The following is a 115,343-nucleotide window of genomic DNA, read 5'->3' on the forward strand; positions in this document are numbered from 1 at the left end:
TTGGGCTTCGTCGTGCGCAATGGTGTTGTAGAGCGCGCCGTGCGGCTTTACATACTGAACGGCAGAGCCGTGCTTGCGGGCGAAGGCTTGCAACGCCCCGATTTGGTAGGTGGTTTCCGCGCGCAATTCTTCGGGCGCGTAGGCCATCGCGCGTCGTCCGAAGCCTGCGAGATCTCGGTAGCCGACGTGGGCGCCGATGCGGACCCCACGTTCGACTGCAGCGGCGACAGTCGTGTCCATGACGCTCGCGTCGCCGGCATGGAAGCCGCAGGCAATGTTGGCGCTACTCACCAGGTCCAGCATCGCCTCGTCATTTCCGATGGTGTAGTTGCCGAAACTTTCACCGAGATCGCAGTTTAGGTCGATGAAGGACATGTGTTGGGTAGCTCCTTTTTTTGAAAGTGAGATTGGCAGTGACGATGCCTAGTGCCTCATTGTGCTGGGCAGGTAGCAGTCTTAGGTTCCGAGCAGCTTGAATACCCCTCCGAAGGAAATGTAGGCCAGCCACCAAGCGATCGCGACACCAACGACGCCGAGGATGATCAACCAGAGTGGGTACTTGTAGCCGTCGAGAAGGTCTTTTTGGCGGAAGGCTGCGACGAACATGATCATCGTAAAGCCGAGTGGCAGGACCAGGCCGTTGAAGGCGCCAGCAAAAACCATCAGGGTAGCTGGGGCGGTGCCCAAGACGACGAACAAAGTGCAAGAAATCAAGATGAAGACGATGGTCACGATATTCTGCATGCGGCGCTTCTCTGGCTTGTTCGGAATGAGGAACGTCGCCGAGGTGTAGGAGGCGCCGATCACCGAAGAAATCGAAGCGGCCCACAGGACCACGCCGAAGAAACGCATGCCCAGGTCACCAGCGGCTGCCTGGAAAGCTTCTGCTGCAGGATTGCCCTTGAGGTTGAGCTGGGTGCCGGCGGCAACTACGCCCAAGACGGCGAGGAAGAGAAGGACACGCATCAAGCCGGTAAGAATGATGCCAGTAACAGAGGACTTAGCGACCTGGCTGACATTTTCCCGGCCAGTCTGACCGGAGTCCAGCATGCGGTGTGCGCCAGCGTAGGTGATGTAACCACCGACGGTGCCACCAACCAGGGTGGTGATGGTGAGGACGTCAACTTCTTCTGGCAGGACCGCATTCTTCAAGGCACTGCCGACCGGCGGGTTGGAGACAAATGCGACGTACAGGGTGAGCAGCATCATTACGACGCCGAGTACCACCAAGATCTTGTCCAGGGCCATGCCGGCTCGCTTGGACAAGAACATGGCGATTGCGATCGCAGCGGTGGCCACGCCACCGATCTTGACATCGCCACCAAACATGGCGTTGACGCCCAGGCCGGAGCCAGCGATATTGCCGATGTTAAAGACAATGCCGCCGATGGCGATAAGTAGGGCCATCAGCCAACCGAAACCTGGAATTACGCGATTGCCGAGCTCTTGGGCGCGCATGCCCGACAGCCCGATGACGCGCCAGACGTTCATCTGCACGGCGATGTCGATGATGATCGAAACGACAATGGCGAATGCAAAAGCTGCGCCATGTTTTGCGGTGAAGACCGCAGTTTGGGTGAGGAACCCAGGGCCGATGGCGCTGGTGGCCATCAGGAAGATTGCGCCGAGCAAGGCGCTTCGCGTGCTAGCTGCGGCGGCAGCTTGCGGGATGGTCGGCTGTTTTTCGGAGGCCATTCGCGTCGATCGCCTTTCAAAAGTGGGGGATGGTTACACGTTTGTACTGGTTGTTTAACTAATTCAGAGGATCGTTGAACAAAGTATGGCCTAGTATAGGGCTTAGTGGCCCGCGACACAATTACAGATTTAAGTGACCCTGGTAGGTAGCGCCTGTGACAATTAACTCAATGCCCTTTAAGCTGGACATTATGACGGCCACGCCCAACCAACTTGCTGAAATTCTTACCGCTCGCATTCTCGGTGGCGACATTGCCTCTGGGGACAAACTTCTCGAAGCCGTCCTAGCATCTGACCTCGGCGTTTCCCGAAATACCCTCCGCGAAACCTTTAGAATGCTCGCCCGCGATGGTCTGGTGGAGCACATCCCACACCGCGGAGTGTTCGTGAAGGTGCTCAGCCCGCGCGAAGTGGTAGAGCTTTTCGCTTATCGACGCTTCCTTGAACTCGGATCCATCAAATTTTTTGCGGACTGCACCGCTGACGCCCAAAACGCGCTTGTGGTGATGTCGAAAGTGATCGACGTGGCGCTCACTGCAGCATCAGTTCGGGACTGGAACCAAGTTGGCGTACAAAACAATGAGTTTCACGCGGCGCTGGTGGGTGCTTCTGGGATTCCGAGGCTTGTAGACAATGTTCGGTTGGCGATGGCGCACTCCCGGTTGGCATTCATGGCCGTGGGAACTAACGAGAATGTGCACGCGCCTTTCTTGGACCGGAACCAGGAGATTCTGCAGAAGCTTCGCGTAGGTGAATTCGAACGGGCACATGAAAGCTTGGCAAGCTACCTGCAGGAATCTGAGGCCCGTATTTTGGGCGAGATGTCAATTGGTGGCTAGATAGCTCAAGGCCGGTGCATCATTGCGAGATGCACCGGCCTTTTTGTGGCTAGTTAAGCCCAGCGATTTAGAAGTTGTCGCGATCGGTGTTGGCCATCGCGAGGACGTCTAGACGCTTGTCCAGCTCTTCCTCGGTCAGCTTCTCGCCGTCGACAAAGCCGAGGTCGATGACGGTCTGACGGATGGTCTTGCCTTCCTTCAGAGCGGTCTTAGCGACCTTCGCAGCTGCTTCGTAGCCGATAGCTGAGTTCAGCGGGGTCACGATGGATGGGGAGGACTCAGCCAGAGTGCGCATGCGCTCGACGTTTGGCTCGATGCCGTCGACAAGGCGCTCTGCGAAGACGCGGGAGGTGTTTGCCAGCAGGCGAGCGGACTCGAGCACGTTGCGAGCCATCATTGGGATGAACACGTTGAGTTCGAATGCGCCCTGTGCGCCGCCGAATGCTACGGCGGCGTCGTTGCCGACGACCTGTGCGGCGACCTGGGTTGCGGTTTCGCACAGAACAGGGTTGACCTTGCCCGGCATGATGGAGGAGCCTGGCTGCAGGTCTGGGAGGTGGATTTCACCCAGGCCGGTGAGCGGGCCGGAGCCCATCCAGCGGATGTCGTTGGCGATCTTGGTGAGGGACACGGCGATGGTGCGCATTGCGCCGGAGAACTCGACGAGGGCATCGCGGTTTGCCTGGGCCTCGAAGTGGTTCTTAGCTTCGCGCAGCTCAGCCACACCCGTGAGCTTCTTGAGTTCTTCGGTGACGAGTGCGCCGAAGTCAGCAGTGGTGTTCAGGCCAGTGCCGACGGCGGTGCCACCGATCGGCAGCTCGCCGAGGCGAGGCAGAGTAGCCTCAACGCGTTCGATGCCGGCCTCGATCTGGCGTGCGTAGCCTGCGAACTCCTGGCCGAGGGTCACAGGGACCGCGTCCATCAGGTGGGTACGACCGGACTTAACGACGTCCTTCCATTCGGTGGCCTTCTTAGCCAGGGATGCATGGAGCACCTTCAGGCCTGGGATCAGGTCGTTGACAGCGGCTTCGGTGGCTGCGACGTGGGTCGCGGTAGGGAAGGTGTCGTTGGAGGACTGGCCCATGTTGACATGGTCGTTAGGGTGGATCTCCACACCGTTAGCCTTCGCGATGGATGCGATGACTTCGTTGGTGTTCATGTTGGAGGAAGTGCCGGAACCGGTCTGGAACACGTCGATAGGGAACTCAGCGTCGTGCTTGCCCTCTGCGATTTCCTTGCCAGCAGCGATGATGGCATCGGCGAAGGTAGCATCCAGCAAGCCCTTGTCCTTGTTGACCTGGGCGCACGCAGCCTTCAGCAGACCCATGGCGCGAATTTGCTGGGCCTCCAAGCCACGGCCGGAAATTGGGAAGTTCTCCACGGCGCGCTGGGTCTGGGCACGCCAGAGCGCGTTGACTGGGACCTTGACCTCGCCCATGGTGTCGTGTTCGATGCGGAATTCCTGCTCAGTCATATTTCTCACCTTTAGTTGATGGTTGAAACGCAAAACGATCTGGCTTGGGCCTCATTACGGAGGACAAGCCACCCCATCCAGTATTACCCATTTATGGTCTGCAATGTGGCTTAGGGGGCACTTAATTTCCGCTTATGATTGACGTCTCAATTCGGTGCAACACAAAAATCCCCCTCCTCAGGAGTCTGTGCAGCTAGCAGCACCAAATGGCGTGTATTTGGCGAGTCGCACAAAATTAAGGAGAGGGAGTGGATGGCAGGGCGCTTGCCTACCCACAGCGAGGATCCATTAGTCAGCCTTGCGGCGGATCGCGAAGGCCAATCCAGCGACGAGCGTCGCCAAGGCCAGCAACATCAGCTGAAACACGCTTGCCCCAGTGTTAGCGAGCGCACGCCCCTGAGTCGTAGCTGCGCGATCAGCATTCTTGAGCTCTACCTGTTGTGGAACCGAGGGTTGCGCATTGGACGTGGTGTGTCCTTGCGCAGGTGCAGGATTACTCACACCTAGCACACGATCCGTTTGGGAGGCCGGAGCTGGATTATTAATTCCCAGAACATGTCCTGCAGAGGAAGTCGGCATCAAAATAGGCACAACCGCAAGCGGAATTGCAGCCAAAGACAGCAGTGGGAGGTAAGAAGCACTCGCTTCTGCACTCGGCTTTACGACGCCCGAAGTTTGAGAAACAGTGGTCGTGCTTGATGGAACAGATGAAGGAGTTGATCCCGTAGTGCCACTTTGGCCGGTGTGAGGTGGAGCCGTGGGTACCGTAACGACAGTCGGTGACGAAGTCGAGGAAGCTGTGCTCGTGGTAGCTACGGAGGTAACTACAGGAACTGAACCGGTCACTGTTTGAGCCGTTGGTTCCGTGGTGGTGGCTGCGGGCGCCGGGTCTGTGGTGGTGGCAGTCGTTGTTTCCGTGGTGGCTGTTGTTTCCGTGGTGGCTGCTGGTTCCGTGGTGGTGGCTGCGGGCGCCGGGTCTGTGGTGGTGGCAGTCGTTGTTTCCGTGGTGGCTGCTGTTTCGGTGGTGGCCACTGTTTCGGTGGTGGTGGCTGTTGGTTCCGTGGTGGTGGCTGCGGGCGCCGGGTCTGTGGTGGTAGCAGTCGTTGTTTCCGTGGTGGCTGTTGTTTCGGTAGTGGTGGCTGCTGGTTCCGTGGTGGTGGCTGCGGGCGCCGGGTCTGTGGTGGTGGCAGTCGTTGTTTCCGTGGTGGCTGCTGTTTCGGTGGTGGCTGCTGGTTCCGTGGTGGTGGCTGCGGGCGCCGGGTCTGTGGTGGTAGCAGTCGTTGTTTCCGTGGTGGCCGCTGTTTCGGTGGTGGCCACTGTTTCGGTAGTGGTGGCTGCTGGTTCCGTGGTGGTGGCTGCGGGCGCCGGGTCTGTGGTGGTGGCAGTCGTTGTTTCCGTGGTGGTGACCACAGGTGTTGCTTCGGTGGACGTTACGGCAGTGGTCGCTGCTGGTGTACTCGAAGCTGGGGTCGTGGAAGATGGGTTGAGTGGTGTCGGTTCAGGGGTCGTTGTGTCGACTACCCATTCGAATCCCTCGAGATCAACGTTGATCGTGCCCGTCAGGGTGCGAGAAATCTGTAGGGATGACGACGAAGAAGTGGTGTTTGTCGTCGTTTGGCTATTGGCCAAAGGGGAAGAGATGCTCGCTAGTCCTCCAGCTAATACAACTGTGTTGGTAATAACCAGTACGCGCATCCAACGGATTGAAGAAGCGGTGATGGGTGCCGTTGGAGCGGTGTTGTTCAAGCGGTTCATTGTTAGCAAAGCCTTACTATCTAGTTAATAAACAACTATCTTTATGAGAATTGTTCAAGGTATGAGGAGTGAGACTAATTCCACTAACGGTGATATGTCAACTACCCTCCACACTATTTAAGCTCTGAAAAAACTCAATTTACCTCGTCGCTTTAACGAATATCTAACCGTTCGGGCATAAGATTTCGGCAAATGTTGCTTTAGGGGGGATGAGCAGGGGTCATCACTTAGGCGAATCTGCGAGTTTTATCTCATTGAAACCTGAATATGCAATCCGGGGGGGTAAGGTATTGGAATCCTATAAAACAAAAAAAAGAACGACCACTCCACTGAGTGGAGTGGTCGTAAGGCTGAATAAAAAAACTAGCGGGTGTAATCGACCACGGAGTATTCCTGCAGCTTTTGCAGTTGGTGAACTGATTCGATGTACCGGATGGTGCCGGACTTTGAGCGCATAACGAGTGAACGGGTGGTTGCGCCGTTGGCTCGGTAAGAAACGCCACGCAGCATGTCACCGTTGGTCACGCCAGTTGCAACGAAGTAGCAGTTGTCTGAAGCGACCAGGTCGTTGGTGAGTAGGACGCGGTCAAGGTCGTGGCCAGCTGCGACTGCCTTTTCGCGCTCGGCATCGTCTTTCGGGGCGAGCATGCCCTGAATTTCGCCACCCATGCACTTCATTGCGCATGCTGCGATGATGCCTTCGGGGGTCCCACCGATACCCATCATGATGTCCACAGAATTGGAATTCTGGGCAGCTGCGACGGCGCCTGCGACGTCGCCGTCGGAAATTAAGCGCACCTTCGCGCCAGCTTCCCGGATCTCCTTAATGAGGTCGGTGTGGCGTGGCCGATCCAGCACAACGACGGTGACGTCCGAGGTAGCAATACCCTTTGCCTTAGCAACGGCAGAGATATTGTGCGCAGCAGGAGCAGTGATATCGATCTTTCCAGCGGCTTCCGGGCCCACGGCGATCTTGTTCATGTAGAACACCGCCGATGGGTCATACATGCTGCTTCGTTCCGAGGCTGCCAGAACAGAGATCGCGTTGGGGCGACCTTCCGCCATGAGGGTGGTGCCATCAACCGGGTCTACTGCAATGTCTACTTCCGCACCGAAACCGGTACCGACTTCCTCGCCATTGAACAGCATTGGGGCTTCGTCCTTTTCGCCCTCACCAATGACTACGACCCCCTTCATATTCACCGAGTTGATGAGCTTGCGCATGGCGTCGACAGCCGCGCCATCGCCCTCGTTCTTCATCCCGCGACCGACCCACCGACCGGATGCCAGGGCCGCTGCTTCAGTCACGCGAACCAATTCCATGGCTAGGTTACGATCTGGGATTTCCTGGGTACTCATTAGTGCAAAGCCTCCAAATGGCAAGGGGATAGACGTCGATAAGCCAGCTGTCACAGTCAGTGGCAGATAAAACTATTGTTGCAAACAATTCGAGTGTCTGGCCTCATTTACACCTATTTTCGGTCGTAGGAGTCATAATTCATGGGTTTTCGGGGCTAGTTGGGTTGGGGAATCGGTCTCGCGCGGGGGGATCTGCCATACTGTTTGGGTGGCTGAGAACAAACCTCGAATATTTCAAAGCACTAAAGACATCTCGATGTCGCTATTGGTCATTGCAGTGTTGATGGCGATGTCGGTGGCCTTCACTGGCATGTGCAGTTTCAACCGGGGCGCCCCGGAAAATGGGCCGGTGCAAAAAGTCGACGCCCAGCAGATGATGCAGTTTGAGGCCCGCGCGATGAACTTCCCGGTCCGGCTACCAGCAGATCCAGAAGGCTGGACCCCTAATTCGGCGCGTCGCTCAACAGTGAACGGCAAGCCCGCTCCAGTGGTGGGGTGGGTGACGAAGAACGGCGCCTACCTCCAGCTCGTGCAGACCGACGAGCCACTGGAAAAGGCGCTCAAGAACGTAGACGATAACGCTCGCTCGGCCGAAGGCACCATCGAGGTTGACGGGCAGCAGTTCAAGAAGTTCACCTCGCAGGAGCGCAACGTTCGCGACGTCTGGGCAGCTGACCTGGGCGATGTCCGCCTGATCTTCTCTGGCACCTGCTCAGACGAAGAATTTACCCAGCTGGCCCACAACACGCTTCAAGCGCAGCCCATCCCAAAGCCGTAGGCCCCTTCGGGCGCTTTTCGACGCCTTATTCCGCGCTACCTAATGCTTCTTCTACCCGGCGAGCAGCACCATCCAGGTGTTGCTCGCATCGTTTTGCTAAGGCTTCTCCTCGCTCCCAATACTTCAGGGACTCGTCCAACCCCATCTGGCCCAGTTCGAGGATTTTAACGATCTCCACGAGTTCTTCCCGAGCCTGCTCATAGCTCAGCGTCTCTACTGCGGGGAAAGCGTCTTGGCCGGGGGTTCCAGTGCCGAATGCATCTTGGTTCACTATCAAAAGTCCTAATCTGCTCGTTTGGTGGCAATGGCTGCGGCCGTGATGGAACCATCAGCGACCCGAATTCTTAACTGGCTGCCAGGCGGTGATTGTGCCACGCTGGTGACCACCTCAGGCTCCGACCCGTCACGGGGGAGCACCTGCACCACAGCGTAGCCACGGGCTAGGGTTGCCGCTGGACCCAGCGCCGATACTTGCGCGCGCAACGACGCGGTTTCGCGCTGTAACGCCACAATGAGGCGTTGGATGTCTCGCCTGATGGTGTTTTTCGCCTGAGCAATGTCCTCGCGACGCACTTCGATAGGAGTAAAAGGGTTAGCCAGTACCGGACGGGAACGGACCGACTCCAAACCGCGCCGTTCCCGCTCTACCCATCCGCGGAGCGCGGCACGGGAGCGCAGCAGCAATTCCTTAATGAGCTGCCGTTCTGCCATCACATCGGGGACAACCCGCTTTGCAGCGTCGGTAGGGGTAGCTGCGCGCAAGTCGGCAACATTATCCAACACGGGGTTGTCCGGTTCGTGGCCGATGGCGGAAACTACTGGTGTGGTGGCACTGGCTACGGCACGCTGCAGGGCTTCCTCGGAGAACGGCAGCAAGTCTTCGACGGAACCGCCTCCGCGCGCAATGATGATGACGTCAACCGCTGGATCTCGATCAAGCTCTTCCAGCGCCGCGATGACTTCGGTTACCGCGGTCGCGCCCTGTACGGCGGTATTGATTACCCGAAACTGCACCTCAGGCCAACGCTGTTGCGCCACCGACAAAACATCGCGCTCGGCGGCAGAGCCACGGCCGGTGATAAGTCCGATGGTGTTGGGCAGGATGGGGAGTGGTTTCTTCCGCTCGGCGTCGAAAAGCCCCTCAGCCGCCAACTTGTGACGAAGTTGCTCGATGCGTGCCAAGAGTTCGCCGACTCCCACATGCCTGATGTCTGTTACCCATAACGAGAACGTGCCGCGCCCCACATAGAAAGCCGGCTTGCCGTAGACCACCACGCGATCGCCATCCTGGAGCGGGGTCGAGGATTGGGTGATCAGTGAAGTAGGGCAGGTGACCTGGACTGAAGCCTCGGCTTCGGGGTCCCGCAGCGTCAAGTAGGACAGCTTCCAACTGGGCTTGACATTGACCTGGGTCAATTGTCCCTCGACCCAGATATGGCCAAGTTTTTCGACCCAGCCTTTGACCTTTTCATTGACTTCCCGTACTGGCCACGGAGTCTCAGGCGTCGACGACGCGCTCATTAATTTCCTTACGCAGATAAAGGGTTTGGACAGTCGTCCACTTATTCTAGGCGTTTGACTATGTTGCTGGGTACGCTAGTGGCCATGGAAGAAACTTCGCAGAAGAAAATATTGCTAGCCGCGCCGCGCGGATATTGTGCCGGCGTTGACCGCGCAGTGGAAACCGTAGAGCGAGCCCTGGACAAATATGGAGCTCCGGTGTACGTGCGCAAGGAGATCGTGCACAACCGCTATGTGGTGGACACTCTCGCTGAGCGAGGTGCTATTTTCGTCGATGAAACCACCGAGGTTCCAGAAGGCGCACACCTAGTGTTTTCAGCGCACGGCGTATCGCCGGCGGTCCATGCAGAAGCGCAGAAGCTCGAGCTCAAGACCCTTGACGCTACCTGCCCGCTAGTTACCAAGGTTCACAATGAGGTAAAGCGCTTCGCTCGTGACGGCTACCATATCCTTCTCATCGGGCACGAAGGCCATGAAGAGGTGGAAGGCACTGCTGGTGAAGCTCCCGACGTCGTACACCTCGTCGACGGCGTCGAGGGTGTAGAAAAGCTCGAGTTCGGGCCTGAGGAAAAGCTGGTGTGGCTTTCGCAAACCACCCTTTCTGTAGACGAAACCATGGAAATTGTGCACCTGCTCAAGGCCAAATTCCCCAACCTCATCGACCCGCCTAGCGACGACATCTGCTACGCCACGCAGAACCGGCAAGTAGCCGTCAAGGCTATCGCTCCGAAGTGTGACCTCGTGATTGTGGTGGGCTCCCAGAATTCCTCTAACTCCAAGCGGTTGGTGGAAGTGGCTTTGCAAAACGGTGCGAAGGCTTCCTACCTGGTTGACTACGCTAACCAAATCGATGATGCATGGTTGTCGGGAGTGGAAACGGTCGGTATTACCTCGGGCGCATCGGTGCCGGAGATCCTGGTACGGGAAGTGCTCACGCACCTCGAGAGCTTCGGCTTCCACGACGTCGAAGAAGTAGTAACTGCTGCGGAGAAGATCGTTTTCTCCCTACCTCGAGACCTTCGACCAGCTAATCGCGCGCAGCGCTAAGGCGACCAGTTAATCGCGCGTAGCGCTAAACTCACCCTCCGGGTTGATACCTGGAGGGATTTACTGATAGAGGTCGTCGTCGAGCGATGGGCGTCGTTTTGGCTGTGGTGCGGGCATGGTGCTTTTGCCTAGGGCTGAGTCACGGGAGGCGTCCGGACGGCGAGAGGACTCGCGCTTACGGGTGACCTCTTCAATCGACGGCATGTTTCGCACGGATTCCCCAGGTTCCCGACGTGGCGGGACAGAGCGTCCACGTGCGGTGCGCATCCGTTTCTTCTCTTCCGCGTTGCGGACCAGCTCTTCGACAGTGACTGTTTTGCGCCGCTCGGCGGAGCGATTGCGCCGGGTCCGTTCGGACATCTCCCGAACTATAGTGGTGGTGGCGCGATTGCGTTGATCAGCGCGACTTTGTTCTTGGCGTTGGGCGATGAATGCCTGCTGCTGCACTTTCGCTTGGTATACACCGTGTCGATAGCGCAGATAAGCGATCACCGCACATCCCGCAGTTGTGGCCGCGAGCTGTGGGAAGTACTGGGCTAGCGGATACAGGGCCGACAGCAACATCGTCTTCGACAAACTATCGGCGGATGCGGAGATGTTGCTCTGCGCTACCAGCCAACCCGTTACGATGGTGAAAACACCAAAAAGTAGTGGAAGTTGAGCAACGGTCAGGAACAGGCCGCGCAACTCGACGACAATGGTCATCGAAAGGGCTGCTACGACGAAACAAACCCAATACGGCCAACTAATCTCGTGAGCGTTCCAGCTCAGCAACATCCCGGTAGCGAGCGCAGCAATGATGATGCTGCTCGCCGTCCAGGTGGAGACTCCCGGTCTCGCGGGCGCCGAATGATGGCGGCGAGCGCGGGATCGAGTAGTCGAAGGTTGAGACACGATTGGATAGTTTACTAGTTTGGCGTCCTAAAACTCGAAAATCCCGCCCAGTTTCTGGTTTCGTTTTCCACAACCTGCAGTTTGTTGGCAGCTGCGCGTTGGCTCAGTGGCTTAAATCACGCGGATGACGGGGATGGCTTTCGGCAAAAGTGATCTCCGGCAGTGGAGGCTGGGATGGAGGGACGATGTTCATTTCCTCCATTTTCCGCGCGGTGACAAAAACCCGAGACTCTAGCGTTCCCAATGCCGAGTTGTAAGAATCCACCGACTTCTCCAGGTTCGACCTCAGTTTTTCCATGTGTTCCCCGAGCGTCCCGATCCGTCGATAAAGCTCGGAGCCTAACTGCTGAATCCGCATGGCCTGCTCGCCGATTGCATCGTGCTGCCAGCCAAGTGCAACTGTGCGGAGCAAAGCCATCAGAGTGGTGGGGGTCGCCAGCACAACGTTCTTGGCAAAGGCGAATTCGAGAAGCTCGGGGTCGGTGCGCAGCGCAGCGTCGAGAAACGGGTCGGCGGGAACAAACAGCACCACGAACTCCGGGGTGGGGCTGAAGGTGCGTTGGTACTCCTTGCTTGCAAGTTGGGTCACATGACTGCGCAGATGATGCGCGTGGCGTCGCAGATGTGCCTCATGCTCCTCCGGGTCCTCAGTTTCGAGCGCATCCAAATAGGCGACAAACGGAACCTTTGCATCCACGATAATGTTGCGCCCACCGCTCAACCGCACCACCATGTCCGGCCGAATGCCAGGTGCGCTGACTTGAGTGTCGAAGTCGCAATGTTGAACCATTCCGGCTAGCTCGACAACCCGCTCAAGCTGAATCTCGCCCCAGCGCCCGCGCACTTGGGGTGCTCGCAGTGCAGTGACTAGCTTCCCGGTTTTGTCTGAAAGCTGGGCTGAAGTGCGCCCCATTGTTTGGATCTGGGCACTTAGCTGCGCCATTGTGGCGGCGCGCTCTATCTCAATCTGGTGTACCTGTTGGGAAAGCCCAGCGACCGCATCGGCAAGCGGGTGAAGTGAATCAGATACCCGGTTGGAGATTTCCGTGCCAGCGCGCTGTGAATTCTCCATTCCCTCGGCGCGCACTGTCGCGGAGATCAGCGCCGCCAGTTGATGTGGATCCTGCGATAGGGTGCGGGCGGACTTTAGCGTCCAACCGAGTACGAGCCCAATCGTCAGGCCGAGCAGGAGGAATAGTGCGGCAGAGTTCATAGAGTTGAGCTTGCCAGAAGGGGGCGACAAACTAGCTTAGCGACGAGGGAATTTTTGGAACAAACGTGCGAACTTTTTCGGTGTGTTGCTCGCCCGATCCATAAGTTCGCCGACGATGTCGGTACTTGTTAGTGACTTGGCATCGGTAGATGTAGGGTGTGCAGTCCCAGGCTCGTCGTCGACGGCAGTGTGCCGTTGCGGCAGGATTCGGGGCAGTGTGGCGTCGCGAAGCTTGCGCCCGAATTCTTCGCTCCAGACTCCGGTGATGGATCCAGCATCGGTGGCGAAGGAGATTTCGGAGGCGGTCTTTTCCCCGCTGCGTAGCGCAATGATGTCGTTGAGGTAGCGGAAGAAGACGGCGATAGTGGCCGCAACTGGGACGGCGAGGAAAGCGCCGATGATGCCGAACAGGCTGCCTCCGATTGTGACGGAGATCAGCACGATGACGGGATGGAGATTCATGGCGCGCGACTGCAGGAGCGGCGAGAGAATATTGCCTTCCAATTGTTGGACAGCGATCACCAGGGCGAGTACCAGCAGGGCTTTGGTTACTCCCAGGGAAACCAACGCGATGAGCACCGCCAGAGCGCCGGCGACTACGGCGCCAACAATCGGTATGAAACCGGCGAAGAAAGTGATGGTGGCCAGCGCAAGTGCCATCGGCACGCCGATGAGCACGAGGCCGCCGCCGATGACGACAGCATCTACCAACGACACGATCGCTTGGGCGCGGATGTATCCGGAAAGGGTGATCCAGACGCGGGTAAGTAGCTCGGTGAGGTGCCAGCCTGCGCGACGTCCGGTGACGCTGCGCAGCCAGGGTAGAAAGCTATCGCCGTCTTTGAGGAAGAAGAAAGTGAGCACCAGTACCACGCCGAGCGTCACGGCGAAGACTGAGGCTGCACCCAGCCCGGCAAACAGCCCCTCGGCGATCTTCCCAGATTGTGCTTGGAGCCAGTTGACGGCACTGGCAAATAAGTCATTTAGGTCGTCGTCTTTGAGGTGGAAGGGAGGGCCGAGTAGCCACAGCTGGGTGCGTTGCATGAGCTCGAAAGTCTGCAGGTACAGCGTTTGTGATTGCCGGCCAATGGAGGGGGCGATGGCCATCATGACCCCGGTGAAGACGCCACCTGTACCCAAGATCACCAAGATTGCCGCGAGCGCTTTGGGCACCCCGAGATTACGCAGCCATTGCGTTGGCCCCCAGAGCACGGAAGACACAATGAGCGCCAAGGCAATGGGGAGCAACCCCTGCCACACTTGTTTGCCCACGAACCACACCATGTAGGTGGCAGCCGCGATCAGGAGCAGGCGTAAGCACCAGCTAGCCAGCTCTTTTGCCCCTTCGGCGATGATGAATGAGCGATCGATATGGTCGGCGCCCTCCAACTCGGCAAAGGTTCGTGAGGCTTCTTCAGGCAGGCGAGAATTAGCCAAGCGCTCGTCGTCAAGCAGCTCGGGCGGTTTGGCAAAATTCTTTGGCATGGATGTGCCATTGTCCTGCGGGTTATCACTCACCCTTACAATCTTGCACATTTTGAGAGGGTAGGGAGGTATCTGGGTAAATGTGCAGCGTATCGAGGGGTGATTGCTAGTATGGACTTCCGTGAGCCTTACTCTTGGAATCGTCGGCCTGCCCAATGTGGGCAAGTCCACGCTATTTAATGCCCTGACCCGCAACGATGTTCTCGCGGCGAACTATCCCTTCGCCACGATCGAGCCGAATGTTGGCCTCGTCGAGCTTCCCGACGCGCGCCTGAACCGGCTCGCCGAGATCTTTGGATCGGAACGCATCCTTCCTGCGACAGTGTCTTTTGTAGACATCGCCGGCATCGTCAAAGGCGCCTCCCAGGGTGAAGGCATGGGTAACGCATTTCTGGCCAACATCCGCGAAGCCGACGCGATTTGCCAGGTCGTCCGTGCGTTTGCCGACGACGACGTGATCCACGTCGACGGTCGGGTTGATCCTTCCACGGACATCTCCGTGATCAACACCGAGCTGATCTTGGCTGATCTGCAGACCATCGAAAAGGCGCTGCCACGTTTGGAGAAAGAAGCCAAGAAGGACAAGGCGCTGGCCGACCATGTCACTGCCACGAAGAAGGCCCAGGAAATCCTCGAGGATGACCGCACGCTGTTCTCGGCGGCCAAGAACGGGGAGATCGACCTCTCCCTCGTGCGTGACTTGCACCTGATGACCGCCAAGCCGTTCCTCTACGTCTTCAACTCCGACGAGGCCGTGCTCACCGACGAGGCACGTAAGGAAGAATTGCGCGCCCTGGTTGCGCCTGCAGACTGCGTTTTCCTCGACGCAAAGACCGAAACTGAGTTGTTGGAACTGGATGAGGAAGAAGCTGCAGAGCTCCTCGAGTCCGTGGGGCAGCACGAGCCGGGCCTGCACTCGCTGGCGAAGGCAGGGTTCGCCACCCTGGGCTTGCAGACCTACCTGACTGCTGGTCCGAAGGAATCCCGCGCGTGGACCATCAAGCAGGGCTGGAGCGCACCACAGGCTGCTGGCGTTATTCACACTGATTTTGAGAAGAAGTTCATCAAGGCCGAAATCGTCTCCTTCGAGGATTTGGACGCTTTGGGCTCCATCGCGGAAGCGAAAGCTCAGGGCAAAATGCGCATGGAAGGCAAGGACTACGTCATGCAGGACGGCGATGTCTGCGACTTCAAGATTGGCGGCTAATTCTTTCCGTGCCTGCATAGTAACGGGGAAAATCAATACCGCCTACTTCGTCACTGCTATTGACTGTGGCGAGGTAGGCGGTATTTTTTATCCGAGTTTTTAGCCTGATTGCAAACGCTTTAGCGGTAGGTGACCTTCGCTTCGAGGATGTTATTCGAGTACTTGAACTCCAGCTTGGAGAAGCGCTCAGATTCTGGAGTGTCAGCAAGTGGTGCTAGTGCTTTTTCGGCATCCTTGCGCACCGGGCCATCAATACCGAATGGTTTGCCGTTGACGGTGAACTTGGAGAAATTGTTTGGCTTCATGTCCTTGTCAAAGCGAATTTGTCCGGTAACCGTGTCCGTTTCTGGATTCTCAGCGTATTCCTTGATGATCGGCACGAGCGCATCCTTGAGTATCTTCTGTTGTTCCGGATCAATTTCCTTAGTGTAGGCGCCGTCGGCAGAATCATCCGCTGCTTCCGCTGCTTCCGTGCGCTTGGACTTGGACTCGGAATCGGACTCGGTAGCAGCGCCCGAGGGCTCGGACTTTGGTGCGCTCGTGCTCTTGGAGGTGGCAGGCTTCGAGGTCGACTTCTTTTCACTCGTCGGGGCAGAGTCTGAAGCTTCTGGGGCAGCGGCGGCTGGCGTTTCTTTAGATCCTGGCAGAGCATCTAAAACACTTGGGGCACCACAACCGCTGAGCGTGCAGATTGAGATGACAGCTAGGGCAGTGAGGGAAAGTCGACGCATGAGTACTCCTTATGGCGAGGCGGCTCGTGGAGCCGGATGAACAATGGGGACACATTTGTGATGCAGCGAGCGTGAGAATTGTTCCCAAGTGGCCAGAAACGCTGGAACTAGCCGAAAAATTCAACCTGCATGTAGTCGTTCTTGTGGGTGTTGCTCGTCGATTCTTGCGGCAGCACTACCTCGTTATGTAAAGGTGAAAGCGCCAGGAGTGTCGAGCCCGTTCAACTCGACACTCCGTAAGATATCGGTCGCTGTGATCAAGTTACTCGTGGGGATCGATCCAGATTTCATCTAGAAGCAAGGCGATTTTCGACGCGCCACCTCGAGCACAGCGCACTTGCGGTGGCACTATGTGTTTGGCTCATTTGTCCGTCGATAAGGCCAGCTTTCGCTACTTCCATTTGCGCGCGAGTATCGGTAGCTGGTTTCATTAGGATTTATCATGATACTAGCTTTCGCTCTCACGCTTGCCGCCGGCTTATCGACGGCCATTGGCGGCCTCGTCGTGTTGAAACGGCGGGAACCGACTCAGCTCTTTCTTGCCGCTGCCCTGGGGTTTTCTGCTGGGGTGATGCTCTGGGTGTCTTTCCTGGAGATCATGCCAGAGGCCACGGCTAATCTGCAGGAAAGCTTTGGGGAAAAGCGGGGTGCCTGGGCGGCGACCGGGGCCTTCTTTGCCGGAGTGCTCCTGATTGGGATTATTGACCGCCTGGTCCCCGAGCCGGTCAACCCCCACGAGACACACGTCGGCGACGGCCAAGATTTATCTGCGCAGGCGTTTTCCAAGATGGGCCTGATGATGGCTCTGGCGATTGGTATCCACAACTTTCCCGAAGGCTTTGCCACGTTTCTTTCGGGAATGAATTCCCTGCAGGTCGCATTGCCGGTGGCGATCGCCATCGGCATACACAACATTCCCGAAGGGATTTCTGTGGCGATTCCGCTATGGCAGGCCACCGGCTCGCGCTGGAAAGGATTTAAGTGGGCGGCGATTACAGGTTTGGCGGAACCCCTAGGTGCGCTGGTGGGCTACCTGGTATTGCTGCCTTTCTTGGGACCTACCACCATGGGAATTGCGTTCGGAATGATCGCCGGAATCATGGTGTTCATTTCGTTGGATGAGCTCCTGCCTACCGCGGAAGCCACCGGAAAGCACCATGCCGCGGTGTACGGCTTGGTGGTGGGGATGGCCGTGATGGCGTTGAGCTTGCTGCTGTTTCTTTAGTGCTTCTTTGGTAGCGGGAGGAGCATCACGACCCCAGCGATGATCGCGCCCCAGATCGCGCCAAAAATGAGCGAGCAGATCGTCTCTACCAGCCAGGAAATGAACGAGCCTGCACCTTCGACGAGGTGAACGAGGTGATGCTCGATGGCGAGTGGAGCATGCCAACCCAAGGAATCGAAACCAACCAGCATGATGTGTCCGCCGACCCAGAGCATCGCAAAAGTGCCGATGATAGCGATCGCAGACAGGACCTTGGGCATTGCGTTGACCAGCGCTTTTCCAAAATTCTGGGAGGCGGAATTCTTGCGCCCCGCCATGCGTAGTCCAATGTCGTCCATCTTGACGAGCAGCCCAACGAAACCATATACACCGAGCGTGATGGCGATTGCGACGGCGAACAGCACGGCTGCCCGCATGGGGAGGGCAAGATCGGTGACTTGGTTGAGGGAAATCACCATGATTTCGGCGGATAGAATGAAGTCGGTGGTGACTGCTCCTCGGACCAATTTGTCTTCGGATTGTTCGCCTTCGCTGGCTGCTGGAGAGTCATCCTCGCCGTGACCACTGAGTTTTTCAATGACCTTTTCAGCGCCTTCGAAACAGAGATAGGTGCCACCTAGCATCAATAGCGGGGTCAGCGCCCAGGGAGCCCACTGACTGAGCGCCAGGGCCAGGGGCAAAATGATGATGATCTTGTTTACCAACGAGCCCTTGGTGATTCGCCAAATGATCGGCAGTTCCCGGGCAGGCGTGACGCCCTGAACGTAGCGCGGGGTAACAGCAGCATCGTCGACAACAACACCCGCAGCTTTGGCACTCGTGCGGCCCGCAGCGGCGGCCACATCATCCATATTTGCAGCTGCGACTTTGGCAATCGCGGCGACGTCGTCAAGCAGTGCAGCTAAACCACCAGGCATTGGGGTGATTCTCCTCCGGGTCGTGGTGTCAAGGTAACGCTCCCAGCTTACGGTAGGACTACTCTGAGTGTCGCTCTAGAAAGGCGAGGATGTCTGGCCATTCGAGTTCGGCCTGACGTTCGCCAGCTCGGTACGATGCTTGGAGTTTGGCCAGGTTGCGCTCGCGGTTGCTCACGGTCAGGTCGGTGGGGCAATAGAGATAGGCGCTGTGGTTGGCCTCGAGTTCGAAAAGCTGCGTCCGGGTGTTGTTGTAGCGCTCCGGTCGCTGGATGATGGCCTCAGCAACAGCGGGGAAACGGCGAAATGTCTGCCAGACCAGGCCCGGACGAGTGACCGGGCTTTTGACATAGCTGCGGGCCCGGGACATCACGACGAGAAACGTCGTGAACCCGTCGTCAAGCGCAGCATCGATGGGGAAACCGCCAGTGGGGCCGAGGGCGCCGTCGACATAGGGGTGTCCGTCGATAATGGGCGTGCGCATGAGGCCCGGCATTGTCGACGACGCCCGCACTCGACGCACCAGGCTCGCATTGTCGGTGATGTCCTCGCGTCCCCAATAGGTCATCTCCCCGGTGTCCGCGCGGACCGCCCCGATCCGAAACGGGGTGGTGTTCGCATGGAAGGCGTCGAAATCAAAGGGAAACGGCTGGTCGGCGCCGGTGGAGGTTTCATAGAGATATTCTGCGTCAAAATAGCCACGCCCACGCAGCAGCGAAACCCAACCCCCAGCCGCGCGGTGCGCAGGCGTTTCGACGAACGCTTCCCGAACTCGGACTGAAGCGTCCTGGGTTTTGTTCCTACTCACTTTTGAGAGGATTGGAACATGGCCAAGAGGTATTCACAGGAGTTCAAGGATCGCGCGGTGCGGATGCTGATCGATCGTTTAGCCGATGATGGCTCGTGTTCTCAGTGGCAGGCGGTCAATGAGATCGCACCGAAGCTAGGGATCGCGAATGAATCGCTGCGCCGCTGGTACGAGCAGCATTTAGTGAACGCGGGTGAACGGCAGGGGCTTACGCGTGAAGAGCATGAGGAGATTAAACGGCTCAAACGCGAGGTTGCGGAGTTGCGGCGGGCGAATGAGATTTTGAAGACTGCTTCGGCTTTTTTCGCAGCGGAGCTCGACCGTCCGGCCCGATAATGATTGCTTATATTGATGAGTATAGGGATCGTTTCGGGGTCGAGCCGATTTGCCGGGTATTGGGCGTGAGTCTGGAGGGAGGGTTTATCACCTCTCGTGGCTACCGGCTGGCGAAGAGCAGGCCAGCGAGCGCCAGAAGCATACGAGACAGGATCCTGATCGATGAGCTCAAGAAGATCCACACCAAGAATTACAGCGTCTACGGGGTGCGGAAGATGTGGCATGCAGTGCGGCGTGCTGGTTGGGATGTTGGCCGTGACCAGGTGGCTCGGCTCATGAGAATCGGTGGAATTGAGGGTGTTCGCCGGGGACGCGCCCCAATCACAACCCGGCCCGTTCAGGAAGTAGATTCTCGTCCGGATCTGGTCAATCGGCAGTTCAAGGCCAGTAGGCCCAACCAGCTGTGGGTTGCTGATATCACGTATGTACGAACCCTATCCGGCTTCGTGTATACAGCGTTCGTTACTGATGTGTATAGCCGCAAGATTGTGGGTTGGGCGACGCGTTCTTCGATGAAAACCGAGGCGCTACCACTAGAGGCACTCGAGCAGGCCATTCAGGGAGCGAAAGATACTCTGGTGGATCTGACGCATCATTCCGATCATGGCTCGCAATACACGAGTGTTGCCTACAACGAGAAACTCGCTGACTACGGGATCAAGCCCTCCACCGGGAGCGTGGGTGATTCCTACGATAACGCGCTAGCCGAGGCTGTCAACGGCCTGTACAAAGCCGAGCTGATCTATTCCCAGCCCTGGTTCTCACTGACCGAGGTCGAGTTTGCGACGTTGAACTGGGTCCACTGGTGGAACCACGAGCGCCTCCACGAAGCCCTCGGATATAAGAGCCCTGCAGAGATCATCGATATGTATAATCACACCCGGGTCAGCGAGCTGACCCCCGTATAAGAAGCGGAACAAAACCCAGGACGCTTCAGACTGGATCCCCGGAAAGAAAGTTGACGGTGTGTGAAGCGCCAGCGGAAATACCTCCCACCCAGCCAAACGAGATGCCTTCTGACAGGAACTTGGAAATCAGTGCGGCAGTGTAAGAATTGCGGGTGCCACCACCTTCGATGACGAGGGCGATGCGGGGGAAATGTCGCGGTGTCGAGGACATGAGTTTCATACTAAGCCGTGGTGTGGTTTGGTGCGGGGTGTTGCTGTGGTTTGGTGGTGTGGTTTGGTGTGGGGTGTTGCTGGGGTTTGGTGTGGGGTGTTGCTGAGGTTTGGTGTGGGCGATGTGCCTGATTTGAGCTGCACATCTGCTATGTCGTCCCTTCGCGGTAGTCGGACTACGTATAGCCTCGATTTTTGGCGAATTTTTGCCCTTCTGCGTAGTCGGACTACCCCGAAGGGACGACATAGCGCTTTTGAAGCTATTGCGCATCGAGCGCCAGCGTCGAGCGCCAGCGCCGAGCGCCAGCCGTCGAGCGCCAGCCGTCGAGCACCAGAGCCGATCCTCAGCCGTCGAGCACAAGCCATTGAGCGCCAGACATCGACTGCCGACCAGTGAGTAAGCCCGACTCGAATCAATAAGGTTAGCCTAACTTTATGTTGTATAACCTTGGGTGTGACTAATGAACTACATTCCATCGCCACAGTCGCAACTGACCGCCCCGCTCGATACGCCAAGCAGCTCACGCAACACTTTGGGAAGAAAGCAACGACAATTTGGGATAGTGAGGCGGAAAAAGGCGACGTTTCCTTTGCCCCGGAAGAAGGTAGCGCGCGGGTAGAACTCACCTGCGAGGAAGGCGCGTTAATGATGAATCTGTGGACCACCCCGGAAAATCTCGAACGTTTTGAGCACGTGGTTGGCGGTCATGTCGAAAGATTCGGCGTCCGGGACGAACTCGTAGTCAGCTGGCACCAAGTAATCCACCGCGCCTGGCACCAAGTAATCCACCGCGCCTGGCACCAAGTAATCCACCGCGCCTGGCACCAAGTAATCCGTCGCTACATGCCCTCGCCCCAGGCAGCCACTGCCCCGAGCGAGACCCGAAAGTGCTAAGGTAAAGCGTTGCCTGTTGCCGTCATGCAACCGGAGCTTAAAAAACTAGAAATTCACACGGGTGCTGCAAAGCAATTGCCCTTCCAAGGACAGTTGCGGTGCGGCTGAGATGTCTCGAACCAGACGAGCAAACCGTAACAAACTGACCCGGGTAATGCCGGCGTAGTGAGGAAGAAATACATGACTAGCTCTGCATCCCGCCCTGCGAAGAATTCCTGGCGCGTAGTCGACATCGTGGTGGCGGTGGTCCTTGCGGTCGCCTCGGGGCTCATCTTCTGGGTGTGGAATTCGATCGGCTACGCCTGGTATGAAGCGATGAATGCTGTCACGCCTGGTTTTGGCGGCCTGGCCGCTGGGGTGTGGCTGCTCGGTGGCGTGCTTGGTGGGCTGATTATCCGTAAACCCGGCGCAGCTTTGTTTGTGGAACTGCTGGCCGCTTGCGTTTCAGCAGCTCTGGGAAACCAATGGGGGATTGAAACGGTGTACTCCGGACTGGCCCAAGGTCTGGGTGCTGAGCTCATCTTCCTTGTTTTTGCGTACCGGTCTTTCCGTCTTCCCGTCGCGATGCTCGCTGGAGTCGGCGCGGCGATTGGCGCGTTCGTGTTGGAGTTGTTCCTTTCCGGCAACCTCGCGAAGGGGATGGAGTACAACGTCATTTACCTGATCTGTTTCGCCATTTCCGGGGCGCTGCTCGCGGGCGTTTTTGGTTTCGTCCTTACCCGCGCGCTGGCGGCCACCGGCGCTTTGGATCGCTTTGCCGCTGGACGCGAGCGACGCGAACTCGTCTAGATTTCAGTGGCGTTGTCGTCGAAAACACCCGCCATCCATGCTCGCGACTTTAGCTGGCGGCATGCCGGGCGCAAGAAAGCTACCCTCACCGGCCTCAACTTTGACATTGTGGCCGGGGAGCGGGTCCTCATCCTTGGTGCGTCGGGTTCGGGGAAATCCACCCTGCTCGCAGCCATTGCCGGTGTGCTTGGCGGGCCTGACGACGGCGAATTCCACGGCACCCTCGAAGTCGCTGGAATCGATGCCCGCGATACTCAACGCCTGCGCGGGCGCGTTGGTATGTTGCTGCAGGATCCAGACTCCCAGGTCATTGCATCAAAAGTAGGTGACGATGTCGCTTTCGGTTGCGAAAACCTTGGCATGGAGCGCTCGGAGATTTGGCGTCGCGTCACGGAAGCTCTGGCCTTGGTGGGACTTGACCTCCCGCTCGATCACCCCACGTCCGCGCTGAGTGGGGGACAGAAGCAACGCCTGGCTTTGGCTGGGATCATCGCGATGGGCGCTGACATCATCGTGCTCGACGAACCCACGGCGAACATTGATCCTGTGGGGATTCCCCAACTGGTAGCCGCGGTCTCTCAACTGACAGGTGCCACAGTTATCGTTGTGGAACACCGGGTAGAGACGTGGAAAGACCTGGTAGATCGTGCCATTGTATTAGGCAGCGACGGAACTGTTCACACAGACGGCCCCGTCGAACAGGTGCTGTGGCACGAAGCCACTAACCTCGCTCACCAGGGTATTTGGGTACCGGAGAGCTATCTTCCACCAGAGAGTCGACTTCAGCACGTCGCAAAGCTGCAGCGGCCACCGAGTAACGGGGAGGCAGCTGTCCAGGCGCAGGGCTTACAGATCGGATGGGACGCGCAGCATCCGGTTGGTGGGGAGCGCGACCTCCGGATACCGTTGGGGCAATCGACAGTGATTACGGGAAGGAACGGCGCAGGCAAGTCCACGCTCGCGCTGACCTTGGCAGGGCTCTTGCCACCGTTGTCCGGGGATGTCAGCGTGCACCCGGAGATTGCCGCAGGAATTGGGCAGCGCCCGCACGCCTGGTCTGCTCGGCAGTTGAGCGCGCGGATTGGATTTGTATTTCAGGACCCGGAGCATCAGTTCCTTACTAACTCTGTGCGTGAGGAGCTCCTGATAGCCCCGGCGATCGTCGCCCAGCATGCTGGGCCAAAGCTTGGTCGGCTGCGCAGTTGGCGACGGGCCGTGACCAACGAAATGGAGAGTCGAGCGGACCAACTGCTCGCTGATCTGCGACTCGAACATTTAGCTGCTGCCAGCCCATTTTCGCTCTCCGGTGGACAAAAGCGCAGACTATCCGTAGCCACGGCATTGATGCTGGAACCGGAAATCGTCTTCCTCGACGAACCCACCTTCGGTCAAGACCGACGCACCTTCCTTGAAATCATTCGCCTGCTGACAAAGCTCCGCGATTCCGGACGCACCATGGTCTCAATCACCCACGACCCTCTCGTAGTCGAGCTCCTTGCCGACAATCATCTGGAGGTGGCGTAAATGAACCTGCTCGATGGGGTCAACCCAGTAACGAAGCTCGTAGCCATCATGGCGTTGACCACGCCACTCTTGCTGAGTGTGGATGTGGTCTCCGCGACGGTCGCCTTGACCGCGGTCGTGTTCCTTGCACCGCTGTGTGGCGTCTCTTGGCCGACCTTGGCGCGCCGGGCATGGCCACTCGTGCTCGCTACGCCGATCGCTGGGCTCTCGATGGCGCTCTATGGGCGTCCCGAAGGCCGCGAATACGTCCATTTTCTGTTCGCCCACGTCACGGATAATTCCCTCAGCCTGGCCTTAGCGATCATGGTGCGCATCTTGGCGGTGGGCTTGCCGGTGGTTGTCCTCGCCACGCATATCGATCCCACCGAGCTGGGCGACGCCCTAGCTCAAGTCCTACGCTTGCCACAGCGATTTGTGGTGGCCAGCGTCGCCGGGGTGCGCTTGCTGAGCCTGTTTAGCGATGATTGGCAGTCTTTGTCGCGGGCGCGACGCTCCCGTGGGCTCGCAGCTGACAACCCGATCACCACCTTCTTCTCTATGACGTTCGCTCTGCTGGTCCTGGCAATCCTTCGCGGAACCAAACTCGCGACAGCGATGGAAGCCCGAGGATTTGGTGGCCCGCAGCCGCGAACGTGGGGCCGAGCCTCAACAGTGAGCTGGCGAGACGCCGCCGTGATCATCGTGGCTTTGGCACTGGGGGTTCTGTCAGTGGTCTGCGCGGTGTGGGCCGGGACTTTTAGGTTCCTTGGCACATGAACCCCATAGCACAGCGCCTACAGCCCGGTACTATGACCGTGCTTATCGACGGCCCATCCGGCTCGGGCAAGACGACACTGGCGAAGCAACTTGCAGACATCACCGGTTTTCAGCTCGTACACCTCGATGATTTCTATCCCGGCTGGGCGGGCCTTGCCCGTGGGCGTGACATGGTGGCTCACGATGTACTTCATCCGACCCGTCCGGGTTTTAGGCAGTGGAACTGGCAAGAAGACCGGCCGGGGGATTGGGTGAGTCTTGACCCGCGACGGCCGATGATCGTTGAGGGCGTCGGGGCGATTTCGGTTCCGTCCGTCCAGGCGGCTGCGCATCGTGGAACATTCTTAACTGTTCTCGTCAAGGCGCAATCTGCCACTCGACGTGAGCGTGCTCTCAACCGGGACTCGGGTTTTGCGCCGTGGTGGGAGATGTGGGCGAGCCAAGAAGTTGAACATTTTGAACAATTGCCGGCGGTGGATCTGGAGCTGTGGACGTAATGTATTCCTGCTATCGCTAGCTTATTATTCTCGTGATTTTTAATTTTATGCAGGCCAGGGGAGCGTTAGGCTCGGCTGTAAGCCTGTGAGCTCGCTCCCATATTGATGAAGGTCAGCTAACTTAACATTAGGGCATTGAAAGCCCCTGATTACGTTTCGATCACAATGAGAATAAAAATTCATCGACATTGCGCTGTTTTTCCAGCTTGACCTGGGGATCTTTTGTGTGGCAAAGTCTTTAGGTGTTGTTCATGTTGAATTCACTCAATAGATGTGCGAGTTTGACTTAAATCACAGATAGATTAAATTATGGTCTGTGATGCATTCTAGCGATGGGTTGCATGGCAATCGTTGGCTCACCCAGGGCCTTGTCACCATGGAGGAATATTCATGACTTTAAAGAAGTCTTTTACCGTAGTATCTGCGGCGGCACTTGCATTCGGATTGGCTGCCTGTGGCTCTTCGTCTAATGGCGATGCCGGTGGCAGCAGTGATGGCATCGTTTTGGCAAACGGCAGCGAGCCACAAAACCCACTGATTCCGGCCAATACCACCGAAACCGGTGGCGGTCGTATCGTTGACATGATCTACTCCGGCCTGGTCTACTACGACACGTCCGGCAAGGCTCACAATGAGATGGCCGAAAGTATCAAGCGCGACACCCCAACCACTTACACCATCAAGTTGAAGGAAGGGTTGAAGTTCTCCGATGGCTCCCCAATTTAAGGCCGAGAACTTTGTCAAGGCTTGGAACTATGCTGTGGCCAACGATCAGCAGGGTGCATCCTTCTTTGAGCCAATCAAGGGCTACAAAGAAGGCGTGAAGGAAATGGAAGGCCTGAAGGTTGTCGACGACAAGACCTTCACCGTGGAAACCACGGAGCCGACCTCGGACTTTGAGTTGCGCCTCGGCTACTCCTCTTTCTTCCCACTGCCTGATTCTGCATTCACCGACATGAACGCTCAAGGCGAGAAGCCAGTCTCCAACGGGCCATACAAGTTGGAGAAATGGGAGCACAACCAGGCCATCACCATCGTGCCTAACGAGAACTACAATGGCCCACGCAAGGCTAAGAACAACGGCGTGAAGTTCACCTTCTACCCAAAGCAGGACGCAGCCTACGCTGATTTGCTCTCCGGTAACCTCGACGTCCTGGATGCTGTGCCAGACTCCGCCTTCAGCCAGTTCGAAACCGAGCTCAATGGCCGTTCAGTGAACCAGCCTGCAGCAGTCTTCCAGTCCTTCACCATCCCGCAGAAGCTCGAGCACTTCTCGGGTGAAGAAGGCAAGTTGCGTCGCCAGGCAATCTCCATGGCAATCAACCGCGAGGAAATCACGGACAAGATCTTCCAGAAGACTCGCACCCCGGCCACCGACTTCACCTCGCCAGTTATTGACGGCCACAGCGAAAACGTCAATGGTAATGAAGTTCTGAAGTACAACCCAGAAAAGGCTAAGGAACTGTGGGCACAGGCTGACGCAATTTCGCCATGGTCCGGCACCTTCTCCATTGCTTACAATGCCGACGGTGGGCACCAGGGCTGGGTAGATGCTACTGCTAACTCCATCAAGAACACTCTGGGTATTGAAGCAGTTGGTAAGCCTTACCCAGACTTCAAGTCCCTGCGCGATGAAGTGAAGAAGCGCACCATCGCTGGGGCCTTCCGCACTGGTTGGCAGGCAGACTACCCAGGTCTGAACAACTTCCTGTCCCCAATGTACGTCACCAAGGCATCTTCGAACGACGGCGACTTCTCCGATCCTGAGGTCGATCGCTTGCTGCGCGAAGCAAACGCTGCAGACAACCTGACGGACGCTAACAAGAAGTACAACCAGGCTCAGGAGATCCTGTTCAAGGACCTGCCTGCAATCCCACTGTGGTACTCCAACGTCACCGGCGGTTACTCCGATAAGGTCTCGAACGTGACCTTCAACTGGAAGTCGGTACCTGCTTACTACCAGATCACCAAAAAGTAATTTTCATCTAGCCGCACATCCACCGACGGGCGTCGAAAAGCCCAAATTAGCGGGGGATTGTGTCTGGATACTTCGCACCAGATGGGCCCGCTATATGCGCGCCTAGTGATGAGTCCCGGGCCCACCATTATGGTGTGACCCGGGACTCATGGTATTTTTGGTAAGTCTTTCTAAAGCTGCATAAGCAGTGTTGAATGGCAGATCCCTCGTGTGGGACCACTTCGACCCTGTAGGAACACCTCAACTAGCCCCCTTCACCCAAGGAACTTTAAACACATGTTGCGTTATGTTGGGCGACGTCTCCTCCAAATGATCCCCGTGTTTTTTGGAGCGACGCTGCTGATTTATGCCCTGGTATTCCTGATGCCCGGCGACCCGGTGCAAGCGCTCGGCGGTGACCGCGGACTCACTGAGGCCGCTGCTGCTCGTATCCGCGCGGAATACAATCTCGATAAACCGTTTATCATTCAGTACTTGCTCTATGTCAAGGGCATCTTCATGTTGGACTTCGGCACCACCTTCTCGGGTCGTCCCGTAGCTGAGGTCATGGCAAATGCTTTCCCGGTAACGATTCGCCTGGCCGTGATGGCGCTGGTTTTCGAAGCGATCCTCGGAATTGGGTTCGGCGTGATCGCGGGAATGCGTCGCGGTGGCATTTTTGACTCCAGCGTGCTGGTGCTGTCGCTGCTGGTCATCGCGGTGCCATCCTTCGTGATTGGTTTCGTATTCCAGTTCGTAGTCGGGGTGAAGTTGGGGTGGCTGCCCACCACGGTGGGCGCGAAAGCGGACTTCGTGTCCTTGTTGATGCCCGCGATTGTGCTCGGAGCAGTGTCCTTTGCTTATGTTTTGCGGCTTACCCGCCAATCGGTATCGGAAAATCTGCGCGCCGATTACGTGCGTACCGCTCGCGCCAAGGGACTTTCCGGCCGCACGGTGACCCTGCGCCACGTGCTGCGTAACTCCTTGATCCCGGTGGCCACCTTCCTCGGCGCTGACCTCGGTGCCCTCATGGGCGGAGCGATCGTGACCGAGGGAATCTTTGGCATTAACGGAGTGGGTGGCACCATCTACCAGGCGATCTTGAAAGGCGAGCCGACCACGGTGGTCTCTTTCACCACTGTGCTGGTGATCGTCTACATCTTCGCCAACTTGATCGTTGACCTCATCTACGCCGTACTGGACCCAAGGATTCGCTATGCCTAATTTTGAAAACCGACAGGCTCCAGTTACCGATGCTGCAGCCGAAGCCGTCGCCACCGGCGAGACCTTCTTCGAGGCTCGCCCTGGCCAAGAGCACTTCATCGCAGAGACTGACGAAACCGGCCTTGGTGCCGTCGACGCCGTTGCCGACGAGTCCGCGCCTTCCTCCGTCTGGGGCGAGGCTTGGCGACGGCTGCGTCGTCGTCCACTGTTTTGGGTCTCCGCAATTCTCATCTTGGCTGCCGTCGCACTAGCGCTCGTGCCTAACTTGTTCACCACGGTTGACCCACGCCACTGTGAGCTGTCCAATTCCTTGGGTACTCCGCAGCCCGGCCACCCATTCGGCTTTGACAAGCAAGGCTGTGACATTTACTCCCGCATGATCTACGGCGCCCGCGCGTCCGTCATGGTAGGCGTACTGACCACCTTGCTGGTGGTTGTCATCGGTACAGTTTTCGGTGCACTCGCCGGCTACTTCGGCGGTATCCTCGATGCGATCCTTTCGCGCATCACCGATATTTTCTACGCAATTCCGCTGGTGTTGGCAGCTATCGTCGTGATGCAGGTGTTCAAGGAACACCGCACGGTGATGACCGTGGTTGTGGTGCTCGGCGTGTTCGGCTGGACCAACATCGCCCGCATCACGCGTGGTGCCGTCATGAGCGTGAAGAACGAAGAATTTGTGACATCTGCCCGCGCGGTGGGCGCGTCGCGTTGGCACATCTTGACCAGCCACATCCTGCCTAACGCTGCGGCACCGATCATTGTTTACGCTACGGTTGCCCTGGGCACGTTCATCGTTGCCGAGGCAACGCTGTCCTTCTTGGGTATTGGTTTGCCGCCGGAGATCGTTTCGTGGGGTGGCGATATCTCGCGCGCCCAGGTTTCCCTGCGTACCCGCCCTGCTGTGCTGTTCTACCCAGCTTCCGCGCTGGCGCTGACTGTGCTCAGCTTCATCATGATGGGCGACGTGGTTCGCGACGCTCTCGATCCCAACAACCGCAGCAAGTAGGTGCCGGATATGACAAACTCTGCTCAGCAAACTCCGCTTCTTCAGCTCAAAGATCTCAAGATCTCTTTTACGTCCTCCACCGGCACCGTCGACGCCGTCCGTGGCGTCAACCTGACGATCTACCCGGGCCAGTCTGTGGCCATCGTGGGTGAGTCCGGATCGGGCAAGTCGACGACCGCGATGTCGATCATCGGATTGTTGCCCGGCACGGGCAAGATCACCGGCGGTGAGATCATCTTCAACGGTGAGGTTATCTCCAACCTGCCGGAGAAGAAGATGGAAGCTTACCGTGGCTCCGAGATTGGTTTGGTGCCACAGGATCCAATGTCTAACCTCAACCCGGTTTGGAAGATTGGAACCCAGGTTAAGGAATCCCTCAAAGCCAACAATGTGGTTCCAGGTTCCGAAATGGACAAGCGCGTTGTGGAACTGTTGGAGGAGGCCGGCCTGCCAGACGCCGAGCGTCGTGCCAAGCAGTACCCGCATGAATTCTCTGGTGGTATGCGCCAGCGCGCCCTCATCGGTATTGGCCTGGCGGCTCGCCCGAAGCTCCTGATCGCCGACGAACCAACATCCGCTTTGGACGTGACGGTCCAGAAGCGCATCCTGGATCACTTGCAAGGGCTCACCGCTGAACTCGGCACCGCAGTGCTGTTCATTACCCATGACCTTGGTTTGGCGGCCGAGCGTGCCGAGCACCTCGTAGTGATGCACCGTGGTCGCATCGTGGAATCGGGTCCTTCCCTGCAGATTCTGCGTAACCCACAGCACCCATACACGCGTCGTTTGGTTAAGGCGGCCCCTTCGCTGGCCTCCGCTCGTATCCGTTCCGCTCAGGAGCAGGGCGTGGAAACCGACGAGTTGCTCGCGCCGAAGGCGAAGACCGACGAAGTGGTTATTCGGGTAGAAAACCTGGTCAAGGAGTTCGACGTCCGCGGTGCCAAGGGCCCTAAGAAGAAGTTCCGCGCTGTAGACGACGTCTCCTTCGAGTTGCGCAAGGGCACTACGTTGGCGCTGGTGGGCGAGTCCGGCTCGGGCAAGTCAACTGTGGCGAACATGATTTTGAACCTATTGCCGGTTACGTCCGGCAAGGTGGAATACAACGGCGTTGATATGACCACGCTGAAGAACAAAGAGCTCTTCGACATGCGTCGTAAGCTGCAGGTAGTGTTCCAGAACCCATACGGTTCCCTCGACCCGATGTACTCGATTTACCGCTGCATCGAAGAGCCGCTGTTGGTGCACAAGGTGGGCTCGCGCCAAGAACGCGAGAAGCGCGTCGCGGAGCTGCTCGACATGGTGGCCATGCCTCGTTCTACGATGCGTCGTTTCCCGAATGAACTCTCGGGCGGTCAGCGTCAGCGCATCGCCGTCGCTCGCGCGTTGGCCCTCAACCCTGAGGTGATCGTGCTGGACGAGGCAGTGTCGGCGCTAGACGTTCTGGTGCAAAACCAGATCCTGAAGCTGCTGTCCGACCTGCAAGAAGAACTCAACCTGTCCTACTTGTTCATCACGCACGACCTCGCTGTGGTGCGTCAAACGGCCGATGATATCGCCGTGATGAAGCAGGGCAAGCTCGTGGAATTCGGCGCTGCCGATGACATCTTCCACAACCCGCAGGAAGCCTACACGCGCAACCTCATCGATTCCGTTCCTGGTCTCGGCATCGAGCTCGGAACAGGGGAGAATCTCTAGTAGATCTCTGGAAAACAGGTCAGCCCCGCACGTCTTCGTGGCATCAGCCATGGGGAGGTGCGGGGCTGGAGTGTTTTTAGAGGATGTCGTCGATAAGTTCGGTGGGGCGGGCCAGGCGTGCACCGTTGTCCGTGACGACAATCGGCCGTTCAATCAACTTCGGATGCGCCACCATCGCTGCCAGGAGCTCGTCGTCGGGGGTGCTCTCCGAAAGGCCCAGTTCGCGGTACTCGGGTTCTTTGGTGCGGATCGCGTCGTGTGGGGATAGGCCAGCGCTGGCAAGCAGGGCCCGCAGCTTATCGACGTCCGGTGGTGTCTCCAGGTATCGAACAACAGTCACGTCGTGGCCGTTTTCTTCGAGGTAGGACAGGGCTGCCCGAGATTTGGAGCAGCGTGGGTTGTGATAGATCGTCGCTTGCATGCCCTATATCGTAGGCGAGTGTGTTGCTACTGGGTTGCGGCAGGTTGCAGCTGAATTTGGTCAGCCCAGGTGAGAGGGTAGCCCTTAGACGCAAGCCACGCCATGGCGTCGTCGCCCGCGCGGGTGATCCCTTCGACGGCGAGCAGCGTGGTCTCAATGGCCTTTTCTGCCTGCTCTGCGGTGATGAGGCCGGCGGAGGTGGCGGCCGCGAGTTCGTCGATGTCTACGACCTCAACTGGCTCACCGGTAAAGGATACGAGGTCTACGTAGAAGTCTCGGGTGGTCCAGATGTCGCCATCAACGGTGATTGAGGCTACGTCGAAATAGAAATGTTGATGCTTTTCCTCGCCGGGACGGAAGTGGAAAATGTTAGCGCGGAGGCTGAGTTCGGGGAGTAGCCAGGACTCGAGGTAGCCAAACTTCGGATGGTCGGCGCCTCGGGCCATGTAGAGGCCGAAGTCGGTAACGGTGAAGGTGTCCACCTGACGCTCAAAACCCTTAGGGTCGATGTTGATGGCGGTGTCAAGATGGAAGGTTTCCGTTTTCACGTGATGGACTTCAGTCATGATGCTTCCTTTATCCGACGCGGAACGTGGCTGCGGTTGGGGCGAAATTGCACGTAGATGGGGCGGTTTGGTCCGTGCCTGCGACGCTCAGGCCACCGCTGAGCCACGCTACAACCTGCCCATAACCGGTCTGCCCGGTTCCGGACACTGTTGCTGGTCCTTGGGGATTAATGCCGTGATAGGTCAATGGCGTGGTGCCAAACTTGAAAGTGTTGAGATTCAACCATTGCACCGTCATTGCCGAATGCTGTTCCGGCGCAACTGGACCGGTGCCGAGCGCGGTAAAGACAAAGGCCGTTTCGCCATGCTGTGCGCCTGGAGCAGGGATCTCGACGGGGCCAGGAACCGCGATTGCCGTTCCGGTGGCATCCAATTGGCCGCCGATGCAACGGGCGGAAACAGTAGGCCATACGAACTGGGTGAACTGCGGGGCGTTCTCGGGGAGTGCGACACCAGATTCGCCGCCACCTTCGTAGAAAGCTACAGCTGCTAGAAGGGAATTGCGGGCTTGTTCCGGTACCCAAGGCTGCTGGGCGAAATCTCGGACTTGGCGCAGGATATGTGGAGCTGGACGACCCAAATGGTCGATGGGTGCAGGGGGCAACGCGCTGGAAAGATCGGCTGCGTCCGCTGCGTGGGGCGCGCTCGCGATAATGAGCGAGCAAGCCACAGCTGTGAGCGCTGAGCCAAGCTTTCGGCAGGGTGATACCCAGTTCTTATACATTGCGACCATGTTCTTTCCCGGAGCGTAGGGTGCCAGACGGTGACATACCATAGAGCACTTTAGCAACAATCGTTTACTTCCACCTCATAGTTCACAGAGGTAGCAGAAGTGACTGTCTTGTAGCGGGCAGTTCATTAAGGTCATCGGCCTCGAAACGCCAATTGTTACATTTCGGCAACGAAGTTTTGGTTGTGGTGATCTGGCCGCAGAACTGCTGCATCGAACAGGATGAAGAGGTGGTGGTGTGCCTCGGGCGTCTGGAAAGAAGGCAGATGACCGTCGATAAGCGCCTAGCAGACTGGTTGTTTTGCTTAAAAGTGTGCAATGCGTCGCGCTAGGAGTACGCTGGAGACCCGTTATATGTGTTGCGTGCATTTGGCAGGCAACATGCACCCAGTTTGATGGAGATTTTTGCTAGTGACCCAGACAGAGTTTCGTAACGTAGCCATTGTCGCGCACGTTGACCACGGAAAGACCACCCTCGTTAATGCACTGCTCGAGCAGTCCGGTGTCTTCGGCGACCACGGCGAAGTTACAGACCGCGTGATGGACTCCGGTGACCTGGAGCGCGAGAAGGGCATCACCATTCTCGCCAAGAACACCGCGATTCGTCGTAAAGGCGCTGGCAAGGATGGGGCCGACCTCATCATCAACGTCATTGACACGCCAGGCCACGCCGACTTCGGTGGCGAGGTTGAGCGCGCGCTGTCGATGGTGGACGGCGTTGTGCTGCTCGTGGATGCATCTGAAGGGCCACTGCCACAGACTCGCTTCGTGCTAGGCAAAGCACTCGCTGCCAAGATGCCCGTCATCATCTGTGTGAACAAGACTGACCGCCCAGATGCTCGTATCGACGAAGTCGTCGAAGAATCCCAGGACCTCCTGCTCGAATTGGCTTCCACCCTCGAAGACGAAGACGCCGCGCTGGCCGCAGAATCCCTGCTTGACCTGCCTGTCCTCTTCGCCTCTGGCCGCGAGGGCAAATGCTCGACCGAAAACCCAGGCAACGGCAATGCTCCGGACGCCGAGAACATGGACGCGCTTGTCGACGTCATCTACGACGTCCTCCCTGAGCCATCCGCAGAACTCGATGCGCCGCTGCAAGCGCACGTCACCAACCTGGACTCCTCGTCCTTCCTGGGGCGTATCGGCCTGATCCGTATTTTCAAGGGCAAGCTCCGCAAGGGCCAGCAGGTGGCGTGGATCCACTACGACGCTGATGGCAATCAGCACACCAAGACGGCAAAGATCGCTGAGCTGCTGCGCACCGTCGGTGTGACGCGTGTGCCTGCGGAAGAAGTCATCGCAGGCGACATCGCCGCAATTTCCGGCATCGATGAAATCATGATCGGCGACACTCTCGCAGACGTGGAGAACCCAGTCGCCCTGCCACGCATCACCGTGGACGAGCCAGCAATTTCCATGACCATCGGCGTGAACACCTCTCCTATGGCCGGGCGCGGTGGCGGCGATAAGCTTACCGCTCGCGTGGTGAAGGCCCGCTTGGATCAGGAGCTCATCGGTAACGTGTCGCTGCGCGTGCTGCCAACCGAGCGCCCAGATGCGTGGGAAGTCCAAGGCCGTGGCGAAATGGCCCTGTCCATCCTGGTGGAAACCATGCGTCGTGAAGGCTTCGAGCTCACCGTCGGTAAGCCACAGGTGGTGCCAAAAGTTATCGACGGCAAGACTTACGAGCCGTTCGAGCACATGGTTATCGACACCCCAGCTGAGTACCAGGGTGCGATCACGCAGCTCATGGCTGCCCGCAAGGGGCAGATGCTGTCCTTGGACAACACCAGCTCGGACTGGGTACGTATGGAATACAAAGTGCCAGCGCGTGGTCTGATTGGCTTCCGTACCACGTTCATGACGGAAACTCGAGGCACCGGCATCGCAAACCACTACTCCGAGGGCTACGAACCCTGGGCTGGCGAAATCAAGGGTCGTGCGACTGGTTCCTTGGTCGCTGACCGCTCCGGTCAGATCACCGCCTATGCCCTGCAGCAGCTCGCGGACCGTGGCCAGTTCTTCGTGGAGCCAGGCACCGAAGCATACGAAGGCATGGTCGTTGGCGCGAACAACCGCGACGAAGACATGGATATCAACATCACGCGCGAAAAGAAGCTCACCAACATGCGCTCTGCTACTGCAGACGCTACGGTGACTTTGGCTAAGGCCCGCAATCTGTCTCTCGAAGAAGCCATGGAATTCTGTGGTGGAGACGAGTGCGTCGAGGTTACTCCGGACATCATCCGCGTCCGCAAGGTGATCCTCAACGCTACCGAGCGCAACCGGGCGCGTTCCCGCCAGAAGCAGATGAACAAGTAACACTTCCAAGCTAGGCTGCTGCAGCGCCACCTCCACCTGATTTCCCGAGCAAGATATCTGGGCTGAATACGGAAATGACATACGAACCGCGTAAGTCGTATTCATCCAATTCTCTTAGTCCGATCGGTGGAGTGGCGCTGCTTTTTGCATCCAACGGCATGATGATCGCTGGCATGCTGCCGTGGTATCCGATGCTGAAGTCGCGCTTCACACTGGATGATTCATTATTTGGCCTCCTGGTTGCCTGTGTCGCCGTCGGTTCGCTGCTGTCAATGGGGTTGCCGGCGCGCTTGGTACGCGGACAGGGCCCTCGGTCAAGCATCGTGTGGGGCACTTTGTTGATGAGTCTTGCGGTGCAATCGGTGGCGTTGGTGCCCAGCGCGTGGTTTCTCGCCATCGTCTTGCTGGCTGTAGGTTTTCTCGATCCTTTCGTTGATGTCGCCCAAAATGTTCTGGGTGTCCAAGTCGAGGAAGCTTTTGGCAGGTCCGTGATGTCTTCTTGGCATGCGTGCTGGAGCCTTGGTGCCGCAGCCTCGGGATTTGTGGGCACCTGGGCGGTGGGGCACGTTCCACTAGCAGCTCATTTGGCCGGAAACAGCGTGCTGTCATTTCTGGTAGCAGCGTTGGGGTGCGTGATGCTCGGATCACGGTGGGACGGCCAGCCTGGTCAGCCGGCAGATTCCCGCTTAACCGATGCCGCCGGTGATCCAGCCACCCGGCAAAGTGAATCTGACCCCGACTCTCGATCCCTCGGCGCGAAGACTGCGGTGGGGCGCGTGTTCCCGCTGGCCCTAATTGCGATGAGTGCGATTGGTGTCGAGGAAATCGCCAATTCTTGGGCAGCGCTTTCAGCACACGAAGTGGCGGGCATACCGGTTGAGCGTGCGGGAGTAGCGCTCACGGTAATGTTCGTGGCGCAGTGCGTAGGACGATTTGTGGGGGATCCGATGATTAACCGCTTAGGGCGCGAGAACGTCGCCAGGATCGGTGGTGCATCGATCGCCTTAGGGGGCATCATTGTAATTATGGCAGCAGCGCCCTCGCTGTGGCTGGTGGGGTTAGCTGTCGCCGGTTTTGGCTGCGCAACGATCGTCCCGAGTACCTTCGTGGCGGCCGCGGCGATTCCTGGTCTACGCAAGGGCGAGGGGATCACCATCGTATCCTGGTTGATGCGCGTAGGATTCCTCGCCACCTCGCCACTCATCGGGCTGGTCTCCACGGCAACGTCTTTGCGTGTCGCGCTTGGGATTTTGGTGCTAGCGGGAATCACGATCTTCATTTTTTCGCGCCGTTTGGCCCCAACTGTCCCTCGTGTCTAGGCACCCGCCTGGTAATAATTAGGTAATGAAGAACTTACGACGGCTCGCCGGAGTACTCGGGTTGTCCATGCTGTTCGCCTCAGGATGCGCAGCCCACCCCGGCCCGGCCCCGATCGCGGAGGAACAGCCAGCTGGTTCGACGCAGACTTCTGAGCCAACCCCCGAAGTCCCGGCGGAAAAGAAGAATCGGGACGAAATCGTCGTAGGTATTGATCCGCTCAAGAACGGTTTTAACCCGCACCTGGTTGCGGACGACACTACGTTCGTCCAATCGCTAGCTAACCTTGTGCTGCCCAGCACATTTAACGACGGCCGCCTGAACGACGACATGTTGCTCAGCGCGGAAGAGGTGGCGCCGGCGCCGGGTGTCGCTCAAACCGTGCGTTATCGCATCAACGAGGCGGCACAGTGGTCGGATGGTGCGCCGATCACAGCCGCTGACTTCACCTATCTTTGGACCGCGTTGCGGGATGAGCCTGCGGGCGTCGATACGGCAGGGTATGCCAAGATCGCGAATGTTCGCAGTGAATCGGGCGGCAAGGTGGTCTACGTCGATTTCGCAACAGCCGAGCCGCTGTGGCAGCAGCTTTTCCAGCATTTGCTACCCAGCCATCTCTTTACGATTGGCACCGATTCTTTTGAAAAAGCTCTCGCCACGACAATCCCCGCCAGCGGTGGGAAGTACATGGTGCGCAATGTTGATAGGCGTCGTGGCGTAGTCGAACTCGCGCGCAACGACCGATTTTGGGGCACACAACCTGCCAATGTAGAGCTGCTGACCTTCCGGGAAGTCACCAATACTTCGCAGGCAGTAGAAATGCTGCGCACCCAGCAAATGGCTTACCTGGACATCAGCCCTACCGAAACCTCGAATGAGGCACTGACTTTGATGGCCGGGGCGCAAGTCCATACCCGGAGCACGCAACGTCAACTCCAATTGAACTTCAACACCGCGGTACTGGGCGACATCCACCAACGGCAAGCGCTAGCGGGACTCATTGATATCCCTCAGGTGGCCCGCCTGGCAGCCGGACGCGCAGCGGAACTTGATATCGCAGCTGCCACGACGCCTGAGCCGGGTTTTCTCGAACAGACAAAAGCCCAGTTTGGACGCCCCATCCGTATCTCAGCCGATCCGGCTGATGATGAAGCCACTACGGCTGCGCACGTGGTAGCAGCGCGATTGCGCGAAGCAGGTTTCCAGGTAGAAGTCTTTGCCACTGATTTCACTGATCTCACCCAAAAACGACTCATTGGCAATAACGTCGATCTCAGCCTGTCTTGGGCTCGCGAGCCAGTGAACCCGCTGACGGCTGCAACTCAAACTTCGTGCGCCCGTGCCGAAAACCCAACGATGCCCGGCAATTTGAGTAACTATTGCTCCTTCGAGCTTTCGGAGCGCATCGCACAATGGGCAGCTGGTGGCGAGCAAGTGGATGTGGCGAAGGAATTGAAAGACCAAGCAGTGGTCATTCCGATCATGAAAGACCGGCGCGTTGAGGCCCTAGGAAACGGCTTGATCGGACCTAACCAGGGATTTTCCCAATGGCCACGTGGCGCCATGAGTGGACCTATTGATACCGCGGCGATGTGGAAGAAGAAGGTAGGTTAATTCACCATGGTGTTTCAGAGAGATTTGGTGGGGTTGCGGGTTGTGGCCGTACACGCGCATCCCGATGATGAAGCAATTTGGACGGGCGGTGCGCTAGCGGAGCTCGCCCAACGCGGGGCAGACGTAACCGTTATCACCTGCACACTCGGGGAGCAAGGAGAGATCATCGGGCAGCCGTATCAGGCCCTCGTTGCCGATGCCACTGATCAGCTCGGCGGGTTCCGGCTCACTGAACTGCGCCACTCATTGGACCTGCTGGGGGTACACGGCGAATACTTGGGTGGTGCAGCCCGCTGGCGAGATTCCGGCATGATCGGGGACCCAGCTAATGATCATCCTCGAGCGTTCGTTCATTCGGGCAGCGAGGCTGAGATCCAACTGCTTGAAAGATTCAACGCGCTGCGACCACATCTTGTCATCACCTATGGCCCCGACGGTGGGTATGGTCATCCCGACCACATCCGTGCCCACGAAATCGCTCATGCAGCGGCACAGGCGAGCATTCACCCACCACAGCGGATCCTCTGGGCAGTAACTGCTCGGGGCCCACTGGAACAGGGATTCGCCGAGATTGCAGGCATCCCCGTCGGTTGGCAACGCGCTGACGACAGCATCGCTGCCGTGGAGACCTTCGACGCCGAAATCCGACTGAGCGACGCCGCGCTGGCCACCAAGTTTGCCGCGATGAAAGCGCACCCCACCCAGCTGTGGATCGCTGATGGTTCCGTCAGCGATGTCAACCCCCGAGCTGCGGTCGCTTCAATGAGCAGCACGGAGTATGCCATCGCGGTATTTTGCCTCAGCAACCTCGTGGCCCAGCCATTACTACGCACTGAGCATTACCAGTTAGGGCACGGGGTCCCGCTAAGTGACCCCAGCGATATTACGTCCGGCTTGGAGTTTTAGGTGCGTTACGTTAACAAGGATTTCAGTCGAGCAGAAGCGGCCTTTGGCCTGTTTTGGCTGGCCTTAGGCGCTTTGTTATCCGTGTTGTTGGAGGTCGTGTACTTGGGCACTTGGATCACCTTGCCAGGCGGCAAAGCGATAGCCTTCCCATACCCAATTCTGATAGCACTGCTTTTTAATGCCGTGTTATCTAAGACCGCGCGCCTATGGACCGACCGGATAGCCATCGCAGCCCTGCCGTTGTGGGTATGGATTCTGGGGTTTTGTGGCCTGACTTTTACCACGGCCCTGTCTGGGGATATTCTAGTGGGACCCAACCCTCGAAGCCTGCTGCTGTTGTTAGCAGGCTTGGCCGGGGGTGCATGGCCACTTCTTAAGCCCCAAGTGGCACAATAGAAATCAAGTTTTGGGCTGCCTTGGCAATCGTGGCAAGGCTCGTCCGCAGCTACCACCCAATCTAAAAGCGGAGATGGAAAGAAGCTTATGACTTACACAATCGCACAGCCGTGTGTCGACGTCATGGATCGCGCCTGCGTCGAAGAATGCCCCGTGGACTGTATCTACGAAGGCAAGCGCATGCTCTACATCCACCCAGATGAATGCGTAGACTGCGGTGCTTGCGAACCAGTGTGCCCTGTGGAAGCAATCTTCTACGAGGATGACGTACCAGACGAGTGGATTGACTACAACGACGCCAACGCTGCCTTCTTCGATGAGCTCGGCTCACCGGGTGGCGCCGCCAAGCTGGGAGCACAAGATTTCGACGCCGAACTCGTCGCAAAGCTGCCTCCACAGGTCAGCGAGTAACATGCCCGCCCGCCCGCGCGAACCGCTCCACACGCTCCTGCCGGAATTCCCGTGGGACACGCTTGTCGACGCCACCGCGCTCGCCCAGCGTCATCCCCAAGGATTCGTGGATTTGTCGATCGGGGCGCCGATTGATGAGGTCGCGCCTGGCACACAACTCGCGTTGGCGGAAGCCGCTGCCGAGCCGGGATACCCGCCGACAACCGGCACGCCTGAACTGTTGACCGCCTGTGTGGATTGGTTGTCCCGAGTCCACTCGGTGACAGGTTTGGACGCTGACTTCATCCAACCCGTCGTGGGCACCAAAGAAGCGGTTGCTTCGCTGCCTTGGATTCTAGGCATCGGGCCGGGGCACAAGGTGGTCATCCCTGAGATTGCCTACCCTACGTATGAAGTGGCTGCTCGAGCTGCTGGGGCGGATATCCTGCGTGCTGATTCCCTCACCCAATTGGGGCCGCTTACTCCTTCGTTGATGTTTATCAACACGCCGTCGAACCCCACCGGGGCTGTCCTAGGTATCGATCACCTGCGGAAGGTTGTCAGCTGGGCGCAGCACAGGGGAGTGATCGTAGTATCCGACGAGTGCTATCTCGGCCTCGGGTGGTACGACAACAACCCGCCAGTTTCAATCCTCGACCCGCGCGTCAATGAAGGCAACCTCACTGGCCTGCTCGCGCTGCATTCGCTGTCGAAGTCGCATAATCTCGCCTCCTATCGCTTCGGATTTTTTGCCGGCGATCCGGCACTTATTACCGAGATCGCGCAGGCCCGCAAGCATCTGGGCGCGATGGTGCCTTGGGCAGTACAACAGGCCGCGACGGTGGCACTGGCAGACGACGTTTCAGCACAGATTCAGCGACTCCGCTATGCGCGACGCCGTGCGGTGCTGATGCGCTCGTTGATCGAGGCTGGTTTCCGGATTGATCACTCCGAGGCAGGCCTATATCTGTGGGCGACCAGGGATGAACCAGGCCGGGAAAGCGTTATGTGGCTGGCGGAGCGAGGGATCCTCGCCGCGCCCGGCGAGTTTTATGGAGTTCGCGGGGAAAACTACGTGCGGTTGTCGCTCACTGCTTCAGACGAGGACATCCTCGCCGCTGCAGACCGCATCGCCGCTGAATAGCTGGTATCGACGGTGCGGCGCAGCCCCATCTCGGCTCGGGAGGGAATTTCTCCGCAAAAGACGATGTTGTCCGGGCGTGTCCCGGACTCTCCGGTGTTCTATGCGGGACGGGCGGGGGACAGCCCATTTCAGTTTGGGGAAATCATCCCTGCAGGCACAGTTTTGGTAAAGCCGGTTTTGGCATGGTTTCATCCCGATACGGCTCATGAAGCTGCTATCCCGTTTGACTATGCGGTGGTTGGTACGGCTGCGGGACTGGTGGTCGTCGATAAGCCCTGCTTTTTGCCCGCTACCAGTAATGGTCGGCTGGTCCGTGAAACCGTACAGACCCGGCTGCGCGTGCGCTACCGCAATCCCGACATCGTGCCGGTGCACCGGTTGGACAGATTAACGTGCGGGTTGCTGGCATGCGCCACGGATGTCGCAGCTCGGGGGTTTTATCAGCAACAGTTTGCGGAGCGAACAGCGCGAAAGACTTATCGGGCTCGGTTGTGCGCTGAGCCAGGCATCGGCTCGGAGTGGCAGGAAATCGTTCTGCCCATGCGTCGGGTTCCTGGGCAGCGAGCGGTTGAAGTGGCAGTAGGCGGGGTGGAGACTCGTACCCACGTGCGGGCGTTGGATTCTCGTTTGGTGGAGCTGCAGCCGCTGACCGGCTTCACTCATCAGCTCCGTGTGGTGTGCGCATATTTGGGCGCACCAATTGAAGGGGATGATACGTACCCGGTTGATGTTGGGCTACAACTTCATAACTATTCAACGCCAATGAAACTTTGTGCAACCCGGCTTGAGCTGCGGGAATGGGGGTCGGATCGTCGATTGGTGTGGACTTCGCCACGTGTGGCTGAGTCGGATTTTCGTGTCTCTCGGGAGTAGGATCATTCAGATATGTCCGCAGTTGTTTATGTGTGTAGCAAAGTTGAGTCCCGTTGAGCACAGCCCGTCCGGTTTTTAGTGAGAGATTTCTGACGAACTCTCGCCAGTTCATCATGTTCGGTATCGTCGGTGGATCCGGCGCGGTCGTCAACATGGTGGTCGTTTTCCTGGTGTCCAAATTCTTCCTTTACACCGGAGGCCCGGCCTACGACGACGCCTTGCTGAACATTGCGGGGACCCGGTTTAACATCCGCGGGTACCACTTGTTCCAGACGATTGCCTTCCTGGTGGCCAACATCTGGAATTACCAGCTCAACCGCACGTGGACGTTTGGCAAACTAGAAAAGCGTAGTTGGCTGCGTGGGTTCTTCCCATTTTTGGCCACAGGTATCGTGGCGTTCCTGGTGCAAATTTCGGTGGCCACAGCGTTGATCAACCACACTTCGGTGTTTGCGCTCCCCGAGATTCTGGACGATACCTCTGGGCTGCGCAGTCGCCTTTATTGGGGTACCGCCCTGTCGATTCTCATTGCCATGCCGGTCAACTTCATCATCAATAAGCTGTGGGCTTTTCGCGCGAAAAAACCGACCCAGATTGTCGCGCAATCTGAGCCGGTGTAAATTTGCGCTAGTCTTCTTCGTTGCTGGCTAATCGACGTTCGTCGCGGGCCCGCTGCGCTTTGGAAATCAACGGTAGTGCTACGAGCGCGGCGACCACGCCGACGATTGCGCCCACAAAAGTGGGAGTTTGTGCGAGCAGTGGGGTATCTTTTCCGAGCCCCAGGATCCAAGCCGCCAAAGTGACACCTAGGAATACCCATTCGATAGCCTTCAGGTGGCTGAGATTCCTCAATTGGGGAGTGGGGATCCGGGTGCGCATCCAACGGCTGGCGATGAACCCACCCAATGCGGTAGGGATGAGCGCGAGGAATGAAAAATAGGCTGCCTGCCCCGGAATGATCCAGGCCAGTGCCGCTGCGAGCACAATGTTGGAGTAGTTTGCCCAGAAGAAAGCGACAGTATCGGCGCGATGTGCCACGCTGCGCTCAAACTCGTCTTGGTAGTAGTTCTCGGTGCGCTTGATGATGGTGTCATTGATGCTCATGGTTCTTATGCTCCTTCGTTGGTTTCTGGTGCAAAGACCTCTTCGACGGTCTTTTTAAAGACTCGACAAATATCGAGTGCTAGGTGCACGGAGGGGGAGTAGTTCCCTTTTTCGATGTTGGCGATTGTTTGGCGTGAGACTCCCACCGCGTCGGCGAGCTCCTGCTGGGATAACTCGTTCCATCGCCGCAACTTGCGAACAAGATTCTGGTGCGTCGCTTCATCCATTCTGTTCTCATTTTCTATGTTGTGTGCCTTACTTGATGTAGTGTAAATGATTCTTTACATTACGTCAAGTAGAATTGGTGAAAAGTAGGTTTTGCTTGGCGGAGGCGATGTATGCGAGCTGGGCCGACATGAAGAATCGCAGGTTAAGAAGTGAAGAGTGTGTCGGGTTGGCGTTTCGCCGGCCGCATGTTTTAGCTGCACGAGTGCTAGGTCGTACTTCCGTGGTAGTACTCCTGCCAAGATCGGCGATTTTTGATGAAAAAACGCTCGCGTCGGTAGTGCTCCTACTTTGGAAGTACTGACTAGCACTTGTGCAGCCCCATGGGCCCCAAGGGCCCAAGAGAACCAGATAGAGCCAGGAAGAACCATCCGAAAACTTGGATACGCAAAAACACGTGCGTCCACTCGGAGGAGCGACACCGCAAGCGATCTGGTAAACCAGTTCCTTTGATTGCGTCAAAACGGCGACTTAGCTGAGTCCGCGGTGTCCCCAGCAGTAGCGCCTGCTCATGAGGCGATCGCAGCACGTGACATAGTGATAATCCAGTCGTGCAACTGGCGAAATGTCGCTTCATTCTTTGCGCCGACCTGCGTGCTCCGGTTGGTGGAAGCGCCACAAGTCTCACTGCTACACCGAACCACCCCACTACGAGCACAAAACGCGGTATTGATCGTGTTGAGGGCGGTTATTGCTCGGCGGGTGCGATAAACCCTGGTTTTAGTGTGCTTGAAGTTGGAGTACCACGATGCGCGGTTCCTTTATGACGAAGCGAAACGAACTACTGAGCAGCTGGCTACTTGTCAGCATCATCGATCGCTCGGGCGGCAGACCTGGCGACAAAGTACGCCAAAACCCCAAAAACCACTGCGATGAGTACTAGTTCAATCTCACCGATATTCAGCCCCGTGTGCTGGGTTACAAACGGCAGAATGAGACCAGGTAGGACGAGAAAAACAAGGAGAAAAACTGCCACGAATACAAATGATTTCTTCATACTTTCTTTGCCCTTGAAACGGTCTGAGTTGGCTAAACGAACCGTGCGTTTGCATAGCGTTAGAGCCAGCCTAACAGGCATGTCGGCATCCGCACATGAAGCTCAAATCCAACTCTGGGCGCAGCAAATACCCGCCGAGGCTTATCGACGGGCTAGTGCAGCAGAGAAAGTTTAGCGACTTTCAGCAGGCAGCGGCAGTTTTTCCCAAGGGGATAGCCCACGGGCTCGAGTAGAAATCACCGCGGTGCCGAACAACAGCACCACCATGATTCCGGCGGATGCCAGTTGGATACGAGAAGCCGGATCGGACAGCATTAGAACCGCCAGACCCGCGAGCGCGATCAAGGTGAACCAGGTCAACAGGGGATATGCCCACATACGGATCGGCAGGGTGTAGGAGCGTTCCAGGCGAGGTCGCAGGCGCAGCTGAGACACGGATACGAAAGCCCAAACGATCAACAATGAGCCACCAGCTGCATTCAGCATGAACGTCAACAGCCAGCCCGTATCGACGAAGTTGAGTACCACCATCACGATGGAAAGGAACGTCGACAAGGCAATGGCCGAGACCGGAACGCCGTGCGCGTTCGAGCGGGCGAACAAGCTGGGGGCGTCGCCACGCTGGGCCAGGGAGAACATCATGCGGGAGCTGGCATAGATCTGGGCGTTGAAAGCGGAAAGCAGTGCGAGCACGATGACTGCCTCCATAAAGCCGACGACGCCTGGGATTCCGGCCATGCTCAGCACTCGGGTGAAGGGGCTGTCCGCAGCAGACTTCGCGGCCCCTAGAGAGGAGTATGGCAGCAGGAACGTGATGACAAGCACCGAGCCCAAGTAGAACAGCGAGATGCGGGTGATAGTGGACTTTACCGCGCTGATGAGGGAATGCTCGGGATCTTCGGATTCAGCGGAAGCGATTGCGACGACTTCGATGCCACCGAAAGCAAAGGCCACAGCAAGGATCGCGGTGGCTACACCACCCCAGCCATTGGGGAGAAAACCGTCGGCCAGGAAGGTGGTAGTTCCCACAAATTCATACCCCGGAAGCAAGCCGAAGATCAAGGCGACGCCGAGCAGCAAAAATCCAATAAGCACGGCCACTTTGATGAACGCAAACCAGAACTCAAATTCGCCAAAAGCGCGGACGCGCAACAGGTTCACAGTGGCGAAGAAAAGAACGAAAATCAGGGCGGGGATCCATGGCTTCACTCCGAACCAGGCACCGACGAAAGAGCTAGCCCCGGTAATTTCTGCGCCGAGTACCGCCACCGTGGCCAGCCAGTAGATCCAGCCCTGGACGAAGCCTGCCCAACGGCCAATGCCCATTTCGGCGTACTCGGAAAAGCTGCCGCTCGCGGGGACAACAGAGCCCATTTCACCCAGCATTCGCATCACCAAGACGGCGATAACACCTGCACTGAGATAAGCCAAAAGGACTGCAGGGCCTGCAGCTTTAATGCCAACGCCCGTGCCAAGAAAAAGCCCGGCACCGATTGTTGAGCCCAGTCCCATCATCGTCAAATGTCGGACTTTCAGCCCGGAACCCAACTTTTGTTCTGTTGCCACGAACAGCTCCTTTAGTAACTTCCTGACGATGAAGCGCCGGAGCAGACGAAAAGTTCGTATGCAACGGCTCGCAGACTAATGCTACTGCGAGTCGGCTCACCTGCGGAAATCGTTCAATGGCAACGCTGGGGTTAGTGGGAAGCTTTCTTCGGCCTGGTCAGGAAACTCAATGCCACTAGGACCACGCAGACCAAAGACACCGAGGTGATCTGCCCACGGGACGAAGGATCAAACAGCATCAGGGCAGTCAGGCCGAGGAGCATAGCTACCGTAACCCACGGCAAGACAGGGTAGGCCCACATGCGGACGGTGATTTCGTTGTTGCGCTCTAGCTCATTGTGCAGCTTGAGGTAGCTAAAGCAGATAACCAGCCAAATGACGATCAGGCAACCGCCGACGGCATTGAGCAAGAACTCAAGCAGACCAGCCGGGTTCCAATACTGCAAGCCAACAGATGCGAAGGCGAAGAACACCGACAGCAGCACGGCATTATTCGGCACTTTGGCAGCGTTAAGCCGAGCAAAGATTGAAGGAGCATCGCCTTTTTCGGCCAGGGTATAGACGAAACGTGAGGTCGCGTAAATCTGCGCGTTGAAGGCCGAGAGCAGCGACAGCACAATGACTATCTCCATGATCTTTGCAATGCCAGGAATTCCCGCCATGCCCAAGATCACGGTAAATGGAGATTCAGCTGCTGACTTCGCTCCGGAGATTTCCGCGTAAGGCATGAGGAAGCAGATCGCCAACACCGAACCCAGGTAAAACACCGAAATACGCCAGATTACGGAGCGGACAGCCGTGGCAATAGACTCCCGAGGGTTCTCCGACTCGGCGGCGGCAATGGTCACGATCTCAATGCCACCGAAGGCGAATGCGACGGCCAAAAGACCAGCAGCAACACCGGTAATGCCGTTCGGCATGAATCCGTGCTCACCGATGAAGTTTGCAGTTCCGACGAAGTCGGTTCCTGGCAGCAACCCGAACACCAATAGGACAGAGATCACCAGAAATACCGTGATGACGAAGACCTTGATGAACGCGAACCAAAACTCGAATTCACCGAAGCCGCCGACCTGAGCGAGGTTAATCACCGCGAAGATAACCACGCAGATGAGAGCGGGAATCCAAGGTGAAACCCCGAACCAGGAACCCATGATGGCAGCAGCGCCGGTCATCTCAGCACCCATCACCATGACGAGCATGAACCAGTACAGCCAGCCCATGGCGAAGCCGGCAGTGTGGCCGAATGCCATTTCGGCGTACGTGGAGAACGACCCCGATGCGGGGCGAGCTGCTGCCATTTCGCCGAGCATTTGCATCACGAAAACAACGATGATGCCAGCCACGATGTAGGCCAACAAAATGGCTGGCCCAGCAATGTTGATGCCGACACCGGTGCCGAGGAACAAGCCGGCGCCAATTGCCGAACCCAAACCCATCATGGTCAGGTGGCGAGTCTTGAGTCCAGTACCCAAATGTGAGTCAACGGTGGCCGGTTGGGCTGCGGTTGCCTGTGAAGAAGTGTCACGAGTCATATGTCAACTATTCCGCGCCTGCATAACATTCATCAAATTGAGAGTTATAAACGCTGGTTAAAATTAGAAAACCACCACTATCTGGGGAGATTGTGGGAAGTATTTCATCCGGGGGGGAGCAGTATGCAGTGAAGAATGATTAATCCAAGGCGACGGCACGGCGAAAACACGCCACCTAACGACGGCGCTCTGGCATCATTCCTCCACTTGGCGGGCAACCGGCTCGGGGTGTCCGCACTCGGTTGCGATATGCCAGTTGCTCTGGCCGGCGATGGTGTGGGCTGGAGCAAGTGAATCAGAATGGGGGAAGTATAACATCGAGTCTGGAGAAATAATCAGGTTATTCCCAATGACGCAATTGTCACCTAGATTTATCCCGATAATGCCGGCGCTCACGCCGAACTCGCAGTTCTTGCCGATGTAGAGCGGTAGGCGATGGTGTTGCTCATCGTGGGCCGCCATCACCGTGGCACTCAAACCGATCTTGGTATTTTCTTCCAAAACAACAGAGGAGGAAAGCCGTCCTTCGATGCGTACTGGGCCGAGCGAACCCGCATTGAAGCTAACAAAACCTTCGCGCATCACGGTGGTGCCTTCGGCGAGGTACGCGCCCAGCCGGACCCGCTCGGCTTCCGCGATGCGTACCCCATTCGGCACCACGTAATCCACCATGCGGGGAAGCCGGTCAATCGCATAGACGTGAATCAAGCCGCGCGACCGGAGTGCGGTTCGGACAAATTCAAAGTTTTCCTGCAGGCACGGGCCCTTGTTGGTCCAGACAACCGTGGCGAGGGTCTTGAGTACCCCCTCCATGTTGATTGTGTTGGGTTTGACCAGGCGATGAGAGAGCAGATGCAGCCGAAGATAGGAATCATGGGCGTCGATAGGCGGTTGGCTGAGGTCAGGGATAGTGGTGCGAACAGCGATTTGCTCGACCATGCGGTCTTCATCGAGTCCGACCAGCGAAAGCATGCGTGGGCTGAGATTTTGGGCGCCTAGCCGGACGCTACCAGCGTCAGTTTCAGTGGTAAATTCCACTAATTTTGGTTCCGGGAACCAGGTATCGAGTACGGTCCCGTCGATGGCAATGTTTGCAATCCCCACAGCTTGTGCGCCCAACGTTGTCATAACTTCACAGTTTATCGGTTCGTTATGAAAACGGATACTTGAGTTACGTGGGTTGGCAAGCAGATGCCGACGAAAAGCGCTAGCCTCTTAGGGTGCAACCAAAGTTACTAATGAGGTGAATTTCCGTGGCTCCAAGCAAGACCCCGAATCCGGATAAGCAGCGACTGCTGCGAGGACCAGTGCTCGTCCGCAAGTCAGGACCACAGAAATCCACAACGGACCAGCGACTTCTCGACCATCAACACAACGTCGACTGGCTGCACACAGATCCTTGGCGCGTGCTGCGCATCCAAAGTGAATTTGTTGATGGCTTCGGGGCGCTGGCGGAGCTTCCCTTGGCTGTCACGGTGTTTGGGTCTGCGCGGGTCAAGGCCGAGCACAAGTACTACGCGCTGGGGCAAGAAATCGGCCGGAAGCTGGTGGAAAATGGTTATGCCGTCATTACCGGCGGCGGACCTGGCCTCATGGAAGCCCCCAACCGAGGGGCGTCGGAAGCAGGTGGCCTCTCGGTGGGCTTAGGCATCGAACTGCCGCACGAGCAGCACCTCAATGACTGGGTCGACCTCGGGCTGAACTTCCGGTACTTCTTCGTGCGCAAGACCATGTTCTTAAAATATTCCCAAGGGTTCGTGTGTCTCCCGGGTGGTTTCGGCACTCTCGACGAACTCTTTGAGGCGCTGTGCATGGTGCAGACGGGGAAAATTACGGATTACCCGATTGTCCTCATCGGTGTGGAGTTTTGGTCCGGACTTGTCGGCTGGATCAAGGAGCGCCTCGTTGCCGAGGGCATGATAGCCGAGTCCGATATGAACTTGTTTATGGTGACTGATTCCATTGATGAGGCGATTGCGTACATCCTGCAGCACCACGATGATATTCGTAACCGAGGTGACCAGCTGCCTGCCAGCAGCCTGGTTCGTGGCGAGCAGGAATTAGATCGCTAGTTTCGGCGTATGCTCTAAGATCACATGAAGGAAGCAATGCGAAGCAAGCAACCTTCGCGGGCCTCCGCGGTTTCCCAACACTACAAAAGGTAATTCATCGTGCTGACTTGGCTGTTATACATTGTCGCGTTAATCATCATTGTCGCGTTGCTGACCTGGGGATTCGGAAAAGTGCTGGGACGTGGCGAAATTATGCCGGAGCTGGTCGACCACGAATCCTTACTCAAACTCAATGAGGCAGCGCTCGGTCGAGGCGACTTCGATGCGCTTACCTTTGACACAGTGCTGCGTGGCTACCGGCAGGACCAAGTGGATCCCGTTATTGGAGCGTTGATCGCCGAAAATCAACGGCTGCGTCAAGGAGCGGGCCAGGCTGTCCCAATCGGCGGCGTAGCCGACGCCGACAAGCAGCAACTGCGCGACGCAGCGTCGAACAGCTAAGAACAATTAATCGGAGCGTGCCCGCGCGGTTAGTGTTTTCGACTACACTGGATCGAAAGCGTCCCGTTTTCGACGAGACGTACCTTTGTACGAGGAAAAAGGAGCGTCACAGCTGTGGCAGCGATGAAACCCAGGACTGGCAATGGGCCGATGGAAGCGGTCATTGAGAGCCGTAAGATTGTCATGCGCATTCCGACGGATGGCGGCGGACGATTGGTAGTTGAGCTCAACAAGGAAGAAGCTGCGGAACTCGGCGCACTTTTGGTCGAAGTCTCGAGCTCGTAACCTACACTTTTACCTTTCGGACACTGCATAGCCGGCACAACGGACTTTGCGGTGTCTTTTTCATTTTCCACCTAGCGTTATCACCCAGCGCATACACACTTTGGAGAACAAACCCGTGCTTAGCGACGTTATTGACATCTTGGCGGACCCAGTAGACGGCACTGCGCTGATGCTTTCCGAAGACGGCAGCAGGATCGTCTCCGACTCGGGCCATTCTTATGACATCGCCCGACAGGGCTATGTCACCCTAGCTGGGGGTGCTGGCCTGCGCTACAGTGGCGACGACGCTTCGATGATCGATGCCCGGGAAGCATTCCTGTCCCGCGGGCACTTCGCTCCTTTCGTAGAGGCCGTATCCGCAGCGGTGAATACCGTCCTCGATGAGGCGGGTGTTCCTGTCGACGCCCAGGCAGCCATCGTGGAAATCGGCGCCGGAACCGGTTACTACCTATCGCACGCCCTCGACGATGTCGAAAACTCCATCGGCGTTGGCCTGGATGTTTCGGTGGCGGCTGCAAAGCGCCTTGCGCACTGCCATCCGCGGGCCGGGGCAGTGGTGGCGGATGCGTGGTCTCATCTGCCATTCCGCGACAATTCTGTCGACATCATCGTAGTTGCTTTCGCACCTCGCAACGCCGCGGAATTCGCCCGCATCCTCAAACCAGGCGGCGAGGTAGTAGTGCTCACCGCGGATCAAGGCCACCTGCGGGAACTGCGGGAGCCACTGGGCATTATCGACGTCGAGAAGGGTAAAGTAGCACGTCTCATCGAACAGGCGGCCGGGCACTTGGAGCCAGTCGGAGAAGGTCAGCTGCTGGAATTCCCGATGGACCTTGACCAGGCATCCATCGCCGCTCAGATCAAGATGAGCCCATCGGCGCGTCACATTCACCCGGATGTTTTGCACACCCGCATCGAGGCATTGCCGGAGACGATGACGGTGACGGCCCGCGCGGTGTTGACCCGTTTCAAGCCGGTGAGCTAGCGTTTTGGCCCAAGAAATGCCCCGACCCCAGTCTTTGTGACCTGAGGGATCGGGGCATTAGTTTTCGCGGAACTCTTAGTCGTACTCGCCATCAAGCGGTGGTTCCATGCCGTATGCCGGGCCACGTTTGGAGAGCTCTGAGTAATCGATGGGGAAAATCTCCATGTCGCGTTCCACGTGAGCGCTGCCGTGCTTGTGGACGCGGAATTGGGCGAAGCCATTGTCGAAGTAAACCCGGCTGGCCATAGCGAGGGCACCGCCATCAGCGAAAACTTCGACGGTTGATCCGTCGACGATGATAGTCATGGAGTCGGTGTCAGCCGCTACTAGCGGACCTTCGGCTATGTGGTCACCTAGATGTGCGGAGTTCATTGACCGATCAAGCTCGATCGTGTCTCCCAGGTGAGAGACGGTGGCTGCGATAGCCCCGTTGCCGTCGATAAGCTCTACTTGCACGGTGGCATCCTGGGCGGTGGTATCGATGATCGCGGAGTACATCGCGGCCCGGCTGGATTGAGAGACAAACTGAGGCAGACCCGGGGCTGGAGTTTGGTAGAGTAGGCCGTCTTGCAGGGTGACCAGGCGAGGCAAGGAGAGGCAGTTCACCCAGCCTTCGGCTTCCAAGCTCGGGTGCTCGTGGGGGTCGTCGAAGCGGCCAATACCGTTGAGTAGTCCAAACAACTGGGCGGAGGAGAAGTCGGGTAACTCGGCATCGGGCCCGACGACCACGTTGGTGTTTCGTGGGCGCGTGAAGTCGTGTCCGAAATCGAGGCGGGTGAATGGCGTCTTGACCTCGAAGTTCGTGCCGGAAAGCTTGCCAACCAGGTAGCCGGAGATATCGATGCCTTCGTGTTCCAGAGTTACCAACAAAATGTCGTAGCGTTGACCGTCGACTTCATCGCGCAAGCGAATCATGCGTGGGCTGACGATGCGCGAGATTCCCTCTAGTCCAGAAGTGCCGGAAAACGCCATCGCACCGAGGACGCGCCACTCCCGCCGGTCCGGCGAATCCAACACGACCAGGCGAGGTTCATCTTGGGATCCCGTGACCGCCAACATAAGCCATCCTGCGAAGGCATCATTCTGCCAGTCCACCAGTACACAAGGGGAGCGGAAATCGACAAAGCCGTCTCGGTCGCTAACGACTGCGCCGTGACGGACCACTCCAGGATCGAGTGCTAAAGCGTCTTCGGAGACAGTGTCGGTGGTGTCGTCGAGGTCGGCGATGGTAGCTACGTGGATTTGGGTGCCAACATCGGTGATGGAGGTGAAAAAGAGTTCCACGGTGTTGTCGTCGAGGCCCACGACTGACCCGGCCCGCACCTTAACTTCGCCTTCTGCTGCGGCCAAGACATCGTCGCAAATGTCCCAGTCGAAGGGGAGGTGTTCTGCGTATTGGTGTGCGATGCGGGCTGGGGCGCCGACGGTGGGCTGGTACTGGTGGAAAATATGCCAGTTGCTACCGACTTTCAGGGCGCCCGCGGGGGCGTTGAGGACGCCTTGTTCCGGGGAGACGTGCAGCTCGGGACGGTGGGAGTGATAGCTCATTGTGTATTTTCCTCGACAAGAAATTCCAGGGATTCGTCTATAACCACGAGGGTAGCGATGTTGTCGGTGGTGCGTCGTTCAGGTATAAGCCGACATGCAGCGGAGTGCGGAAGCGAACAAGATCAACGGACAGCGACCAGGTCAAGGTAGATGGCAAAGCCGTGACCTGGTCTTTTTGCTACATCAAGGACTTATAAACGTCGACTGTCTGTTGGGCGATCGTAGCCCAGGAAAAGTCATTGACAGCCCGCGCACGACCAGCCTCGCCCATCTCCTTGGCCCGAGTGCGGTCGGCGACCATCTTGTTCACGCCCTCGGCGATGCCACGTTCGAAGCCCTCGGCATCCGATTCGTCGTAGTGGACGAGGGTGCCGGTCACGCCGTCGACAACCACCTCAGGGATACCTCCGACATCAGAGGCCACTACCGCGGTGCCACAGGCCATTGCTTCGAGGTTCACGATGCCGAGCGGCTCGTAAATCGACGGACAGACGAAAGTATCTGCTGCCGTCAGGATCTCTTGAATCTTGTCTTTAGGCAGGAAGTCTTGTACCCAGAACACGCCGTCGCGCTGTCCTTGCAATTCTTCCACCAGGGCCTTCGTTTCGGCGGCGATTTCGGGGGTGTCCGGTGCTCCCGCGCAGAGGACGAGCTGGACGCCGTCGTCGAAAAGCTTGGCGGCTTTGACCAGGTGGCCGACACCCTTCTGCCGGGTGATGCGCCCAACAAATGCCACGATTGGGCGGCTAGGATCCACGCCGAGCTCAGTGAGCACAGATTCTGGGTTTTCTTCGAAGGTGGGGCGAGGCTGCCACAGCTGGGTGTCGATGCCGTTGAGCACAATGCGCACCTTATCCGGCTCGATGCGTGGGTAGGCGTCGAGGATGGAATCCTTCATGCGTGCGGACACAGCGATCACCGCATCGGCGTACTCCATTGCGTTCTTTTCCGACCATGAAGAGACCTCGTAGCCACCCCCGAGTTGCTCTCGCTTCCACGGGCGGTGCGGCTCCAAGGAGTGTGCCGTAGCGACATGAGGGATGTTATAGAGGCGAGCCGCGAGGTGACCGCCCAAACCGGCGTACCACGTGTGGGAGTGCACCACGTCGATATTGTTGGCGGCGTGTGCCATCCGGAGGCCGGTGGACAAAGTCTGGATAGACGGGTTCGCGTCCTTGAGCTCGGGATCGACCCCGTGGACATAAACATTGACTTCGTCGCGAGGCGCGCCCATGCAATGCACGTCTACCTCGGTGATCTCTCGCATGAAGCGGGTGAGCTCGGCAATGTGTACGCCGGCGCCACCGTAGATCTCTGGCGGATATTCCTTGGTCATCATTCCAACTCGCATAGTTTCGAATCTAGCCGTGGATGAACTTTCGTGCAGGAACAAGTCTCGTTGCCACAGCCACGCAGCTTATCGACGGGTGTAGCCGGGGGGCCAAAATGCCCCAATATCGACTTTGTCCTGCACAGTCAGCCGAAAGTGTCTAGGTTGGAAAGAGTGAGGAGCCAACCACATGTCCTAGCAATTGTCCTTGCAGGTGGAGAAGGGAAACGACTTTTCCCGCTCACTGCAGACCGAGCCAAGCCAGCTGTACCTTTCGGCGGCACGTACCGATTGATCCACTTCGTGCTCTCCAACCTGGTTAATGCCGGCTTTATGCAGATTTGCGTATTGACCCAGTACAAGTCACATTCCCTTGACCGCCACATCTCCCAATCGTGGCAGCTCTCCGGGCTAACGGGGCAGTACATCACCCCGGTGCCCGCGCAGCAGCGCTTGGGTAAGCGTTGGTACACCGGTTCTGCAGACGCGATCTTGCAGTCGCTGAACCTGATTTACGATGAAAACCCGGACTACGTCATCGTCTTCGGTGCGGACCACGTCTACCGCATGGACCCACGTCAGATGCTCGACGATCACATCGCGTCGGGCAAGTCCGTCACTGTCGCTGGAATCCGCGTCCCACGAGCCGAGGCAACCGCTTTTGGTTGCATCCAAGCGGAAGAAGACGGCACAATCACCGAATTCCTGGAAAAGCCTGCCGATCCACCCGGCACGCCAGATGACCCGGATGCAACATTTGCTTCCATGGGCAATTACATCTTCAACACCGATGCGCTCATCGCTGCGCTGACGGCCGACGAAGACGACGAAGAGTCTGCTCACGACATGGGTGGCGACATCATCCCGTACTTCGTTAAACGTGGTGAAGCAAACGTTTATGACTTTTCGGCAAATGTGGTGCCAGGCTCCACGAAACGCGACCAGGGCTACTGGCGAGACGTGGGTACCATCGACGCCTTTTATGAAGCGCACATGGATCTCATCTCCGTGCTGCCGGTGTTCAATCTTTACAACCGTAGTTGGCCGATCCACTCGACCGAAGATGGAAACTTCCCCCCAGCCAAGTTCGTCCAAGGTGGTATCGCACAGTCCTCGATGGTTGCTTCCGGCTGCATTATTTCCGGCGGTACTGTACGCAATTCGGTGTTGTCCAACAACGTGATCGTTGAGGAAGGTGCCACAGTTGAAGGATGCGTGCTCATGCCAGGTGTGCGCGTGGGCAAGGGCGCCGTGGTTCGTCACTCGATTCTGGACAAAAACGTAGTGGTCACTGAAGGTGAGTTCATCGGTGTTGACCACGAGCGCGACTCCTCACGATTCACCATCAGCGCAGGTGGCGTGGTGTGTGTCGGTAAGAACGAACGCGTATAACCCACGTAGTTGCGTTCTGCATGATTTCCCCTTTTCGTTTGCTGCAATGTAGGAGACGAAAGGGGGTTCCTTTTTGGGGGTTAAGTAAAGAAGAGTGTGTCCAGTCGGTGTGTCGCCGGCGGTGCGGGTTTGCTGCACAAGTGCTATGTCGTCGCTTCGGCGTAGTCCGACTACGTAGAGCAGCGTTTTTTAGTGAATAAAATCCCACGGCGGTAGTCCGACTACGCCGAAGTGACGACATAGAGCGGGCTATGGCTCCCAGACAACAATAGATACTGGTTTGAGGACCACGACCTTGCGGAAGTCAGGACTCAGAGAAGTACTTTTCTTTACTCACCCCCATGTCTCAGCGTTATCCGCAAACTTGACCACACCACCGCGCTGCTACAAGGCAGATTTAGGGGCATATGGTGCGGTCAAGTTAGAGGGGTGTGCGGGCACTTCCAGCACTCTCGCTCTCGTGTCCTGAATGTCCTCGAAGTTGCTCAAAATCGCCGCCAGAAGTGAGCAATCTCAAAGGCAATCGGTGGCCAGGACCAGCCAGGACCAGCCAGGACGCGCTATCGCTTGGTGACGATCGTCAGCCCCGCGCCTAAGGGGAGACGACACAACAGGGCGCCATCAAGTTCGCGCAGGTATGCATCTGTTGCGCGGGCGGCGACCGTGTCGCGGTCTTTACGCGATTCGTCGGCAATTGTCCCGTCGAGAAGCGCATTGGTCACGATGAGCACGCCACCGGAGGAAAGCAGTGGCCAGGCTGCGTCGACGAACGCGCGAAGGTCAGCGGGGTGGACGTCGCCGTAAACGAGCTGGTAGGAGTCGTTTGCCAGGCGTCCCATGACCTCAAGTGGTCGTGAGGGGAGGAAGCGGTAGGCAGACGTGCGGTAACCGGCGGCCTGGAAGCTGGTTTTGGCTTGTCGCTGATGCTCGGTTTCGGGATCGATGCAGGTGAGGTGCCCCTTCTCGCCGAGCCCCTTAAGTAGGTAAAGGCCGACCACGCCGGCGGCTGGCGTGACCGCGATAGCCCCGGCATTGTCCGCGGTGGCGGCACCGGCGGCCAAAGTTGCTAGCAAGGAACCCGTGATCGGGTCCGGAACAGCTAAGCCAAACTCCTCGGCATGCTGGCGGGCATCAGCCACAAATGCTTCTTCAGTGCTAGTGGCCACGATGTAGTTGGTTAGTGCGGTGGTAGCAGTATCGTTCACACAGGTCAGTGTAGAAGCCTGACCAGCTGAAGGGGCGGAGCACGCGCGCCTTGTGACAATTGAGGGAAAAGGGATAATTGTGGCTAAAGCGCCTGCTGTGTGCTGCCTAGGCAGCGATGGGCGTGACCGTTATCAAACTGTGTCCGCAGTTTAAGCAAATTGATGTCTTATTTGGAATATTCCCTGAGTTTCGCTCGTTAAGGTGAGTAGTGCATTGTTCAATTAGCTATTCCTTCTAAGGGCAGGCAGAATTAACACCATGAAATCCGTAGACTCTTCGCACGTTTCTCGCTTGAACGGGTCCGTTGTGGCCCGAGCAGAGCACGGCGTAGGTGAGGAGTTTGGCCCCTCCGCAGCACCCGCCTCCGGTGAGGCATCAGTTCCTCAAGTTGACGAGCTAACCGGCACCGCCGCTTTTGATGCCGGTATTGCTGGGATGCCTACTTGGGCAGAACTCGTTCAGGAACACGCTGACTCGGTCTATCGTCTAGCTTTCCGGCTGAGCGGTAACCAACACGATGCAGAGGACCTGACCCAAGAGACCTTCATGCGCGTGTTTCGTTCCATCAAGAGCTACCAGCCCGGAACCTTTGAAGGCTGGCTTCACCGCATCACCACGAATCTATTCTTGGATATGGTGCGCCATCGCGCGAAAATTCGCATGGAAGCCTTGCCGGAAGACTATGAGCGTGTCCCCGGAACCGACCTCACCCCAGAACAGGCATATAACGTAGCCAACTTGGATCCTGCCCTCCAGGCAGCGCTTGATGGCCTCAGCCCTGAGTTTCGTGTTGCGGTCGTGCTTTGTGACGTCATCGGGATGTCCTACGACGAAATAGCAGATACCCTCGGTGTGAAATTGGGTACAGTGCGTTCGCGAATCCACCGTGGCCGTTCTCAGCTGCGAGCTGCGTTGGAAGCTGCCGCTGAGACCGATGAATCCGCACAGTTGTTGATCCAGTCGAAGGTCTAGTCGAAGCAAAATTGGGTAGGCTCGGGAGCCAAAGCCCAAGGTGCAGCCAAAGCCCAAGGTGGAGCCAAAGCCCAAGGTGGAGCCAAAGCCCAAGGTGCTCAGAGCTAGCCCCAAGAATCACAGATTTGCCAGCCCCACAGGTGAATAAATGCCGACGATCTGGAAAGGAGTCGAACAGTTCGTGGTTGCAACGCCAAAGAGGCCATTTCGGCCGCATCTCCCGCAGCTACCAAAGCTGACTGAAGCGCGCGATCGCGCCGACCACGGCTTTGACTCCATCGAACACCTCAGCGCGGAAGCTATCGCCGGCTACGTCGATAACGAGCTGCCGACGATCGCAATGAACCGTGCGCGCGTCCATCTGGTCCACTGCGCAGAATGTCGGGCCGAGGTGCTTGCTCAACGACGAGCCTCAGAACGGCTTCGCAAGAGCGCAGCAGAGGAACTGTCCGCACCGAGTTCGCTATTAGACAAACTCACCTCAATCGCCCAATCTTGCCCGGAGGGGCCACCCGCGGACGACCTTCCGGCAGCTCGTGCTACCAGTTTCAGCGCCCGGGTAGAAACGTTTTATCGGGCGGTCAAGAAAGCGCACGGCAAGTAGTGAGACTAGAGTGAGATAAGTGTTTACGAATGTCGGTTGGGGCGAGATCCTCGTCCTGTTCATCATTGGCCTCATTTTCATCGGGCCGGAGCGCCTTCCCAAGGTGATCCAAGACGTGCGAGCTGCGTTGCTGGCCGCGCGCACCGCCATTGACAATGCCAAAAAAGGCCTCAATGACGAATTCGGTGGCGAGTTTGATGAGTTCCGCAAACCACTTTCGGACCTAGCTACGCTCCAACGGATGGGGCCACGCGCCGCAATCACCAAAGCGCTCCTCGACGGCGACGACTCCTTCCTCGACAACTTCGATCCAAAAAAGATCATGGCAGAAGAGGACACTGCGGGACAGACGGAACGAGCTCGCGCAGCACTTCATAAAACCGACCCTACGATGGAGCTCACCCCGGAAACTCAGCAAGTACCCCGCCCAGACACCGACGATCAGAACAAGCCGCCTGCCGGCGGCTTCTCCTGGGCCGACATCACCTAGCTGTCGGGATTACTGAGAAACAGCGCAGCTGCCTGCGCTGCTATCTTGGCAAATGGCACTACGCCGATGATGGTGTCCGCCGCTGGCCCTACCCAGTCGCCGTAGCCCACGAAGAACATTCCGGGCACCCCGATCGCTTGCGTGTTTTGCACCAAAATGTGGTGTTGCTGATCGCGCTGCAGAGGAACGTGAGCCAAGTGCTGGAGTGCTGGCCGGAACCCGGTGCACCAGATCACGGCGTCGATAAGCTGGCTGGAGCCGTTAGCCCAGTGGATCTCGCTGGAGCCGAACCTGTCAAACATCGGGTGGCTGCGAAGGATTCCGGCGTCGCGCGCGGTTCGAACCGGGGGAACCGCGACGATGTCGCCGAGCGCACGCAACCCACCATCGTCGGTTTCTCCGCGTTCGATGGCAGCCAGGCGTTGCTTGGCTACGTTAAAGAGCGCCTCGCCGTCGTAGTCGTCGGGAAGGAAACGTGGCGGTCGGAGCGTGCACCAGGTGACATGGCGTGCCACTCCTGCCAGGTCCGCAGCGATCTGGGCTCCAGAGTTGCCACCGCCGACTACCGCCACGCGTCGATTGCTGAACGCTTGCGCGGTGCGGTAATCCCGGGAGTGCAGCATCGTGCCGGAAAAGTCCCGCGCGCCGGGGACGTAGGGGACGAACGGCCTCGACGCATTGCCGGTGCAGTTGATGACCACACGAGCGGAGAGCTGCTCGCCGGAAGATAGTGTGAGCTGAAATGGGCTGTGCCCGCTGACCTCGGTTACTCGATAGCCACGCATAACTAGGAAGCCGTAGCGCTGCTCGTAAGCAGTGAAATAGTTGATGATTTCGCCCGGGGTGGGGTAGTAGTCGGCGGTAGCGGGGAGTCGCCATCCTGGCAACGAGGAGATGTGCCAAGGGGAAAATAGGCGTAGCGATTCCCACGTAAATGGCCAGGAGCCGCCTGGCTGTGGAGAGGCGTCGATCAGCACGACATCAAGGTCGTGGCTTCGAAGGTAGTAGGCGGTGGCAAGACCCGCTTGACCAGCTCCGATAATGACAACATCGTGGGTCATGTGGGCCTTGCCTTTCCGTGCTGAACGTAAAACTTAGGAGCGTGCCACGCCCAAGCCTAGGGTCTTGCCAGCCAGGGACTCCCGACGCACGTGCAACTTGTCGGCCACCGCGTTGATCGCCTGGGCGGTCGGGGAATCTGGGTGTGAAAGCACAACTGGGACGCCGGTGTCGCCGCCAGCGCGCAGCTCCGGATCCAACGGGATCGAGCCAAGCATAGCGACGTCCGTACCGGTCAACACGCTTAGCCGGTCCGCGACTTGCTGGCCACCGCCTTCACCAAAGACGTTAATCGTGCTGCCGTCAGGCAGGACCATCGCGCCCATGTTTTCGATTACTCCCGCGAGACGCTGGTGCGTCTGCAGCGACGCAGTACCGGCCCGTTCAGCGACATCTGCGGCCGCCGACTGCGGGGTAGTGACCACAAGGAGTTCTGCGTTCGGCAGGAGTTGGCCGATGGCGATGGCAACGTCACCGGTTCCCGGTGGGAGGTCGAGAAGCAGGATGTCGAGGTCGCCCCAGAAAACATCGGCGAGGAACTGTTGGATAGCCCGTTGTAGCATCGGCCCACGCCACATCACTGGGGCATTACCTTCGGTGAACTGCGCAATGGAGATCATCTTTACGCCGTGCGCCTGGACTGGCATGATCATGTCATCTACGGCGCTTGGGCGGGCGTCAGAGCCCAAGAGGCCAGGGACGGAGTGGCCGTAGATGTCGGCGTCGAGAATGCCGACGGAAAGGCCACGTTGAGCGAGGGCAACGCCCAGGTTGACGGTCATGGAGGACTTTCCGACACCACCCTTACCCGAAGCCACGGCGAACACGCGAGTGGTGGAATTTGGCTTCGCGAATGGGATCTCTGGGGTCTCTGCGGAGCCGCGCAGATTGGTGCGCAATTGTCGACGCTGTTCGTCGCTCATCACGTCGGTGGAAACCTGCACGTTGGCTACCCCTGGAATCTCCAGGACGGCAGCTTCGACGTTTGCCACGATGGTGTTCTTCATCGGGCAGCCGGCGATGGTCAAGAAGACCTCAACGGCGACGTTTGCCCCGTCAATTCGGATGGATTTCACCATGCCGAGCTCGGTGATTGGCTTTCCGATTTCTGGGTCGTCTACTCGTGCCAGGGCACTACGGACGGCATCTTCGCTTATCACGTTAGTCACGGGTCTCTAGCTTACTCGCGCCGTCTACCCCAACCGGCAGCCGGGGCGAGGGCCACGCAACAGCAAGCCCTCCTAGTCGCGCGAACGTTCCACGTCACCCTGGGTGGGTTCGGCGAGTTCCGTGACCTCGCCTGGGTTTTCCTCATGCTCGCGGGCAATGCGGGCGGCTGACTCATCGTCCAGCTTTGCCTCAATGCGTTCGAGCATGCCGTGCAGATCCTCTAACTCGTGGCGGAGGTAATCGCGGGTGACATTTTCGCCAAGCGCCAGGCGGACACTGGCGAGTTCGCGGGCAAGGAATTCCGTATCCGCCTTCGTTTGCTCTGCTCGACGCCGGTCTTCCGCGAGCGAGACGCGGTCACGGTCCTCTTGTCGATTTTGCGCTAACAAGATCAGCGGAGCAGCGTAGGCAGCCTGCGTCGAAAAAGCCAGGTTTAGCAGGATAAACGGGTAGGGGTCCCAGGAAAACGCGACCACTCCGACATTCAACGCGATCCAGCAAATCACAAAAACGGTCTGCCAAAACAGGTACTCGCCCGTGCCGAAGAAACGCGCGACCTTTTCCGCGAGTGCTCCAATGGCATCCGCATCGACTTGCAGTAAACGGCGCTTCTTTCCGACGGCAGGCGTATCGAGTGCAGAACGGTCAGCCACGGTTCACCCCCTGTGAGGACTCGGATGGGCGTAGACCATGCTCACGCCAATCTTCCGGCAACAGGTGGTCGAGGAGGTCGTCGACAGCCACTGCTCCCAAAAGGTGTTGGTCCTCATCGAGCACAGGGCCACACACCAGGTTGTACATGGCGAAGTAACGGGCCGCGGTCTCTTGAGAGTCGTTGGCAAACAACTGTGGCAGGTCTGGGTCCAAAATGCCGCCAATGAGCGAGCTTGGGGGCTCACGAAGTAGTTTCTGCAGGTGCACGCACCCAAGGTACTTGCCAGTCGGCGTGGCTGTGGGTGGGCGGACCACAAAAACCATCGAACTCAATGAGCTTGGTAGTTCGGGATTGCGTACGATGGCTAGGGCTTCCGCGACGGTGGTTTGCGGGGTGAGAATGATCGGCTCGGGCGTCATCAGGGCGCCCACGGTATCGGGCGAGAATGTCATGAGGCGACGCACCGGGGCGGATTCTTCCGGATCCATGAGTTCAAGGAGCACGTCTGCTTTTTCGTGCGGGAGTTCTCCGAGAAGGTCGGCGGCATCGTCCGGGTCCATTTCTTCCAGCACGTCGGCGGCGCGTTCGATGTCCATCGATTCGATGAGTTCGGCTTGATGGTCGTCGGGAAGCTCTTGGATGATGTCGGCCAGGCGGTCGTCGGTAAGTTCTTCGGCGACCTGCTGGCGTTGTTGGGCGGGCAACTCGTGGATGACGGTGGCGATGTCGGCGGGTCGCATGTCGTCGAATGAGGCGATGAGCTCCGCGGTGGCGTTTGATGTGCCGATACCGCCTGCGGAAATGCCCTGGACGTGCGACCACGGGGTGACTTCGAGGCCGGTTCGTCGACCGAATGCGCTGCGTTCGCTGAAAACTGCCGCGCGACTGAGCACCCAATCTCGGGTGCGGGTGCGTTCGATTTCCACATCTGCGATCTCGACTGGTTTACCGTGCAGATGCGCCAATTCGGGATCGTCGATGTGGATTTTCGCGCCTACCAGGTCTTTCATCACTGTTAGCTCACCGGCGCGCGTCTTGAACTCTCGGATTGATACCGACCCGGATACCAGGGTGATTTCGCTTGGTTCGATAGCAGCCACGCGCAGGAGGGGGACGAAAATGCGACGCTTGTTCGTCATCTCCACGACTAGACCGAGCGCGCGTGAAGCGTGGCGGGAGCTGCGGATGCTCACGACAACATCGCGTACCCGCCCAATTGATTCTGCATCGGGGCCGCGTACAACCATGCCACTGAGGCGCCCTACATAGACGCGGGTTGGTGAACTCATAGTAACCGACTTTACGCGATACCCCCGGTGGGAACCGCGGCGCTAGGTTGGGCGTTGTTACTTAAGGAATCTATTAATCCCGATTATCAAAAGGACCACTGTGTACCCGGAGAATTCCGACCCCCAATCGTCACAGCAACCCGGCGAGGCGCTGCCGCCACAGTCCCGTGAGGCGCAACCGCAGCAACAGCCGGACACTTGGGCACGCCCAGCTGACCGCCCAAGTGCACCTGGGATGGGTAGGACCCCGGTTGAGGAGAATCCACGCCCCCTTCCCACGGGCTGGCCGGTGGGGAGTTTCGGCACCTACGCTGAGGCGCAGGCGGCTGTTGACATGCTCAGCGACACGGGCAATTTCCCCGTGGAAAAGCTCACTATCGTGGGGGTGAACTTGATGGAAGTAGAGCGAGTAATCGGTCGATTGTCCTGGGGTAGAGTCCTGGCCGGAGGTGCTGTGTCCGGTGCGTGGATGGGCGTATTCTTTGGCCTGCTACTCGGAATGTTTAACCAGTCCTGGCTCGGCCCTTTGCTAGCCGGTGTGCTGATGGGTGTGTTCTTCGGGATGGTTTCTGCCGCTGTGCCGTACGCCGGGAGCCGCGGGCGACGCGATTTCAGCTCGACCACCCAAATCGTTGCTGGGCGTTACGACGTCCTATGCGATCCCGAGTACGCCCGTGGCGCGCGGGATGCGATCGCCCGAGCACGCTTGGCTTAAAGCCAGTTGTTCTTCTTAAAGAACCAGTACATGGCCACGATCGATGCCAGCATCACGCCAAGCACGGCGAAATAGCCGTACTGCCAGGACAACTCGGGCATGTTTTCAAAGTTCATGCCATAAATACCCGCGATCATCGTGGGCACAGCTGCCATACCGACGAGAGCAGAAAGCCGACGCATATCGGCGTTTTGCTGCATTGATACCTTGGCCACACCCGCGTTGATCAGCGAAGTGAGACGCTCGTCGTGGGAGGCCACGTGGTCTGCCGCCGCTAGCTCGTGATCGAGGACGTCCAGGAAGTAGCTGGAGATCTCCTCGCTCAGCAGGTCATTGTGGGCGTTGGTCAGGGTTCGCAACGCCAAAGCGAGCGGATCGATGGCATGGCGCATTTCTAGGATCTCGCGCTTGAGGCGATAGATCTGCTCGATGTCGAACCGGGTGCCGGGGGAGAACACTTCGTTTTCGAGCTCGTCAATATCGGTGGACAGCAAGCTACTGATGCGCAGGTACTCGTCGACAAGCACGTCGGAAATCAGCCAAGACACCGCGGTGGGGCCCATTGCGCACTGCTCAGGGTCGGACTCGAGGCGACGTTTCAGGCCTGGAATGGTGCTTTGCTCGCCGTGGCGGACGGTAATGATGAAGTCTTTGCCAACGATCATTTGGACTTCGCCGGTCTCGATGATCTCGCGCGCATTGTTGACGATCGCGTCGTCGGTGTACTTCACGCTACGGATGACGAAGAAAAACTGGTCGTCGTAACGCTCCACTTTGGGGCGCTGGCGTGCGGACACCGCGTCCTCAACAATGAGTTCGTGGACGTCATAGGCTTCCGAAATGCTCACCATCTGGTGCTGATCAGGCTCATACAGACCCAGCCACACATAGCCACTGCCAGTGCGACGCACCTCCTCCAGCGCCTCCCGATAGCCATAAGAGCCGCGAACAGGATGGCCATCCCGGTAAATCACGCAGCGCTCGATCGCACGCTCGACGGGAACACGCAACTTGGTTGCGGAATTGGCTGGCTTTGGCGACGCCTTGGCGACCACCTTGCTCGGCGACAATGAAATCTTTGGGCGAGGAAAATTACGCGAATTGCTTGCCATGAAAACCCTCTTTCCCTACGAAACCCAGATCTGATCCAACCAGTAAACACTACCGCGCGCCCAGGCAAGTTACAATGCGATACGTGTCCGCTATTCGAGTACTCGCCCTCACCGCCATTACCAGCATCTTTGCCGTTTCGACGACGGCATGCGCTCCCGAACCCAACCGGCCAGCTAGGGAATCGGATGTCGTGTCAATTAAGGTGGTAGCGCGGGCGAATCGTCCCGAAGAAATAGCGCTAGGCACGCTCTACGCGGAAGCCCTAGTTCGACGCGGCCAAGAGGCATACCTCGAAGTGGTAGAAGAGTCTGAACCTCGGATAGCTGACCTCGAAGATGGCAACGCGGAACTAATCCTGGGATGCACCGGAGACCTACTCCGGCAGATGGACCCCCAACTCGCTGAGGAACATGCGAAGAAACTCCAGGCGGAACGGAAACGGGGAGAGCTAGACCCTAATGATGGATCTTGGCGTGACACGGTGTACCAAAGCATGGTCGCCAGCCTGCCAGATCGCTTAGCCGCATCGAATCCTTCAAATGCCATCGGATGTCAGCAGAATGGGGGAGCTGCCGTTTCTGTTGCTAAGGCCGGTACCACCGGCGATGACCTGCCGCAAAACATTGTTCCAGTGTTTCGGGAGACGGCGTTCAACCGTCATAACCGCGACACCCTCAATATTGTCTCTGGTGCGATCTCGGACGATGACCTGCGGGCGTACTACATCGGGCCGAAAGATTCGGTGTCCTTGAAGAATCGCGCCGCCAAGCTGCTCGATTCCTACTCGGTGTAGCGCAGCTGTCGCGTGCGTGCGCCGAGAGCCTTCGAGATTGCGCCTGAAATTTTGTACAACTTCAAAGGCAATCGGCGAACAGAAGAAGCGCAATTGCAGCACATCGCTGGGCTTCAAACACAACAAAGGACCTGGCCAACACTGATTTGAATCAGCACTGGCCAGGTCCCTTTTCCCCTGCGAGCCCTTTTAGAAACCCGCTGAGCTCGGTGAGATTCTCACCGAGCCCTAGGAACCTGCATCAGCTTATGCCAAGGCTTCGTTGATGAGAGCTTCCTGCTCGAGCTGGTGCACCTTGTTGATGCCGGTCGAGGTGGAGGACTGTGCACGTCGGGAGACGCGCTTCATGCGTGGCATGTCAGGCAGCAGTTCTGGCAGGTTCAATGCCAGGAATGGCCATGGTCCCTGGTTTGCTGGCTCGTCCTGGCAGAAGCGTACTTCTTCGACGTTGTGGTACATCTCGAAGATTTCGGCCAGGCGGTTGTATGGGATTGGGTGAAGCTGCTCGAGGCGGACGATGGCGACATCCTCGCGGCCGTCCTTTGCGCGCTTCTTCTCCAAGTCGTAGTACAGCTTGCCGGAAACCAGCAGCAGCGTCTTGATCTTTGCCGGGTCGCCGATAACGTTTCCGAGCATGTCCACGATCCGTGGGTCGTTGATGATGGAGCGGAAGCGCTTGACCTCGGTGAACTCCTCAACCGAGGAAGTTGCGGCCTTCATGCGCAGCATGGACTTCGGAGTGAAGACCACAAGCGGACGCTTCAGCTCGCCCAGTGCGTGACGACGCAGCAGGTGGAAGTAGTTAGCTGGGGTGGTTGGCTGTGCAACCGTCATCGAGCCTTCCGCACACAGCTGCAGGTAGCGCTCAATGCGTCCGGAGGAGTGGTCCGGGCCCTGGCCTTCGTAGCCATGAGGCAGCAGCAGGATGACGCCAGACTTCTGGCCCCACTTTGCTTCGCCGGAGGAAACGTACTCATCGATGATGGTTTGTGCACCATTGGCGAAGTCACCGAACTGTGCTTCCCATGCGACGACGGCTTCTGGGTTACCCACGGAGTAGCCGTATTCGAAGCCCATGGCGGCGTACTCGGTCAGCGCCGAGTTGTAGATCATGAAGCGACCACCGTTGCCCTTGGAAACAGCCAGTTCGTGAACTGGGTTGTATTCCGCAGCGGTGGTTGGGTCCACCATCACGGCGTGGCGCTGCGTGAAGGTGCCGCGACGAACGTCTTCGCCTGCGAGGCGAACGGTCTTACCTGCATTGGCAAGGGAAGAGAAGGCGATGAGCTCGCCCCAGCCCCAGTCGATGCCACCTTCGCGTGCGGACTTGGCGCGCTTCTCCGCGATCGGAGCAACACGGGTGTGTGCGTGGAAGTTCTCTGGCAGCTGTGCCCATGCGTCGCCGATTTCGCCCAGTTCGGCGGTGGTGATGGAGGTGTCCAGGCCACGAGGCAGGCGCTGAGACTCCGTGATGCCTTCTTGCTTAGCTGGGCCCTTCTTTTCTTCGGCCTTGACGTCGGCGAAGACAGCTTCGAGCTGCTCGTGGAAGTCCCGTGCGAGTGCCTCGGCTTCAGCCTCCGAGATGTCGCCACGACCGAGCAAGTCGGCGGCGTACTTAGCGCGGGTGCTTGGCAGGTTGTCGATGATGTCGTACATCTTTGGCTGGGTCATCGATGGGTCGTCGGCTTCGTTGTGGCCACGCTTGCGGTAGCAGACGAGGTCGATGAACACGTCCTTGCCGAAACGACGGCGGTATTCGGTGGCCAGTTGAGCTACCCATACCACGGCCTCTGGGTCGTCACCGTTGACGTGGAAAACTGGGCAGGCGTAGGCCTTAGCCAGGTCGGTGGCGTAGTGGCTGGAACGACCGGAATCTGGGGTCGTGGTGAAGCCGATCTGGTTGTTGACCACCACGTGAATGGTGCCACCGACGGTGTAGCCGCGCAGCTTGCCGAGGTTAATCGTCTCAGGGACGATACCCAAGCCCGCGAAGGCAGCGTCGCCGTGGAGCAGCAGCGGTACGACGGTGTAGCCGTCTGGTCCCTTGTCGAGGATGTCCTGCTTAGCGCGGGCGATACCCTCCATCACTGGGTTCACAGCTTCCAAGTGGGATGGGTTCGCGGCCAGCGAGACCTTGATCTCGCCATCACCGAACATCTGGATGTGCTTGCCTTCAGCTCCGAGGTGGTACTTGACATCGCCGGATGCGCCAGCGGTGTCAATGGACATGTTGCCTTCAAACTCGTTGAAGATCTGCCCAAAAGGCTTGCCGACGATGTTAGCCAGCACATTCAAACGGCCACGGTGTGGCATGCCAATGACCACTTCGTCGAGACCCTGCCCGGCTGCGGTATCGATCGCTGCATCCATCAACGGGATGAGGGACTCAGCTCCCTCGAGGGAGAAGCGCTTCTGGCCGACGAACTTGGTCTGCAGGAAGTTCTCGAATGCTTCGGCGGCGTTGAGCTTCTGCAGGATGTACTTCTGCTCTGCGCGGGTTGGCTTAGGCATGCCCGCTTCGAGGCGATCCTGCAGCCACAGGCGCTCGTCGGCATCCATGATGTGGGTGTATTCGGAGCCGACCTTGAGGGTGTAGGCGGCGCGCAGGGTGGAAAGGACGTCGCGAAGCGTCATCGTTTCGCGGCCTGCGAAGCCACCGACATTGAAGGTGCGGTCCAGGTCCCACAGGGTGAGGCCGTGGGTGGCGATGTCGAGGTCGCGGTGATCCGGGATTGGCATGCCGTCTTGCTGGTAGTTCAGCGGGTTGACGTCGGCAAGCAGGTGGCCACGGGAGCGGTATGCCTCGATGAGCTGCATGACGCGGGTGTTCTTGTCGATGCCGCGGTTTGGCACATCCTGTGCCCAGCGCATTGGGGTGTAAGGAACGCCCATGGCTTCGAAGATGTGGTCCCAGAAGCTGTCGTCGATAAGCAGCTGCGACATGGTGCGCAGGAACTCGCCGGATTCGGCGCCTTGGATGATGCGGTGGTCGTAGGTCGAGGTGATCGTGACCAGCTTGCCTACGCCGAGTTCTGCCAGGCGGTCCTCGGAAGCGCCCTGGAATTCGGCTGGGTAATCCATCGAGCCGACACCGATGATGGTGCCCTGGCCCTTTGTTAGGCGTGGGACGGAGTGGCGGGTGCCGATGCCACCTGGGTTGGTCAGGGAAATGGTGATGCCCTGGTAGTCGTCCATGCCAAGCTTGCCTTCGCGGCCACGCTTGACGATGTCCTCGTAACCCGCAACGAACTCGTTGAAGGCCATCTTTTCGGTTTCCTTGATGGCCGCCACGACCAGTGCGCGGGAACCGTCCTTCTGCGGAAGGTCGATAGCCAGACCCAAGTTGATGTGCTCCGGAGTCTTGATGGTTGGCTTGCCATCGATGACGTCGTACGAGTTGTTCATGTCTGGGTGAGCCATGACGGCCTTGACCATGGCATAGCCGATGATGTGGGTGAAGGAGATCTTGCCACCGCGGTTGCGCTTGAGGTGGTCATTGACCAGAGCGCGGTTTTCGAACATGAGACGAGCTGGCATGTCGCGAACCGACGTAGCCGTTGGGACCTCGAGGGATTCGTCCATGTTCTTAGCGATCGCCTTGAAGATACCCTTCAGGGCCTTGTCGCCTGCAGCTGGAAGTTCGCCCGCACGATCAAGTGGGGAGTCCTTCTTCTTGCGGGACGCAGCGCGCTGAGCTTCGGTAGACGCTGGGCCGTCGGAAAGCGGGCGACCACCACGCTCAGCAGCCGATGGAGCTTGGCCCTTGTTGACCTTATCTGCGGCGTGCGATGGGGCGGAAGGAGCGGACGCTCCAGCTGCCTCTGCGGTCGCTTTTGCAGGGGTAATAGGGGTAGTGGAGTTCGCATTTGCAGGAGCGCCCTGCTTTTCAAACAGCTCGCGCCATTCCGCATCTACGGATTGTGGATCTGCACTGTATTGCTGGAACATTTCGTCTACCAGCCACTGGTTTTGGCCGAAATTACTAGCGCTGCTCACGGCAGTGTCTCGCCTCGTTTCCTTGGTAAAAATTTGTGTCTGGATATAACTGTAGTAGTTCATACCAGGCTAACGAATTCAGGCCCGAAATGTCACCGGCAAACCCGAAAGAACTCAGACTTTGCTTCCGATGACACCGGCCGATCCGATGGCCTACCTATTAGGTGTGGGCATTCCACATTTCGGCATATCTCCCACCCGAATTGAGTAGGGAGGCATGCGTACCGTCTTCTATGATACGCCCCTTATCGATGACCAATATTCGGTCTGCGCGGGCGGCAGTCGCCAGGCGGTGGGCCACGATCACAGAGGTGCGTGAGGAAGTCAAACGGTCAGCAGCATTCAAGATCGTTGCCTCAGTCGCCGGGTCGAGCGTGGCGGTGGCTTCGTCCAAGAGCATAAGGCGAGGCTCGATCATTTCGGCGCGCGCCAGGGCAATCAACTGACGCTGACCCGAGGACAGGCCTCGGCCGCGTTCCCCGACCTCATGCTTAAACCCACCGGGGATCGCAGCGATCGCGGTGAGCGCGCCCACGCGTCGGGCTGCATCCGTGATTTCTGCCTCAGTAGCTTCCGGCCGGCCGTAAGCGATATTCTCGGCGATCGTGCCACTAAAGAGGTGCGCTTCCTGCGGTACCTGCCCTACGGCCGCCCGCCATTCCTGCAATAGGAATGAGCGCAGGTCAGTTCCACGCGCCCGGACTTCGCCCTTGATGGGGTCGTAGAAGCGAGCGAGCAACTTAATCGTCGTCGATTTCCCGGCGCCAGTGGCCCCGACCAGCGCAAGGGTGGTTCCGGGGGCAATGGTGAGAGAGAAGTCCTCCGTCACCGGCGCTTGGTCCGGTCCGTATGCGAAGGTAACGCGATCCAAGTCGATGGTTCCCCCGGCCGCCTCGTGGGCTCCGCCTTGGGTGCCCTTATCGACGACCGTCGGCTGCGTTTCCAGCAGCTCGCGGATTCTGGTGAACCCGACTTGGGCCTGCTGGTAGCCGTCGAAAAGCTGGGAGAGTTGTTGGATCGGGCCGAACAACAGACCCATGTACATGATGAAGGCGACGAGGATGCCCGGGGAGATTTCGCCACGCAGCACCTGGTGGGCACCCACGCCCAGCACTGCGGCGCTGGCAAGTTCGGAAAGCATGTTGATTCCGGGGAAGTAGATGGCGACCGCGGTCTGGGATTGGATGCGGGAGACGCGGTACTGTTCGGCGAAACCAGCGAAGATTCGCCTCGAGTGAGCTTGCATGCCGTGGGTTTGGGCGATGCGGACTCCAGAGATGTTTTCTTGGAACAGCGCGTTGACTGTACTGATTTGTTCCCGGGAGAGGGTGTAGAGGCGCGAGGAGATGTGTCGGAAAACTGCAGTGGCGATGATCAGGATTGGCAGCGAGGAGAGCGCCACAAGCGCGAGGGTGGCATCGGTGGCCAGCAACATGGCCGTAATTCCGATCAAGGTGCTGAGCGAGACGATCGCTTGGGCCAGGCCGGTCTGGAGGAATGATGACAGCGCATCGATGTCGGTGGTCATGCGGGTCATGATGCGCCCGGACATTGTGCGCTCGAAGTAGTCCATGCTCAGCCGGTTCAGGTGCGCGTAGGAGCGCAGCCGCAGCGAAAAGAGCAGGCGTTCACCAGTGCGTGCCGTCAAGATCGTTTGAGCCACTGCCACGCCCCAGCTAGCAAAAACCACAAACGCTCCAATGCCAGCGACGATCCATAGCTGAGTAGCATCGTGGGCGATCACGCCTTTGTCGATGGCATGCCGTACCAAGGTGGGGAAGGCGAGGTCGGCCGCGACCCCGGCGCAGAGGCAGGCCATGGTGGCCAGAATGAGCCAACGAACCTGGCGAAATAGTGGTCGCAGGCGGAATGGGCTGCGATCAGTTCGGGCGTGGTGAGCATCGATGCGTGGCTGTTCAAGCGCGGGCGGGAGCTTTGCGACGTCGGCTAGCAGCTCGGGTGTGGCCGGGAGGGATGCCATCATGCCACCGGGTCCGCCACCACGGTTGCCTCCGCCACCCGGGCCCGTGGCCGAGGCGACCGAGCGCATTGTTGCCGCACTCATGGCAGGAACTTCCCCTTCCACGTGGGAACTCTGTTCCGGCCAGAGCTGTACGAAGGGTGGTTCTTCGCCGTCGTCGAATGGCAGGCCCTCGACCGTTGTTTCTTGGAAGTTGAGGTCCATGAGGTGGGAGAACCGGGCGTTGCTTCGCATGTGCGCTAAGGTGCCGAACGCGGTGACATGGCCACCTTCGAGGAGCGCAATCTGATCGGCCAGCTCCAGGGTGGAGTGGCGGTGGGCGACCGCGATGATCGTGACGTCTGTGAAGTCGCGACGCAGAGCGTCGTAAATGCGGGCTTCGGTGGTGGCGTCGATGGCGGAGGTGGCGTCGTCGAGGATCAGCACACGTGGGCGGGCGAGAAGCGCGCGGGCCAGCGCGATGCGTTGGCGTTGACCACCGGATAGGGTCAATCCGCGCTCGCCGACGACTTCTTCGTAGCCTCCGGGGAGATCAGTGATGAATTCGTGGGCTTGCGCGGCGCGCGCGACTGCCTCTAGCTCGGCTTGCGAGTATTCGCCGCCCATCGTGATGTTTTCGCGGATGCTTGCCGAGAACAGGAAAGCTTCGTCGAATACCGTGATGACTGCGCGCCGGAGTTCGGCCTTGGTCACCTCGCGGTAATCGATGCTTTCGGAGCCGGACGTGAGGCTGATGGTTCCGGTTTCGGGTTCGTAGAACTTGCCCAATAGCTGAACCGCCATCGTCTTTCCTGATCCGGGTGGCCCGACGAGCGCTAGGGTTTCACCCGGCTTCGCACGGAAAGTGAGGTCATTGAGTACCCGACGACCCTGGTCTGAAAACGTAACTGAGTCCAAAGCGAGTCCAATCGGACCACCTGGAAGCGTACGGGGATTGGTGGGTTCGGCAATGTCTGGGCGTAGGTCAAGGACCTCGAAAACGCGCGCCACCGAGGACGCAGCCATGTTGATCCGTAGCACCATTCCCGAAAGCATGCGGGCCACGCCGGTAAGCGAGGACAGATACGCAGAAAACGCCACGAAGGTGCCAATTGAAATCACACCTTGGAGCGCCAGCCAACCACCTAGAGCAACGTTGACTACCAAGGCCAGCTGTGGCAGCTGATCGAGCATCGGCTGGAACCGAGCGGTCATCCTGGCGGCACGCATACGCTGCGCATAGAGGGATCGACCGAGATCTTCCATCCGGTCGGTTTCGCGGTCTTCTTGTGCAAAGGCCTTCACCACTCGCACCCCGGTCACGGTTTCTTCTACGTGAGTGGCTATGTTGGCTGCTTCCTGCTGCGCAGACCAGGTGGCAGCGAACAGAGGTTTCCGGCTGCTGACTGCACCCCACATGATGATGGGGAGGGCAGCTAGCGCGACCAGCGCGAGCTTGGGAGACAGCCACAGCATGATCGCTATGGTGAGTACGAGTTTCAACAGGTGCCCGACGGCGAGTGGCAGCATCGCCACCAAGCCTTGGACCATGTTGATGTCCGAGATGGATCGGCTGACGATTTGCCCCACCCGAATGCGGTCCTGGCCTGGGCCGTCGAGACGCTGGAGAGTGTCCAACACCCGCAGCCGCAGCTCGTGCTGCACGTTGATGGACAGCAAACCCGCGGTATAGCGACGCAGAAACTGCATGGCGAATCGCGCCAGCGCGGTGGCCACCAGGACCACCAAGATGGCCGTGAGGGGGTTTAGGCTGGGCAGCAGCCTTGCCGACGCCCCGCCGACCGAAGATCCCGTTGCCACATCCACGGCGTTGCCTGTCAGCAGCGGAATCAACGACTCAAAGGCAACGACCCCGATGGTGGCAATCGTGGCCGCGACGGCAGCTAGTGGGAATTGTTTGACGATCTGCCACAGATCGTGGAGTCGAAGCGAGCGCACAGTGAGCTAATTTACTTCTTTCCGAACAAGGGGATCTTCCAATCGCGAGGGTCGATCCGTTCCAACAGGGTTTCTTTCGTGGCCGTGCCAGCCTCGGCAGCAGCCAATTTGGTTTCCTCCGGGGTGGGCGCAGGCTGCGCGAAGGCAACCGGCAGCGGGCCGAAGGATTCCCGCGCGTTCTCGATGACCTTCGTGGCGAGCTTTCGGTTCGCCAGGGTGCCCAAAACGGCGCCAATGCCCAGAGGCATGATTTTACCCAACCAGGCCTTTTGAATGGATTTGGTCACTTTCTTCATGGCCAAGCGTCCGAGGCGGTTGTTCACTTCGCCCAGCTTCGGTGCTGTGAAACGCGCCAGCAGGGAAGCCGTCGACGTCGGGCCCTCCTGAGAGAGATCACCCACGAAGGCATCGATGATGGCGGATCCGCTCGCGCCGAGCAAAGCAACGAGGATCAAGGCGCGACGGCGCTCCGCGTTTCGGATGTCTACGCCTCGCAGGTGAGCCGAGGCCATGGTGTAAAACGCGGCGGTGTCTACAAACACGAGGGATTCCGCGCCGATAGCAGCGGCACCCGTGAGGAAACCGATGCCGGGGATCGCGGCCGCTGCACCGGCCGAACCGCCGGCGCCACCGGCGAGATTCTTAAAGTGGGTGTCCATAATCTGCTGGATCTGCGCCGGCGTGGCAGTAGGGTTGTTGCCACGCACCCACTTGACGTAATTTTCGATCGCGGAAGTCTGGAAGTGCACGGCGCGGTCGAGGGCGGAAATAAACATCCGGCCGGTAACTCCAGCGCGGTCCTGCAGAGCGGTCGGGTCGGAGCCAATGGCGTCGGTAATAGTTGGGTTTGTCATGAGATCAAAGTGTCCTTTCGTCTAATCCGCCGAAGATAACTGTGACACCGAGACACGAACCTTTCGGCTGTGCCCGCGGTGTCAGCTCCGTGGTCGGAGCTCAGTCGTTTTCAGCGACGGCGCACCGAAGTGCAGCATCGGTACAACTTCAATCTTGCTGAGAAAATTCCTCTGCCGCCATGACTTGTGCCTCGGTTGGCCGGATTCCGGTGTATAACACGAACTGTTCTGCTGCTTGCAGGGCGATCACTTCGCCACCGGTGATGACGGGTTTACCGAGGCGCTCAGCCGCCTGGATCAGCGGCGTTTGTACTGGATATGCCACACAATCGAACACGATGGTCGCGCGGGAGATCTCTTCATCGCTGAAGGCTTGGACGTGCTCATCGGCACCTGCCATACCAAGTGGGGTGACGTTTACTAACAATTCGGCATCAGTTGGCACTTCGGTGGAGTAATCCCACTCGTAGCGTCCTGCGAGCGCTGCTCCGGTGTTGTGGTTCCGGGCCACGACGGTGCCGCGGAGACCGTAGTCCGCGAGCGCTGCAACGACCGCGTTTGCCATGCCGCCGGAACCTCGGATCGCTACTTTCAGACCGGGGTCAACCTGGTGGGTCTTGAGCAGGGAAGCCACTGCGAGGTAGTCCGTGTTGTAGCCCTTGAGATGGCCATTGGTGTTCACAATGGTGTTCACGGAGTTGATGCGGGCCGCGGAAGGATCAAGCTCATCGATCAACCCGATGACGTCCTGTTTGAACGGCATGGACACGCCCGCGCCACGGATCCCGAGGCCGCGCATGCCGGCGATTGCTGCGGTGATATCGGAAGGGGCGAAAGACTTATAAATGTAGTTCAGTCCCAACTCTGCATAGAGCCAGTTGTGGAAGCGCACGCCGTGGTTGGAGGGGCGCGCCGCTAGGGACATACACATTTGAGTGTCGCGATCGACGATGTTTACCATGCGCACCAGCCTAGTTCTTCCCACTATGGTTGGTCACATGGCTGATACTTTTTCGCATGTCGTTGCGGCGTATCCCCGGTGGGCTGCGGCTGTCGGACCCGCTGCAGGCGGGTCTATTCCGTTTTCGGTGGGCTCTGTGCGTTCCAAGTTTGCTCTTGATTCGCGCCGGGCAGAGGGCGAGCTGTGGTTTTATAGCTTCTTGGGATCAATCTTTGGGCCTTTTGCGGTCGCCGCTGTCGAGTTTGAGCAGGTCCCATCGTTGGCGCTGAGCGACGACAACTTGGTCCTGCATTCCGATGCTTATTGGATTAATTGGCAAGCTCCTGGGTTTTCGGATTTTTCGCAGGAAGCCGTCGTGGCGGCCGGTCGAGATGCGGGGGTGTTCTTCGGCGGTGTTATCGCTGAGGTGGCGGCGGAATTTGGTGCGCGACCAGCACCGTTGTGGGCTTTGGTGCGTGATGGGGCGGTACAGGCTTCGTTGGATGCGGGGAATGTGGCCTGGGATGTGGAGCGCGGCGTCCAGGTAGCTCGGTGGCTACTTACTGGCTTGGATGTGGCTGTGGCTGGCGAGGTCTTGCCCGGGCTGCGGGCCGTGATTGACGGCGAGTTTTCTCCGGTGATTACCGAAGGTCAGTTGGAGGCCGCGGCTGCGGATGATGCGGTAGTGTTCGCGCCTCGCGCTTCTTGTTGTCAGATTTATCGTCAGGAGGGTTCTGCCGAATGCACGTCGTGCCCGCGTCGTGATGCGGGCTCGCGTGATGCGGCGTTGCTGAGGTACGCGCAAAGCTTGCGCGAGCTGTAGCTTGTCGACGCCGGGGTGCGTCGACAAGCGATTAGCTGTGGGCCCTGCGTGCCTTATCGACGTCCCATTGTTAGAGGTACTGGGCTTCGACGTAGCCGTTCTTGTAATCGAACTTCAGTGTCCGGAAGCGTTCCTTTTCGGGGATGTTCAGTCCCGCGAGGATTTCTTTGACCTCGGCTAACGCTTCCGGCTGTGGTTCCTTCTTGACTCCGTTGACGGTGTAGTTGCTGATCCGCTCGAATTTCTGGTCTTTGTCGAAGTAGACGGTGCCAGATGCGGTGGCCTTCATTGGGTCGTCGAGGTCTGGGCGAAGCAGTGCGACGAGCGCTTCTTTCATTTTCGCTTCAGCTTCGGGGTCTTTGAAAGCGTTTCGGGAGCCGGAGGTTGGTTCTTTCGAGGTGGTTTCCTTCGAGCTGGTCTCTTTGCTGGTGCTGGACTTGCTGCTCTTTGGGCTGGTGGTGCGGGTGCTGGAGACCTTCGAGCTAGTAGTTGAGCTGGCCGACGACGCGGTGGCGGACGCGGTGGTGGTGTCCGCGTCTTTGGATTTGCCTGGGATTGGTAGAGCTGGGAGCACGGAACAGCTAGAAAGCGTGAGGGCTGCGCAAGATGCGAGCGCGACGAGGGCAAGCTTGTTGTTCATTGGCTTGGAGCTCCTTTAAAAGTTCTTAAAGCGGACAATAATTCACGGAACAGATTAGGGAAGTCCTCGCAAGGCTGCTCGGTAAAGATAGGAGATTATGAAGATTCTTTATCGAATCGTGATTTTTTGGGAATCGGTGGTCTCTTTCTGAGCGGAATGAGGCGAAGCTCGCTAGGCTGGGCGAAGGTTGGTGTCATCGTCTTCGCTGTTTTGTGCAGTCTGCAGTGATGAGCTTTCCGTTTCCCAGCACCAGCATCGTAGGTTTCTTCCGGAAGGAACGTGTCAGGTTATGAGTTTTTTCGAGGAAATTGCTGCCGCACTCGACGCGGATGGTATTGAGTCCCGGGTGCACGACGGCACGATGTTCGTGCCGATCACCGCAGAGCTGGAAATCCAGTTCGTAGAAATTGATCCGATTTTGCCTGCTGCCAATGTGTACATTGCGGCGGCTGATGTTGACGAAGACGATGATGACTTCGAAGCTGTTTTGGTTTCGGTGGTCTTTTCTGTCGAGGATGCCCTGGCCGCGGTTGCCCGCCATGTTGCGACGGACCAGGTAGTGACGCTGCTGAGTGATCTGCTGCTCGGTACGGATGAGCGGATCGTTGACCTCGATTTCTATCAGAGCTCGGAAAACCCCAATCTGGTTGTGGCCCAGGTTGGTGAGAATTCGGAGCTGCAGGTGGTAGTTGACGTGGAGGATGAGATTCCAGCTGCGCGTGTCACTTTCCTTGCTATTGATTCTTCTTTCGACGACATTGTTGATGAGGCAATTAATGAAGTGTGGGATGCGGACGGCGATGCGGTTCTCAGTGACGAGGACCGTGCTCGGCTGTTTGACAGCTTGAGTGCCGACGCCGCGGAGATTGCTTCGGAAACTCTCGAACTCGGTACGTTCACTGACTTTGATCGCTTGTTTGATGTGTTGTCTTTGGCTGCGGACCAGGCAGAAAGCTGGGAGCAGCAACTCACCGCCTTCGACGAGGAAGAATTCGAGCCGGAAGTTTACGACATTTTTGTCGACGACCTCGACGAGGACGATTTCGGTTATGTCGAGGAAGATGACGACGAAGACGATGATCTCGAAGATGACGATCTCGAAGATGACGAGGAAAAGTAGCCTCGTTTTGAACTAAATCCCATCGATAGGCCGGGCCAACGGAAGTGTTGGCCCGGTTTTGGTTTTTCCATAGGGAAGCCGGTGCGGTGGTGTCAGGCCGGTGCACTCCGATTTCGTTAGGCGACCTTCTCTCCGCGATCAAACAGGCTAGTGGGGGACTCGAGCGGGCGGAAGTGCTGGTCGATGATCCAGCACAGCGTTGGTGCGCTCTCGCTGGTGAGTTCGTGAAGTGAATAGGCGGAGTCGGTAGGCAAGAACGCATGAACCCAGGCTTTTGCCTCGACGGGGCGTATGGGACGGCCGGTGGGATCGGTGAATCGGACACTCACCACATAGGCAGGATTGCGGTGTTCGCCGAATCCGCGCAGGCGGGCGCGCACTTTGGTGCCCACGCGGTGGCGTTGCACAGTGACTTGCAGGTTGTCTGTCAGCCGTATGGTTGGGGGCCGCCAGGTGGGCATTGGTCGCGCTAGCGAGCGTGGGTGCGCGAGTACGTTGGTGAATTTTTCAATTTCAGCACTGTGGTGTACACGGATCTGAGATTCGACAGCGAACGGGACGGAGGGGAAGGAGTAGGTGTTGTTCATGGCTATGAGGTTAGTGAAGGGGGTGGACACCGCAATTCAGATTTAGCACATATGTTCGGGTAAAGCGGTATTTTGCCAGATGAGCTAACCTGACTAGTTGATATGTCTACACCACAAACTCCTCCGCATTCGAAAATCCCTTATGAAATCTGGGTGCTAGTCTCGGCAGCGTTCATCGTGGCACTGGGTTACGGGATCATCGCGCCGATTATTCCGCAATTCGCCCGCAGTTTCGATGTTTCCGTAGCTGCTGCGGGTGCTGTGATCTCGGTATTTGCAGCCTCTCGGCTGCTGTTTGCCCCGGCGTCGGGGATGCTCGTCGATAAGCTTGGCTCGCGGCGAACTTACATGGCCGGACTGTTGGTGGTGGCGGCGACCACTGGCTCGGTGGCGTTTGCGCAGGAGTATTGGCACATTTTGGCGCTGCGTTTTGTGGGTGGCGTTGGCTCGACGATGTTTACGGTGTCGGCGATGGGGTTTGTGGTTAGATATTCGCCGCCGGACATTCGCGGGCGGGCAAGCAGTGCTTATGCGTCGGCTTTTTTGATCGGAAACGTGTTGGGTCCGGTCTTGGGAGCGTTGGTGGAGCCGCTGGGCATGCGAACTCCGTTTCTTATTTATGGTGCGGCGCTTTTCGTAGCGACGGCCGTGGTCGGGGTCATGCTACGCCCGGGCTATCACGGTCCGGAGCCTGTGAAGGTGGCTTTACCCACCCTATCGGTTAAGGATGTGTGGCGTCACCCTTCCTACCAGGCCACACTGCTCAGCGGCTTTGCTAATGGATGGATGAATTTCGGCGTCCGCGTAGCGATCCTCCCACTCTTTGCTGCTTCCATTTTCCACCGCGGAGGAGCGATCGCCGGCCTAGCGATGGCAGCATTTGCCCTGGGTAGCGCCATCGCATTGCAATTCTCCGGCCGGCTCGCAGACACCATCGGCCGAAAGCCACTCATCGTCGCCGGGCTCATCGTCAACTTGGTTTTTACCGGCATGCTCGGCTTCTCGACGTCCACCTTCCTACTCATCGCCTTCAGTCTCCTCGCGGGCGTCGGCGGAGGCCTAATGAACCCGGCGCAACAAGCCACGCTCGCCGACATCATCGGCAACGAGCATTCCGGCGGCAAAGTGCTGGCCAACTTCCAAATGGCCCAAGACCTCGGCGCAATCCTCGGCCCGATCCTCGTGGGCATGCTTGCCGACGTCTATGGTTACCAATTCGCGTTCCTCAGCTGCTCAGCGGTGGCACTCGTGGTTGCCCTGGTATGGATTGTGCACGGACAGGAGACTCTTGTGGAGGCTAGTGGGCGGGTAAAGCGGGTTAAGGGGTAGTTGATTCGAAGTAGTTATACAAGTCTGGGCTAATTGGTTGATCCAAGATGAGGTCCATACTCACGACGTTGAGCGGCGAACCAGCCTTGTCAGGCATCGTGGTCTGCACAGGATTAGCTGGAGTTGCTGTGCCTAGATAGTAGAAGTCGGTGCCTTCTGCATCGTCCTTCTTGACGAAAATATGAAGGTCAACACTTTTAGAAATGATCTTGGAAACTTCAGGGGAGGTTAGCGTACGCCGACTCTTTGTAAACCAATGGAGTGTAGCCGGATCTTTGAATTTGTCCTCGTAGCTGACGCTTGCCTCAACGTCCTCAGATTTGTGATAAGTGACGAAAATCGGACAGGTCGCCGTAGCTTCATCTACTTTGTACCCGTACATAATGCTTTCAACGTTGCTTGGCCAGTTGAGAAGTCGGCAAGCGTCTTTTCGTGAATATCGCTCCCCGATAACAAAGTTTCCTGACCAAGAATGGCGGTGGCGAGAAAGATAGAGACCAGTTTCAATGATGTCGTCTACAAACTCCTGAAATGGCTGTTCGCGGTAGCATGCGGCAAATTTTGGAGAAAGAGACTGTACACCTTTAACAGACGTAATCAATGGAGATTTGCCGTATTTTGACAATTGCTGAGTCGAAGGGAATTGGTAAGTCAGCATTCTAATGGCAGATTCAACGTGAGATTCGTCGGCCTGAGTTCCCATCTCGACCAACTGATGAGCAAAGTCGGCGCTGGTGACTTTATGCTGGGAAATAAGTTGTTTCAGCAGCAACAATTCTTGCGGACGTTTGCCATTGAGCAGTTCCATCGACAAGAAATTGAGAAATGCATTGTGCTCATCCGTTGGCTTTTCGTTGACGAACTTGAGGGAACTCAATAGCGACCAGTAATTGCCGTACTTAGTACTAATCAAAACAGGATCGACGAGATCAAATCGTGCGAAGTCAATAAGACGGGGTAGCCTATTGTGGCGCTGTTGGAAAGCCAAAATGTCTTTCTTGAATTCTTGCTTCCCTGTCATTTTTGCTTTTGCCAAGGACTCTAAGACTCGGGCTTCTGCGATCTCATCGAAGTTAACACTGGATACGCCGGAAATAGCTTTTCGGCCGCGGCCGTCCGGGTTGATTACCTTTCTTCGGAGTGAGTCCTTGCTGCGGGAATTATCACCAAACAACGCGATAGGGATCAGGAAGTTATTAGCGTAATTTCCGATAAAGTCGATGACTCGGAGATGATCTTTTCCTTCTGACTTACGTAATCCACGCCCTAGCTGCTGAGTAAAGATAATGCTCGATTGAGTTGCGCGCAGCATGACTATTTGATTAATGCAAGGAATGTCAATTCCCTCATTAAAAATGTCGACGGTAATGATGTAGTCAATCTCGCCGTTTTCTAGTTGGGTGACCACTTTCTCGCGATCCTCACGGCTGTCCTCCCCGGTGAGAGCTACAGTGCGTAGGAGTTTTCCATACACTTTTGTATCGTTGAAAAGTCGCGCCAATTCATGAGCTTCGTCTTTGCGACTGCAAAACATTAACCCATGCACATTTTGCGCCAACCCGTACTTTTCAAGCTTCTCAGCAACAAACTTTACGCGTTCATTAGACGCAAGAAAGGCAAGATTTGTCGTTTCGGTAACCGTATCGCCACCCACCAGTGTGTAGTCGGCTACGCCGAAATAATGAAACGGAACTAGCATTTTTTCTTCGAGTGCCCGTTGCAATCTGATTTCATAGGCAACGTTGTAATCGAAAAGCTCGAAAATATTGAATTTGTCGGTTCGTTCGGGCGTAGCTGTTAGCCCCAAGAGAAACTCTGGTTCGAAGTGATCGATTACTCGCCGGAAAGTCGCCGCCCCGGAGTGATGAGACTCGTCAATAATGACAAAGTCGAAATGTTCTGCGGAAAGGGTTGCCAAAGTTTCCGGTTGAGCGAGCGTCTGCGTCGTGGCAAAAACGAAACGGCAATCTTGCTGGCGGGTAGCGCCGGTAAAACGACCGTAGTCGCTATTGGAGCCGCCAAAGACCCGTTGGAATTCGTAAAGAGCTTTAGCTGCAATCTGCTCCCTATGCACGACAAAAAGCACTCTTTTGGGATTGAATTCTTTAGCTGCTAGCGCAGCGAGAATAGTCTTTCCGGTGCCAGTAGCCGATACAATGACAGCCTTCTTCGCCCCCATTTCACGCAGTTCGGCTAGTGCTGAAAGCGCTTCCATTTGCATCGGGTTCGGCGTAATTTCACGTGTTGTTTGAAGGGTTTCGCCTGCGTAGCTGGCAAGCGCTGGACGGATAGACGGGCGACGAGTTATCTCGTAGTTTCTGATCCATTCTTCACTTAATGGGGTGCTGAACTCTAACTGACGATTAATTGCGTCATCAATTTGATAAGCAATGTTTCCGGCAGATTGTGTAGAGAAACGAAGGTTCCATTCTTGATTTTTAACAAGTGCGTTGTCTGTTAAGTTTGAACTCCCGACGATGGCGGTCAGAATAGGAGATTGTTCGAATATGTAGCCCTTAGCATGGAAATCAATTTTCGGATGATCGTAAATCCGCGTTTGAATATTTTTTAGGTTAAGCAGTTCACGAAACATACTTGGCTCGTTAAAATCCAAATAACGAGACGTAATAATCGTCCCTGTTCCTTTAAACTTCAAAAGTTCATTTTTGAGTAGCGCTAAACCGCTAGGCGTAATGAAAGCGATTGAAAATCGAAACGAGTCACACGTTCGCAGTTCGTTCGTAATCGCTGCGAGCATGGTTCGTTCGTCGTCGTTATTGGCGATCAGTCGGGGATCAAAGAGTTGATTCGACGTAGTCTCTCGGTCGACGAACCCGAATTTCAGGTCGCTGTGAAAAGTCTCCAACTGATCGCTCACTCTTAGAGCTCCCTCGAAATGATTTCCACTGCTGGGATGTCCGCCGGTGCCCAGTTGAGCTCAGACATTTCTTGGCCGGTTAGCCAGCGGATTTGGGCATGCTCGGTGAGTGTCGGTTCGCCAGCTTCCAGGGCACACCAGAAAGTTGATAGGACGATGATTGCAAAGTCGTATTCATATTCTGTGGTGACAACATGCTTGCCAACAACTGCGTCGCAGAGCAATTCTTCCTTGAGCTCGCGCTTAAGAGACTCCTCAGGAGTTTCACCGGACTCGATTTTCCCTCCGGGGAACTCCCAATACCCGGCAAGGCTTTTGCCTTCACCTCGTTGAGCAGCTAACACTTTGCCATCTTTCACAATGACTGCACCGGTTACTTCGATTCGCTTTTTCACAGAAGAATCCCTAGTTAGACGGACTTTTATTGAAATTCAGATTAACACGGCACTGGCCGGCTAGGCTCGGGCTTCAAACTAGCCAAGGGAAAGCAGTCATGTCTATGATCGAATCGAATTTTGAGATACCTAGCCTAGATAGCTTGCTTGCCAGCGATCTATTTTGGGATTTAGTCGATCAACTGAATTTGGTAGAAGTGGCGACAGTAGTCGAAAGTATCGCGCAGCTGGGCTTACCGGAAAATGCCATTGATCTATTTGAACGCTGGATAGAACGAGATGAAGAAGCAACTGTCGAGCTAAGCTCCGGAAGTCTGCGAGTTTCTGATGGGAATGGAAACTGGGTCAAATTGCCCGTCGATAAGCTCAAGGCGAACGGCTAGTTCAGAATCGCCGAACGACTCCCCAAGGTGTCGTGCTACTTGCACTCGGTTCATTTATCTGTCCTGAATTGGCAACTTGTTTGGGGCTTCAATTTTGGTGCAACTGGCGTCGATAAGGCGTGGCGGGTATCGAGGGGTAACTCTGGGTCGGCGTCCTTTTGAGCGATTGCCCAGAGGGAGGGGGCAGTTTATGGGGGTAATTGCAATTGGTGAATTGCAAAATTAGCCTGCGTGAAATTTGGTAATAGATTGTCGTAATACCCCCAGCTTGGGAGTAATTTCCCATTTTTTAATCTCCATTAAAGATCTTTCATTCGGGTTGTTTGTCTATTCCTTTCGCTCAAACGCCGTGTTATAACCAATCGCATGTGATTTGAAACACATACACCTCTGTGGCTGGATCACAACACACTCCCTTTTTGCGAACTTTCACTTGAGGAGACTTCATTGACAACCGCAGTTTTTTCCCCCGAACGTCCTACGTTGACCCAAGGAAATTGGCAGTCAACAAAGCATCGCCGTTCCGTCTACGGCGTGGTAGCGATTATGTTCCTCGCTATGATTTTCGATGGTTATGACATCGTGGTGTACGGTGCAATTCTGCCAACCCTGATGGCAGACCCGTCCCAGATCGGACAACTTAATCCAACCATTGCCGGAACTCTCGGGTCGAACACCATGATCGGCATCATGATCGGCGCCCTAGGTGCGGGTGCTATTGGTGACCGCATCGGTCGACGCATGATGATGCTTGTGGCATTCGCCTGGTTTTCGATCGGCATGGCAGCAGGCGCTTTCGCCACGACGATCACCTTCTTCGGTGCCACTCGACTTTTCACGGGACTTGCGCTGGGAGTGATTACCGCAGGCGGTGGGGCAGTGATCGCCGAATTTGCCCCTCCGGCGCGCAAGAACATGTTTAATGCGATTGGCTATGTGGGTATCCCCGCTGGTGGAGTTGTGGCCTCAATGTTTGCGATCTGGTTCCAAGACATTATTGGCTGGCGCGGACTCTTCCTCATTGGTGCGTCTCCAATTCTATTCCTGCTCCCGCTGGCGATCTACATGCTCCCTGAATCCCCGCGTTGGCTGACCGCCATGGGGCGAGCCGATAAAGCACGTGCGATCTGCACCAAGTTCGATTTTCCCGAGACTCAATTCGTGGCGGAAAAAGTGGTGGTCACGGACACGGGGCAAAAGGAAAAGATTGGTTTCGGCGCGATCTTTTCGGGCAGATACCTCGTGCCGACGCTGCTCATTGGCACTATGAGCTTCATGGCCATCATGGCGGTTTATGGCCTCAACACCTGGCTGCCGCACATCATGAAAGCGAACGGTATGTCCTCCAGTGCCTCCCTCTACACCTTGGTCGCACTGAACTTCGGAGCTGCGGTAGGCGCTCTGGCGTGCTCTAAAGTAGCCGACGTGATTGGGCCGAAACCCGTTATCACCTTCACCTTTGCTACTGCGGCGATCTGCATGTTCGCCATGCCGTACCTTACGATTCCGGCCCTGATGTACACCGCGGTCGCGCTCACCGGCATGGGAGTCACCGGTACGCAGATCCTCATTTATGGGATGACCTCGAACTTCTATCCAACTCGCGCGCGCCAAGCCGGAATGTCCTGGTCCTCAGGGTTTGGCCGCCTGGGTGGCATCGTTGGACCGTCCCTCGGTGGCGTCCTCATCACGATGGGTCTTGGGGCGTCCGATGCCTTCATGGTGTTCGCCGTCGCAACCGTTATCGGAGCGGTATGCATGATTTTGACGCCTTTGAAGAACCGGCACTAATAACAATTTCGGCCCCGCAGGTCTACTAGTCTCGTGAAGCTAGGAGTAGTGCGGGGCCCAAGTTGTGTCAGCGGGTTGGGCCAAAGGCCTGGTGGAATTTAGCTATTCTTACTTCCGGCCTTGTTGGCTCCTGATATGAAGTAGATACCAGTCATCACCACGATGAACCCGATGCCGGCGTAGAGGGCCGAATGGAAATCGGGCTGCCACACCATGATGCCGAAGGTGAACACGATAAAGGCAATCGTGAAGTATTGGCCAAGTGGCCACAGAGGGACGGGGAATTTCAGTGCCGAACGTTCTGCTTCGGGAAGTTGGCGTCGGAAAGCGACGTGGGCGAGCAGGATCATGAGCCAGACAAAAATCGTGGCGAAAGTGGCCAGCGCTGCGATGGACTCGAAGATCGACTCTGGGATGAAGTAGTTCAGGACCACGCCGATGACCATCACGATCAGGAGGGTGACCACTGTCATCACGGGGACGCCACGCTTGGTCTTTGCCATTGCTGCCGGCGCGTGGTTCTCCTTGGCCATGCCGGCGATGACGCGACCTGCACCGAACAGGTCAGAGTTGATCGCAGACAGCGCCGCAGAAATGACCACAACGTTGAGTAGGGCAGCAGCCCAGTTGACTCCCAAAGCGGTGAAGATTTGGACGAATGGCGACTCGTCACCGGTAATCGTTCGCCATGGATTGATCGCCACGATGACGAAGATAGTCAACACGTAGAACAGCAAGATGCGCACCGGCACGGTGTTGACGGCCTTCGGAATTGACCTCTCTGGCGATTCTGCCTCGGATGCAGTCACACCGATAATCTCGGTGCCACCAAAAGCAAAGAGCACCAAGATGAACGCCGAAACCATGCCACCAAAGCCGTTGGGCATGAAGCCACCGTCGTTCCATAAGTTATCAACGCCGACGTTCTGTGGGCTATTGCCCAGGTGGAATACCAAAATTGCAGCTCCACCGAGGATCATGGCAACCACGGCGGAAACCTTGATCAGCGTCATGCCGAACTCAAGCTCACCGAACCACCGAGCACTCGCTAGGTTGGCCGCACCCACGATAAGCAGGGTGACTGCCACCCAAATCCATTGCGGGGTGTCGGGAAACCAGAACTTCATATAAATACCAATGGCGGTAAGGTCTGCCAGACACACGATAATCATTTCGAAGGCGTACATCCAGCCGGTGATATATCCCGACCAATCGCCCAGGTATCGGCGCGCGTATTCAGCGAAAGACCCGGTCACCGGGGCATGAACTGCCATCTCGCCCAATGCACGCAGCAGGAAGTAAACCACCGCGCCACCAAGGAGATATACCAACAGCACCGAGGGGCCGGCCGCCTGGATCGCGCCAGCTGAACCGTAGAAAAGGCCCGTGCCGATCGCCGAGCCCAAAGCGATGAAATGAATGTGGCGGGCCTTGAGCCCATGCCCCTGCTGTACAGATGTCGCTTGCTGTGTAGTCGTCATTAGTGCCCTTGTTATACGGTTGCTATTAGTCTTTAGGCAGATTACAAGCAGTTTTCCGTGTGAAATACCTGCTGAGTCACCGCTTGGTCTTCTGTGTGTGCTAAGACACAAAATATTGTGAGCGAGATCTCACTGTCAACTCAATTTGTCTGGAATCTCAGATTAAACATTGATGTAATAGCAGTTGCTCGTGGGGAAGATCACTTAGTTACCTGTCGGAGCTGGCAAGGGGTGAGCAAAGCGGGCGCGCCTACTGGAGTGAGCAAAGCGGGCCAAAAAGTTCGCTGGCCAGCTGCGAAGCGAAAAGTCCAGGGAAGCCTGTGATCACATTTGAGTCGCGTCACTAGGAGAGGTTATCCCCGATCTATGGCCATCTTGGGGGCATCTGCCGCAGGGGTGCTCTTACTTGGTACGCCTACACATGGAAGGCCGTGCCGCTATCTGAATCTATATGGCTTTCCGTCTTTGTCGGCGACGATATTCCCCTTGCTGATGTGCACCTTGTTCTCACACAGGCCCCGAAATTGTGCTTCGCGAAGCTTGTCTTTTCGGGACTTGTTGAGGTGGTGACGACCATGGAGCCATCTGAAATTCTGACTTCCTTTCGTATCGGGCGGAAGTTCACTTCTGGAAAGATTTTGAGATGAGCTCTATTGGGATAGGTCGTCGCCAAGCTGCCAAGCCGGAAACTTAGCGACGACGTTATGTTCGGCTCTTGGCCAAGGCGCGACGGAAATCGAGATAAGCAGTCTTCAGGCAAGTAGACGTTGCGCTTGCCTTGTGGTGATTGCAGAGGCGAGCTCATCAAGTTGATTCCGGTAGGTGGAGGTTCATAAATCACTCCTAGTCGATACAAAAGTTTATTTGCTCAAGAAAGTGTGAAGGTCAGCAGTCGGCCACCGTTGTTCCTGCCAAGTTCCGAATTTGTTATCGAGTGCGGGGAGCATAGAACGCGGCTGAGAGCTAGAAAACAGCGAGCTAAAGGTTGAAGTAACACGGCGGCTAGGGGCTCACCCTGGTTCTCGCTGACCGGATCTACGCAATGGTCAGGCTGCTTGTTTTCGGTGAATAAAGTGGCTTACTTCGCATTGTGAGCCAAAGTAGCGTAGCGTGGAGTCACAATGAGCAATACCGATAACGTTGCCAGCGGCGTAGAAGAGCTGGAAAATGTCACAACGTCGGAAACTCAGGATAATTCGCAGGATGTCGTAGCCGATCAGGCTGCACAAGACATCAGGGATGCGGACACTTCTGAGGACGACTCCACGCAAGGGTTTGAAAACCTGGGACTGCCTGCAGAAGTGCTGAAGGCAATTGCCAAGGTTGGCTATGAGACCCCGTCCCCAATTCAGTCACAAACGATTCCACTTTTGATGGAAGGCCGCGACGTCGTCGGCCTGGCCCAAACCGGAACCGGTAAAACCGCAGCTTTCGCCCTGCCGGTGCTTTCGCGCATCGACAAGTCCGTTCGCGCACCACAGGCCCTCGTGCTGGCGCCTACCCGCGAGCTGGCGCTGCAGGTTGCAGACTCCTTCCAAGAATTCGCCGATCACCTCGGTGGCATCAGCGTCCTGCCGATCTACGGTGGCCAAGCCTACGGAATTCAGCTTTCCGGTCTGCGCCGCGGCGCCCAGATCATCGTCGGCACCCCTGGTCGTGTCATCGACCACTTGACCAAGGGCTCGCTCGACATCTCCGGTCTGCGCTACCTCGTCCTCGATGAAGCGGACGAGATGCTCAACATGGGCTTCCAGGAAGACGTGGAACGCATTCTGGAAGACACCCCGGACGACAAGCAAGTTGCGCTGTTCTCCGCGACCATGCCAAACGGCATCCGTCGGATCTCCAAGCAATACCTCAACGATCCCGCGGAAATCACGGTCAAGTCCGAGACCCGCACGAATACCAACATCACCCAGCGATTCCTCAACGTCTCGCACCGCAACAAACTCGACGCTCTGACCCGTATCCTCGAGGTCACCGAGTTTGAAGCAATGATCATGTTCGTGCGCACCAAGCACGAAACCGAAGAGCTCGCAGAAAAGCTCCGCGCCCGCGGATTCTCTGCCGCAGCTATCAATGGTGACATCGCGCAGGCGCAGCGTGAGCGCACCGTCGATCAGCTCAAGGACGGTCGCCTAGACATCCTCGTAGCCACCGACGTCGCTGCGCGTGGCCTCGACGTGGACCGCATCACGCACGTCTTCAACTACGACATCCCGCACGATACCGAGTCCTACGTGCACCGAATCGGTCGCACCGGTCGTGCTGGTCGTTCCGGTGAAGCGATCTTGTTTGTCACACCGCGTGAACGTCGGATGCTGCGCTCCATCGAGCGCGCCACCAACGCCACCCTGGTTGAGATGGAACTGCCGACCGTCGATGAAGTCAACGAATCCCGCAAGGAAAAATTCGCCGATTCCATCACCGCTTCCCTGGAAGACTCGCAGCTCGCGCTATTCCGCTCCCTAGTCAAGGCATACTCCGAGGAGCACGACGTGCCTCTCGAAGATATCGCCGCAGCACTCGCAACCCAGGCGCAAGCCGGCAGCGAATTCCTACTCAAGGAACTGCCACCAGAGCGCCGTCGCGACGACCGTCGCGGGGACCGCTTCGAACGCGACGACCGCCGCGGTGGCCGTTTCGACCGCGACGAGCGTCGCGGGGGAGACCGCTTCGACCGCAACGAAGACATGACGGTCTACCGACTCGCTGTCGGTAAGCGTCAGAACGTGCGCCCAGGCGCCATTGTCGGTGCCCTTGCAAACGAAGGCGGACTGAACTCTAAGGACTTTGGACGCATCAGCATCTCCGTTGACCACACCCTGGTCGAGCTGCCAAAGAACTTGCCATCTGATGTCCTGGATCGACTCTCGGATACGCGTATTTCCGGCCAGCTGATCAACATCGAGGCTGCCCCAGGCGCTGACATGGGACCACGTGGCGGATTCCGCAAGCGCGATGACTTCGGTCGACGTGACCGCGACGATCGCCGTGGCCGTGGACGTGGCGACCGCGAAGGTGGTTTCGGTGGCCGAGGGCGTGGCGACCGCGATGGTGGTTTCGGTGGCCGTGGACGTGGCGACCGCGATGGTGGTTTCGGTGGCCGTGGACGTGGCGACCGCGATTACCGCTAAACACGCCTAGCACAGACATTTGCCCTCCTGCTTCGGAAACTTCCGAGGCCGGAGGGCATTGTTTTGTTTTAGGCGGGCGATTGTCTGTTCGGTGCGTTGGTCAAGCAGTGCGTTGCCTAGGCGGTGCGTTGAATGCCTTTGAAGTTGCACACTTTTCGCGGCGGCTTCAGAGGCACTTTCTAGCGGTCAGAGCAACCTGAAAGGCACTCGGCGACCGCTTGCTAGGTTCGGCGACCGCTTGCTAGGGCAGGCACCCCTTCCAACAGGCAGGCACCCCTTCCAACAGGCAGGCAGGCTCGCTGCACCGTTCAGAATCCGGAAAAGCTTAGATGAACATCAACACGGCGGTGATTAGCCAGAGCGCCGAGAAGATGCCACCGAACATGGAAAGTTGGCCCTTTGCTTTGTTCCAATCTGCAACAGTGGTGTCAGCTGGGGTCTCGTCGGTAGCTAGCGCCCCAAGGGCGCCTAGCAGCTTCTTCTGGCGAGGCAGGATCACAAAGTACAAAACTGCCCAAGCCACCACGGACAGCGCGATCGCCGCGTGGAACTGGCCCTGCTTCATGTAGGCGCTGTCAGAGATGAACAGTGCGACGCCAAGCAGTGGGACCAGCAGCGAAAGGGTTCCATAAGAGCGGGTGATGGCGTGGAGATTCTTCGCTGCACCGAGAGCGGTGGTATCGCCGCTGTGTGCCGCGAGTGCCTTGACCTGGAAGCTGGATACTGCCACGGTCACCGGACCGAGGAACAGGATTGCCGTGAGAATGTGGAGAGCAACGAGGATTGTTGACAAGACGAAAATGCCTTTCAGCGAGCTAATGATGATTACTAGAACGTATGTCACCCTATCGGGAAGCTAGCGATTTCGCTAACCAGACAGGTGCGCTTCATTGCCCTGATATCGGCCTCTGGCAAGGGAAGTTGGTAGCTGGCGGCGACGAAAGCTACCTTTCGGGAATACCAACATCGAGCAGATTTGCGCGGGGGTAGCCATTGCGCCGGCAGCTGGTCGGACTTCTCTTGGTTGAGCTTTCTAGAAGTTGCCACTAGGTTGTTCGGATCATTGGCGAATCGCAATCGTTGCTCGTCGCTCCATTGATGGGCGCCCAGGTCCCACGCTGCCGACAGCGGGATCACATGGTCGATTTCGATGGGAGAGTCGGGGGAGAGCTGGGCGGATCCGTAAGGGTCGATTCTGGAACCTGTACTCAAACGGCAATCGTCGAGCGTGGCGTTTTCGAGCTGGGCCAGCAAAACTTCGTGCCGAGTCGTGCAGCTGCCAGTACGCACCCAGCCGTCGCCGAAGCGATCACGCTGATAGTCGGGCCGTTCGGGGCGGTGCGGCAGCGCCATGACATAGGGGAGGGTCGCGGAGAGCGCAGGCGGTTCATCGAGATCTGCTGGGGTGCGTGGTGTGCCGGACACCACGGCGTCGATAAGCCAGCAGGCTGAGGCGGCGAGGAGGGTGACGGTGAAAATTCGGTTGAAGTCCATACTTAGTTAGACTTCGCGACCCGCACGAATCGTTCCCTATTGTGCTGAATTAAGTAGTTTTCTTGTTGGGCACGGAGGTGAAGTTGTGGTCGAGCATCTGCTCGGTCAAATCGCCCTTTTCGCGGGAGAGCCGGACGGCTTGGTCGAAAAGATCGGCGGTATGGGCGTCGGGGGCCTTGGTGATTAGGGAAACAAGCACCATCGCGACGGTAGCCAGCGCAAACCCCGGCACCATTTCATACATAGAATCCGCGAGTGGGCTCATACCCCACGCAAACGACACGACTGCACCGGTGACCATGCCCGCCAACGCTCCAGCAGCGTTGAGACGCTTCCAGTACAGCGAGGCCAGCATGATTGGGCCGAAGGCGGAACCGAAGCCAGCCCAGGCAAAACCGACGAGTCCGAGGATGGAATCGGAAGGGTTTATGGCAAGCAGCACGCCGATGATCGCCACGGCGAGCACCGCGCCACGCGAAAGCCAAATGAGGTTCTTTTGACGTGGCTGGCGCTTGACCACGATCATGTAGAGATCTTCGATCAATGCGGAGGAGGTCACGAGCAGCTGGGAAGAAATGGTGGACATGATCGCCGCCAGCACTGCGGTGAGCACCAAGCCTGCGATCAGCGGGTGGAACAGGATTCGGCCCATGTCGAGGAAGACGGTTTCGAAGTTTTCGCGGTCGGTGACAGCGATGTCGGGGTTCTGGGAGAAGAACACCGTGCCGATCAGTGCAGTAAACACCGCTCCCAGCACGCAGAGCAGCATCCAGAACACGCCGATGCGGCGACCCGGGACGGCGTCGCTAGGCTTGCGCATCGCCATGAAACGGACCACGATGTGTGGCTGGCCAAAGTAGCCCAAGCCCCAGGCCAAGTTGCCGATGATTGCGGCCAGTGAGACGCCCGAGATCATTGAGAAGTAGGTTGGGTTGCCGTCCGGGTAGGGGCCGTACTCATGCGAAGACGCCCAAGAGAAAATATCACTCGGGTTGTCCAGCGCTACCAGCGCCATCGCAGGTACGGCGATCAAGGAAGCGAACATGATCAGGCCCTGGACGGCGTCGGTGTAGCTCACCGCCAGGAAGCCACCCACGAAGGTGTATCCCACCGTGATGACCGCGACGATCAGCATGCCGGTGAGGTAGTCACCGCCAAAAGTGGATTCGAAGTAGCGACCGCCCGAGACGATTCCGGAAGAGACATAGAAGGTGAAGAACACCAGGATGACGACCGCCGACACAATACGCAGTAGCCGGGAGGTGTCGTGGACGCGGTTTTCAAAAAAACTTGGGACCGTGATCGAATTGTGGGCCACTTCGGTGTAGGCGCGCAACCGCGGGGCGACGATCTTCCAGTTCACCCAACAGCCAATGAGCAAGCCGATCGCAATCCATAGCTCGGAAAAGCCGGTCACGAACAATGCGCCTGGCAAACCCATCAGCAGCCATCCAGACATGTCGGAGGCGCCGGCTGAAAGTGCCGCAACCGTGGGGCTTAGCCCGCGCCCTCCCAGCATGTACTCGTCGTACTTGCTGGTCTGCCGGTAAGACCACCAGCCAATGGCGACCATAGCCGACATGTAAATGACGATGGCGATGAGAAACCAAGAGTGTTCGCTCATTGTGCCTTTCCAAAAATTGCGTGCGGACATCCAAATGCTGCCGTGGAACATTCGCCAAAACGTTAGTTGGCTTGTCGACGGCGCCGATCCGCACAGGTACGGGGTCGGAGTAAACCTAGGCCAATGGCGGCAATCGTGCTGGTGAGACGTTGTTTCGTCGGTGAAGCTTTGATGGCCGGTCGACCCGGTTAACTATCCACGGTAGGACAGTTGACCGGAGTCTCTTGAACTGGTCAGAGAGTTGTTACCGTTTAGTTATCCAATCGTAGCAACTTTGTATTCCTTCAGGTGGGGGAGCCTGCCTGTGGATAAGAATCCAGATCAGCGGTAGCAGCTGGTAAGAATGAGTGCATGACTTCTCACTTGCTCCACGGATTCTGGACAAAAGAGTCTGGACTTCACTTGTGGATTGAGCAAGTGGAGGGCCATCGCATCGTGTTGCCTGAAAGCGTTCCCGACGACGCCTTTTCCGCAGTCACCCTGATGACGATTCGCTCTCGGCGATTCACCCACTTGCACAAGACTGTGTTGCAAACCCCTAAGGGACGGCAAGTACAGCTGGAAATCCCCACCGCAGCGTGCACCCCAGAACAAGCCGTGGAAATTCTGTCCAATCTGCAGGTAGTCAACGGCCCGGAAATTGCGCCCGATTTGCGCTGGCTGATGCATGTTGCAGCTGGGCTGAGCAACTTCGTACGCGCAGGCCGCGTGGTGTTGCGGGTGAACTGGGAAGACAGCCAATGGTGGCCACAGTGGCAATTAGCTAGCGGGCTAGGGGAGCGTGGATGGCTAGCCGAGATGACGGCAGCCGCGCCTGGCTTCATCATCGCCAACGGGGGCTCTGGGGTGGCCGAAAACATGGCTGATGAGCTGCCACATTGGATTGCAAACCAACTGCTTGCCTCGCGCGCTGCAGCACCACGCTCGGCCCCATGGACGGAGTTTGTGGCGGCGCTTCTTCACTCGCAACCGCTTCGCCGGGGCGGAGTCCGGCTGGTGAGCAAGCTCAATGCGTGGAAAGAAACCATCACGCAGGGCGACATCTCCCTGGTCATCATTGTGGAAGAGCCCGATAAGGAGGACACGAGCACCGACCCTGCAGATCAACCATGGATTGTTCGGGTGCAATTACGCTTCGGCACTGATTCACCACAACCAGTCCGGCTGCTCGACTTAGATGCAGTCACCCGTAAGCAAGTGAAGTCGATGCATGATCGGCTTGTAGCCACCTATCCGCTCTTTGGTGATGAGCTCGCCCAGAGGCGCGCCCGGGAGGAAGCCACGGCGCGTCAGGGGCTAGGTTTTGACCCAGTCTCCGGTGATCTTGACATCGTGCTCGATATGACCCAGATGGTGGAATTCATCACCAACGGCGTGACCATCCTGCGGAAAGCCGGTTTCCTGGTGTTGCTGCCCAAATCGTGGAATACGCTCACCCCGAAGCTAGCGCTGGATACACGCAACACCAGCGATCCGGCGGTAGCCGCCACGAAAACCACCATTGGGCTCGAGCAATTGGTGGAGTACAACTGGCGGATGTCGCTAGGCGACATCGAACTGACCGACTCCGAGATGGCCGAACTCGTCTCGGCCAAATCCGGCCTCATCAACCTGCGTGGTCAATGGGTGATGGCGGACACTGATGCGCTGCGCAAGGTTGCTAACTACGTTGAGGAATTGGCCAGGAGTTCTCGAAAACAGCTCAAGCAGCGCATGGAAACCGCTGCGATGGAGGCCGAGTTGGCGCGCGCCAACGGCGATCCGCGGGCTGCGGAGTTTGAGCGTATTGCCGAAGAGCTCCGACAGCAGTACAACAACATGCACGCCGAATTCGGCAAAGTCAGCCTCGCAGAGCTGCGTGAGCTTGCTCTGAGGATGGCAGAGGACACCCCCATCGAGTTCACCGGCTCGAAGTGGCACGAATCAATCCTCGGCGGCGGGCTGCTGCCTGCGCCCGAGCGGGTGGATATTCCGCCGACGGTGCACGCGGAGCTGCGCGAATACCAGCGGCGTGGCGTCGACTGGCTGTATTGGATGAGCCAGAACAACCTAGGGGCCGTGCTTGCCGACGACATGGGGCTAGGAAAGACTCTCCAATTGCTCGCGCTGCTTGCTGTCGAAAGAGCCGAAACCGAGGAGGCGGTAGGACCAACGCTGGTGGTCTGTCCGACTTCGGTGGTGGGCAACTGGGTCAATGAAGCGACTCGCTTCGTGCCGGACTTGACGGTCGTGAGCCATCATGGCAGCAATCGCCTCGCGGATCAGGCATTCGTGGAGGCCGCTTCCGCAGCCGACCTCGTTATTACCTCTTATGGGGTGGTGTCTCGCGATCACAAGCTGTTGGCCGAGGTAGGTTGGGAGCGAGTGGTGCTTGATGAGGCTCAGGCCATTAAGAATTCGGCGACTCGGGCGTCGAAAAGCGTGCGAGCGTTGCCGAGCCGGCATCGGGTGGCTTTGACGGGAACGCCGGTGGAGAATCGGCTGTCAGAAATGCGCTCTATCCTGGACTTTTGTAATCCGGGTGTGCTGGGGTCGGCGAGTTTCTTCCGGAATCATTTTGCCAAGGCCATCGAACGTGAAAACAGTGAGGAAATGCGCCAGCGGCTGCGTTTGTTGACCGCGCCGTTTATCTTGAGACGGCTGAAAACTGACCCGTCGATTATTGACGACCTCCCGGACAAACAGGAGGAGATCCTCACTGTGCAGATGACCACGGAGCAGGCAGCGCTGTACAAGGCGTACACGGATGACATTGCTGAGCGATTGGCGCAGGTGGATGGGATCGCCAAGAAAGGCCTGGTGTTGTCGATGATCACCAGGATCAAGCAGATTTGCAATCACCCAGCGCACTTCCTAGGCGATGGCTCACCGATAACCGACCGGGGACGACATCGCTCGGGGAAGGTGGAAATGCTGATGGAGCTGGTCGACGCCGCGGTGCAGCGCGAGGAAAAGATGCTGATCTTCACCCAATATCGTGCTTTTGGAGACATATTGGTGCCTTATCTCTCCGAGTGGCTTGGGCGAGACATTCCATTCCTGCACGGCGGGGTGTCTAAGGTTGGGCGTGACCGGATCGTGGCGGAATTCCAAACCGAAGCCGGGCCGCCTGCAATGGTACTGTCGCTGAAGGCCGGCGGCACGGGTCTCAATTTGACCTCGGCGAATGTTGTTGTGCACCTGGATAGGTGGTGGAATCCGGCGGTGGAAAACCAAGCCACCGACCGCGCCTATCGCATTGGGCAAGAAAAGAATGTTCGGGTGTACAAAATGATTACCCAGGGCACGATGGAGGAAAAGGTCCAACTGATCCTGGACGGTAAGTTGGAGTTGGCAAATACCATTGTCGGTGAAGGGGAAGGCTGGATCACAGAGCTTTCCGCAGCTGACCTGGCATTACTATTGAGCTATCGCGAGGAGGAAGACTAGTGGCGGACCCGAAAGATAAAAAGCCACGCCCGCGCGACGGCAATGTCATCTACGTCAATTTCGGCAACGAGAAGCGTGTCACTTCGGTTCCGAGTGGTGCTAGTTCTGGCGCTTCGGGTGCTCCTGCGCGGGCGCTGCGCACGGTCCGCGGGCAAAGCGAACCGCAGGCGTTTGTGCGCTCCATCTACCAAGACTTCACTGATCCGGGTCGTATTTCCCGAGGTCTCGACTACTTCCGATTGGGGAATGTGGTCGGCCTTTCCGTTTCGCGCGATCGGGTTGTGGCCAGCGTGGCAGGTTCGCAAAACGAGCCGTTCAGCGTCGCGATCTCGTTTCCACGCCGTGGCAGCGAGGAGCTCGAAGAAGTCACCGCTCAGCTGCTTTCTCACGCAGGTGCGCTTGCCGACGCCAAACGTGGTCGCCTTTCGCCTGGCATGGTTGACATGCTGCTGGCTTCGGATACCTCGGAGGTTCGGGTGTCCTGCGACTGCCCGGACCGCAGTTTGTGCTGCAAACATGGGGTGGCGGTTTTGGAGGCTTTCGCCGAAAAGATCGAAGCTGACCCGGCGCTGTTGTTTAACCTGCGCGGATTGAGCTTTACCCAACTCGAATTGGCTATGCAGGCGGAAGCGAAACGGCGGGTGGACAAGGCTGCCGAGGAACATAACCCAACCCGGTTTTGGGATGGCAGTGAGCTTCCCGACCTCCCAACGCCCAAGGTTGCGCCCGCGATCGACGACTCCGATTTGGATGCCTTGCATCAAGCCATGCGGACCGTTACCTACAGCGCAATTGACGAATTGCGGGCGGTTGCCGACATTGAAGAGCTCTACGATTTCCTTGTTGATCGCTAGTATGTTCGAAAGCTCTGTCGATGTGTCGCCCCCAGCTGCTAAGACTAAGAACCATGACTGAAATTAAGTTCTTACAGACCTCAGACTGGCAAATCGGCATGACTCGCTGGTTCTTATCCGATGAAGCCCAGGCCCGCTTTGACGACGCCCGGTTGACCGCAATTACCCGCCTTGGTGAGATCGCAGTTGAGCAGGATTGCGCCTTTATCGTGGTAGCGGGCGACGTATTTGAGTCGAATGCTTTAAACAAGCGCACTACTGGCCGTGTTCGTGAGGTGCTGGCAGCACTGCCAGTCCCGGTGTATCTACTTCCTGGAAATCACGACCCGCTTACCCCGGACAGCATTTTCTTTAGTGACGTGGCAGTACCCGAGGGGGTGCATGTTCTAGCGGATTCCACCCCGGTAGAAGTAGTCCCTGGCGTGGAATTAGTGGGAGCGCCCCTGCGCTCAAAGCATAGTTATGACGATCTGGTGCGCCAGGCACTTGAGCCGTTGGAGCCCTGTGCGCCTGGGAAAATTCGCATCGCGGTAGCCCACGGGCAGGCGTTATCACGCAGCTCGGAACCGGCGCCAGACACCATTGACCTCGACTATGTCGAGGACTGCCTCGATCGCGGGGTCATCGATTACCTGGCCCTGGGGGATACACACTCCGCGCAGCCGGTAGGCAATTCCGGCAAAGTGTGGTTTTCCGGAGCACCTGAAGTAACCGACTATGCCGACCTGGACACGGCAGGTGGGGAAAGCAATTCAGGAAAAGCGCTCGTCGTGAGTATCGCGGGTGGCCAGGTAAGGGTGACAGAACATCCAGTTGGGAAGTGGCAGTTCCACACTTTTCGCAGTGAGGTTAATTCGCGAGCCGAGGCAGAAGAGTTCGTTGATCGCCTAAAGAGTTACGCGAATAAAGCTGAGGTGTGCGTGAAATATGCACTCCGAGGCGATGTTGATGTAGAGACCATGCAATACGTAGAGGCCGAGATTGCGCAGCTTGAGCCGATCTTCGCTGCGCTATATCCACGGGATCGGCTGATGGACTTCCACTTGAGCCCGGATCAAAGCGATCTCGATGCCTTGGAACTATCCGGCTATCAGCTCGCTGCGCTGCAAGAATTGCTCGCACCGGCCGAAAATGGGCACGATGCGCAAACGGCTGATGATGCGTTGAAATTGATGTTTCGGCTATCAGGGGAGCGACGGTAGAGATGCACATCCATCAATTGGAATTCCGCAATGTTCGCGGGGTCAGCAGCTTTCGATTGGATGAAATCCCGGAGACGGGTGTTTTAGTAATTACCGGCGAGAATGAGGCCGGGAAGTCAACCATGCTGGAAGCACTGTTTACGGTGCTATATGAAAAGCACACCTCCACCGGAAAGAAGATCCGGGCATTGCAGCCAGTCGGACAAGATGTTCCGGTGGAGATCGAAGCGGAACTTACTGCCGGCCCTGTCCGGTTCCGTATCCGCAAGAACTACCTAAAATCCAAGAAGGCAGAATTGAGCGTCCTCTCGCCAACCCGTGCCAGTTTCACTGGTGGGGAAGCCGAGTCCCAGCTCGAAAGCATTCTGGCGGAACACCTCGATAGCAAGCTCTTGCGAGCTCTGTTCGTCAAGCAGGGGCACTGGGAGTCCAGCCTAGCTGCCGCCGGAATTCCTTCCCTGACCCAAGCGCTCCAAACCAGCGATGGAGAAACCGTGATGAGCGCGCCTGAAGATAGCGGTCTTTTGGCCGCGGTGGAGAAAGAATATGCCCGCTATTACACCGCCACTGGCAAACCCACGGGTGAACTCAAAGCTGCCCGAGTCCGTCACGAGCAAGCACAAGAAAGCCTTGCCGACGCCGACCGCAAGAAAACTTCATTGGACGAAGACGTTGATTCCTTCACCAAGGATGAAGCTGCGCTCGCCGAAGCCACGCGAAAACTCCCCGATGCCGTTGCCGAGGTCTCCGAAAGAAAAGCTCAGTTGGCAGCAGCCACAGCTCTACAGGAACAATTCACAGCGCTTAATTCTCGCCTGGAGCAAGCAAAGCTGGTTGCTAAAGATGCCGGACGGGAGCTGGAAGGAAGAAACCAGCTGAACGCCAGTCTTGCTGACCTCAACCAAGAAGCAGACAAGCTAGCGTTCGAGCGCGAACAGTTGGCGGAGGAGGTAGAAACTCACAAGGGAAACCTGGAGCGTGTTACCGAAGGAATCGCCGTGCTAGAGGACCGTGCGCAGCAGATTCGTGCCGAAATCGGCGACCGGCGCCGGGAATTGGCACTTAAAAAGGCCTTCCTTAAACACCGCGAACTTCGTGAACTAACCGAGGCTGTCGCCGAGAAAGACGACGAGATTCGTCAGCTGCGTGCCGAAATGAGCCTACGCGTCGTCGATAGCCAAAGCGTGGCGCTCGCCGAACAGTTGTCATCCTCCGTCGCTGTCGCTAAAGCTAAGTTAGAAGCGGTGTCAGCAAAGCTGCAGCTCAGCGCAGTGGAGGATGAAGAGGTTTCCATCAACGGGGAACCGGTGGCAGTCGGGAAAGACGTTCACGAAGAAATCCTGCACCAACCCACCACACTCATTATTGGGGCCGTAACCGCCACCTTTGTGCCCGATGTATCGCAAGAGAAGTTGTCCGGCGAGGTATCGCAACTGCAACGACAGCTCGCAGAGCTTTTCGACGACCTTTCGGTCGGCGACATCAACGAACTGCGCAGCCGGGCGCGTGAAGATGCTGCCAAGCTGGCGGAAATCACCAAGTCAGAGGCGGAACGCGACGCGATTGTCGGCGCCACGGATCTGCGCGAAGTTGCGGAAGATATCGTTTCCCTGGAGCGCACTATCGACGAAGCGACTGAGCCTGAAGCTGATGTTGTTGAGCTAGAGGCGCGACTGGACATCTTGGACTCCGAACGCGAAAGCGCTGATGCTGAGCTCAAAGCACTACGACAGCAGCTCACAGCACTACAGGAAGCAGCAAAACATGTTCAGTTTTCTGTGGTGCAAGCCCGGCACGATGATGTTTCGGGTCGAATCGCGGCACTGAGTGACGCGATCGCGAATGCTGAAGCAGAAAAGCCGCTCGTCGAATTGCAGCAGGAGCTACAAGCCCAACAGGCTGCGGTTAGCTCGTTGGAAGATGACGTCAAGCAGCTAACACAGGAGCTTGCGGAGACTGACCGTGATGAGGCTGCGGATCTCCTCGAAGGTGCGGAAAGCCGATTAGACACCCTGAAAAGGTCAATCGAGGAGGTTAAACTCCGCCAAGCCGCGCGTCGGAGCAGGATCGAATACGCCGAAGGCGTTGCGGAAAACCTCATTCGTGCTCAGGCCCACTCCGAGGCTGTTCGGGAAGCACTCGAACGGGTGGAACGCAGGGCGGCGGCTGCGGAGCTGTTGCTGGTTACGCTGCGCAAACACCTCGAAGCGGCACGCCAGCGGTATGCAGAGCCATTCGTGGCAAAGCTCAACCACCTCGCGCGAACGATCTTCGGCACTGACCTGGACTTCACCCTCGACGAAGAATTGGGAATTTCCCAACGTGTGCTGAACAACACACCCGTCGACCTCGAAGCGCTTTCTGGCGGTGCTCAGGAGCAGCTCGGCCTTTTGGTGCGCTGTGCAGTGGCCGAACTCGTGGATGAGCAGGATGGCGTCCCCATCATCATTGATGACGCTCTGGGGCATACCGATCAGCATCGCCTCATCATGATGAATCGAGTGCTGTCCAACCTGGGGAAACGTCACCAAGTTATCGTGATGACGTCCATGCCTGAACGTTTCGAGCGGGTGACAGGGAAAACCGTCCGCACTATGGCGGAGCTAAAAGCTGTCGCTGGTGTGTAGACGGGCCTAATTGCCAGCGGGGAACGCAAAAACCGCCTGTCGCGAAGTGCGACAAGCGGTGAGGCATTTCACCTCGAGCGTGACGAGCGCCCAAGGGCGGAGCGTTGCTTAGCCCTGGCGAATAGCGGAGCCTCCGATCTCGATGTTGATGTCCTCGGAAAGGAGCACGCCACCGGTGGACAGTGGAGCGTTGAAGTCGATGCCGAAGTCCTTGCGGTTGATCTTGGTGGTTGCTTCGAAGCCGAGGCGAACCTGGCCGTATGGGTCCTCAGCAACACCGGTGAGCTCGACAGCGAGGGTAACTGGCTTGGTGACACCCTTGATGGTCAGGTCGCCGGTCACGGTGCCTTCGTTGCCCTCAATGTTGACTGCGGTGGAGGTGAAAGACATCTCAGGGAACTGAGCCACGTCGAAGAAGTCACCGGACTTCACGTGAGCGTCGCGATCCGAGTTATTGGTGTTCAAGGAATCAATCCTGATGGTGGCGGTCACCTTGGTCTGAGACTGATCGTCCAGGTTTACGTCGAGAGCGGAGTCGAACTCGGTGAACTCGCCGCGAACCTTGGTCACCATGGCGTGGCGAACCCAGAAGCCGATGTTGGTGTGAGCTGGATCCAAAACGTAAGAGCCGTTGAAATCGTTCATGTTGTTCTCCTTGAAAGTAGTTTGTTCGTGAGCTCCGATGTGCTCGTGGTAACCACCATACGTCAAACATGGTGACGTGTCAACAATTGGGGTGAAAATTCTGTGACCACGACTTTTGTTGCCCGTGGGGCAGGGGGTCATCGCTAAGCGACCCACCACACAGTCTAGCTACTTTCCGACGAGGGCTGTTTGGTCAAAAAGGATTGTTACTCTAAAGTTATTTTCTTAAATAGGTAGGTCGGAGAAAGCTCCATGAACATCCGCCGGCCAGACACGCCCTCACTCGCAGAAAAAGGTAGAAACGCATATGGCTGCGCCACGCTGGCTTAACGACGACGAGCAGGAACTTTGGCGATTCATCCTGGCTGCTATTCGGCGCTTGGAGCGCGGGATGGATGAGACCTTGCAGCAGGATTCAGATCTATCCGCCAGCGAGTTTTCTGTTCTCGTGACGTTGTCGGAAGCAGCTGACCGACGGATGCGTCTGCGTGATATTTGTGTTGAGTTGGAATGGGACCGCTCCCGGGCATCGCACCAGATCACGCGCATGGAGCGACGTGGCTTGGTTGCCAAGAACAAGTGCGCCGAAGACGCCCGCGGTGTGCTCGTGGAGCTGCTGCCAGAAGGAATGAAGCGACTCGAGACGGCAGCGCCAGCCCATGTGGAATCAGTGCGACGAATGGTTTTTGACAAGCTTTCGACTCAGGATGTGGCCGTATTCCGAGAATTATTGAACAAGCTGCTGGAAATCGATCACTGATTCTGCCAACCCTGAAGTTCGGAATCAGGGGAGAAATCGGGGAGAATCCCGATGTTTCGGGAATGAGTGCGCTGGCAGACTCAAGGTGTAAGGAAAACACGACAGTTCCAACCACCTGAGAGGTGACTCGATCATGACTAATTTTGACAACCGCGAACTGACTACCCGCCCACTGCGCCGCAGCACCACCGACCGGATGTTTCTAGGCGTCCTTGGCGGAGTTGGCCAAACCTACGGTTGGGACTCCACCATGCTGCGCGTACTCTTTGTGATTTCGATCCTGCTTCCAGGACCGCAGGTAATCCTGTACTTTATTGCCGCGCTGTTGATGAAGAACGATAGCTCTTTCTAGTTTCGGTCGGTGTGCTGGCGGGTGTGTAGCCTTCCCCAGTGTTTTGGGGTAGCACTCCTGTTAGGTCGTCTAACTAGGCAGTCAAGCAAAGCCAGGCGTAACCAGGCGTGGCATTGCAAGAGCGAATCTATATAACGTTCCGGCGAAAACGAACGCCTCATTTTAAATACCGCAACGAGCGAAAAGGCTACCCTGACGGGCAGGCAGTTCGCTAGGAAAACAAAAATCACCCTGACCAGCATGAACACTAGTCAGGGTGACTCCACTATTGTGTGCCCTCGAGAGGATTCGAACCTCCGACCTTTGGTACCGGAAACCAGCGCTCTATCCCCTGAGCTACGAGGGCGGGCGTCTCACATCAATGTAAGACAACGCAGATTAGTTTAGCACTCTTGGGGATTGGAGTAGAAATCAGCCTCGGCAATTACCAACCCGAGGTGAGCTGGCCCCAAGAAGGCCAGCTCACCAGCGGTTAGTACACCAGGATGACGATCAATGTGCGGGGACCGTGGACGCCTTCGACACGGTTGAGCTCGATGTCGGAGGTGGCCGATGGGCCCGAGATCATGGTGTTGGGGCGATCCGGGTTGAGGCGTGCGACCATTTCTGGAACGGAGTACACCACGGCGTCTTTGCGCACGATGCACAGGTGCAAGTCGGGCACCAGTGTGAGGGCCCGACGCCCGCAGTTTTCTCCAGATTCCAAGCAAATCGTGCCGGTTTGGGCGCTGGAAACGGTGGAGTCAGTGACCACAGCGTCTACGTCGTTCAACGTACGCGGATCTACGTCTGCGGAGTCGGGTGTGGCGTTGCCACCGAAGGCGTCGAAAAGCGAGGCTGGGAGCCCTGGGGCATAGCGAACCTCGCGGGCGCCGCGCTCGTCGAGAATCTTGACGATAGTGTCGGCGAGGTTGTCCTCGCTAGCCTCTTCCACGATTGCTTTGTAGTCCACAAGCCGGTCGGTGAGGATCTCTTTTAGTTCTTCTACCGAGTGGGCGAACGAAGTGTGATAGGTGCGAGGAACCTCGTGCGGTCCGGCGGGGGTGCCGGCCAGTTTGTGGGCGTTGTGGATCCGGGAGAGGATCTCAGCCTTGGCTTCCTGGTTGCGGGTCTCTGAGATGGCCATTACTTCTCATCCTTTTCGAAAGCAGCAGAGTCGGACTCTTCGCGTCCTTGAGCAGTGGCCCCGGCGATACCTTCGGCCCGTGCAGCAGCGAGCAAGTCGCGGGCCTCGTCAGTGTCAAACCATTGGCGGAAGGACTTCTTGGGTGGAACGGCGGTATCGCGGACGTCGGTCCAACCGGCGAGGAAGCTTGGCAAGTGCGTGATCTTGCCGTTGAAACCGCCGAGGATTCGGCCCATGAACACCATGTGATTGATGGCGTTCCACACATGGCGGTTGCCGAATGCCAAGGTCATACCAGCAAAGATTGCGCCTTCGATCTTGGGTGTATCGGTTTCGATCTTCTTGTGGCGCAGCTCCAGAAGTGCGTCGGTGATTGGAATCTTGACGGGGCACACCTCGTTGCAACGGCCACACAACGTGGAGGCGTATGGCAAGGAGGCATTTGGATCATGGGCAGATTGGATACCCGTGAGCTGTGGCGACAAGATTGCGCCGATCGGGCCGGGGTAGGTCGAGCCGTAGGCGTGCCCACCAGCGCGTTCGTACACTGGGCAGACATTTAGGCAGGCGGAACAGCGGATGCATTTGAGTGCTTCGCGGCCGATTTCGTCGGAAAGCACTGCGGTGCGGCCGTTGTCGACGAGCACGATGTGGAAGTTCTTCGGACCGTCGCCCTCAGTGACACCAGACCAGGTAGAAACGTAGGGAGCCTGTCGCTCGCCGGTGGAGGAGCGGGGCAGCAGCTGCAGGAAGACTTCGAGGTCTTTGAACGTCGGCAGGAGCTTTTCAATACCCATCACCGAAATCAGGGTTTCCGGCAGGGTCAGGCACATGCGGCCGTTGCCTTCGGATTCGACGATGGTCACGGTTCCGGTTTCGGCGATGCCGAAGTTTGCGCCCGAGATGGCAACCTTGGCTTCCATGAACTGTTCGCGCAGGAAGCTGCGAGAGGCTTCGGCGAGTTCGGCTGGTTCGGAAGACAGGGACTCGTCGGTATTAGGCATTTCCCGAATGAAGATGTCACGGATTTCCGCACGGTTTCGGTGAATGGCCGGCACGAGAATGTGGGAAGGCTTGTCATGTCCGAGCTGCACAATTAGTTCCGCGAGGTCGGTCTCGCGTGCTTCGATGCCCGCCTCGCGCAGTTGCGCGTTCAGGTTGATCTCCTGGGTGGCCATCGACTTGATCTTGACTACCTTCTTCTCGCCAGTTTCCTGGACGAGTGCGGTTACAATTTCGCCAGCCTCTTTGGCGTCGCGGGCCCAGTGCACATGCCCACCACGGGCTGTTACGGCCGCCTCGAATTGTTCCAGCAGTTCCGGCATCCGTGCCAGTACGTCGCGCTTAATGTTAGAGCCGGCCTCGCGGAGATCCTGCCAGTCGTCGAGCTCATCGACGACCTTTTGGCGCTTGCCACGAATAGTTGTGGTGGCCTTGTTCAGGTTGCGACGCTGCGTCGCGTTGTAGAGATCGCGATGCGCATTCTTGACGAAGCTTTCGTCGCCAGCGAGCAGGGAAATCTCGCCAGCGCGAGGTGGCATGGTTGGGGTGCCAAGTCCGATTTTCACAGCATTACCTCCCGGGAGTACACAGCTGAGGTTGGGGTCCAAGGATGTTCTTTGGTAGAAGCGAGGATCTCGGCCATGTGCAGTGTGCGGACACCGGAATGCTGGCGTGACAGCGAGCCGCCGATGTTCATCAGACAGGAGGCGTCACCAGCGGTGACATACTCCGCGCCAGTCTCGCGGATGTGGCGAACCTTGTCACCGACCATTGCAGCCGACACCTCTGGATTCTTCACAGAGAAGGTGCCGCCGAAACCACAGCACTCTTCGGCGTTCGGCAACTCGACGAGATCAATTCCTTCGACGTTGCGCAAAAGACGCAGCGGTCGTTCGCCTACCTCGATGAAGCGAAGTGAGTGGCAGGAGGAGTGATAGGTCACCCGGTGTGGGAAAAACGCGCCGAGTTGGTCGACCTGGGCGATGTCGATGAGGAACTCGGATAGGTCGTAGGTCTTAGCTGCGGTGGTGCGGGCGGCGTCGACAAGCGCGGCAGAGCCGTAGCGCTGAGCGACGTGTTCGTGCTGCTCGCGAACAGCGCCAGTGCAAGAACCGGAAGGGCATACGACGTAGTCGATGGACGGATCGCTAAATGCGTCAACGTAGTTCTTGATTTGTGGCACAGCCTGGCGCTGGTAGCCGGTGTTGACATGCATTTGGCCACAACAGGTTTGCTCGGGCGGGAAGACTACTTCGTAGCCGAGGCGGGAGAGAATCACCGCGGTTGCTTTGATGGCGTCGGGAAACATTGCGTCACCGATGCAAGTGGAGAAGAGAGCCACTTTCATATTTGCTCCTCAAAAGCTTGATTTATCGCGTGTATTTATGCGAGTTGATAGGGCTTAAAACTGCAGGAAACGGGGGTGGTTTCTAGCGGATTTAAGCGCTATTGAGTTATGGGGAAGCCCCAAGCGGGCGCGGATGGTACCGCGCTATTGAAGTGCCAACCTGTGGAGTTGAGGGTTAGTCCAATGCGGGCCAACGCACATCGTTGGATGGAGCGTCGCTATCGACACTACTCAAAATTTGTATTGCGCGGGAGCGGTAAAAGGTGCCCACTACCTTTACTTATTTACGAAACATTATTGTTGTCAAAACAGGGGAGTGGCCTACGATTCACCCGTTGAGAATGGCGAGCTGCGGAAAATCAAGAGCAAATGTGAAGTATGCAACTTTTGTGATGGTCATTGCACTTAATTGATTCAGTCGTCGCCGTCACTTTCGGACCAGATGTCACATCTTGAGAAGGCGGGGTGTCCCCACATCTGGGGGTGTAGTGAGCTGCAGAAACCTGCCTTGGTGAACTCGCTCTTCAGTTTCTGTGACCATTGGGACGACAATGGGGCAAGTACACCACCGGGCTGTTTCGGGCCGCGAGGAGAACCTGGTCGCCGCGCTGGCATGCGCAGCACGCTGTCGCGAATACCCGCCCCAAGAGGCGATGCTGCGGACTTCACAGCCTAGGTGCAAACCTAATTGAACGAGGATGTATTGATGACCTCTAAATCGATCTATCTCGCCGCGGACTACACCGCCCGAACCGACGCAGTGAATCACAGCCTGGTGCTGAGCGCTCTGGCCGGTATTTTGCCCCTAGTGGCTTTCTTTATCTTCCTCATGGTCTTGAAATGGAAAGCGCATTACTCGGCAATGTCGTCCCTGATTGTGGCGTTGCTCGTGGCCATCGGGTTGTTCCGAATGCCAACGAGTTTGGCTCTGCTCACTACGTCACAAGGCATCGTGTTCGGTCTTTTCCCCATTGTGTTCATCATTTGGATGGCGGTGTGGGTCTACGACCTCACGGTGCGCAGCAATCGCTTTGAAGACCTGAGGCTGATTTTTTCCAAAATTGGACGCGGGGACATGCGCGTCCAGGCGCTCTTGATTGGCTTTTCCTTTGGCGGTTTGTTGGAGGCGCTGGCTGGCTTCGGTGCTCCGGTGGCGATCGTCGCGGCGATGTTGCTGGCCATTGGTATGAAACCGATGAAGGCAGTGCTGACCACTCTGGTGGCCAATACTGCCCCCGTCGCCTTCGGTGCGATGGCCATTCCAGTGACCACCGCTGGTTTGCTCACTAACACCCCCGGCGCCGATGTTGCAGCGATGGCTGGCCGTCAGGTGTCGGTGCTGGCTCTCGTGGTTCCCTTTGTGTTGTGCTTCGTGATGGACGGGCTGCGCGGCTTTAAACAGGTCTGGCCCATGGCTTTGGTTTTGGCAGTTACTTTCGGTGGCGGCCAGTTCTTAGCTTCGAACTACTTCACCTACGAGCTCACTGACGTGGTGGCATGTTTGCTTTCGCTGGCCGTGGGAATTGGGTTCCTTTTCGTGTGGGCACCCTCCACACCAGAAGACCAAGCCTCCCAGGTTGATGCGAACGCCACGGCCCTTACTCCTGCCCGCACGAGTCTTGCGCTCTTTCCATACCTGCTGGTCGTGGTGGTTTTTGCCGTCGCAAAGCTGTGGACGTGGGGCATCGATATTCCAGCCCGAATGGCAGCCACGGATGTCAAGATCCCATGGCCAGGTCTCGACGGCCACCTGCTCACCGCCTCCGGCGCAAAAGTCTCCGGCACGGTGTTCAACTTCAACTGGCTGTCTGGCCCGGGAACCCTGCTAATGCTGTGCGGTTTGGTGACCGTCATCGTCTACTCACTGACTAGCCAAGACGGCAAATACCCGATGACATTCGGCAAGGGCATCAAAGAGCTTTTCGACGGCGCCTACCGCATGCGATTTAGCTTCCTGACTATCGCATCGGTGATGGGCCTGGCTTATGTGATGAACTTCTCCGGTCAAACCGGCGCAATCGGCGCAGCTTTGGCTACCACTGGAGCGATCTTCCCACTGATTTCCCCAGTCCTGGGCTGGATCGGCACGGCGGTGACCGGTAGTGCTACTTCATCGAATGCGTTGTTTGCGAAGATGCAGGCCACCGCTGCCCAGCAAATCGGCGCAGATCCTACCCACCTGATTGCCGCCAACTCTGCAGGTGCAGTGACGGGCAAGATGATTTCGCCGCAGACGGTCTCGATTGCCGCGGCGGCGGTCCACATGGACAACGGCGAAGCTGAGATCATGAAGCAAGTGATCGCTTACTCGCTTGGTTTGCTGGCCTTCATGTGTCTGCTGGTCTACTTGCAGTCCACTGCCGTGCTCGGCTGGATGGTCTAATAGCTGTGCTGCCACATCTGCGGTGCATCCGCGGGTGTGGCTTTTTGCCGCCTTAGCTGCCCCTAGGCCGGTGGGAAATAGGTGAGGGTTTGGTCCGCGCCCGGTGTCGTTGCGCGTGGGGAGGTGGACTAAGATGGGCGAATGTGACTCCAGCAGACCTAGGTACCCTAATTAAGAACACCGCAGAGGCGGTACTCAACGAGCAAGGCCTCGATACCTCCGTGCTACCTGACACGGTTGTTGTCGAGCGTCCACGTAACCCCGAGCACGGTGATTACGCCACCAACTTGGCGCTGCAAATCGCCAAGAAAGTTGGCAAAAATCCGCGTGAGCTCGCCGAGTTGCTGGTTGCTCAGTTGCGCCACAACGACGCAATTGCCGAGGCTGAGATTGCCGGGCCGGGCTTTGTGAATTTGCGTTTGGGGGCAGCTGCCCAGGGCGGCATCGTCGCCAAAGTTCTCGCCGAAGGCACAGCCTACGGCCATAATTCCGACTACGCCGGAAAGCGTGTCAACCTGGAGTTTGTTTCGGCGAACCCGACCGGTCCGGTACATCTCGGCGGTACCCGTTGGGCAGCGGTCGGCGACTCCCTGGGCAGGATTCTGCAGGCTAGCGGGGCGCAAGTAACCCGCGAATACTACTTCAACGATCACGGGAAGCAGATTGACCGCTTTGCTAACTCCCTGGTCGCTGCAGCCAAAGGCGAGCCGACGCCAGAAGACGGCTACGCCGGCGAATACATCAATGACATCGCTGCGAAGGTAGTGGAAAAGCAGCCGGACGTGCTCTCTATGCCACCGGATGTCATGCAAGAAACCTTCCGCGCCGAGGGCGTGGAAATGATGTTTGCGCACATCAAAGAAACTCTGCATGAGTTTGGCACCGACTTTGACGTGTTCTTCCATGAGAATTCGCTTTTTGAATCCGGTGCGGTGGATCGGGCTGTGGCCATGCTCAAGGAAAACGGCAACCTCTATGAAAAAGATGGTGCCTGGTGGCTGAAGGCTACCGATTTTGGCGATGACAAGGACCGGGTGGTCATCAAGTCGGACGGGGATGCCGCCTACATTGCCGGCGATATCGCCTACGTGGTGGACAAGATTGAACGTGGCCATGACCTGTGCATTTACATGCTCGGTGCGGACCACCATGGTTACATCGCTCGCCTGAAAGCATCGGCGGCAGCGCTTGGGTATGACCCAAACATGGTTGAAGTCATGATCGGACAGATGGTGAACCTGGTCCGTGATGGGCAGGCAGTTCGGATGTCGAAGCGCGCCGGCACTGTTATCACCCTGGACGATCTCGTGGAACTGATCGGCATCGATGCTGCTCGCTACGCGCTGATTCGCTCCTCCGTCGATTCCTCCCTGGATATTGATATGGAGCTTTGGGCGTCGCAAAGCAACGATAACCCGGTGTTTTACGTGCAGTACGGGCACGCCCGCCTGAGCTCAATCGCGCGGAAGGCCGCCGAATTGGGTGTGCTCGCCGAGGGAGCTGACCTGTCGTTGCTGACGCACGAGCGTGAGGGCGATCTTGTCCGAACCCTGGGAGAATTCCCTGAAGTTGTTAAATCCGCTGCGGATTTGCGCGAGCCACACCGGATCGCACGCTACGCTGAAGACCTCGCTGGTACGTTCCATCGTTTCTACGACAACTGCCAAATTCTGCCCAAGGCGGGGGAGACCGCGGAGCCTATTCACGCCGCTCGGCTGGCTTTGGCCATGGCAACCCGCCAGACACTCGCGAACGCGCTCTACCTGGTAGGCGTGTCCGCTCCAGAACGGATGTAAATGACCAAGTTTGACGTACTTCCTAGCCACGTCTGGCCACGAAGCGCCACACGCGCGACCAATGGCGAAGTGACTATTGCGGGGGTTTCCCTGGCTGACCTTGCCCAAGAGTTCGGCACCCCGCTGTTTGTGATTGACGAAGCAGATTTCCGCTCACGCTGTCAGGACATGGCGGCGGCTTTCGGTGGTGGGGAGAACGTTCACTATGCCTCTAAGGCCTTTCTGACTCGTAAGGTAGCCAACTGGGTTGCCGAAGAAGGCTTGTCGCTGGACGTAGCTAGTGAAAATGAGCTGCGCCTGGCGTTGGCTGCTGATTTCCCGGCAGAGCGCATCACGGTGCATGGCAATAACAAAAGCGATGGCTTCCTCCATTTGTGTGTTGAAGCCCAGGTGGGACACGTCGTACTGGATAACCACGACGAGATCGCCCGGCTCGATGCCGTAGCTGCCGAACTTGGCCAAAGCCAGGACGTTTTGGTCCGCGTGAAGCCAGGTGTGGAAGCCCACACCCACGAGATGATTGCCACTGCCCACGAAGACCAAAAGTTCGGGTTCTCCTTGGCTTCTGGCTCGGCCTTCCAAGCGGCCGAGGAAGCGATAGCTGCCAACAACATTCGCCTGGTTGGCCTGCACTGCCACGTCGGATCCCAGGTGTTTGACGCGCAGGGCTTCAATATGGCGGCTGAGCGTGTGTTGGGGCTGATGGAACAGATCGTTACTTCGCAGCCCGCCGAGGTGGCAAACCTGCTCACGATTCTTGACCTCGGTGGCGGCTACGGCATTGCCTACACGGCTAACGATGAATCGCTCGACGTCGCTGCGGTCGCCGCTGACCTGCACGAGAAGGTCACCAAGAGCGCAGAGTCTCTTGGCTTGGCCACCCCGACGGTTATGGTGGAGCCGGGACGAGCCATCGCCGGCCCAGCAACGGTGACGGTCTACGAGGTCGGCGCCATCAAGGACGTGCATATTTCCGACAACGAGACCCGCCGCTACCTGGCAGTTGATGGCGGAATGAGCGACAACATCCGACCAGCTCTCTATGGTGCGGAATACGATATCCGCCTGGTCAACCGCACTAGCGACGCCAAGTTGACCAATACCCGTGTGGTCGGCGCCCACTGTGAATCCGGCGACATTCTGATCAACGCTGCTGACTTGCCCGCCGACATCCACTCCGGGGATCTTGTAGCACTCGCCGCAACAGGTGCCTACTGCTATGCCATGGCGTCGAACTACAACATGTTCGGCAAACCGGCGGTCGTTTCCGTCCGAGATGGGGTAGTGAGCCCTATGCTGCGCCGACAGACGGTCTCGGATTTCCTCGCACTTGAGGCTTAACCAGGGCTTATCGACGCCCGTCGCTCAGATTTCCGCCCGCCTTTGTCGCTACCGGCTTAGGCGGACAGTGCAAACTATTCCAGGTTGTGAAAATATGCGACTAGATGCGTGGTAAAATTCCTGGATGTGCGTCGGCATCGGGTAAATATCTTTCATTTCACGCAGAAATGAACCGCTTAGTCTAGAGTGGTGAGGTATGTCGCCCGGACCACGCGTTCGGTGTGCATAGTCCCACCACCTACCCACGATCACGTTCAGGAGTGCCTCATGAGTGACCTCAAGCAGCCACAGTTCAACCCCGGCAAAGGAATTGGTACGCCCGTAGGCGTCGCGATTCTCGGACGAGGTACCGTGGGTGCGGAAGTCATGCGGTTCATGCAGGAATACTCTTTCGACTTGGAAAACCGTATCGGGGGACCGCTGGAATTGCGCGGGGTGGCCGTGTCGAACGTCGAAAAGCATGCCTCAGAGGTTCCTGCTGAGCTGCTGACCACCGATGCGCGCGCGCTCATCGCGCGCGATGATGTTGACATTGTCGTGGAAGTTATCGGCGGAATCGATTACCCGCGCGAGTTGATTTTGGAAGCGCTCAAGGCGGGCAAGTCCGTCGTGACCGCGAACAAGGCCCTGGTCGCAGCGCATTCGGATGAGCTGGCGGCTGCTGCAGATGCAGCAGGTGTCGATCTCTACTTCGAGGCAGCCGTTGCAGCCGCTATCCCCGTGCTGGGGCCACTGCGTCGCTCGTTGGCCGGCGACCGTATTGAGTCAGTCATGGGCATTGTCAATGGCACCACCAACTTCATCCTTGACGCCATGGATTCCACCGGTGCTTCCTACGATGACATGCTGGCTGAAGCCACCCGCCTTGGTTATGCCGAAGCTGACCCGACCGCTGATGTCGGCGGACACGACGCCGCCTCCAAGGCAGCCATCTTGGCAACCCTGGCATTCCACACCCGCGTCACAGCCAACGACGTGTATTGCGAGGGCATCACCCACGTCACTGCCAAGGACATCGCGGCTGCGAAGGAAGCCGGCTACACGATCAAGCTGCTGGCGATCTGCGAGCGCTTCACCAGCGATGACGGTACCGAGAAAATCTCCGCCCGTGTGCACCCCACGCTAATCCCGCGCGATCATCCGCTGGCCAGCGTGTCTAAGTCATTCAATGCCATCTTCGTCGAGGCTGAGGCAGCAGGCCGACTCATGTTTTACGGCAATGGTGCGGGCGGCGCACCAACGGCCTCAGCGGTGCTGGGTGACTTGGTGGGCGCTGCGCGCAACAAGGTCCATGGGGGACGAGCCCCAGGCGATTCCACCTACGCGAACCTGCCGATCGCGGCTTTCGGTGAGGTCCACACCCGCTACCACGTGGATATGGAAGTTGCGGACCGCATCGGCGTGCTCGCTGAGATTGCGGACCTGTTTGCCAGCTGTGGCGTGTCGTTGCGCACCGTGCGACAAGAGGACAACGGGGATACCGCCCGGTTGATTATTGTCACCCACAGTGCTGCGGAATCTGATTTAGCTGCGGTCATCATCAAGCTGAAGAACATGGCGGCGGTAAAATCTGTAAACAGTGTAATTCGATTAGAGAGCGAGTAGAAAAGTGGCTACCAACCCTGTGCTGCGCGGATGGCGCGGACTCATCGACGAATACCGGGACCGAATGCCCTTCGATGATTCTGTCAAGGCAGTCACCCTCCTCGAAGGCGCCACTCCGCTTATTCGGGCCAACCACATTTCCGAGCTCACGGGCTGCGAAGTGTACCTCAAGGTGGAAGGCGCCAATCCCACTGGATCCTTCAAAGACCGGGGCATGACGGTAGCGGTGACCGACGCGGTACACCTGGGCAAGAAAGTCCTGATGTGCGCCTCTACCGGTAACACCTCGGCCTCCGCCGCGGCCTATGCAGCTCGTGCCGGTATCAAGAGCTGTGTGTTGATCCCGGAGGGGAAGATCGCCATGGGCAAGCTGGCTCAGGCGGTGATGTATGGTGCGGACATCATCCAGGTCAAGGGCAACTTTGATGACTGCCTTGAGCTGGTCCAAAAGACCACCGCGGAATACCCGGAGATCGCCCTGGTCAACTCCGTGAACCCCATGCGCATCGAGGGCCAAAAGACGGCTTCCTTCGAAATCGTCGACGTGCTTGGTGATGCCCCCGATATTCACGCCCTGCCCGTCGGCAACGCCGGAAACATCACCGCTTATTGGAAGGGGTACCGGGAGTACCGCGAAGATGGCATCGCCACGAAGCTGCCACGCATGCTGGGGGTCCAGGCTGCTGGTGCGGCGCCACTCGTCAATGGTGCTCCAGTGCTCGAGCCGGAGACTGTCGCCACTGCCATCCGCATCGGCAATCCTGCTTCCTGGCATGGGGCGATGACCGCGAAAGAAGAATCTAACGGCGTGTTCCGTGCAGCTACCGACGAGGAGATCCTCGCTGCCTACCGCCTGATCGCCGCTCGCGAAGGCGTGTTTGTGGAACCGGCCTCCGCTTCCTCGGTTGCTGGGCTCCTGGCTGCGCATGCCGAAGGTTGGCTGGAACCTGGTCAAACAGTGGTTTGTACCGTAACCGGCAACGGACTGAAGGATCCAGACAACGCACTGTCGGCCATGCAGCAGCCACAGCCAATCGAGGTTGATCCAGCAGCGGTTGTTGCTGCGCTCGGGCTGAAATAATGTGTGTTCTGGAAGTCGGCAAAGCCGTCACCGTTTCGGTGCCTGCGTCTTCGGCCAACCTTGGCCCGGGCTTCGACAGCCTGGGCTTGAGCCTGGGGCTTTTCGACGACGTCACGGTCGAAGTGATTCCGTCCGGCCTGGAAATGCACATCTCCGGAGAAGGCGCCGACTACTTGCCAAAGAACTCCTCGCACCTCGTCGTCCGGTCGATCGAGCGAGGCTTGGCAGCAGCAGGGTGTCAAGCACCGGGGCTGCGGGTTAGTTGCCACAACCGGATCCCGCAATCTCGCGGGCTTGGGTCCTCGGCATCTGCTGCGGTCGCGGGCTTAGCTGCTGCACAAGCGCTTAGCGACGGTGCCTTCGATCAGGCTGAGTTCGTGCACCTGGCGGGGGAATGTGAAGGTCACCCGGATAATTCCTCGGCTTCCGTCTTGGGTGGAGCAGTGGTGTCGTGGACTGAAGAAGTGGAAGGGGAGCCACGGTATCGTGCGGTGCGAATCCCGGTGCATCCGCAGTTAAAGGCGACCACATTTGTGCCGGACACCCAGGCGTCGACAAGCGCGGTGCGCAAAGTCCTGCCGGAATTTGTGCCCCATACGGACGCGCGGTTCAACCTCGCCCGCACTGGATTACTGACTTATGCGCTCCAGCATGACCCCACGCTGTTGTTCGCGGCCACCGAAGACAAGCTGCATCAGGGTTACCGTGCGCAGGCGCTGCCTGTGACCACGCAGTGGGTCGGAAAACTTCGCGAGCGGGGGCTGGCCGCGTTTGTCTCTGGTGCGGGGCCGACTGCACTGGTCCTCCACACGGACCCAGTGCCGATCGACCTGATCGAAGATGCGAAGGCTGCTTCGCTTCGGGTGTTTGAGCTGGATATAGCTTCTGGGGTGTCCGTGGAAGAGCTTGCGCGGGACTAGCTGGCTGCTTCGTTTACAGCTGAAGTTGTCAACGGAAAAACACGGTCAGTAGTGGTTCGGCATTACCAGTATGGTTAGTTATGATTGGTGCTGCGTGGTTAGGCAGCTTCGCGAAGGTTCGCCCCGCCCGGCCAAAGGTCCTTGCCAAAAATCGGTACGTACATCTACTTTGCAGCGGCGCAGATTTTTGGCATTGAGGTAATCAACAGCAGTGGTTAGCAGATTCTCCCACCCAGGTCGTTGGGTGATGCTTTGGGTATCGTGGGCAGCACTTGCCGCGGGTTTTGTCGGAAGTATCTTTTTGAGCACCACCAACGGATACCCGCCCTCCATTGGGATTGTGCAGGTGTGGGCTTTTAACGTTGAAGCGTTGATAGTCTTCGGCTTTATCGGCGGTTTCATCACGATTACCAGGGCGAACGTTCACGATGAATGGTGGAGTTGGGGTGCTCCCATTGCCAACTCGCTTGGATCAATAACACTCTTGGTTGGTTTGCCTCGTGCGGTGCCG

99 protein-coding genes, 1 tRNA gene and 2 pseudogenes (2 of these 102 cut by a window edge) are annotated in these 115,343 nt (G+C 57.6%); 54 read left to right on the plus strand and 48 right to left on the minus strand.

Features of this window, described 5'->3' with window-relative positions:
• Positions 1 to 375: the 5' portion of a LamB/YcsF family protein gene (locus CEPID_RS04310; protein ID WP_047239909.1), read on the minus strand. Its footprint begins 384 nt before the window's first position; the window shows 375 of its 759 coding nt (coding positions 1–375); it begins with the start codon at positions 373 to 375; its stop codon lies off the left edge, out of view.
• A gap of 81 nt (positions 376 to 456) precedes the next feature.
• Positions 457 to 1,695 carry an NRAMP family divalent metal transporter gene (locus tag CEPID_RS04315; RefSeq protein WP_047239910.1) on the minus strand — a complete coding sequence of 413 codons (1,239 nt, stop codon included), beginning with the start codon at positions 1,693 to 1,695 and terminating at the stop codon, positions 457 to 459.
• Positions 1,696 to 1,865: 170 nt separating this feature from the next.
• Here CEPID_RS04315 and CEPID_RS04320 point away from each other — a divergent pair, with 170 nt between their 5' ends.
• Positions 1,866 to 2,534 (plus strand): GntR family transcriptional regulator, encoded by a 669-nt coding sequence (locus CEPID_RS04320; RefSeq protein ID WP_052843375.1) that lies wholly within the window; start codon positions 1,866 to 1,868, stop codon positions 2,532 to 2,534.
• A 67-nt stretch (positions 2,535 to 2,601) separates the two neighbouring features.
• Here CEPID_RS04320 and CEPID_RS04325 read toward each other — a convergent pair whose 3' ends face one another.
• Both CEPID_RS04325 and CEPID_RS12435 read right to left on the minus strand, forming a co-directional pair.
• Positions 2,602 to 4,008: a class II fumarate hydratase gene (locus tag CEPID_RS04325; protein ID WP_047239911.1), complete on the minus strand. Its 1,407-nt coding sequence runs from the start codon at positions 4,006 to 4,008 to the stop codon at positions 2,602 to 2,604.
• Between the two features lie 288 nt (positions 4,009 to 4,296).
• Positions 4,297 to 4,599 (minus strand): LPXTG cell wall anchor domain-containing protein, encoded by a 303-nt coding sequence (locus CEPID_RS12435; RefSeq protein WP_144413445.1) that lies wholly within the window; start codon positions 4,597 to 4,599, stop codon positions 4,297 to 4,299.
• Between the two features lie 280 nt (positions 4,600 to 4,879).
• Here CEPID_RS12435 and CEPID_RS12440 point away from each other — a divergent pair, with 280 nt between their 5' ends.
• Entirely contained in the window at positions 4,880 to 5,791 is a 912-nt protein-coding gene (locus CEPID_RS12440; protein ID WP_158408023.1) for a hypothetical protein, read from the plus strand.
• Positions 5,792 to 6,126: 335 nt separating this feature from the next.
• Here CEPID_RS12440 and glpX read toward each other — a convergent pair whose 3' ends face one another.
• Complete coding sequence (gene glpX, locus CEPID_RS04340; protein ID WP_047239913.1) at positions 6,127 to 7,122, minus strand: class II fructose-bisphosphatase; 996 nt, start codon at positions 7,120 to 7,122, stop codon at positions 6,127 to 6,129.
• 256 nt (positions 7,123 to 7,378) lie between these two features.
• Here glpX and CEPID_RS04345 point away from each other — a divergent pair, with 256 nt between their 5' ends.
• Complete coding sequence (locus CEPID_RS04345) at positions 7,379 to 7,900, plus strand: DUF4245 domain-containing protein (RefSeq protein ID WP_047239914.1); 522 nt, start codon at positions 7,379 to 7,381, stop codon at positions 7,898 to 7,900.
• 25 nt (positions 7,901 to 7,925) lie between these two features.
• On the opposite strand, the gene CEPID_RS04350 is transcribed toward CEPID_RS04345, so the two are convergent.
• Positions 7,926 to 8,171 carry an exodeoxyribonuclease VII small subunit gene (locus CEPID_RS04350; RefSeq protein WP_047239915.1) on the minus strand — a complete coding sequence of 82 codons (246 nt, stop codon included), beginning with the start codon at positions 8,169 to 8,171 and terminating at the stop codon, positions 7,926 to 7,928.
• A gap of 11 nt (positions 8,172 to 8,182) precedes the next feature.
• Entirely contained in the window at positions 8,183 to 9,421 is a 1,239-nt protein-coding gene (gene xseA / locus CEPID_RS04355; protein ID WP_047239916.1) for an exodeoxyribonuclease VII large subunit, read from the minus strand.
• Between the two features lie 84 nt (positions 9,422 to 9,505).
• Between xseA and CEPID_RS04360 the strand changes: the two genes are divergently transcribed.
• Positions 9,506 to 10,468 carry a 4-hydroxy-3-methylbut-2-enyl diphosphate reductase gene (locus CEPID_RS04360; protein WP_236684294.1) on the plus strand — a complete coding sequence of 321 codons (963 nt, stop codon included), beginning with the start codon at positions 9,506 to 9,508 and terminating at the stop codon, positions 10,466 to 10,468.
• Between the two features lie 60 nt (positions 10,469 to 10,528).
• Here CEPID_RS04360 and CEPID_RS04365 read toward each other — a convergent pair whose 3' ends face one another.
• From CEPID_RS04365 to CEPID_RS04375, 3 genes are all read right to left on the minus strand, one after another.
• Positions 10,529 to 11,362 carry a DUF6542 domain-containing protein gene (locus CEPID_RS04365; protein WP_144413446.1) on the minus strand — a complete coding sequence of 278 codons (834 nt, stop codon included), beginning with the start codon at positions 11,360 to 11,362 and terminating at the stop codon, positions 10,529 to 10,531.
• A gap of 103 nt (positions 11,363 to 11,465) precedes the next feature.
• Positions 11,466 to 12,575 (minus strand): DNA recombination protein RmuC, encoded by a 1,110-nt coding sequence (locus tag CEPID_RS04370; protein WP_047239919.1) that lies wholly within the window; start codon positions 12,573 to 12,575, stop codon positions 11,466 to 11,468.
• A gap of 36 nt (positions 12,576 to 12,611) precedes the next feature.
• Complete coding sequence (locus tag CEPID_RS04375; protein WP_456236252.1) at positions 12,612 to 14,111, minus strand: AI-2E family transporter; 1,500 nt, start codon at positions 14,109 to 14,111, stop codon at positions 12,612 to 12,614.
• A gap of 70 nt (positions 14,112 to 14,181) precedes the next feature.
• Here CEPID_RS04375 and ychF point away from each other — a divergent pair, with 70 nt between their 5' ends.
• The gene (gene ychF / locus CEPID_RS04380; RefSeq protein ID WP_047239920.1) at positions 14,182 to 15,267 is read left to right on the plus strand and encodes a redox-regulated ATPase YchF; all 1,086 of its coding nucleotides are present in this window, start codon (positions 14,182 to 14,184) and stop codon (positions 15,265 to 15,267) included.
• Between the two features lie 119 nt (positions 15,268 to 15,386).
• Here the strand turns inward: ychF and CEPID_RS04385 are convergent, their stop codons facing one another.
• Positions 15,387 to 15,998: a hypothetical protein gene (locus CEPID_RS04385; RefSeq protein WP_047239921.1), complete on the minus strand. Its 612-nt coding sequence runs from the start codon at positions 15,996 to 15,998 to the stop codon at positions 15,387 to 15,389.
• 442 nt (positions 15,999 to 16,440) lie between these two features.
• On the opposite strand from CEPID_RS04385, the gene zupT reads away from it, so the two are divergent.
• On the plus strand, positions 16,441 to 17,223 hold the full coding sequence (gene zupT / locus CEPID_RS04390; RefSeq protein WP_047239922.1) for a zinc transporter ZupT: 783 nt from the start codon (positions 16,441 to 16,443) through the stop codon (positions 17,221 to 17,223).
• Here zupT and CEPID_RS04395 read toward each other — a convergent pair.
• Both CEPID_RS04395 and CEPID_RS04400 read right to left on the minus strand, forming a co-directional pair.
• Positions 17,220 to 18,140 carry a DUF808 domain-containing protein gene (locus CEPID_RS04395; RefSeq protein ID WP_047239923.1) on the minus strand — a complete coding sequence of 307 codons (921 nt, stop codon included), beginning with the start codon at positions 18,138 to 18,140 and terminating at the stop codon, positions 17,220 to 17,222. The two genes, zupT and CEPID_RS04395, sit on opposite strands and share 4 nt — an antisense overlap.
• A gap of 58 nt (positions 18,141 to 18,198) precedes the next feature.
• Positions 18,199 to 18,945, minus strand: coding sequence for a patatin-like phospholipase family protein (locus CEPID_RS04400; RefSeq protein WP_052843381.1), 747 nt, complete (start codon positions 18,943 to 18,945; stop codon positions 18,199 to 18,201).
• 18 nt (positions 18,946 to 18,963) lie between these two features.
• On the opposite strand from CEPID_RS04400, the gene CEPID_RS04410 reads away from it, so the two are divergent.
• A protein-coding gene (locus CEPID_RS04410; protein WP_144413386.1) for an IS3 family transposase occupies positions 18,964 to 20,189 on the plus strand; the annotation gives its coding sequence in 2 pieces (ribosomal slippage) (positions 18,964 to 19,243 and positions 19,243 to 20,189; 1,227 coding nt in all).
• A 34-nt stretch (positions 20,190 to 20,223) separates the two neighbouring features.
• Here the strand turns inward: CEPID_RS04410 and CEPID_RS04415 are convergent.
• A pseudogene (locus tag CEPID_RS04415) lies at positions 20,224 to 20,400 on the minus strand (patatin family protein); the annotation flags it as partial.
• A gap of 453 nt (positions 20,401 to 20,853) precedes the next feature.
• On the opposite strand from CEPID_RS04415, the gene CEPID_RS12870 reads away from it, so the two are divergent.
• From CEPID_RS12870 to CEPID_RS04460, 9 genes and pseudogenes are all read left to right on the plus strand, one after another.
• Complete coding sequence (locus CEPID_RS12870) at positions 20,854 to 21,294, plus strand: DUF2218 domain-containing protein (protein ID WP_083984377.1); 441 nt, start codon at positions 20,854 to 20,856, stop codon at positions 21,292 to 21,294.
• Positions 21,295 to 21,474: 180 nt separating this feature from the next.
• Positions 21,475 to 22,083: an ECF transporter S component gene (locus tag CEPID_RS04425; protein ID WP_047239926.1), complete on the plus strand. Its 609-nt coding sequence runs from the start codon at positions 21,475 to 21,477 to the stop codon at positions 22,081 to 22,083.
• A 6-nt stretch (positions 22,084 to 22,089) separates the two neighbouring features.
• Positions 22,090 to 23,607: an ABC transporter ATP-binding protein gene (locus CEPID_RS04430; RefSeq protein WP_236684295.1), complete on the plus strand. Its 1,518-nt coding sequence runs from the start codon at positions 22,090 to 22,092 to the stop codon at positions 23,605 to 23,607.
• Positions 23,608 to 24,363, plus strand: coding sequence for an energy-coupling factor transporter transmembrane component T family protein (locus tag CEPID_RS04435; RefSeq protein ID WP_047239927.1), 756 nt, complete (start codon positions 23,608 to 23,610; stop codon positions 24,361 to 24,363).
• A gap of 32 nt (positions 24,364 to 24,395) precedes the next feature.
• Positions 24,396 to 24,860, plus strand: a complete 465-nt coding sequence (locus CEPID_RS04440; protein WP_047241351.1) for a nucleoside/nucleotide kinase family protein — start codon at positions 24,396 to 24,398, stop codon at positions 24,858 to 24,860.
• 390 nt (positions 24,861 to 25,250) lie between these two features.
• Positions 25,251 to 26,838: pseudogene (locus CEPID_RS04445) on the plus strand (peptide ABC transporter substrate-binding protein).
• A gap of 276 nt (positions 26,839 to 27,114) precedes the next feature.
• A complete protein-coding gene (locus CEPID_RS04450; RefSeq protein ID WP_047239928.1) occupies positions 27,115 to 28,041 on the plus strand; it encodes an ABC transporter permease in 927 nt (308 codons plus the stop codon).
• Entirely contained in the window at positions 28,034 to 29,050 is a 1,017-nt protein-coding gene (locus CEPID_RS04455) for an ABC transporter permease (protein WP_083984379.1), read from the plus strand. The genes CEPID_RS04450 and CEPID_RS04455 overlap by 8 nt, the downstream gene beginning before the upstream one ends.
• 9 nt (positions 29,051 to 29,059) lie before the next feature.
• Positions 29,060 to 30,745, plus strand: a complete 1,686-nt coding sequence (locus CEPID_RS04460) for an ABC transporter ATP-binding protein (protein WP_047239929.1) — start codon at positions 29,060 to 29,062, stop codon at positions 30,743 to 30,745.
• A 76-nt stretch (positions 30,746 to 30,821) separates the two neighbouring features.
• On the opposite strand, the gene arsC is transcribed toward CEPID_RS04460, so the two are convergent.
• From arsC to CEPID_RS04475, 3 genes are read right to left on the minus strand one after another with little or no spacing between them, the layout of a single operon-like run.
• Entirely contained in the window at positions 30,822 to 31,166 is a 345-nt protein-coding gene (arsC, locus tag CEPID_RS04465; protein WP_047239930.1) for an arsenate reductase (glutaredoxin), read from the minus strand.
• A gap of 26 nt (positions 31,167 to 31,192) precedes the next feature.
• Positions 31,193 to 31,732 carry a DUF402 domain-containing protein gene (locus CEPID_RS04470; protein ID WP_047239931.1) on the minus strand — a complete coding sequence of 180 codons (540 nt, stop codon included), beginning with the start codon at positions 31,730 to 31,732 and terminating at the stop codon, positions 31,193 to 31,195.
• A gap of 10 nt (positions 31,733 to 31,742) precedes the next feature.
• Positions 31,743 to 32,456 (minus strand): Rv1157c family protein, encoded by a 714-nt coding sequence (locus CEPID_RS04475; protein WP_047239932.1) that lies wholly within the window; start codon positions 32,454 to 32,456, stop codon positions 31,743 to 31,745.
• Between the two features lie 417 nt (positions 32,457 to 32,873).
• On the opposite strand from CEPID_RS04475, the gene typA reads away from it, so the two are divergent.
• The 9 genes from typA to CEPID_RS04520 all read left to right on the plus strand — a co-directional run bounded on the left by typA (position 32,874) and on the right by CEPID_RS04520 (position 42,044).
• On the plus strand, positions 32,874 to 34,784 hold the full coding sequence (gene typA, locus CEPID_RS04480) for a translational GTPase TypA (protein WP_047239933.1): 1,911 nt from the start codon (positions 32,874 to 32,876) through the stop codon (positions 34,782 to 34,784).
• Positions 34,785 to 34,915: 131 nt separating this feature from the next.
• The gene (locus CEPID_RS04485) at positions 34,916 to 36,103 is read left to right on the plus strand and encodes an MFS transporter (RefSeq protein ID WP_052843382.1); all 1,188 of its coding nucleotides are present in this window, start codon (positions 34,916 to 34,918) and stop codon (positions 36,101 to 36,103) included.
• A gap of 25 nt (positions 36,104 to 36,128) precedes the next feature.
• Positions 36,129 to 37,715 carry an ABC transporter family substrate-binding protein gene (locus CEPID_RS04490; RefSeq protein ID WP_047239934.1) on the plus strand — a complete coding sequence of 529 codons (1,587 nt, stop codon included), beginning with the start codon at positions 36,129 to 36,131 and terminating at the stop codon, positions 37,713 to 37,715.
• 6 nt (positions 37,716 to 37,721) lie between these two features.
• On the plus strand, positions 37,722 to 38,621 hold the full coding sequence (gene mshB / locus CEPID_RS04495; RefSeq protein WP_047239935.1) for an N-acetyl-1-D-myo-inositol-2-amino-2-deoxy-alpha-D-glucopyranoside deacetylase: 900 nt from the start codon (positions 37,722 to 37,724) through the stop codon (positions 38,619 to 38,621).
• Complete coding sequence (locus tag CEPID_RS04500) at positions 38,622 to 39,017, plus strand: hypothetical protein (protein ID WP_047239936.1); 396 nt, start codon at positions 38,622 to 38,624, stop codon at positions 39,015 to 39,017.
• Between the two features lie 87 nt (positions 39,018 to 39,104).
• Positions 39,105 to 39,428 carry a ferredoxin gene (gene fdxA / locus CEPID_RS04505; RefSeq protein WP_047239937.1) on the plus strand — a complete coding sequence of 108 codons (324 nt, stop codon included), beginning with the start codon at positions 39,105 to 39,107 and terminating at the stop codon, positions 39,426 to 39,428.
• A 1-nt stretch (position 39,429) separates the two neighbouring features.
• Positions 39,430 to 40,551 (plus strand): succinyldiaminopimelate transaminase, encoded by a 1,122-nt coding sequence (gene dapC / locus CEPID_RS04510; protein WP_047239938.1) that lies wholly within the window; start codon positions 39,430 to 39,432, stop codon positions 40,549 to 40,551.
• Positions 40,552 to 40,563: 12 nt separating this feature from the next.
• Complete coding sequence (locus CEPID_RS04515; RefSeq protein WP_236684296.1) at positions 40,564 to 41,424, plus strand: pseudouridine synthase; 861 nt, start codon at positions 40,564 to 40,566, stop codon at positions 41,422 to 41,424.
• 113 nt (positions 41,425 to 41,537) lie between these two features.
• On the plus strand, positions 41,538 to 42,044 hold the full coding sequence (locus CEPID_RS04520; protein WP_047239940.1) for a GtrA family protein: 507 nt from the start codon (positions 41,538 to 41,540) through the stop codon (positions 42,042 to 42,044).
• Between the two features lie 7 nt (positions 42,045 to 42,051).
• Here the strand turns inward: CEPID_RS04520 and CEPID_RS04525 are convergent, their stop codons facing one another.
• From CEPID_RS04525 to CEPID_RS04550, 6 genes are all read right to left on the minus strand, one after another.
• On the minus strand, positions 42,052 to 42,528 hold the full coding sequence (locus CEPID_RS04525) for a hypothetical protein (protein WP_047239941.1): 477 nt from the start codon (positions 42,526 to 42,528) through the stop codon (positions 42,052 to 42,054).
• Positions 42,529 to 42,533: 5 nt separating this feature from the next.
• Positions 42,534 to 42,755: a helix-turn-helix transcriptional regulator gene (locus CEPID_RS04530; protein WP_047239942.1), complete on the minus strand. Its 222-nt coding sequence runs from the start codon at positions 42,753 to 42,755 to the stop codon at positions 42,534 to 42,536.
• Between the two features lie 794 nt (positions 42,756 to 43,549).
• Positions 43,550 to 43,750, minus strand: coding sequence for a hypothetical protein (locus CEPID_RS04535; protein ID WP_047239943.1), 201 nt, complete (start codon positions 43,748 to 43,750; stop codon positions 43,550 to 43,552).
• A gap of 171 nt (positions 43,751 to 43,921) precedes the next feature.
• Positions 43,922 to 45,265, minus strand: a complete 1,344-nt coding sequence (locus CEPID_RS04540; protein WP_083984494.1) for an amino acid permease — start codon at positions 45,263 to 45,265, stop codon at positions 43,922 to 43,924.
• 182 nt (positions 45,266 to 45,447) lie between these two features.
• Complete coding sequence (locus tag CEPID_RS04545) at positions 45,448 to 46,851, minus strand: amino acid permease (protein WP_047239945.1); 1,404 nt, start codon at positions 46,849 to 46,851, stop codon at positions 45,448 to 45,450.
• A 195-nt stretch (positions 46,852 to 47,046) separates the two neighbouring features.
• Positions 47,047 to 47,979 carry a DapH/DapD/GlmU-related protein gene (locus CEPID_RS04550; protein ID WP_047239946.1) on the minus strand — a complete coding sequence of 311 codons (933 nt, stop codon included), beginning with the start codon at positions 47,977 to 47,979 and terminating at the stop codon, positions 47,047 to 47,049.
• A 125-nt stretch (positions 47,980 to 48,104) separates the two neighbouring features.
• Between CEPID_RS04550 and CEPID_RS04555 the strand changes: the two genes are divergently transcribed.
• The 4 genes from CEPID_RS04555 (at position 48,105) to CEPID_RS04565 (ending at position 50,634) form a co-directional block, all read left to right on the plus strand.
• Positions 48,105 to 48,923 carry an LOG family protein gene (locus CEPID_RS04555; protein ID WP_047239947.1) on the plus strand — a complete coding sequence of 273 codons (819 nt, stop codon included), beginning with the start codon at positions 48,105 to 48,107 and terminating at the stop codon, positions 48,921 to 48,923.
• A 99-nt stretch (positions 48,924 to 49,022) separates the two neighbouring features.
• Positions 49,023 to 49,364 carry a hypothetical protein gene (locus CEPID_RS04560; protein WP_047239948.1) on the plus strand — a complete coding sequence of 114 codons (342 nt, stop codon included), beginning with the start codon at positions 49,023 to 49,025 and terminating at the stop codon, positions 49,362 to 49,364.
• A 114-nt stretch (positions 49,365 to 49,478) separates the two neighbouring features.
• Positions 49,479 to 49,649, plus strand: coding sequence for a DUF3117 domain-containing protein (locus CEPID_RS12875; RefSeq protein WP_083984381.1), 171 nt, complete (start codon positions 49,479 to 49,481; stop codon positions 49,647 to 49,649).
• A gap of 115 nt (positions 49,650 to 49,764) precedes the next feature.
• Positions 49,765 to 50,634 carry a methyltransferase domain-containing protein gene (locus CEPID_RS04565; RefSeq protein ID WP_047239949.1) on the plus strand — a complete coding sequence of 290 codons (870 nt, stop codon included), beginning with the start codon at positions 49,765 to 49,767 and terminating at the stop codon, positions 50,632 to 50,634.
• Positions 50,635 to 50,709: 75 nt separating this feature from the next.
• Here CEPID_RS04565 and CEPID_RS04570 read toward each other — a convergent pair whose 3' ends face one another.
• Both CEPID_RS04570 and glgA read right to left on the minus strand, forming a co-directional pair.
• The gene (locus CEPID_RS04570) at positions 50,710 to 52,182 is read right to left on the minus strand and encodes a GH32 C-terminal domain-containing protein (RefSeq protein ID WP_047239950.1); all 1,473 of its coding nucleotides are present in this window, start codon (positions 52,180 to 52,182) and stop codon (positions 50,710 to 50,712) included.
• A gap of 178 nt (positions 52,183 to 52,360) precedes the next feature.
• Positions 52,361 to 53,533 carry a glycogen synthase gene (gene glgA, locus CEPID_RS04575; protein WP_047239951.1) on the minus strand — a complete coding sequence of 391 codons (1,173 nt, stop codon included), beginning with the start codon at positions 53,531 to 53,533 and terminating at the stop codon, positions 52,361 to 52,363.
• Positions 53,534 to 53,686: 153 nt separating this feature from the next.
• Between glgA and glgC the strand changes: the two genes are divergently transcribed.
• A complete protein-coding gene (glgC, locus tag CEPID_RS04580) occupies positions 53,687 to 54,904 on the plus strand; it encodes a glucose-1-phosphate adenylyltransferase (RefSeq protein ID WP_047239952.1) in 1,218 nt (405 codons plus the stop codon).
• A 560-nt stretch (positions 54,905 to 55,464) separates the two neighbouring features.
• Here glgC and CEPID_RS04585 read toward each other — a convergent pair.
• Positions 55,465 to 56,109, minus strand: coding sequence for an O-methyltransferase (locus CEPID_RS04585; RefSeq protein ID WP_047239953.1), 645 nt, complete (start codon positions 56,107 to 56,109; stop codon positions 55,465 to 55,467).
• A gap of 259 nt (positions 56,110 to 56,368) precedes the next feature.
• Between CEPID_RS04585 and sigE the strand changes: the two genes are divergently transcribed.
• The 3 genes from sigE (at position 56,369) to tatB (ending at position 58,176) form a co-directional block, all read left to right on the plus strand.
• A complete protein-coding gene (gene sigE / locus CEPID_RS04590) occupies positions 56,369 to 57,082 on the plus strand; it encodes an RNA polymerase sigma factor SigE (RefSeq protein WP_083984382.1) in 714 nt (237 codons plus the stop codon).
• A gap of 148 nt (positions 57,083 to 57,230) precedes the next feature.
• Positions 57,231 to 57,686: an anti-sigma factor family protein gene (locus tag CEPID_RS04595; protein WP_144413447.1), complete on the plus strand. Its 456-nt coding sequence runs from the start codon at positions 57,231 to 57,233 to the stop codon at positions 57,684 to 57,686.
• Between the two features lie 19 nt (positions 57,687 to 57,705).
• Positions 57,706 to 58,176: a Sec-independent protein translocase subunit TatB gene (gene tatB / locus CEPID_RS04600; RefSeq protein WP_047239954.1), complete on the plus strand. Its 471-nt coding sequence runs from the start codon at positions 57,706 to 57,708 to the stop codon at positions 58,174 to 58,176.
• Here tatB and CEPID_RS04605 read toward each other — a convergent pair.
• From CEPID_RS04605 to CEPID_RS04620, 4 genes are all read right to left on the minus strand, one after another.
• Positions 58,173 to 59,237, minus strand: a complete 1,065-nt coding sequence (locus tag CEPID_RS04605) for an ArsO family NAD(P)H-dependent flavin-containing monooxygenase (RefSeq protein ID WP_047239955.1) — start codon at positions 59,235 to 59,237, stop codon at positions 58,173 to 58,175. The two genes, tatB and CEPID_RS04605, sit on opposite strands and share 4 nt — an antisense overlap.
• 33 nt (positions 59,238 to 59,270) lie before the next feature.
• On the minus strand, positions 59,271 to 60,404 hold the full coding sequence (locus CEPID_RS04610) for an Mrp/NBP35 family ATP-binding protein (RefSeq protein WP_047239956.1): 1,134 nt from the start codon (positions 60,402 to 60,404) through the stop codon (positions 59,271 to 59,273).
• Between the two features lie 72 nt (positions 60,405 to 60,476).
• Positions 60,477 to 61,058: a DUF1003 domain-containing protein gene (locus CEPID_RS04615; RefSeq protein ID WP_047239957.1), complete on the minus strand. Its 582-nt coding sequence runs from the start codon at positions 61,056 to 61,058 to the stop codon at positions 60,477 to 60,479.
• Entirely contained in the window at positions 61,051 to 62,349 is a 1,299-nt protein-coding gene (locus CEPID_RS04620; protein ID WP_047239958.1) for a magnesium transporter MgtE N-terminal domain-containing protein, read from the minus strand. Before CEPID_RS04620 ends, CEPID_RS04615 begins: the two co-directional genes overlap by 8 nt.
• Before the next feature lie 235 nt (positions 62,350 to 62,584).
• On the opposite strand from CEPID_RS04620, the gene CEPID_RS04625 reads away from it, so the two are divergent.
• The gene (locus tag CEPID_RS04625) at positions 62,585 to 63,064 is read left to right on the plus strand and encodes a general stress protein (protein ID WP_047241356.1); all 480 of its coding nucleotides are present in this window, start codon (positions 62,585 to 62,587) and stop codon (positions 63,062 to 63,064) included.
• On the opposite strand, the gene corA is transcribed toward CEPID_RS04625, so the two are convergent.
• A complete protein-coding gene (corA, locus tag CEPID_RS04630) occupies positions 63,061 to 64,176 on the minus strand; it encodes a magnesium/cobalt transporter CorA (protein ID WP_083984383.1) in 1,116 nt (371 codons plus the stop codon). The two genes, CEPID_RS04625 and corA, sit on opposite strands and share 4 nt — an antisense overlap.
• Positions 64,177 to 64,259: 83 nt before the next feature.
• Here corA and CEPID_RS04635 point away from each other — a divergent pair, with 83 nt between their 5' ends.
• Positions 64,260 to 64,970: a hypothetical protein gene (locus tag CEPID_RS04635; RefSeq protein ID WP_144413448.1), complete on the plus strand. Its 711-nt coding sequence runs from the start codon at positions 64,260 to 64,262 to the stop codon at positions 64,968 to 64,970.
• A gap of 246 nt (positions 64,971 to 65,216) precedes the next feature.
• Here CEPID_RS04635 and CEPID_RS04640 read toward each other — a convergent pair whose 3' ends face one another.
• The 4 genes from CEPID_RS04640 to CEPID_RS04655 all read right to left on the minus strand — a co-directional run bounded on the left by CEPID_RS04640 (position 65,217) and on the right by CEPID_RS04655 (position 74,700).
• Entirely contained in the window at positions 65,217 to 68,966 is a 3,750-nt protein-coding gene (locus CEPID_RS04640) for a multifunctional oxoglutarate decarboxylase/oxoglutarate dehydrogenase thiamine pyrophosphate-binding subunit/dihydrolipoyllysine-residue succinyltransferase subunit (protein ID WP_047239960.1), read from the minus strand.
• Positions 68,967 to 69,126: 160 nt separating this feature from the next.
• Positions 69,127 to 72,885, minus strand: a complete 3,759-nt coding sequence (locus CEPID_RS04645; protein ID WP_047239961.1) for an ABC transporter ATP-binding protein — start codon at positions 72,883 to 72,885, stop codon at positions 69,127 to 69,129.
• A gap of 11 nt (positions 72,886 to 72,896) precedes the next feature.
• Positions 72,897 to 73,739: a hypothetical protein gene (locus tag CEPID_RS04650; RefSeq protein ID WP_236684297.1), complete on the minus strand. Its 843-nt coding sequence runs from the start codon at positions 73,737 to 73,739 to the stop codon at positions 72,897 to 72,899.
• A gap of 148 nt (positions 73,740 to 73,887) precedes the next feature.
• On the minus strand, positions 73,888 to 74,700 hold the full coding sequence (locus CEPID_RS04655) for a shikimate 5-dehydrogenase (RefSeq protein WP_047239962.1): 813 nt from the start codon (positions 74,698 to 74,700) through the stop codon (positions 73,888 to 73,890).
• A gap of 37 nt (positions 74,701 to 74,737) precedes the next feature.
• Between CEPID_RS04655 and CEPID_RS04660 the strand changes: the two genes are divergently transcribed.
• The gene (locus CEPID_RS04660) at positions 74,738 to 75,502 is read left to right on the plus strand and encodes a (2Fe-2S)-binding protein (RefSeq protein WP_047239963.1); all 765 of its coding nucleotides are present in this window, start codon (positions 74,738 to 74,740) and stop codon (positions 75,500 to 75,502) included.
• Between the two features lie 70 nt (positions 75,503 to 75,572).
• Here the strand turns inward: CEPID_RS04660 and CEPID_RS04665 are convergent, their stop codons facing one another.
• A complete protein-coding gene (locus CEPID_RS04665) occupies positions 75,573 to 76,142 on the minus strand; it encodes a hypothetical protein (RefSeq protein WP_047239964.1) in 570 nt (189 codons plus the stop codon).
• Between the two features lie 289 nt (positions 76,143 to 76,431).
• On the opposite strand from CEPID_RS04665, the gene CEPID_RS04670 reads away from it, so the two are divergent.
• Positions 76,432 to 77,262, plus strand: a complete 831-nt coding sequence (locus CEPID_RS04670; RefSeq protein WP_047239965.1) for a hypothetical protein — start codon at positions 76,432 to 76,434, stop codon at positions 77,260 to 77,262.
• A gap of 116 nt (positions 77,263 to 77,378) precedes the next feature.
• Here CEPID_RS04670 and CEPID_RS04675 read toward each other — a convergent pair whose 3' ends face one another.
• Entirely contained in the window at positions 77,379 to 77,849 is a 471-nt protein-coding gene (locus CEPID_RS04675) for a hypothetical protein (RefSeq protein ID WP_083984385.1), read from the minus strand.
• A gap of 102 nt (positions 77,850 to 77,951) precedes the next feature.
• Between CEPID_RS04675 and CEPID_RS04680 the strand changes: the two genes are divergently transcribed.
• Positions 77,952 to 79,178, plus strand: coding sequence for an MFS transporter (locus CEPID_RS04680; RefSeq protein WP_047239966.1), 1,227 nt, complete (start codon positions 77,952 to 77,954; stop codon positions 79,176 to 79,178).
• On the opposite strand, the gene CEPID_RS04685 is transcribed toward CEPID_RS04680, so the two are convergent.
• Positions 79,168 to 82,056, minus strand: coding sequence for a DUF3427 domain-containing protein (locus CEPID_RS04685; RefSeq protein ID WP_047239967.1), 2,889 nt, complete (start codon positions 82,054 to 82,056; stop codon positions 79,168 to 79,170). The two genes, CEPID_RS04680 and CEPID_RS04685, sit on opposite strands and share 11 nt — an antisense overlap.
• A 2-nt stretch (positions 82,057 to 82,058) precedes the next feature.
• A complete protein-coding gene (locus CEPID_RS04690) occupies positions 82,059 to 82,451 on the minus strand; it encodes a (deoxy)nucleoside triphosphate pyrophosphohydrolase (protein WP_047239968.1) in 393 nt (130 codons plus the stop codon).
• A 98-nt stretch (positions 82,452 to 82,549) separates the two neighbouring features.
• On the opposite strand from CEPID_RS04690, the gene CEPID_RS04695 reads away from it, so the two are divergent.
• Complete coding sequence (locus CEPID_RS04695) at positions 82,550 to 82,834, plus strand: hypothetical protein (RefSeq protein WP_047239969.1); 285 nt, start codon at positions 82,550 to 82,552, stop codon at positions 82,832 to 82,834.
• 447 nt (positions 82,835 to 83,281) lie between these two features.
• A complete protein-coding gene (locus CEPID_RS04700; protein ID WP_236684298.1) occupies positions 83,282 to 84,625 on the plus strand; it encodes an MFS transporter in 1,344 nt (447 codons plus the stop codon).
• Between the two features lie 98 nt (positions 84,626 to 84,723).
• Here the strand turns inward: CEPID_RS04700 and CEPID_RS04705 are convergent, their stop codons facing one another.
• Entirely contained in the window at positions 84,724 to 86,106 is a 1,383-nt protein-coding gene (locus CEPID_RS04705) for an amino acid permease (protein WP_047239970.1), read from the minus strand.
• A 1,121-nt stretch (positions 86,107 to 87,227) separates the two neighbouring features.
• Here CEPID_RS04705 and CEPID_RS04715 point away from each other — a divergent pair.
• On the plus strand, positions 87,228 to 89,243 hold the full coding sequence (locus tag CEPID_RS04715; protein WP_047239972.1) for a DEAD/DEAH box helicase: 2,016 nt from the start codon (positions 87,228 to 87,230) through the stop codon (positions 89,241 to 89,243).
• A gap of 325 nt (positions 89,244 to 89,568) precedes the next feature.
• Here CEPID_RS04715 and CEPID_RS04720 read toward each other — a convergent pair whose 3' ends face one another.
• Genes CEPID_RS04720 through putP form a run of 3 tightly spaced genes read right to left on the minus strand, consistent with a single transcriptional unit; the run spans position 89,569 to position 92,361 of the window.
• Positions 89,569 to 90,036: a hypothetical protein gene (locus CEPID_RS04720; RefSeq protein WP_047241361.1), complete on the minus strand. Its 468-nt coding sequence runs from the start codon at positions 90,034 to 90,036 to the stop codon at positions 89,569 to 89,571.
• A gap of 47 nt (positions 90,037 to 90,083) precedes the next feature.
• Positions 90,084 to 90,737, minus strand: a complete 654-nt coding sequence (locus CEPID_RS04725) for an HNH endonuclease family protein (protein ID WP_236684299.1) — start codon at positions 90,735 to 90,737, stop codon at positions 90,084 to 90,086.
• Between the two features lie 49 nt (positions 90,738 to 90,786).
• Positions 90,787 to 92,361 (minus strand): sodium/proline symporter PutP, encoded by a 1,575-nt coding sequence (gene putP, locus CEPID_RS04730; protein WP_047239973.1) that lies wholly within the window; start codon positions 92,359 to 92,361, stop codon positions 90,787 to 90,789.
• A 351-nt stretch (positions 92,362 to 92,712) separates the two neighbouring features.
• Here putP and CEPID_RS04735 point away from each other — a divergent pair, with 351 nt between their 5' ends.
• The 4 genes from CEPID_RS04735 to CEPID_RS04750 are packed head-to-tail and all read left to right on the plus strand — an operon-like array spanning position 92,713 to position 100,473.
• Positions 92,713 to 95,790, plus strand: a complete 3,078-nt coding sequence (locus tag CEPID_RS04735) for a DEAD/DEAH box helicase (RefSeq protein ID WP_047239974.1) — start codon at positions 92,713 to 92,715, stop codon at positions 95,788 to 95,790.
• The gene (locus CEPID_RS04740) at positions 95,790 to 96,644 is read left to right on the plus strand and encodes an SWIM zinc finger family protein (protein ID WP_047239975.1); all 855 of its coding nucleotides are present in this window, start codon (positions 95,790 to 95,792) and stop codon (positions 96,642 to 96,644) included. Before CEPID_RS04735 ends, CEPID_RS04740 begins: the two co-directional genes overlap by 1 nt.
• A 53-nt stretch (positions 96,645 to 96,697) precedes the next feature.
• A complete protein-coding gene (locus CEPID_RS04745; RefSeq protein ID WP_047239976.1) occupies positions 96,698 to 97,846 on the plus strand; it encodes a metallophosphoesterase family protein in 1,149 nt (382 codons plus the stop codon).
• 2 nt (positions 97,847 to 97,848) lie between these two features.
• Positions 97,849 to 100,473, plus strand: a complete 2,625-nt coding sequence (locus tag CEPID_RS04750) for an AAA family ATPase (RefSeq protein WP_047239977.1) — start codon at positions 97,849 to 97,851, stop codon at positions 100,471 to 100,473.
• A gap of 108 nt (positions 100,474 to 100,581) precedes the next feature.
• On the opposite strand, the gene CEPID_RS04755 is transcribed toward CEPID_RS04750, so the two are convergent.
• Positions 100,582 to 101,118, minus strand: coding sequence for a YceI family protein (locus CEPID_RS04755; RefSeq protein ID WP_047239978.1), 537 nt, complete (start codon positions 101,116 to 101,118; stop codon positions 100,582 to 100,584).
• Between the two features lie 307 nt (positions 101,119 to 101,425).
• Between CEPID_RS04755 and CEPID_RS04760 the strand changes: the two genes are divergently transcribed.
• Both CEPID_RS04760 and CEPID_RS04765 read left to right on the plus strand, forming a co-directional pair.
• On the plus strand, positions 101,426 to 101,878 hold the full coding sequence (locus CEPID_RS04760) for a MarR family winged helix-turn-helix transcriptional regulator (RefSeq protein ID WP_047239979.1): 453 nt from the start codon (positions 101,426 to 101,428) through the stop codon (positions 101,876 to 101,878).
• A 133-nt stretch (positions 101,879 to 102,011) separates the two neighbouring features.
• On the plus strand, positions 102,012 to 102,230 hold the full coding sequence (locus CEPID_RS04765) for a PspC domain-containing protein (protein ID WP_047239980.1): 219 nt from the start codon (positions 102,012 to 102,014) through the stop codon (positions 102,228 to 102,230).
• Positions 102,231 to 102,503: 273 nt separating this feature from the next.
• Here CEPID_RS04765 and CEPID_RS04770 read toward each other — a convergent pair.
• The 4 genes from CEPID_RS04770 to CEPID_RS04785 form a co-directional block, all read right to left on the minus strand.
• Positions 102,504 to 102,576: transfer RNA gene (locus CEPID_RS04770), tRNA-Arg, on the minus strand.
• Positions 102,577 to 102,702: 126 nt separating this feature from the next.
• Positions 102,703 to 103,356, minus strand: coding sequence for a LutC/YkgG family protein (locus CEPID_RS04775; protein ID WP_047239981.1), 654 nt, complete (start codon positions 103,354 to 103,356; stop codon positions 102,703 to 102,705).
• Positions 103,356 to 104,924 carry a LutB/LldF family L-lactate oxidation iron-sulfur protein gene (locus CEPID_RS04780; RefSeq protein ID WP_144413450.1) on the minus strand — a complete coding sequence of 523 codons (1,569 nt, stop codon included), beginning with the start codon at positions 104,922 to 104,924 and terminating at the stop codon, positions 103,356 to 103,358. Before CEPID_RS04780 ends, CEPID_RS04775 begins: the two co-directional genes overlap by 1 nt.
• Positions 104,921 to 105,706 (minus strand): (Fe-S)-binding protein, encoded by a 786-nt coding sequence (locus tag CEPID_RS04785; protein WP_047239982.1) that lies wholly within the window; start codon positions 105,704 to 105,706, stop codon positions 104,921 to 104,923. The genes CEPID_RS04780 and CEPID_RS04785 overlap by 4 nt, the downstream gene beginning before the upstream one ends.
• Before the next feature lie 706 nt (positions 105,707 to 106,412).
• Here CEPID_RS04785 and CEPID_RS04790 point away from each other — a divergent pair.
• The 7 genes from CEPID_RS04790 to CEPID_RS04820 all read left to right on the plus strand — a co-directional run.
• Positions 106,413 to 108,089: an L-lactate permease gene (locus CEPID_RS04790; RefSeq protein ID WP_047239983.1), complete on the plus strand. Its 1,677-nt coding sequence runs from the start codon at positions 106,413 to 106,415 to the stop codon at positions 108,087 to 108,089.
• Positions 108,090 to 108,232: 143 nt separating this feature from the next.
• The gene (argS, locus tag CEPID_RS04795) at positions 108,233 to 109,885 is read left to right on the plus strand and encodes an arginine--tRNA ligase (protein ID WP_047239984.1); all 1,653 of its coding nucleotides are present in this window, start codon (positions 108,233 to 108,235) and stop codon (positions 109,883 to 109,885) included.
• Complete coding sequence (lysA, locus tag CEPID_RS04800) at positions 109,886 to 111,226, plus strand: diaminopimelate decarboxylase (protein ID WP_047239985.1); 1,341 nt, start codon at positions 109,886 to 109,888, stop codon at positions 111,224 to 111,226. It begins immediately after the preceding gene.
• A 267-nt stretch (positions 111,227 to 111,493) separates the two neighbouring features.
• Positions 111,494 to 112,831 (plus strand): homoserine dehydrogenase, encoded by a 1,338-nt coding sequence (locus CEPID_RS04805; RefSeq protein ID WP_047239986.1) that lies wholly within the window; start codon positions 111,494 to 111,496, stop codon positions 112,829 to 112,831.
• Positions 112,832 to 112,895: 64 nt separating this feature from the next.
• Positions 112,896 to 113,912, plus strand: coding sequence for a threonine synthase (gene thrC / locus CEPID_RS04810; protein ID WP_083984496.1), 1,017 nt, complete (start codon positions 112,896 to 112,898; stop codon positions 113,910 to 113,912).
• Entirely contained in the window at positions 113,912 to 114,832 is a 921-nt protein-coding gene (gene thrB, locus CEPID_RS04815) for a homoserine kinase (RefSeq protein WP_047239988.1), read from the plus strand. The genes thrC and thrB overlap by 1 nt, the downstream gene beginning before the upstream one ends.
• A 301-nt stretch (positions 114,833 to 115,133) precedes the next feature.
• Positions 115,134 to 115,343 carry the start of a hypothetical protein gene (locus CEPID_RS04820; protein ID WP_144413452.1) on the plus strand. 861 nt of this gene lie beyond the right edge of the window, so only the first 210 of its 1,071 coding nucleotides appear in the window; it begins with the start codon at positions 115,134 to 115,136; its stop codon lies beyond the right edge, outside the window.

The sequence above is a fragment of the Corynebacterium epidermidicanis genome, assembly GCF_001021025.1.
GTDB lineage: Bacteria > Actinomycetota > Actinomycetes > Mycobacteriales > Mycobacteriaceae > Corynebacterium > Corynebacterium epidermidicanis.

Coding starts and splice junctions, on each gene's coding strand:
- CEPID_RS04315 (WP_047239910.1), bottom strand. CDS start 1,695: ATGGCCTCCGAAAAACAGCCGACCATCCCGCAAGCTGCCGCCGCAGCT.
- CEPID_RS04320 (WP_052843375.1), top strand. CDS start 1,866: ATGCCCTTTAAGCTGGACATTATGACGGCCACGCCCAACCAACTTGCT.
- CEPID_RS04325 (WP_047239911.1), bottom strand. CDS start 4,008: ATGACTGAGCAGGAATTCCGCATCGAACACGACACCATGGGCGAGGTC.
- glpX (WP_047239913.1), bottom strand. CDS start 7,122: ATGAGTACCCAGGAAATCCCAGATCGTAACCTAGCCATGGAATTGGTT.
- CEPID_RS04345 (WP_047239914.1), top strand. CDS start 7,379: ATGTCGCTATTGGTCATTGCAGTGTTGATGGCGATGTCGGTGGCCTTC.
- xseA (WP_047239916.1), bottom strand. CDS start 9,421: ATGAGCGCGTCGTCGACGCCTGAGACTCCGTGGCCAGTACGGGAAGTC.
- CEPID_RS04360 (WP_236684294.1), top strand. CDS start 9,506: ATGGAAGAAACTTCGCAGAAGAAAATATTGCTAGCCGCGCCGCGCGGA.
- CEPID_RS04370 (WP_047239919.1), bottom strand. CDS start 12,575: ATGAACTCTGCCGCACTATTCCTCCTGCTCGGCCTGACGATTGGGCTC.
- CEPID_RS04375 (WP_456236252.1), bottom strand. CDS start 14,111: ATGTGCAAGATTGTAAGGGTGAGTGATAACCCGCAGGACAATGGCACA.
- CEPID_RS04385 (WP_047239921.1), bottom strand. CDS start 15,998: ATGCGTCGACTTTCCCTCACTGCCCTAGCTGTCATCTCAATCTGCACG.
- zupT (WP_047239922.1), top strand. CDS start 16,441: ATGATACTAGCTTTCGCTCTCACGCTTGCCGCCGGCTTATCGACGGCC.
- CEPID_RS04395 (WP_047239923.1), bottom strand. CDS start 18,140: ATGCCTGGTGGTTTAGCTGCACTGCTTGACGACGTCGCCGCGATTGCC.
- CEPID_RS04425 (WP_047239926.1), top strand. CDS start 21,475: ATGACTAGCTCTGCATCCCGCCCTGCGAAGAATTCCTGGCGCGTAGTC.
- CEPID_RS04435 (WP_047239927.1), top strand. CDS start 23,608: ATGAACCTGCTCGATGGGGTCAACCCAGTAACGAAGCTCGTAGCCATC.
- CEPID_RS04440 (WP_047241351.1), top strand. CDS start 24,396: ATGACCGTGCTTATCGACGGCCCATCCGGCTCGGGCAAGACGACACTG.
- CEPID_RS04450 (WP_047239928.1), top strand. CDS start 27,115: ATGTTGCGTTATGTTGGGCGACGTCTCCTCCAAATGATCCCCGTGTTT.
- CEPID_RS04455 (WP_083984379.1), top strand. CDS start 28,034: ATGCCTAATTTTGAAAACCGACAGGCTCCAGTTACCGATGCTGCAGCC.
- CEPID_RS04460 (WP_047239929.1), top strand. CDS start 29,060: ATGACAAACTCTGCTCAGCAAACTCCGCTTCTTCAGCTCAAAGATCTC.
- arsC (WP_047239930.1), bottom strand. CDS start 31,166: ATGCAAGCGACGATCTATCACAACCCACGCTGCTCCAAATCTCGGGCA.
- CEPID_RS04470 (WP_047239931.1), bottom strand. CDS start 31,732: ATGACTGAAGTCCATCACGTGAAAACGGAAACCTTCCATCTTGACACC.
- CEPID_RS04475 (WP_047239932.1), bottom strand. CDS start 32,456: ATGTATAAGAACTGGGTATCACCCTGCCGAAAGCTTGGCTCAGCGCTC.
- CEPID_RS04490 (WP_047239934.1), top strand. CDS start 36,129: ATGAAGAACTTACGACGGCTCGCCGGAGTACTCGGGTTGTCCATGCTG.
- mshB (WP_047239935.1), top strand. CDS start 37,722: ATGGTGTTTCAGAGAGATTTGGTGGGGTTGCGGGTTGTGGCCGTACAC.
- fdxA (WP_047239937.1), top strand. CDS start 39,105: ATGACTTACACAATCGCACAGCCGTGTGTCGACGTCATGGATCGCGCC.
- dapC (WP_047239938.1), top strand. CDS start 39,430: ATGCCCGCCCGCCCGCGCGAACCGCTCCACACGCTCCTGCCGGAATTC.
- CEPID_RS04520 (WP_047239940.1), top strand. CDS start 41,538: ATGTTCGGTATCGTCGGTGGATCCGGCGCGGTCGTCAACATGGTGGTC.
- CEPID_RS04525 (WP_047239941.1), bottom strand. CDS start 42,528: ATGAGCATCAATGACACCATCATCAAGCGCACCGAGAACTACTACCAA.
- CEPID_RS04530 (WP_047239942.1), bottom strand. CDS start 42,755: ATGGATGAAGCGACGCACCAGAATCTTGTTCGCAAGTTGCGGCGATGG.
- CEPID_RS04535 (WP_047239943.1), bottom strand. CDS start 43,750: ATGAAGAAATCATTTGTATTCGTGGCAGTTTTTCTCCTTGTTTTTCTC.
- CEPID_RS04540 (WP_083984494.1), bottom strand. CDS start 45,265: ATGATGGGACTGGGCTCAACAATCGGTGCCGGGCTTTTTCTTGGCACG.
- CEPID_RS04545 (WP_047239945.1), bottom strand. CDS start 46,851: ATGACTCGTGACACTTCTTCACAGGCAACCGCAGCCCAACCGGCCACC.
- CEPID_RS04550 (WP_047239946.1), bottom strand. CDS start 47,979: ATGACAACGTTGGGCGCACAAGCTGTGGGGATTGCAAACATTGCCATC.
- CEPID_RS04570 (WP_047239950.1), bottom strand. CDS start 52,182: ATGAGCTATCACTCCCACCGTCCCGAGCTGCACGTCTCCCCGGAACAA.
- glgA (WP_047239951.1), bottom strand. CDS start 53,533: ATGCGAGTTGGAATGATGACCAAGGAATATCCGCCAGAGATCTACGGT.
- sigE (WP_083984382.1), top strand. CDS start 56,369: ATGAAATCCGTAGACTCTTCGCACGTTTCTCGCTTGAACGGGTCCGTT.
- CEPID_RS04595 (WP_144413447.1), top strand. CDS start 57,231: ATGCCGACGATCTGGAAAGGAGTCGAACAGTTCGTGGTTGCAACGCCA.
- CEPID_RS04605 (WP_047239955.1), bottom strand. CDS start 59,237: ATGACCCACGATGTTGTCATTATCGGAGCTGGTCAAGCGGGTCTTGCC.
- CEPID_RS04620 (WP_047239958.1), bottom strand. CDS start 62,349: ATGAGTTCACCAACCCGCGTCTATGTAGGGCGCCTCAGTGGCATGGTT.
- CEPID_RS04625 (WP_047241356.1), top strand. CDS start 62,585: ATGGGTAGGACCCCGGTTGAGGAGAATCCACGCCCCCTTCCCACGGGC.
- corA (WP_083984383.1), bottom strand. CDS start 64,176: ATGGCAAGCAATTCGCGTAATTTTCCTCGCCCAAAGATTTCATTGTCG.
- CEPID_RS04650 (WP_236684297.1), bottom strand. CDS start 73,739: ATGACAAACCCAACTATTACCGACGCCATTGGCTCCGACCCGACCGCT.
- CEPID_RS04655 (WP_047239962.1), bottom strand. CDS start 74,700: ATGGTAAACATCGTCGATCGCGACACTCAAATGTGTATGTCCCTAGCG.
- CEPID_RS04660 (WP_047239963.1), top strand. CDS start 74,738: ATGGCTGATACTTTTTCGCATGTCGTTGCGGCGTATCCCCGGTGGGCT.
- CEPID_RS04665 (WP_047239964.1), bottom strand. CDS start 76,142: ATGAACAACAAGCTTGCCCTCGTCGCGCTCGCATCTTGCGCAGCCCTC.
- CEPID_RS04670 (WP_047239965.1), top strand. CDS start 76,432: ATGAGTTTTTTCGAGGAAATTGCTGCCGCACTCGACGCGGATGGTATT.
- CEPID_RS04675 (WP_083984385.1), bottom strand. CDS start 77,849: ATGAACAACACCTACTCCTTCCCCTCCGTCCCGTTCGCTGTCGAATCT.
- CEPID_RS04680 (WP_047239966.1), top strand. CDS start 77,952: ATGTCTACACCACAAACTCCTCCGCATTCGAAAATCCCTTATGAAATC.
- CEPID_RS04695 (WP_047239969.1), top strand. CDS start 82,550: ATGTCTATGATCGAATCGAATTTTGAGATACCTAGCCTAGATAGCTTG.
- CEPID_RS04705 (WP_047239970.1), bottom strand. CDS start 86,106: ATGACGACTACACAGCAAGCGACATCTGTACAGCAGGGGCATGGGCTC.
- CEPID_RS04715 (WP_047239972.1), top strand. CDS start 87,228: ATGAGCAATACCGATAACGTTGCCAGCGGCGTAGAAGAGCTGGAAAAT.
- CEPID_RS04725 (WP_236684299.1), bottom strand. CDS start 90,737: ATGGACTTCAACCGAATTTTCACCGTCACCCTCCTCGCCGCCTCAGCC.
- putP (WP_047239973.1), bottom strand. CDS start 92,361: ATGAGCGAACACTCTTGGTTTCTCATCGCCATCGTCATTTACATGTCG.
- CEPID_RS04735 (WP_047239974.1), top strand. CDS start 92,713: ATGACTTCTCACTTGCTCCACGGATTCTGGACAAAAGAGTCTGGACTT.
- CEPID_RS04745 (WP_047239976.1), top strand. CDS start 96,698: ATGACTGAAATTAAGTTCTTACAGACCTCAGACTGGCAAATCGGCATG.
- CEPID_RS04750 (WP_047239977.1), top strand. CDS start 97,849: ATGCACATCCATCAATTGGAATTCCGCAATGTTCGCGGGGTCAGCAGC.
- CEPID_RS04755 (WP_047239978.1), bottom strand. CDS start 101,118: ATGAACGATTTCAACGGCTCTTACGTTTTGGATCCAGCTCACACCAAC.
- CEPID_RS04760 (WP_047239979.1), top strand. CDS start 101,426: ATGGCTGCGCCACGCTGGCTTAACGACGACGAGCAGGAACTTTGGCGA.
- CEPID_RS04765 (WP_047239980.1), top strand. CDS start 102,012: ATGACTAATTTTGACAACCGCGAACTGACTACCCGCCCACTGCGCCGC.
- CEPID_RS04775 (WP_047239981.1), bottom strand. CDS start 103,356: ATGGCCATCTCAGAGACCCGCAACCAGGAAGCCAAGGCTGAGATCCTC.
- CEPID_RS04785 (WP_047239982.1), bottom strand. CDS start 105,706: ATGAAAGTGGCTCTCTTCTCCACTTGCATCGGTGACGCAATGTTTCCC.
- CEPID_RS04790 (WP_047239983.1), top strand. CDS start 106,413: ATGACCTCTAAATCGATCTATCTCGCCGCGGACTACACCGCCCGAACC.
- lysA (WP_047239985.1), top strand. CDS start 109,886: ATGACCAAGTTTGACGTACTTCCTAGCCACGTCTGGCCACGAAGCGCC.
- CEPID_RS04805 (WP_047239986.1), top strand. CDS start 111,494: ATGAGTGACCTCAAGCAGCCACAGTTCAACCCCGGCAAAGGAATTGGT.
- thrC (WP_083984496.1), top strand. CDS start 112,896: ATGCCCTTCGATGATTCTGTCAAGGCAGTCACCCTCCTCGAAGGCGCC.
- thrB (WP_047239988.1), top strand. CDS start 113,912: ATGTGTGTTCTGGAAGTCGGCAAAGCCGTCACCGTTTCGGTGCCTGCG.